This window comes from Snodgrassella sp. B3837, from assembly GCF_026535955.1.
Classification (GTDB): domain Bacteria; phylum Pseudomonadota; class Gammaproteobacteria; order Burkholderiales; family Neisseriaceae; genus Snodgrassella; species Snodgrassella alvi_E.
The window spans coordinates 173,470-288,812 of sequence record NZ_JAFNPI010000015.1 but is presented as its reverse complement, the minus strand read 5'-3'; the positions used below and the strand labels follow the sequence as shown (position 1 = coordinate 288,812).

Here is a 115,343-nt window from a genome sequence, read left to right as displayed (position 1 = left end):
GTATTTTTTTAGGAGGATGCTGTATATTGATCTGCTTTTGTAACACCCCACCATGCGGCCAATCATAAAATTCAGGTTTAAGCGTTCCACGCCAGAAAAACTGTGTATTAAATTTAAGATTTTGAATCGTTTCGTAATAACTTCCCCACCAACCTACAGTCTGATAACGATCTGATAAATTAGCACCGCGATAATCGTAAAAACATATGGCAAAAAGCAAATACAATACAGATAAAGGTACAATCATTTGCGTAGAAGCCAAACGAACCAAATATTTCAGGATTAAAAATAAGCTCAAAATGAGATTGCCTAAAATAATTCCTAAAAATAACCAATATAATTTTGGTGCCTGTGGAATGAAGTAAAGTAAATCAACGAATTCAGACAAATTATCATAGTGATAGAATTGTTTAATCCAGTACAGAATATCAAAAATATAAATACAAATATATGTAATAGTAAATAAGACCAACGACCACTTTTTATGCAAGCATAACAACGGTATTATCCATACGTATTCGAGTACAATATCATAACGTTGTGAATAAGTAATTAAATGTGCAAGCCAGAAAAAAACATTATTTATGATCAAGTAAAATATAAGAAAACACCACAACCGTAGCGAAAAATAACGCTTAACCAAGAAAAAAATTTTGGAAAAAACGGGAAAATGTACAGCCAATTTCATATCTAGATCACATTGTATTAATTTATATAATATTTATAAGGAATTACTAATACATATTAATAATCTTTATAAAAAAATTTGCCCATAAATGAAGGCAAATTTAATATTTAGCAAAAAGAATAATCATTTATTATCTATAAATATAGAAAAGCCACCATCGGTGGCTTTATGTTGTATCTTAACAAAAATTATAAATAAGCTTTAGGTATATATTTTTCATCCATATCTGTACCGGCTGCTGATTTCTTTAATGAACCATTTTTCAACACAGACAATTCTAATTTTTTACCTTTAATAGCAGCAGAAACACCGGTACTATTTACAGTATACAGAATTGTACAACCTGTATCACCCATGGCTGAAGTAGCTGAGGTCATTGTTACGGATCCTGCAATTTTTGCAGTACCATATTTACCTTTTTGCTCATCTATAGCTTTATTATTTGAATCACAGGTATTATTTTGCATGTTATCTACTATCTGTGTTTTCAAACCGGCAGCCAGACTAGACGCTTCAGATGCTTGAGAGCGCGCGATATAGTCAGAATAAGCAGGTACAGCGATGGCTGCCAAAATACCAATAATCGCAATAACAATCATCAATTCGATTAATGTAAAACCTTTTTGGAATGCTTTCATTTGAGTCTCCAGTTAAAACAGTGAATAACCTAATTACACATTAAAAGCATGTAGCAAATATCATGCCATAAACTAGTATTTAACATTTTTTATCTTATATTAAGTAAAGATAATTAGTTGTAGATTAACTCAATATCCAAAATTTTTCACATTATTTGTCTCAAAATACAAACTACTAAATATAAAAATTTTTAGATATCGAAACATTTTAATTCAATAAAAAAAATATTTTCAATATACTACGAAATTGTTAAAGCAATTCCAAACAAATATTGTAAAATTGTAACTGCATTGACAATATAAATAAACAGAGTTTATTTTTACTCTTTCGATAAGTTTTTTATTGGCTAAAATGTATTAATGTCTTACGAGCCATCAATAACTTGATGCTACCCTAACAAATTTTTGGATTAATTATCAAATAAAAGCCTTGGGCAGATATTTTTTATCAATTGTACCGTTATTAAATTTCAGAGTGCCGTTGGCAAGTACATCCACTACCATATAACGGTTAATTAATACTGAGGAAGCTTTTTGTGAATATACACTATATTTAATTTGGCATCCTGTCTGAGCGCTTGCTGAATTTTGAACATTACTCAATGGAAATTCAGTGCTAATTTCTGCAATACCATATCTACCTGTATAACGATATTCAGATTGATTCTGAGCCCTACAGCGTTGATGCTGCATATTATCTAAAACCTGAGCTTTCAAATTTCCAGCTAAATTAACACCTTCGGCTAATTGAGCACGAGCGCTATAGTCTGCATATAAAGGCACCGCAATAGCTGCCAAAATCCCAATTACAGCGATCGCAATCATTATTTCAATTAGTGTAAAGCCTTCAGCTTGTAATTTATTCATAATATATTTGATTAGATGAATGAATTTTTCTAAATATTCATAATATTGAAAATATTTATTAAATGATATTATATTTTATAGTAACTTTCATAAACTATTTACATTTAAACATGTCTGTTATTTAGCTATTGATATTTTTAGTCATTGATTACCTTATAATTGATTTAATTTTATATCTTTGTAAATCATAAACTTATATAGCAGAAAATATAAGTTATGTCTTATTTTAAGCTAATCACACTGAAATTTTTACAGATAAAATTTTTTCATATACGCACATACGGCTGCCAGCATGGCCAGCTGATCTGTTGTGTGCCCCATTTCTGCTTCAGCATTGATGTAATCAATCTGTCTCTGCGCGGCCCAGACTGATAATGAACCATCATCGCGTACTGTCTGATTATTCTGTAAAACCACATTGAAATTATGGCCGGCAAAAAAATTAAAGGCTTGTGCACTTGTTACATAAAAAAAATCGTGCGGGTTTTTGTCTGGGCTAATGGCTATCTGACTCACGTCTTGAGCCATGGAGTTACCCGGCATATAGTTTCTTACGGACAGTCCGGCAGTGTGTGTGTTATGCACTGCAATAATCAGTTTTTTCTGGCTTAAATACTGTTGCAGGAAATTTTCAGCCGCCTCACTCAGCTGCTGCAAGATTAGTGCGCAGTTGCCTTTATTACATTTTAATGCTGCTTTTCGTCCGTTTGCAGTAAAAATTCTATTTGGGTCAAAGTGAAAGCTGAACTGCTGATTACGGATGATGATTTCGCGGCTGCCGCCATGGCGCAAATCCAATAAACATCCTTGCTGAATCTGATTTAAGGTAATCAATGCAGTGCGTCGAGCAGTTTCTTCATTATCATGAATGTGTATCCATGTGATATCCGGCCAAGGCGTACCTGTACAAGTTTCGTAGGCAGGTATAGTAATAACTGTATTAGCAGGAGGAGAATTGTCTATAGCTGCAGTTTCCGCGTATACGGGTAGCGCTATGGATAATGCGGTCCATAACGCAGCGTAATGATAAAAATGGATAATTTTTTTCTTCATTTTGTTTACCATATGATTTTATTACATTTTATTTTTTCGTATTAGCTGTTTATAGACTTCTATTTTTATTCTTTAAAAAGATGTGTACTAGCCCTACTGAAATTAAGTAGTGCATAGTTTGCTTTTAGAAATTTACTAAGTAATTTGATGTTAACTTCTAATCAGCTTACATTTTGAGTTTAGGGTGTCAATTTTTGTCACTTTCAACTGATTTGTGTAACTAAAAGCAAGTATTATTATGTATAGGTATGAATTTGTAGCTTTTAGTTAGTTAAAGATGGTTTTAATTGAAAATAATAACAAGATTAATTATCATTCACACCTTTAACAAATTATAAACTCTTTCTGTATTGTATGTCTCAGTCTCCTTTCCCTTCTTTCAAACTGGCTTTATTACCTTTACTCTTTTCCGGCGGTATGGCGCATGCACAGGATGGTGCCAAACTTGATGATATTTATGTCACAGCCGAACAGCAAGTTAAACAATCACTTGGTGTATCAAAAATTGATAGTCTAGATATTGAACGCAGACCACCGGTGAATGACATTTCTGAGCTGGTACGGACAATGCCGGGGGTTAATCTTACTGGAAATACTGCATCTGGCCAGCATGGTAATAAACGCCAGATTGATATTCGTGGAATGGGGCCGGAAAACACCCTGATTATGATTGATGGCCGCCCAGTAACCTCACGTAACAGTGCACGTATGAGCTGGCGCGGTGAGCGCGACACCATCGGCGACAGTGACTGGGTGCCGACAGCTGAAATACAGTCTATAGAGGTAATCCGTGGTCCGGCTGCGGCTCGTTATGGTTCGGGTGCTGCTGGTGGGGTGGTGAATATTGTGACAAAAAAAGTCAGTAATGAATACCACGGTGCTATTAATGCATTTATGAATCTGCCTGCCGATAAAGAAGAAGGCGATACCCATCGGATAGGTTTTGATTTAACTGGACCTATTATTAAGGATGTGCTGGGGTTTCGCCTTTATGGCAATCTAAACAGTACTGATGCTGATTCTCCTTATATCAATCAACGTTCGGGAGACAGGGGCAGCAAATCTTTGGTAGCCGGACAAGAAGGTCTACTGAATAAGGATGTAGGCGGCAGGCTGGCATGGCGCCTTTCTCCGGCACAAACTCTAACGCTCGATGCCACGTATAGTAGGCAGGGTAACCGCTACAATGGCGATGGGCCGAATAATGTACAAACCGATTATACGCAAAGTTTATATGGCAAGGAAACGCGCCGTGTATACCGTCAGAGTTTTGCTCTCACCCATGAAGGCGCATGGGATTGGGGTGATAGCAAGCTGGTGGCGCAATATGATAAAACTACTAATAGTCATTGTTCTGAGGCGCTTGCGGGTGGACCGGAAGGTTTGTGTCAAGATTTAGGAACGAAAGATATCACCTATGCTGACAGTGTCCTGACTACCAAGCGGCTGGCCGGTGAAGTTCACATTCCTTTTTCTGTTTGGGTACCGCATGTTTTAACTATGGGAGCAGAATATCAGCACGATAAGCTGAATGATCCTGACGGTCTGCGCCGCATTCCTATGCCGAATGCTGTGTACCCAGCTGCGGCTAATCACACGCCATCGCTTAGTAGCTGGGCCGGCTACGTGGAAGACAATATCAGTCTTACCGAACAGTTGAAAGTTGTACCGATGCTGCGCTATGACCATAATAATAAAACTGGCGGTAATGTTAGCCCCGGAATCAATATGTCATGGCAGTTGCATCCAAACTGGCTGCTCAAAGGTGGTATCGCACGAGCATACAAAGTACCTAACCTGTATCAAAGTACAGACAGCTATATGCTGTACAGTAAAGGTAACGGCTGTGCTGTTTCTTCAGGCAGTGGCCGCGGTTGCTACTTGATTGGTAATAGTAAGCTAAAACCGGAAACCAGTGTGAATAAGGAAATTGGCTTTGAATTTAGCAAAAATGGCTATCTGGCTTCGCTGGCTTATTTCCGTAATGATTATAAAAATAAGATTGAAGCCGGACGGCAAATCATTTTCACCGGAAGTTCCGGAATCAGTGCCCGCTCCGGTGGCTATGATTACTTTGAATGGACCAATACACGTAAAGCGCTGGTAGAGGGACTTGAAGGCAACTTTACTTTGCCGTTTTCCAAACAGTGGAAATGGGTGAATAATTTTACTTATATGTTTAATTCCAAAAACAAGGAAACCGGTAATCCGTTATCTATTATTCCCAAATATACAATTAACTCCTCTCTGGCTTGGGCACCTACGGAAAAATGGGATACGTTGCTGACTTATACCTATTACGGCCGACAGAAACCACGTACCGTGCCGGTCAATCCGGTAGAAGCAGGGATTGGCAATGGCGGACAAGGTACAGTCGGCCTGAGTGGCGAAGAAATGGGCAGCTATGGTATCTGGGGAATTTCAGCCGGATATGCGGTGAATAAAAACATCAATGTTCGCGCAGGGATGTCAAATATATTCAATAAGCGCATCTATGCTTCCACTTTACGCGGTACGGCCTACACTTATAACGAACGGGGACGTGCAGTGTGGGGCAATATGAAAGTTTCTTTCTGATTATGCCGAAGCATCAGGTTGTCACTGTGGCAGCCTGATAAAAAATATTTGGTTTTCACGTGACTTCGATGTCCAAATAAGTTATATTTATTAATAGTAATGATTATTATTTATAAATAATCAAGGATAGTCCCATCAGCAAAGGTAAACATAATTTATTGATTATCTGAAAGATTTAACCAAAATCCTGATCTGGTGTATTAATTAAGTACTCTTTCATCTTTTTTTGCAATGCAGCAACCTAATCTTACTTCGCTACCGTCTTGTTGTCTCCATATGCTTACTAAAGCCAATCAACTGACGGAAAGATTAAATATGCGCCAGATTATCATTTTTTTATTAATGTTTTTTACGGCCTTAATCTTGCACAATACAGCTAAAGCCCAGCCTAATCTGAATGAAAGTGCTGATTTTGCTGTGCTGCAACAGCAAAATGGCGGTTATCATTTTACAACCCTGCCGCTTACATCTACAGACGGACAGCGCCAGTACCGCATTTACATCGGGATTCCTGCACAACAGCCTCCTGCCGGGGGTTACCCTGTTTTCTACGCGCTGGACGGAAATGCCGTACTGACTTTTCTAACTCCTGAAAACATGCAGATACTGGCACGGCAGCCTCAGCCTCCAGTATTGGTATTGCTAGGTTATGCAACTGATAAACGTTTTGATGTGCGGGCACGCGCCTACGACTACACCATTGCGCCGGAAGACAACAATACCGACCCACTAGATGCCAGCAGAATCAACGGCGGTGCCGATATATTTCTGGATATGATACAGAATGAGGTTATGCCGGCTGTGCAGATGAAAGTAGCAGTCAACCTAGATAACCAGACACTGTGGGGTCATTCTTATGGCGGGCTGCTGGTACTGCATACTCTATTTACTCAGCCTAATCTGTTTCAACACTATATTGCAGCAGACCCGTCTGTGTGGCTGCATGGCGATTTACTTCAGCAGGAAGCAGCGGAAATGCTGAAGCGTAAGGTTGATTTTTCTGGCAGCAGCCTTTTAATATTCAATAGTAAGCTCAGACCCAAAAAAATTCCTAAAAATCCGCATGTTGCCGCCCGAATTCGGATGCGTAACGAACAAACGGCCAGACAAGGTAATTTGGGCAGAAAACTGGCTGATGAATTGCAGCATCATACTGATTTAAGCGTTAAATACGAAGTTTATCCGCAAGAAAACCATGGCAGCCTGTTTGGCAAAAGCCTGCAACTAACTCTTTTTCACCCCTCAATCAGGCCACAATAATGAATAAACGGTCACCTCATCAAGCTTATCTGGTTCGGGTACAAGATATTATCGATCTAAGCCCTAATCTGCGCCGGCTGGTTTTGCACAGTGATGAATTGGTTGATTATCCGCATCAGTTTAATGGTGCTCATATCAAGATTTTTCTGGCGTCGGCAGGTCAGACTTCGCCGCAACTACCGCAATTTTCCGGTCATGGTTTTAAATGGGGTGATCCAGACAATAAGCCGATTGTGCGCACTTATACCATCCGAGATTATGATGCTCAGGCATGCACGGTAAGTATTGATTTTGTGAAACATGGAGACAATGGACCGGCTTCGGCATTTGCAGAACACGCTCGTGCGGGAGACATCATCGGGATTTCATCACCGGGAGGCCCGAATCCGATGCTGAAAGCAGCTACACGTTATTTATTTGTTGGAGATATTACGGCTGTACCAGCGATTGCATCGTTGCTGTCTGATATTGAGCAGGAGGCCAGTGGAGATGTGGTTTTACTGTTGCCAGATGCCAGCGATTTACCAACCACTCTAAACCTGCCTACCAATATGCAGTTGCATATGTTTTATGGCACTTTAAGTCAGATTCCGGCACTAATAGAAAAAGTGTCCGGTTTTCCACCCCTGTGTGCAGATGATTTTGCCTGGGTTGCTGGTGAAGCTGAAATGGTCAGACCGCTGCGTGATTTATTGCGTAACCAATGGCAATTACCACCACAACGCCATTATGCAGTCCCATACTGGCGCCATGGCGAAACAGAAGAAAGTTATCATGAAGCACGGCACCGATTTATTGAAAAATAGGCGTTTACACCGAAATATGACCTGCCTCTGATTCAGGCAGTATAATTAATGCAAACAATAATGATAGGAAATTCAGACAATGTTTAAATCCTGCTGGAAACCACTCGCTTTATCTATACTGGCATTATCGCTTCTCTCCGCATGCGGCGAAAAAAACACTCAGAACAGTTCTGCCAGTAATACAACTGCTTCAGGAGCTGCTGTTAGTGGCCCCACTGTCTCTGTAAACACTGCACGCGGTGAAATGAACGTACCAGAAAATCCTTCCAAAGTTGTGGTATTTGACATGGCCACCCTGGATGATTTGCAGGCTTTGAAAGTACCGGTAACCGGTGCGCCGAAAAAAGTATTGGTACCTTACTTGCAGCAAACATTGGAAACCGTAAACAACACCGGTACCTTGTTTGAGCCCGATATGGAAGCACTCAATGCGCTGAAACCTCAGCTGATTATCATTGCCGGACGTACGGCACCTAAATATGATGAATTAGCGGCTTTAGCGCCAACCATGGATATGACAGACAGCGGACAGGATCTGATTGGTGATGGCATGAAAATGCTTGATACCTACGGTAAACTGTTTAAAAAAGAAGCTGAAGCCAAGAAACTGCATGATGACATTCAGAATCTGCTAGCTGAAACGCAGCAGGCGGCCAAAGGAAAGGGTACTGGCCTGATTCTGATGGTGAATGCCGGTAAACTTTCTGCTTTCGGTCCTTCTTCACGCTTTGGCTGGATACACACACAAGTCGGAGTACCGGCTGCCGATACCAATATTCCGGCCTCCCCGCACGGCCAGTCTGTTTCGTTTGAATATGTACAGAAAACCAATCCGGACTGGATATTTGTGATTGACCGCACCGCAGCCATAGGTGAGGAAGGCAAAACCGCACAGGCTGTACTCAACAATGATCTGGTACGACAGTCCAAAGCGTGGAAAGAAAATCATATTGTCTACTTAAGCAGTGCCTCTTATCTTGCCGCCGGTGGTGTGCAGCAGATGAAAACCGACTTAACCAATATCAAGGCTGCTTTCACACACTAAAACTAAGTATTATTCGTTCACAGCCTTCAGGTTTTGCTTTGCCGCATTTAATAGCGGCAATAGCGAAAACCTGTTGTCTGTATCTTTGTTTGCCCTATGTTTCGTTCTTCCCAGATAAACGCTATCAATATACTGTTGCTGCCACTATTACTGATTATCAGCATCAGTATTGGTGCAGCCGCTTTTCACTGGAGTGATGTATTTAGTAGCAGCGATACCCGCTCTCTGCTGCTATACAGCCGCCTGCCTCGCTCGCTGGCGATTATCCTTACCGGTGCTACACTGGCTGTAGCCGGCATGGTGCTACAAATCGTTTTACGCAACCGTTTTCTTGAACCAAATATGGTTGGTGCCACCCAGAGTGCAGCACTGGGAATCTTATTGGTATCCATTTGGTTTCCTCAGGCCACTCAGCTGGCGAAAATGAGCTGTGCGAGCATCGTTGCCCTGTTGGGCATGACTTTGTTTTTATTTTTGTTTCGCAGATTACCGCCACATCGGCAGATGATGATACCGTTAATCGGCATCATCTACGGCAGTATTATCGAAGCGCTGGTTAACTTTATCGGTGTGGAAACCAATACTTTGCAATTATTGGCTGTGTGGTTTGCCGGTGATTTTTCGGCGGTATTGGCTGGACGCTATGAGCTGCTGTGGCTTACTGGTCTGATGGCATTGGTTATCTATTTTCTAGCTGACCGGCTCACCATCGCCGGATTGGGGCAGAATATCAGCACCAGTCTGGGCATAAACTATGCACAGATGATGTGGATTTCTCTAATCACAGTGGCCATGATTACAGCCATCGTTGTTGTTACAGTTGGCCAGATTCCGTTTATCGGACTAGTAGTACCAAATATTGTTTCCCGTCTGGCGGGAGACCGCTTACGGCAGAATCTGCCGTCAGTAGCATTAATGGGCGCCAATGCACTGCTGGTATGCGACATTATTGGCCGCATCATTGATCCGCCATTTGAAATACCCGTATCACTGATTTTTGGTATCGTAGGTACCGTGATTTTTCTGTATCTGCTGTTTAGAAAGCCTACCGTACATGCAACCTGACCATACCATGCCGTCGCCCCGTTCTGGTGCACGTTTTCTCGGCGTGCTCGGAATATTATTGATAGTTGCCAGCGTTTTGTTTATGACATACGGTGTAAAAGGGAGCTGGGATTTTGTTTTACAACTGCGCGGCAAGAAATTGCTGATGCTGCTGACTGTCGCTTATGCAGTCGGCGTTTCTACATTACTTTTCCAGACACTTACCCATAACCCCATTCTGACGCCGGGTCTGCTGGGGTACGATTCACTTTACCTGCTCCTACAGACACTGACACTCTTTATCTTTGGTGCAGTGGGATACGCCAGCATTGGTGCTTTCACTAAATTTACCATTGAAGCACCATTGATGATGGCTGCCTCCTTACTACTGTTTCGTACGCTAACTCGAAACAGCAATGGTGATCTGGCTCGGCTGATACTTACCGGCACAATATTCGGCGTGATGTTTCGCAGTTTCAACAGTCTGCTGCAACGATTGATAGACCCTACCCTATTTACCGTCGCTCAGACCAGCTATTTTGCCCAGTTTACTTCAGTAAATGTCAGTATGCTGATGATTGGCATCACAGTGATGCTAATCAGTACCATCTGGATCTGGCGCATGCGCTATCAGCTGGATGTCATGATGCTAGGACGCAACGCCTCTATTGCCCTTGGGATCAATTATCCGCGCCTAAGCCGCAACATTCTGTTGTGGATTGCGCTGCTGGTTTCCGTTTCCACAGCACTCGTAGGACCTGTGAGCTTTTTTGGGCTACTGATTTGTGCACTGGTCAATGCCTGTACTCCCAGCATGACACACCGGCTGCGGATTCCGGCTGCGTTTCTGATGGCTGCACTGATACTGGTCTGTGGGCAGCTGATATTCGAACACGTTCTAGGCATGCAGGGCGTACTGAGTGTGGTTATAGAATTCTGTGGTGGTCTGGTGTTTCTATGGTTGGCATTAAAACGCCAATCCTGAGCTCGCCACCTCAACAGCGTATTGCTTTACTGACTTAACCGGACAGCAAGATGATTTCCATAAAAAATGTTAACTATTGTATCAACGGCGCTACCATCCTGCGTGATATTAATCTTGATATTCCGGATAAAAGCATCACCGCATTAATTGGACCCAACGGTGCCGGTAAGTCTACTTTGTTTTCCCTGATAGCACGCTTGCAACCTTTACAGCAAGGCAGCATCCACATCGATGAGCTAGATGTGAGCAGTGGCAAATCCAATGCTATTGCGCAAAAGCTGGCAATATTGTCGCAAGAGAACAACATTCAAAGCCGAATTACCGTACGCGATTTACTGCTATTTGGCCGCTATCCGCACAATCAAGGGCGTATAACCAACACAGACCAGCAGATTGTCGATCAAGCATTACAACGTTTTGAGCTGCAAGAATTGCAACAGCGTTATCTCAGTGCATTGTCCGGCGGCCAGCGTCAGCGGGCATTGGTGGCAATGACCTTCTGCCAGCAAACTAAACATGTTATTCTAGATGAACCGCTCAACAATTTGGATATGTATCATGCTCGCGAACTGATGCGGCTGCTACGTGAGCTCACCAGCGAACAGGGATTATCTACTGTCATGGTGGTGCATGATATTAATATGGCCGCCGCCTATGCTGACCATATTGTCGCCTTGAAAGAAGGACAGATTGTTATGCAGGGTCCACCGGATAAAATAATTACCGCCGATAATATTCAAACCATATTTAATCTGGATACCGAAGTTTTAAGCCACAAAGGCAAACCTCTGGTCATCCATCATCTGTAGCAGGTCTAATTATGCAAAACACCAAAACACCTCAGTCTCGCAAACAAACTTCTCTAATTATTAGCATGGTAGTCTTGTTTGTCATACTGGCTTCATGGTTTATCTGGCTGTTTATGGGAGACGATGCAGCGGTACGCATGTCCATGGCGCGTATTATGCTGATTTTTTTAGGTTTAGTGTGCACATTCCTATTTGGCGTATCTATCATGGTTGGCGTAAAAATCCTACGACAACAACACAGCCGGCACTGAAAATTGCCTGAAATACCTGAAAAACTGCCCTCTTCTACAAAAGATGTGCAGCCTCAGCCCTGCTTTTATCTTTGCTTCTGGCCGTTCACACTGTATATAGCCGTCTAATTCAGCCTGTTTAATTTTTATAAAATCAAATTTTACAACTGTTAAACAGTTGCTTTTTGTCTTTGTCTTCGGCTCAAACCGCAATACAGCCATAAAATCCCTGCAAACAAGCTTAATAGACAGATTTGCTATAATACGCATATCTAATTATATTCCGGCAGTATCTGTGCCATGTCTGTATACGAACTCAACCAAATCCTGAGCAAAGACCGCCACTTTCTACAACGTGCAAGTAAACACCCTGCCCGATTCGGCGGAGAAGAAAAAGTTAACCAGCGTTATCAGCGTTCACACCAGATGTACCTACAACGACAGGCACATCTGCCTGTTCCGGAATACGATAACACCCTGCCGGTACATGAAAGACGAGTAGAAATCAAACAAGCCATCAGCCAACATCAGGTGGTCATCGTCTGCGGCGAAACCGGCTCTGGTAAAACCACCCAGCTGCCGAAAATCTGCCTCGAGCTTGGCCGTGGCGTAGCCGGTCTCATCGGCCATACACAGCCACGGCGGCTTGCTGCACGCTCCGTTGCCGAAAGAATCGCTGAGGAACTGCATAGCCAGATTGGCCACAGTGTCGGCTATAAAGTGCGCTTTAACGACAAAACCGCTCCCGAAAGCTACATCAAACTGATGACAGATGGTATTCTGCTCGCTGAAAGCCAGACCGACCGTTTCCTCAGTGCTTACGATACAATTATCATCGACGAAGCACATGAACGTAGTCTCAATATAGATTTTCTGCTGGGCTACTTGAAACAGCTATTGCCTCGTCGTCCCGACCTAAAAGTAATCATCACATCCGCCACCATCGATGCCGAGCGCTTCAGCCAGCACTTTACCATTCACGGCCAGCCATCACCGGTGATCGAAGTATCCGGCCGCACCTATCCGGTTGAAATCCGTTATCGCCCATTGCACAGCACTGATGCCGATGATGCCGAAATGGAAATCAACGACGCCATCGTCGATGCAGCAGACGAGCTGGCACGCGAAGGTCAGGGTGATATCTTGATATTTCTGCCCGGCGAACGCGAAATCCGCGAAGCTGCGCATGCATTACAACAATCATCACTGCGGCGCAATGATGAAATACTTCCCTTGTTTGCCCGCCTGTCTGCGGCCGAGCAACACAAAATTTTCCATCCCAGCGGCCGTCAGCGCCGCATCGTATTAGCCACCAACGTAGCCGAAACTTCTCTTACTGTGCCCGGCATCCGCTATGTGATTGATACCGGTCTGGCGCGAATAAAACGCTACTCTGCCCGTGCCAAAGTAGAACAGCTGCATATCGAACCCATCAGCCAAGCTGCTGCACGCCAGCGTGCCGGCCGCTGCGGCCGCGTTGCGGCCGGTATCTGTATCAGACTGTACAGCGAAGAGGACTACAACCAGCGCCCCGCCTTTACCGATCCGGAAATTATCCGCAGCAATCTCGCCGCAGTTATTCTCCGTATGATTAGCCTTAAACTGGGTAATGTAAATGATTTTCCCTTTTTACAGGCACCGGACCAACGTTATATCAATGATGGCTATCAGGTACTGCTCGAACTTGGCGCGGTAGATGAACACAATCGCTTAAGCAAATTAGGCGAACAGATGGCGCGTCTACCTATAGATCCGCGCATCAGCCGCATGCTGCTGGCCGCAAAACGTCTGCAATGTGTTGCCGAAATGCTGATTATAGTGGCCGCACTATCTATTCAGGATCCGCGCGAACGGCCGCTGGAAGCGCGTGATGCCGCCGCTAAAGCGCATGAACGCTTCACAGACAAACAATCCGACTTCCTTGCCTATCTAAATATCTGGGATTCCTATCAGCGCGAGCGTGACAAAGGTTTGTCCAACCGGCAGATGGTACAATGGTGTCACCAATATTTCCTTTCGCATCTACGTATGCGCGAATGGCGCGAGCTGCACCATCAGCTGGCTCAGATTGCCATTGATATGGGGCTGACAGATAAAGCCACAGCCTACCGTCAGATACCTGAGCAAAATTCTACTCAGCCTGCCCACAACCAAAACGGTGACCAGGATTTAGCTGCCAAACTCAGGCAGCAGCAAATTGTCCGTCGCCAGCAGCGCCAGATTCGGCAAAAAGCAAAAGAGGCCAGTTATGAACAGATTCACCGAGCCTTGCTCACCGGCTTAATAGCTAATATCGGCTTAAAAAGTCCCGAAGGACACGATTATACCGGTGCGCGCGGCATTCATTTCCATCTGTTTCCGGCTTCAGCTTTATTTAAAAGCAAGCCCAAATGGGTTATTGCTGCCGAATTAACCGAAACCACTCGTCTTTATGCACGCGATGTCGCCAAAATTGAACCGGAATGGATTGAAACCGAAGTCCCGCATCTGCTGCGCCATCATTATTTCGAACCACACTGGGAACAGAAACGAGGCGAAGTCGTCGCCAGCGAACGCATTACTCTTTACGGTCTAACCGTCCTGCCGCGCCGACCGATATCCTATGGACGCATTAGCCCAGCAGAAGCACGCGAAATCTTTATCCGCGGCGCGCTGGTGGCACAAGAATGCGACCTCAAAGCCGACTTCTTCCGCCACAACCGGCAACTGATAGAAGAAGTCACCGAGTTGGAACACAAATCACGACGGCAGGATGTACTGGTAGACGCAGAAGCGCTGTTTAGTTTTTACGACCAGCGCCTGCCTGCTACTGTCGAACAACAAGGGCGGCAATTGCCTTTGGCTGACATCCGTACATTTGAACACTGGCGCAGACAAGCAGAAGTCGAAAACTCACACCTGCTGTATCTAGGCCGTGACGACCTCATGCAGCATGCTGCCAGTAATATTACCGAAAGCCAGTTTCCAGAATATCTCAATACCAAAGACGGCCGCTGTGCTCTAAGCTACCGCTTCGAACCACATCATCCATTCGACGGCGTTACCGTATCAGTACCGCTGCCCCTTCTCAACCGCATCAGTGCGGCACGGTTGGAATGGTTAGTACCAGGCATGATTCGGGAAAAATTGCAATTACTCATTAAAGCCCTGCCCAAACAAATTCGCCGCATTTGCGTACCGGTGCCGGACTTCATTACCGCTTTTCTCTACAGCGAACCTGATACCAATGCCCCACTGTTGCCACAGCTTGCACATGCCATCGCTCGTCACGCCGGCGATATGCGCCTGCTCAACCAAATCGATATCGAACACTGGCATAGCCAACAGCTACCCGCCCATTGCTATTTCAACATTCAGGTAATAGACGACAGCGGCACAGAACTGGCCAGTGGCCGTGACCTGAATGCATTACAGCAACAGCTCGGGCAGGCTGCTGCGGTCACTTTCCGCGATAACAGCAACGAATTCGAACGCGACAACATTACCAGCTGGGACATCGGCAAACTACCGGAAAGCATCAGATTTGCACGCGCTCAGCAGCAACTCACCGGCTATCTCGGTTTACAGCAGCAAAAAGACGGCAGCATCTCCCTGCGTCTGTTTGATACCGCTGCTGCCGCCCAACAGGCTCATCACAACGGCATACTTGCACTGATGAGCCTGCAATTAAAAGAACAAGTAAAGGACCTCAACAAAGGCTTGCCCGACTTTACTCAGATGGCCATGCTACTCAAACACCTTGGTGCTGATACCCTGCGTGCAGACCTGACCCATGCCGTACTGGATCGCGCTTTGATTGGCGAAGATGAGCTGCCACGAGATGAAAAAGCCTTTAAAGAACAGTTGAAACGAGCGCGCAGCCGCCTACCGGTTGTAAAAGAGGCACTTAATCAGTATGCGCTGCAAACAGCATTAGCCTATGGCGAAGTCAGTAGCCATCTGGGTAGACATCCTCTATCCTCACTGCTGCGTCAGCATCTGGACAGCCTGATTTATCCTGGTTTTGCCAGCGCCACACCATGGAAACAATGGCCACGATTGCCCATCTATCTGCAAGCCATGCTTAGACGTATGGATAAATATGGTAGTAACCCTGCCCGCGACAGCGCACGTGAGGCTGATATTCAGGCACTCACAGATATATGGCAGGAAAAGATTCGCCAGTATCAGCAACAAAATCAGCCAATCCCTCTAGCCATTGCTGATTTTCGTTGGATGCTGGAAGAACTGCGTGTTTCTCTCTTTGCACAGGAACTCAAAACCCCTTATCCAGTTTCAGCCAAACGGCTAAGCAAGGAATGGGAAAAACTTACAGCACTATAGCAGTACTCAGACACGGCAGCCCTGCTCTAGGCAAAGGCTGCCGTAAAACCAGAATCATGTAGCTATGGTCTCATTTCTCTGTTAGCTCCTGAAAATCCTTATCCACATGGTCAGACAATCGGAAGCGTACCTCTGCTGGCGGCAACGTTATACCGAGCTTTTGTGCCAGTACCAAACCATCAACATATTTATTCTCCTTCGCCGGAATGTCCAGCACCTTCAGGAAAGCCATTAACTGCTCCCGCGACTGAAAACAAACTGCACACCAATATTCACTATCCGTCACTCGCTGACGCAACTGCTGCGGCATCTTGCCAACACGTTCAAATTCCTGCCGTAAATTTTCAAGCTGCCTCAGTGCCTCTTTGTCAGCACGCTGGCCGGCTTGAAAGTTACGTGGTGGAAAAGTCGCCGTTTTATTTATATTTTCCCTGCCATCATCACCAGACAGCACAGATTGTTCTGCCTTGCCTGCATTCTTAATTTTTTCCAAAAATACACTCCCATCGAAAAATCTCCAGCTCACATAATGGAAAAAATTCTAGAATTTTCTGATAATCTCGCGGATAGAATTTTTTTATTGGTAGCAGAAAGCGCAAATCTAAACTATCAAAAGAACAGCCGAAAATCTGATAATCGCTGCCTAGTCTTACATGATTGCGCTTGAAGCAGTGCAGCAAATCCTGCTTTTTCCAATCCCAAACTGGATAATATTGATATTGGCTTTTTACTATCGACCCATGCCGCTGCATACTCAGCCGCTGCTTAGCTCTTTTCTCAACCCTGGTACCATTGGCAACTGGTGTATCCGGCGGTAAATCAAACATACCACACATCATCAGCCGAATATCGGCATAACCAAAATCTGCCAAGCCGGCTGCATCTATTACAGCAGTATGCTTTGGCGGCTGAAATACATGTGCCCGCAACATCTGATACAGCGCAGGATGTGGCAAACGGGTAATCTTAAATCCAAATTGCTGTTCATATAATTCCAGCTGTTCTTCTACAAATTCCAGCTCCGGCACCAGATAAAGATAATACGGATAAACAGCTGCGAAACGCTTCCTGATGGCCAGATACGCCGCTATCGAATCTTTCCCTGCACTGAAAGCCAGAATACTTTGCCTGTGTTCACTGGCAACTTTTTCAAGCGTCATTTTTCCGGACAAAATAGGCATATATTGACACTTTCAGCCTAGAAATCATTAATAATTTCAATCAGTATACCCACAATGAAAATAAATTGCCTAATTTGTCATATCCGCAGCCACTGCTTGACAAATTAACAAAATAGTCATCGATACTAAAAATTAACAACAAAATATCAATATAAATGCATATCCAAATAGTTTATTCTTAATAAATATAATTTTCAGGCAGAAAAAAGCAATTCACAGCCTAGGCTGAAAACTCTCATATACTTGGCTAGCCAACTGCATAAAAGCAACACTCTTACCTTAAATCAGAACAGATTAAGAATCTTCCAATAGCATCCCATTTGCACCAAACATTTATCTTACGGGCTCACAGCGGAATTAAGCTTATTCCATGCATCAGCCAACAAAACAAATTTATACTTTATTCCTAAAACATCAACTCTCACGTACCACTTATCATCACTACCCTAAGCTAAATTCATGTCTGTATAAATTTATATAAATATCGGATATATAATTTATTTTGTTAAGATTAGAAAATTTTTGTAGACGAAAGATAGATATTTTGATAATATAAAATCCAATATCTAAGCTATTTATTTCCCTGTCCCAGCGATTTTATTTATAAGCTTTTCTCCTACATTCAGGCTTATAAATTTAAATGCTGGGTTCTTTTTTTTATTTATAATTACAATAAACAGATAAAATTATTTGTCATCTCAAGATTTAGTATTGACAGGAAATAGACCCCTTATTACGCCAAGGAAAGCGGCAAAAATATTTAAAGTTGTTGCAGAAGTAATAGCAATCAGAACATTATCTGAAAACAAATCTTTATTAAAGAAAAACCGACACAATGCATAAAGAGTCAATAAAATAGCCCAACCCCATAATGACTTTTTTACAACCTTATATGCCTTAAAACCGTACCGTTCTCTAAGATCTCTATCAGCTTTACTATTAGCTATTTCTTCATCATGTTTTTCTTGAACCAAACTTTTGACATCGTTAGTGGGGTTTTTTTTAATTTCACTCTTAACACTATCCAATTTTTTTTCAGTTACTTCTTCTAAATTTTCTTTTATTTTAGTAATTTCACTATCAAAGTTATTAAAAGAATTTAATGAACTATTATTATCATTCATGCAAAACCCACTATACTAAAATTTATATTTTTTTATTTATATAATGTTTCATCTTCCATTTCTTTTTTAGTAATAATACTTTCATTATCACCACCCCCTTCAGTCCACGCTGTACCTTTCTGATGAGTTAAATTAGATAACTGACTTGCAGTTTTGTTACCATAAACATTTAAGATTTCATTTAATAATGCATGTATTTTTTTGTCTTTGGGCTGATCAGAAATATAATCTTCTATAATATTTCCTTGTAAATCCATTCTTATCAATTTATTAGTCACAGGGTACGAACCATAACCTTTTAAATTATGATATAGTGAGGGCAATACTGGTCCATAAGTCCATCTATAAAAAGACTCATCAATTAACTCTTCTTTTGTTATTTTTATATACCAAACTTGTGCTAAATAGATTAGCTTTTGTATCTTCATAGGTGTCATGTCTGATATATGTTTTTCTTTTGCCATATCTAATAAAGTATTTACTATAGCATTCACTGGATAAGCCATGGTTTGTTCCTTTTATTCAGTTAATTTTATCTAAAACTTGATGCCTTTTAGATAAAAAATACCGTAATAAACCCAAAATTATTACTGATATGGATAACAAGCTTCCACCAACATATATCCCATACAACCAAGCTTCAGAACAACTTATATGGGAAAAAGTTTTAAGGGATCCCATAATATATATCAAACCGATAGAGAGTATTAATACAACAACTGCTGAAAACAATAACAGAAATCCTCGTAAACAACAATTTTCACATAAAAAATTTTTTTTATTTTCTGTTTCTGACATGATTAAAGTTATCTTCATTCAAAGCCGAATGTAAATTATTAATATTTATAAAAAATATCGATTATGTTTTTCTAGTGGAAAAACATTTACCTTATAAAGATTCAATAATTTCTTATCCTTCTCATTATAGTATAGTTTTCACAAAATTTTAAATATTTTAAATTCATTTTAAATTAATATATGATTTATATAAATGTATTAAATAATTTATTTTTTTAATCATAAAATTATAAGATTTCTAATTTTAACTTAAGTTTTGTTTTTTAATTAAAAATATGTTATAAATAAAATAGGATTTCATAACGAATAAAACCCTATTCTCATTTGATAATCACTGTTTGACTTGTATCTAGAACCGTATTCTTAGATTTGCCCGCCCTGAATTACTGTGCCAGTGACTGCCATTCTCGTACTGATACTGAATACCAGCACTCACATTACGGCTCACTTGTACATTGCTACCAATTGCTGCATTCCAGCGTGTTCTGGCTGACGACCATTTACCCGCTCTTGCATCACTATGAATTCCACTAAATCCTCCTCGTGTGGCATATTCTCGGTCTCTGAAATCATGCTCCACACCCACTGCTCCAAAGATATTCGCCACTATATCCCTTATATCAAACAGATATTCAGCTACTAAGCCGGCACTGCCAGTTACTATGCCTTTGTTTAGCTTTCTGCCATATAAGCCATATCCTTCTGCTCCGGCTTCACTGAAACTGTTCTGTTGCAGATAGTCGTAGCGTAAACCTAACTGCGGTGTCAGTGTCAGACCTTTCATAGCGAATGCTTTACCGCCGTTCAATGCCAGCTGCCACACATTACCTTTCGTTTTCGCTCCGCTATCCTCTCTGGTTGTGCCCAGCCATATGCCACGGGTAACATCATTGGAATAGCGGTTATACCCTAAACTACCGGATAGGTACGCACCCCGCCAGTTGGCCGGCGCATAGAAGGTGCCCAGTGTTAAGCCGTTGCTCTTGATATCGGCACTACCATCTCTTTCACTCCAGTCTGTATTCTGGAAACTGTATGCCGCTGCTCCTGACCAACCATTACCAAAATTTCTGCTTACACCAATCAGACCGCTGTTGCTATTCTGCTTGCCGCGCACTTCGCTTGGATTCCACCGATTCTGTGAATGGTTAAATTCCATAATCAGTGCCGGTTCGGCGCTATCATTGCGGATAGACGACATAAAGTCTGTATTCAGCTTGCCCAGTGTCAGGGTATTCACTACATTGGCATTGCTGTATACCGCACCTGATAATGAATACAGTGAACGCCGTAACGTTTCTGCTGTCTGGACATTCTGAATCCGGTTGGCACCAGCAAACAATTCTGCTGTTGGACCATCTGTGCCTGTTACTGACGACAGTTTGTCTAGCTGGCTGAAGCTGGTATCAATCGCTGCAGCTGCAGCCTCAATTGCCGGATCAGCTATGCTGCGCGTTAACAGACCGTTATTTTGTACCGCCTGCCGTGCTGATATCCGCGTTACATCAAAATTCACATTGTCGCCATCATAACTGGCTTTCCCGTCCAGTAATATTCCTGACGCTAATGCAGTTTGGCTGAATTCTCCTACGCGCTTCTGCGCATTGATAACTGCTACTTGAAGACCAGTCTGTGGCACAAAGCTAGATTTCAGGCCGTCGAAATACAACCGGCCAGCCAGACTGGCTGTACCATTTATAGCTGTTTTGCTGCCCAGACTGGTTTGAAATGTTGCCTCTTCACTCTGGCTGTAGTCTCCATTAATCGTGGCATCGCGGCTGACAAACGTACCCTGATTATTCACCGCTCCAGTACTACCGTGCACCTGATAGGTACCGTCTTTGGAAATTTTCGCCGCAGACTGACTGCTGCCATCCAGCGATAGCATTCCAGAATTAATGATGGTATTACCTTGATAGCTGTGACTGCCCGTCAAAATCAATGTACCGTTGCCATTCTTGATTAATCCGCCAGTTCCACTGATATCATTGCTGAAAATATACTGGCCACTGCTGACATTGGCATTAAAATCACCAAAGGCAAACTGAGCCGGCCCATTTACGGCTTTACCGATATTCAGCAATCCCCAGCCATAAACTGAATCCACACCTTTAGCACCTAAATCTGTAGCTGTGGTCAGTAAAGTGGTGCGCAGATTATCATTGCTCATCCATGGATATTTCTGTTTCACCAGTACGGCTGCTGCTGTAACCTGTGGTGCGGAGAAAGAAGTACCAGAAGTAGTAGTAAGCGGTAATCCATTGATATCTTCACCAGGTTTGGCATTTAAATTGGCCGTTTGTGGCTGATAGTAAGCCACCATACACCAATTTTTAGCGTCGCCGCATCGATTGGAGTAATCTTCAATTTTGTTATCAGCAGATACTCCGGCCACTGCAATCCAGCCCTTTTGTAGCTCTGGTTCTACTAATGGCAATAATGATTGAATACTAGGCTGATTTAAGCCGCCATTACCCGCTGCCCAGATAAACAGCATGTCATCTTCTACCAACGTAAGCAATTGGCCGATATAACTATTTTGTTTAATTTTTGGGTTATCAGCGTTCAGATAATTTTTGGCATCATAGATATACCACGCTTTATTGGTCACATAATTGGTGCCATAACTATTATTGACGATTTTTACACCAGCTTTATCCAGTGCATAAAATCCCTTGATGGTAGCTTGTATATTGATTTGGCCTGCTCCGCGACTGTCTGAAGCACTGGCTGAATATATCTGCGCAGCGGGGGCAATGCCCAGTTTTTTTCCACGTACATCCTTGCCAGCTATATTCAGGGCAACTGCATCGCCATGAGGATAGGCCTCACCATTGTATACCGTACCAAATTGGCCTAAATCAACAATATTGTCTGGCAAAGCAGGATGATTCAGACTGACTGGCAAATCCACAATTCCTACTTTAACGCCTCTTCCGTCTAACTCCTGATCACGAGCATCCTTAAGATTCAGACGATTGGCCTGTGTATTGTCTTCACCATTGTTGCTTCTGGTATATTGATTCTTACTTAAAGGAATGGCAATAGCCTGTTCACTGCTGTCTAGCTGGGACGGATTCACAGAAGGCATGGGAATATTATCAGGAACATCCGGCTGATCTGTTGGCGGAATTACCGGTGGTTTCTCTGGTGGTTTTACCGGTGATGTTGGCTTTTCAGATGGCGGATCATTCACTGGTGGTTTATCTGATGGTGGTTTCGGCGTGATTTCATCGCCGCCGGAATGGCCGTTACCAGTATCCTCACCGCCAGAGCCACCACCTGTTTCTGTAGAATTAGAATGAACCCCACCACTGCCACCACCGCAAGCCGTTAAGGCAAGAGAAACAGCTATGACTAGGGATTTAAGCATTAGTTTAGAATGTTTCATAACCGTCTCACTTCCTGTATTAAATGCATTAATAATCAAAACGCTCATGCAATTTTTTATTCTTATTTTTTAAAAATTTAATAAAATAAATGCAGTTAACCGTTATGAGATTTTTTCATTTCTGCATCATACAATGCCTAAAATATCGATTTACCTTATTAAGTATTAATTAACCAAATAAGATATAATTTTATTTATTTAATATTCTGCATATTTATGTTGTTATTTTATTTCATAAAAATGAGCAACTTATCTATCATAAAAGTACAATAATTTATATTCTGTACTGATCAAGCTATTCTGCTGTAATTAAATTACGGCAAGCTTTTGCTATTTTTTTCTACATAGAAAAATGCATAACAATATGTTAATACAATAAATTCAATTTTTATTGGATATTGATTAAGAATATTATTATGCAGAATAATTTATACAATTTTCACTTTATTTATTATTTATTTAAAATAAATCCAATTAAATATACGTTATGCAATCAGATTCCCCTAACTATTACGTATATTAAAAATAGTTGCATAGACAAGCACTTATGTAATCGGCTACCTTACAAAAGAAGCACTAAGTACCAGAAACAAATTAATTAATATCAGCAAGGAGATAAAAATGAATAAACGCAAACCACTCAAACGCGATGTGAAATTCAGTACCACTGAAGAATTACGAACCAATGCTCGTAAAAATTATCAGGATGGAGCCGTAACCTCCACCTATGAACTTGACGTAGATAGAGTAATTGAACTGCTAAATATAGCGCTGGCTTCCGAATGGGTGTGTGTACTGCGCTATTTACGCCATTACTATATGGCCAGCGGCCTGTTTATGGATGCAGTTAAAGAAGAATTCATGGAACACGCTGAACAAGAACAAAAACACGCTGCCATGCTGGCTGAACGCATTACCCAGCTGGGTGGAGAGCCAGATTTGAATCCTGATGTTTTCATCCAGCGCTCACCCACCGAATATGTTGAAGGCGAAACTTTGCGCGAAATGGTGGAATCAGACTTGATTGCAGAACGTATTGTAATCGACCTATACCGCCAAACCATCATGTATGTTGGCGACTATGACACCACCACCAAACGTCTGCTCGAACACATTCTGGCTGAAGAAGAAGACCATGCCGATGAATTGTCCGACATGATGGAAGGTCTGGATGGTAAACCACTTTCAGCCAAAATTATTTAAATGTTTGCATAAAAAATCCGTGCTCAGGCACGGATTTTTTATGCATATATGGCAACTACTTCACTTGTATGCTGCCCTACAAATATTCAAAGCAGAAACTATATATCTTTTCATAAAATATAGATCACCCAAGCCTCTATAGCCGTTATTTGAGGCAGATTAATAATATGCCATACATAAACTTTTAGATGGCTAATAAATTGTGGTATAGAAATCATAGGAATACAATTTGTTATTACATGATTCATCCATACTAAAGGATGATTTTTTCAATGGTTTTATGGAGGATGCAGCATGAAAGCAATGGTCTACTACGGTGCCGGCGATATCCGCTTTGAAGAACGAGATAAACCGAAAATTATCGACCCCACCGATGCCGTTATCCGCTTAACCAAAACCACTATTTGCGGTACGGATTTGGGTATCTGGAAAGGCAAAAATCCTGAAATCGAACAAAAAGCAACTCAAAAAGAAGGAGCATTTAACGGCCGGATTTTGGGACATGAGGGTATTGGCATTGTTGAAGAAACCGGTAGCGCAGTGAAGCATTTCAAAAAGGGAGACAAAGTAATCATTTCCTGTGTTAGCCGCTGTGGAATTTGTGAAAACTGTCAGAAACAATTGTATGCACATTGTCAGAGCGGTGGCGGCTGGATTATGGGTTATATGATTGACGGTACACAGGCTGAATATGTACGCACTCCTTTTGCTGATAATTCACTATATCGATTACCACCGGATTTGAACGAAGATGTCGCCGTACTACTGTCAGACGCTCTCCCCACTGCCCATGAAATCGGGGTACAGTACGGCGATGTCAAACCCGGCGATACAGTGGCCATTGTTGGTGCCGGTCCAGTCGGTATGAGCTGTCTGTTAACGGCACAGCTATATACGCCAAGCCAAATTATCATGATTGATATGGACGATAACCGTTTACACATGGCTAAAGAACTGGGTGCTACACAGACTATCAATTCTGCCCGTGAAGATGCCGTTGCACGTGTACTCGAATATACTGGTGGACGAGGTGTAGATTGTGCCATGGAAGCAGTAGGACTTGGAGCCACATGGGATATCTGCCAGCGCATCGTAAAAGAAGGCGGTCATCTAGCCAATGTTGGGGTTCACGGACAGTCCGTTAATTTTGAGCTGGAAAAACTATGGATTAAAAACCTCACCATCACCACTGGTCTGGTTAACGCCAATACCACCGGCATGCTGCTGAAAACCTGCTGTTCAGGCAAACTACCGATGCAAAAACTGGCTACCCATCATTTCCAATTCAATGAACTGGAAAAAGCTTATGAAGTATTCAAGCATGCCGCAGATGAGAAAGCCATGAAAGTCATCATTAACTACTGATCGGCCAGCTAAACAACCACTCTAGTAAAATTTTATCGAAAAAGCAGCCATATGGCTGCTTTTCACTATCACATACATCACAGACAAATAACATAAATATTATTTTACGTATCGTGTCACTTAATGCAGCTATCACCACATTTTGCTAAGTACTACCGGCAAATACTTAAACGAGTCTAAATAGCAACACAAATACATACTGAGGAAAAGTACGCTAATGCTGAGCTATTCTTCGTCATCCTCATCTTCCTGTACACTAACACTGTGTTCAATCACACCAGGCACCACAAAAGAAGTGGCCAGAGTATTTTTACGCGTAGATAGCTGCTGCAGATAAGATTCATCCACATCTCCAGTAATATATCGACCATCAAAACACGAGCTGTCAAAACCCTCAATGTGCGGATTCAATTTCAAAACCACCGCTTGCAAATCAGCCAGATCCTGAAATACCACGCCATCGGCGCCAATCTCAGCTGCCACCTGCTCAGCATTGCGCCGGTAAGAAATTAGCTCTTCTCTCGTCGGCATATCGATACCATAGACATTGGGATACAGCACCGCTGGTGCAGCAGAAGCAAAGTACACACGAGTAGCGCCAGCTTCCCGCACCATATCTACAATTTCGCGGCTTGTGGTACCGCGTACAATCGAATCATCAACCAGCAAAACTCGTTTACCACTGAATTCATAATTCATCGGATTGAGTTTCTGCCGTACCGATTTTTTACGTACCGACTGTCCGGGCATAATAAATGTCCGCCCAATATAACGGTTTTTAAATAAGCCTTCGCGATAAGGTTTATTTAGATGTTGAGCCAGCTCCATCGCACTAGGGCGACTAGTGTCCGGTACCGGCATCACCACATCGATATCTTGCAAGTTCAGCGTACGTTTTACTTTTTCCGCTAGTGTGACACCCATATTTAATCGGGCCTGATATACCGATACTCCGTCAATCACCGAATCAGGACGGGCAAAATACACATATTCAAACAGGCACGGCATCAGATGAGGTGTCTGCGCACACTGCTGCGAAAACAGTTGCCCTTCATTGCTGATAAAAATCGCCTCCCCGGGAGCCACATCCCGCAGCAGCTCAAAATCCAAACTAGGAAACACCACTGATTCCGAAGCCACCACATAATCAGTTTTTCCATCCTGCTCCCTCTGCCCTAAACACAACGGACGGATGCCGAACGGATCACGGAAAGCCAGCAAACCATAGCCTGCAATCAAAGCTACCACCCCATAGGCACCATGCACACGTTTGTGCAGTGCAGCCACTGCAGCAAATATGTCTGAAAGAGCCAAAGTAGTGCGATTACCCACCTGATTTTCCAGCTCCCGCGCCAACACATTCAACAATACTTCCGAATCCGAGCGCGTATTCACATGGCGCAGATCAGTAAAGCAGACATTCTTAAACAGCTCTTCTGTGTTGGTCAGATTACCATTGTGTGCCAGCACAATACCAAACGGTGAATTGACATAAAAAGGCTGCGCTTCGGCACTACAATTGGCATTACCGGCCGTCGGATAGCGTACATGAGCAATGCCAACATTACCTACCAATTCACGCATGTTGCGGGTACGGAATACATCACGCACCATACCGCGGCCTTTATGCATATGAAACATCGTACCTTCCGCTGTCACAATCCCAGCCGCATCCTGACCGCGATGCTGCAACATCTGTAAACCATCGTATAAAAGCTGATTCACCGGCTCATGCGCAACAATACCCAAAACACCACACATTATTCTCTCCATTTAAGACAAATAAATACGCGCGTTTTGTAATTAAAAACGCGCGTTGTATTTAGTCAGATAATTCATACGTTTATACCGATGGCGAATTCAGCTTCTCAGCCACAAAAGACGGCAGGTACGGCACCGCAAGCATAGCCAATTGCTCAAACATACCTGCTGTAGCCGAATCACGCCATGCTGGCGTTTTGGGTAAATCAGTAAAAGCACACAGCAATACCACCAGTGTAACAATAATCACGCCTTTCACCGCCCCAAAACAGGCACCGAAAATCCGGTTGACACCACCTAGACCAATTGATTGCAAAGCGGAAGTAATCAGCGCACGAAATAGTCGCTGCACTATCCACATCACCCCAAACACCAGTACAAAAGACAAAGCAACAGCCAGCGCACGGGGCTGCATCGTAGGAAAAGCCATATCCGCTACCGGCGCAGCCAACATCTTGGCACCGAGAAAGGCTACCAGCCAGCATAATAAAGCGGCTATCTCGCCCACCAGACCGCGCATCATCGCTACCAGTGTGGTCAGCAAAATCACGCCCAGAGCCAGAAAATCAAACAGTGTCATGCCCGTATCAATATCCTATAAACCGATTACCAAACCATCCAGCCCAACAGCATGTACTTTATCCAGATTCTGCATTGCCTGACTGCGGCTATTGTAAACACGGCTGCGTACCCGATACAGCGTACCCTTACTGGTCTGGCTAGTCGTAATACTCACTGGCACACCGGCCACTGCCAAACGCTGCTGAACCAGATTGGCCTGCGCTTCAGTGGTATAGGCACCAATCTGAATCACTGTACGCTCCACCGCATCCTTGCTGTTGTTCGTGGCGGCGACAGGCGCTTTATTATTACGGCTCTGCTCTGTCGTACTCTTTCTGCTCACAGCTGCAGCAGCTTTATTTTCCAATATCTGTTGCGGCGTCAGTCTGCCCGTAGTATTGCTGTTCTTGCCACTTGCTGCATTACTATTTTGTTTAGGCATAGCAGCCGGTTTGACCGGAGCAGGATTTTTCACTGGTGTTTTGGCTACTGTCGAGGTTTTCTTTTCGCTTTCAACAACTGTTTTTGTTGAAGACACAGTGGTATTACCTACAGTTTGTTGTTTTCTGTTTTCCGCAGCGGCTGGCGCTTTACTGGCTGGTTTCTCAACAGTTTCCGTTGGAGTGCGAGGTTTGGTTACAGTTGTCACCCTCACTGGCGGATTTTTCTCGGCAGCTTCTACTGGTCTAGTAGCTGCCGGTTTTATTCTAGGCGAAGCAACAGCTTCTTCATGATGCAACCGTTTTTGTTCCACAGGCTGTGATTTATGTTCAGTAAGGGTTTTGGCTGGTTGCACAACCGGCTTAACTGTAGTTTTCTCTGCCTCTACTTTCTGAGGCGCCGGACGTACGGGTTTCACTTGCGGCACAACTGGCACTACCGTTGCAGCCGTTTTAGAAACATGGTTTTCAGCTGGCGGTACAGATGCTGCCGATGAAACTGGTATGCTAGCAACCTCAGAGGCAGGCACCGTTACCGGCAAAGCAGGTGCACTGGCTGCTGGTTCCAGCACCACCGCAGAAGCAGATTGTGTATCCATAGCCGCACTAGCCGGTCTGGCAGCGGAAGCTGCTTTGATATCCAGCTGTGGAGCTGGTACTGGCTGAGGAGTACGACGGCTCAGCATAACAAGCAGCAGAATAGCAGCAATCACCACCATAATCAGTGCACCGACCAAACGGCGCCGATTTCGCCGTTTCAGCTGTTCGTAATTTTCCTGAGCATTCATGCGTTATCCACTCCTCTGTCGTGCTCGTTTCGATTTTAAAATTTACAACGATGACAAATCCATTATTTCTGCTACGGTATGAAACGAACCAAATACCACAATTCTATCATTCTCACCCGCTTGTGATAAAGCTGCACGATAAGCCTCTGCTACTGAAGCATAAGTTGTTATCGCCGAAATATGCTGGCGAGCAAATTTCTCTTCCAGCGCTGCTGTTGTCAGACCTCGCGGTAAATGCAGCGGCGCAATATACCAGCTATCAAACTGGTCTTTCACAATTTCCAGTACCCCTTCAATATCCTTATCAGCGAGCATACTAAAAACAGCCAGACGTTTCTCTGCATACGGTAAAGTAATCAGGCTGTTGCGCAACGCCCGTGCCGCATGAGGATTATGCCCCACATCCAATATCGTCAGTGGCCGACCGGGTAATACCTGAAACCTGCCCGGATGATGTACTCGCAGCAAACCACGTTTAATCGCACCGATATCCAGCGGAAGACGATCTGACAAGCATTCCAATACTGTCAACGCACAGGCCGCATTACTCAGTTGAAAGTTCCCTCGCAAAGCCGGTATTGGCAGAGCATGGCGGGCATGTTCTCCAACAGACAATTGACTGTTTTGGGGATGAAAACGGTATGACCATTGCTGCATTTCCAGCTTATGATAATCAAAATCCCGTCCAAGCAGCAGTAAATCTGCACCCACTGCCTCAGCATGTGCCGCTAAACTTTCCGGTACCGGCAGCTGAGCACAAATCACTGGCCGGCCACCACGCATAATACCGGCTTTTTCAAACGCCACTTTTTCTATCGTATTGCCAAGATAGGCTTCATGATCCAGATCGATACTGGTAATCGCCGCCACATCCGCATCAAATACATTTACTGCATCCAGCCGGCCACCCAGTCCCACTTCCAGCACCATAATATCTACCTTCTGCTGGTCAAAGACTTCCACTGCAGCCAGTGTATTGAATTCAAAGTAAGTTAGTACAGTATTACCACGTTCAGCCTCTATACGTTCAAACGCCTGAACTATCAGCTCATCCGCAACCGGCTGCCCATTGATAGCGATTCGCTCATTAAAACGCAGCAAGTGTGGGCTGGTAAGTGTACCCACACGATAGCCAGCTTCGCGATAAATCTGCGTTAGATAGGCACAGACAGAACCTTTGCCATTTGTCCCACCCACAATAACCACTGGACAATGCGGTTGTAGTCCCATGCGTTCCCGCACCGTACCTACACGAGTCAGTCCCATATCAATCTGCCCGCCCGTCACACCCTGTTCCAGATGCTGTAGCCAGCGTTTTAATTCAGTTGCATGAAATTTTTCTGTCATTATTCTAATTATTCATCCTGAGCCGCAGCCAATGGATGACCTTATACAAAATTGATTGCGGCTCAGCAACCTGAGCCGTATGCGGCTGACACCAACGAGCCCATACCTGCAACCGCCGCCATGACGGCGCATCTGTCATATCTGGCAACAATAATTGATACACGCTCCCTTTGGCGGTCTGCCATCGCAAAGCCATCAGTCTGGCTCTAATCACACTGTCAGTAGACAAGACAGCAGGAACTGCCCCTTTTCTGGATGTCAGTATCAGACTGGCCTGCTCCTGACCATTGATTTCAATTCGTTTTATTCTGGTATGAAGCAAACCATAACCCGCCCACAAAACGGATAGTACCCAGACCAGCAAAAACAACGCCCGCTGCCAGCCTGTGCTATACAGCACAACAGCAGTGAGTGCCAGCCCATGCATAATCAGAGCCAAAAACTGAGCTCTCAAAGACGGGCGCACACGCACAACACAGGCTTGCATCAGTCAACGCCCCTATTCGTCACCATATACGGGCGATATCTCCAACTGTGCATCTACCAGATCCAGAACCATATCATGTACTTCAACAGTGAAAAAATTCCAGAACTGGTCAATATCCAGCGCCGGCCACAATTTTCGGTCTACTTCCCAAGCAGAAAGCTCAGCCTCAAAAATCAATTTAAATCGTTCACCTAAATAACCGATTATTTGCTCAGGCGTTTCAAATTCCGGTACCAGCAGCGTCGTACAATTACTTTGCAATTGCGCCAACGTCAATTCCGGCAAATCTTCACTGGTCTGGTGCAGCCAATCCAGAAACGCCTGAGCTGGTTTCAGCACCACCGCACTGCGATCAACAAAATACATACCTTTTCCTTACTTAAATTACCAATTCACGATATTGTAACATTGTCTAACAGCGTAGATTTCACCAAACAACCTCAGTATTTGCCGTACAATCTTCTTATTCTTCTCTTAAGGTGAACTGCCATGACAACCACCAGCCATCTAGCGCATCTGTCTCAGCTACTCAGTGCCAGAGAAATCATTACCGATTCCAGCCTTATTGAGCCTTACTGTACAGACCAGCGCGGCCGTTATCATGGACAGGTATTTGCCGTATTACAACCGCATTCAGTATCCGCTGTACAGAGCATTCTGCGTTACTGCCAGCAGCAACAAATACCGATTACGCCTCAGGGAGGCAATACCGGATTGTGCGGAGCAGCCACCCCTCATAGCTGCACTGCCGGTAAAGGTATCATCCTTTCACTCAGCAAACTCAACCGCGTCCGCAAGCTGAGTCTGGCCGATAACACCATTACCGTAGAAGCCGGCATGATACTGGCAGATGTACAGGCCGCAGCCAAACAGGCCAACCGTTATTTTCCCCTCAGCCTCGCCAGCGAAGGCTCCTGCCAGATAGGTGGTAATATCGCCTGCAATGCTGGTGGACTAAATGTTGTGCGTTACGGCACCATGCGCGATCTGGTACTTGGATTAGAATACGTACTGCCCGACGGTCAACTGGTGAGTCACCTCAATCCACTGCATAAAAATACCAGCGGCTACGAAATGAGCCAGCAAATCATCGGCAGCGAAGGCACACTGGCCATCATTACCGCCGCCACTCTTAAACTCTTTGCACCACCGCAAAGCATACTCACCGCATGGGTCGGATTAGATAACATACAGGCAGCCACCAGCCTACTCTCTGCCCTTGAAAACCATTTCGCCGAACGCTTGTCCAGCTTTGAATTAATCAGTCAGGCTGCCCTGAATCTGTCAGCCAGATACAGCCAGCTGCAAGAACCAGTCAATGCTAAATGGCATATTCTGTTTGAGCTTACCGATAGCTTGCCCACTCAAGATCTGACCGAGCCATTAATCAACGTACTCGAACAAGGCAACTGGCTCAATGCCATCATTGCCGATTCAGAAACCAAACGTCAGCACCTGTGGACATTGCGCGAAAACATATCTGCAGCTCAGCGCAGTCTGGGCGCCAGTATCAAACACGATATCGTAGTACCAATAGAAAGAGTAGCCGATTTTATCGAAAGCTGCCAGCAGAGCCTCTTCACAGCCTTTCCACAAACCAAAACCATTCTCTTCGGACATCTGGGCGACGGCAGCCTGCATTACAACGTTTTCATTGCCGACATCCGCAGCAACGACGTATACCACTATGAAAAAGAAATTAACCAAGTGGTCTACGAACAAGTTTTACAACATCAAGGTAGCATCGCTGCCGAGCACGGCATCGGCCAACTGAAAAACCAATGGCTATCACAAGTACGAACATCAGCAGAAATCAACTGGATGTGGGCGCAGAAACACTATTTTGACCCAAAAAACATTCTCAATCCCGGCAAGGTTCTGCCACCCCAGCCATGATATAGTAAGCCTTTTGCCAGACAGCCTAGAAACATGAGCGAAGTAATCCTATATACCGATGGCGCCTGCAAAGGTAATCCCGGCTTAGGTGGCTGGGGTGCATACCTGCAATCCGGTAGCCATAGCAAAGAACTTTTTGGCGGCGAAGCCAACACCACCAACAACCGCATGGAACTAACCGCTGTCATACAAGGACTGGCAGCCCTAAAGCGTCCCTGCATTGTTCATATCTATACTGATTCCCAGTACGTTAAAAAAGGCATGCAGGAATGGATACACAACTGGAAAGCACGCGGCTGGAAAACCGCCTCAAAACAACCAGTAAAAAACGCCGAGTTATGGCAGCTACTGGATGTCGAAGTACACAAACATCAGGTGCACTGGCACTGGGTCAAAGGCCATGCTGGCCATCCAGGAAATGAAAAAGCCGATGAATTGGCTAATCGCGGCGTGGATCTGGTGAAATAATGACAATACAACTTCTTATACGCATATATAATTAATAGAATTATTCATATGAACAATAAATTATCAATTAATTTAAACAATATTTATTCATCATGATAAAATTTCTAAAATTTAGATGATTCATCTCCAAATGATAAATTTCAAACAATATTGAGACAAAATCAAACCGCAAATTTTACGATATCCGTTTATATATCTTTAAATTTAAAGTATAGAAATCATCAACTAAAAGTAATTTTTATGAGGAAAAAGTAAGCAAGCGTTCGATATTATTTTTATTATCATAATTTCAAAAACAGTTTATTAATAAAACGAACTCATTTTCTATATATATATATCCACATTTACCACACAATCAGCTCGATTAATACAAAGTTGTAAATATATACCCTACAACGCAACTACCTAAAGTAATGCGACGATGCTAAATTTTTTGTAGTATCTTTTTAAAATTGCCAGATATCGCCCATAGAAACCAATTGTTAAATAACTAAATTTCTGAACAAACAATTTATTAAAATTTGTCTTATTATACAAAAGAAAAGCCGGATATTTTAATATCCGGCTTTTTCATTTACTAAACTGAGTGCCTAAGGCTGCATTACATCATGCCGCCCATGCCACCCATACCGCCCATGCCACCCATATCTGGAGCTGCAGGTTTGTCTTCCGGTAATTCAGTGATCATGCAATCAGTAGTCAGCATCAGGCCAGCAATAGAAGCAGCATGCTGCAAGGCAGTGCGGGTTACTTTAGCAGGATCCAACACACCCATTTCCAGCATATCGCCGTATTCACCGGTACCAGCGTTGTAACCATAGTTACCAGAACCATTCAATACATTGTTCACCACAACGCTTGGTTCATCACCAGCATTGGCCACAATCTGACGCAACGGCGCTTCAACTGCTTTCAGCACGATTTTCACACCAGCTTCCTGATCAGCATTGGCACCTTTCAGGTCTTTAATGGCTGCACGGGCGCGTAGTAGAGCTACACCACCACCGGCTACCACACCTTCTTCCACAGCAGCACGAGTAGCATGCAGAGCATCATCTACACGGTCTTTTTTCTCTTTCATTTCTACTTCTGTGGCAGCGCCTACTTTAATTACAGCCACACCGCCGGCCAGTTTAGCCACACGTTCCTGTAATTTTTCTTTATCGTAGTCGCTGGTTGCAGTTTCAATCTGTTTGCGGATTTCAGCAACACGGGCTTCAACAGCAGCCTTGTCACCCAAACCATCAATCACAGTGGTGTTTTCTTTACCCACTTCTACACGTTTAGCCTGACCCAAATCTTCCAGAGTGGCTTTTTCCAAAGACAGACCCACTTCTTCGGCAATCACGGTACCACCGGTCAGGATAGCAATATCCTGCAACATGGCTTTGCGGCGGTCACCGAAGCCCGGCGCTTTAACAGCAACGGTTTTCAGAATACCACGGATGTTGTTCACCACCAGCGTAGCCAGAGCTTCACCTTCAACATCTTCAGCAATAATCAGCAATGGACGGCTGGTTTTAGCAACCTGCTCCAGTACTGGCAGCAAATCACGGATGTTAGAGATTTTTTTATCAAACAACAGAATGTATGGGCTATCCAGACCGGCAATCTGTTTTTCTACATCAGTTACGAAGTAAGGAGACAAGTAGCCACGGTCAAACTGCATACCTTTAACCACTTCAACTTCATTTTCCAGAGATTTACCGTCTTCAACAGTAATCACACCTTCTTTGCCTACTTCATTCATAGCTTTAGCAATGATTTCACCAATGGATTCATCAGCATTAGCAGAAATAGAAGCTACCTGAGAAATCTCTTTAGATTTTTCCGGTACAGGTTTGGAAATGGTTTTCAGCTCAGCAATTACTGCTTCAACCGCTTTATCAATGCCGCGTTTCAGATCCATCGGATTCATGCCGGCAGTCACGTATTTCATACCTTCAGTGACAATCGCCTGTGCTAACACAGTAGCAGTAGTGGTACCGTCACCGGCCACATCATTGGTTTTAGAAGCCACTTCCTTAACCAGCTGCGCACCCATGTTTTCGAATTTGTCTTTCAGTTCCACTTCTTTTGCAACAGACACACCATCTTTGGTGATATGCGGGCCGCCAAAAGCACGGTCCAGCAATACATTGCGGCCTTTAGGGCCAAGAGTTACTTTTACTGCTTCAGCCAGAACATTGACACCAGCAACCATTTTCTGACGAGCTTCGTCAGAGAATTTCACATCTTTTGCTGCCATTTGAAACTCCTAATCTTTAATAATCAATTACGCAAATACAAATAAAATAGAATTTCTGGATAAACAATTATTCAACAATACCGAAAATATCTTCTTCGCGCATTACCAGCAATTCTTCACCGTCAACTTTAACAGTTTGACCGCTGTATTTACCGAAAATCACTTTATCGCCAACTTTCACATCCACTTTCAGACGGTCGCCGTTTTTCAGCAGTTTGCCGTTACCAACTGCAATCACTTCACCCATATCAGGTTTTTCAGCAGCAGAACCTGGCAATACAATACCAGAAGCTGTTTTTTCTTCAGCTTCCAAACGTTTTACCACAACACGGTCATTCAAAGGACGAATAGTCATATTATCTTCTCCACATCTTTGGTGCGTAAAGCACCTCAAAGTTGGTTAATACAAACCCGCATATATAGCGGGACGTAAAATTCATTTCGATAAATAAAGTAAGGCTAGGCGGCCACAATTCAAGAGTGAATAGAGTAATTATTTTCCTAATTCTTACAAATACTTAGTAAAATTGACAGAATATTCCTGCACTTACCAGAGTCAGGCACCCCACTGCAGACAAAATATTACCGGCCGGAATATCATAAGATATTCAGAAAATATTTCTGGCGCCACAAGCTTAAAGTTAATATTGCAGACTTGACCCATACGCGCATGCAAGAATTAAAAAAGCTTCCTCTATCAAATAGCAACCAGATTTTCTGGTAAATAATCTGCATGCTGTTTCTATACATTATTAACTCAAGCATACCCAGCAGAATTTTCCAGCCTATTGAGATGGGAACTGTAAACAAATTACTTCACACTTTGCCACAAATGTTCTGAGTCCTTATCAATCATGTTCAAATCTGCTTTCAACTTCAGCAGATAATAGTTCCCGCGCCCTTGCAATTCGTGAGCGTACAGTACCAATCGGACAGCCCATTATCTGAGCAATTTCTTCATATGACAAATCATTGATTTCGAAAAGAATAATTGGTTGACGCAAATTAGGTGGCAACTGATCAATTGCTTCGCCCAGCACATCAATCAACTCGCGGTTTAATAATTGTTTTTCAGGTGTCTGATAGTCGGACAAATGTTCGAGAACATCAACTTCTTCCCCATTCTCATCCACTATTTCAGTAATCATTTGCGGTTCGCGTCCATATACAGCAATCATAGACTTAGCCGTATTCATCCCAATACAGCATAACCAAGTATAAAACTGACTACTAGCCCGAAACTGAGGTAACGCTTTGTAGGCTTTGAGAAAGGTTTCCTGTACCACATCCAACGTAATCTGATCGTCATGAGTAAAACGACGCAGAAAATGCTTTAATCGACGCTGATATTTGCTCACCAGCAAACTGAAAATCTGCGCATCACCCTGCTGAGCCTTACGCACCAACACCTGTTCTTCCACCTGTGGGGTACGGTTTTCATGCATATAGTTATCCTCTAATTTTATTGTTATTGCATCAATCGACAGCTGAGTCTGCGTAGCTGAATTATTATTTTTCCAACTTAAAGCCTAATAGGCAAATCCTGCATCAAAGGCATCCAGCCATCAGCAACACCTACGTTAGCGGCAACAGCCACATTAATCACAGCAATACAATGATTATCGGCATCACACAATACTGGCCAGACAGCACGCATAAAAGGAGGAATTTTCCGTTCCTGTAATAATTTTTTAACCTTTTTTCTACCTCCTTTTAAAACAATTGTATCCTGAACATCGACCTGACGAACTGTCCATTCGTCAGCAATTTCCACCAAACCAAAATTATGACATCTCCATTCTAAATAACCAGCCTTCATCAGTTGCATGCTGCTTACCGGCAGCAAATCAAACCAAGGCCATTGAGCTGATGCATGCTTTTTATTTATCCACAGCCTGAAATCATAATAGATTACACAAGCGTATGGTAAAGACCATTGTGCACCATTTTTGCTTTCCATCAACTGTCTTGCAAATTCTGTCAGTGAAGCTGAAGTAGACATGCCAAGACCATTTTTCTGAGCAAAAAGACGCAATTGCTGCCGGCGCCGTGCTGCGCTGAGTGTTTGCCACAACGAAATATCAAAACCCTGTTGCTGTGCATGCAACAGTGCCCAATCAGCTTCAGCCACCTCATCCAGCAACGCCAGCTCATCCTGCAAACGACTAACAGCAGCTTCAACTTGATTATCCATATATGGCAAATGGGCACGCCAGTATGGCAAACCATCCAGACGTAGCCAGTTGCGCAGATAGATGCAGTTGCGGTTACTGTCGTCTTCTATATGCTCAAGCTGCATCGCTTCAGCATAATTCTTCAGCTGCTCGCGCGAAAAAGGCAACAGTGGCCGCCATAGAATAGTGTGCTCTGTTAATGCCCGCACGTCCGGCATCGCAGCCAGAGAACGCAGACCGCCGCCACGTAGTGCGCCTAGAAAAAAAGTTTCAATCTGGTCATCACGATGATGTGCCAGCACCACCACTTCCGCTCCACTTTCTGCATAGGCCTGATAACGCGCCTTACGAGCCGCAGCTTCCACACCCTCACCGCTGGCACTGACCGTTACCTTAACCAGCTTTAGTGGAACAGACCAAGTTGCGCAGACCTTCTGACAAAAAGCAGCCCACTCATCAGCATGGCTACTTAAGCCATGATGCACATGAATAGCAGACAATTGCAACGGCAGTACATTACGCAACTGAGTCAGCGCATGCAGCAATACCACAGAATCCAGACCACCACTAAGGCCAACAGTCAAAATACAACGGTCAGCCACAGAGGCTGACCATTGTTGTGCAATATTGTCACATAAACGGACACATAAATTATTTAGCGTTGAACTGACCATAATGCATCAGGCGGTCAAAGCGACGGGTAAGTAAACTCGACAACTGCTTGCCTTTGGCCTCTTCTAACTGGCTAGTCAGTACCGCTTTCACCCGTTGCATAATTTCCGGATAATTGCGATGCGCTCCACCCAAAGGCTCTTCAATCACCTTATCAATCAATTTCAGCTCTAGCAGGCGTTTGGCAGTAATGCCAAGTGCCTGTGCTGCTTCCGGTGCTTTTTCCGCAGTTTTCCACAGAATTGAAGCACAGCCCTCCGGTGAGATCACAGAATAGGTAGAAAATTGAAGCATATTTACATAATCGCCTACAGCTATAGCCAGCGCACCACCAGAGCCACCCTCGCCAATAATCGTACAAATTACCGGCACCTTTAGTCGTGCCAGCTCATATAGATTGCGTCCGATTGCTTCAGATTGGCCACGTTCTTCTGCACCAATACCCGGATAAGCACCAGGGGTATCGATAAATGTCAGCAAGGGGATCTTGAATTTTTCCGCCAGCTTCATTAACCGCAATGCCTTACGATAACCTTCCGGTTTAGGCATGCCGAAATTACGGCGAATTTTTTCCTTAGTATCACGGCCTTTCTGATGGCCGATTACCATAACACTTTCTCCATTGAAGCGCGCCAGACCGCCCACTATTGCAGCATCATCAGCAAAAGCACGGTCACCATGCAGCTCTTCAAAGTCAGTACACAGTGCCTCAATATAATCTAAAGTATAAGGACGCTGCGCATGGCGTGATACCTGCGAAATCTGTACCGGCGACAGCTTGGCAAAAAGATTCTTGGTTAAATCATCGCTTTTCTTTTTTAGGCGCGCGATTTCTTCGGAAATATCCACAGCCGATTCATCCTGCACAAAGCGAAGCTCATCAATTTTCTGTACCAATTCGGCTATAGGTTGTTCAAAATCCAAAAAAATCTGTTTCATTGTTAAGATATCCGCAAAAACACGTGGCAGCTATGATACGCGAAGAAATGAAGCAATGCAGCCCTAAAAATTAAAAAGCTGTAAACACAGCCACAAAAATCAAACATAAATATATGATTTTATAAATTATTATCAAAAATACAAAACCATATATCAAGCTTTACCATCGACCACAAACATCGCATTTAGAAAAAATTTAACCATAAACAGCAATAGTTTAATCAAATAATACCAATCAGAATGCCAAAAAAATAAATCTCTTGCAATACACAAATCCACAACGGTATATCTACAACAAATATACATTAACAGCTTGCCAAGACTGGGTTTTACCTACTAAAATTAGCGATTTTCTGTTGTCTTGGCAGAATAAAATTACTTCGATTTTTCACTAAGGAATAAACTATGGTAGTTATCCGTTTGGCCCGCGGTGGTTCTAAACACCGTCCTTTCTATAACATCGTCGTAGCTGACTCTCACAACCGTCGTGATGGCCGCTTCATCGAGCGCGTTGGTTTTTACAACCCTGTTGCCAATGAAAAACAGGAACGTGTACGTCTAAGCACAGACCGTCTGAACCACTGGATTGGTCAAGGCGCGCAGCTGAGCGAAGCTGTAGCCAAACTGGTTAAAGAACAGAAGGCTGCGGCCTAATTAAGCAGTAAAGCAAATGAACAGTACACAGCCACAATGGGTGGCAATGGGCTATATTAAAGGTGTATTTGGCGTAAAGGGCTGGGTAAAAGTCCATTCCGATACCGAATATACCGACAGCCTGCTTGACTATCCGCAATGGCAGCTGAGCAAAGATGGCCAAACCAAAACTGTAAGCATTGCCGAAAGCAAAATCAGCGGTGATGAATTACAAGTACGGTTTGACGGTATCAACGATCGTGACAGCGCAGCCTTACTGTGCGGTTTCACCATTGAAATAGACCGTGCCAGCTTTGCAGAAACCGAAGAAGATGAGTATTACTGGACAGACCTAATAGGCCTAACCGTATTTAACCGTACACAGGAAAACCTTGGTACTGTCAGTTCATTAATGCAAACCGGTGCACATGACGTACTGGTAGTAGACGGCGATTTTGGCCGTAAACTGATTCCTTTTGTCGCACAATACATTGATGAAGTAAATCTGCCACAACAGCAGATGAGTGTAGATTGGGGCAGCGACTACTGATGCACATTCAGGCCATTACCCTGTTTCCGGAAATGTTTACTGCTCTTACAGGCAGCGGCGTTACCGGACGTGCATTGCAGCAGGGAATCTGGCAGTTTGCTGCAATCAATCCGCGGCAGTTTGCTGACAATCCGCTGGGCTATATTGATGACCGCCCTTACGGTGGTGGCCCGGGCATGATTATGATGGCACCGCCTTTACAGGCCGCCATTGATATGGCTCGAAAGACCAGCCCTGAAGGACGGCTGATTTATATGAGTCCACAGGGTAAACCTCTGACTCACACACAAGCAGCCAGTCTGGCCGATGAATCGGCACTGATTGTACTGTGTGGCCGATACGAAGGCATTGATGAACGTATTCTCACCAGCAACAAAGTGACCGAAATCAGCATTGGCGACTTTGTGGTATCCGGCGGAGAATTACCAGCCATGATGTTAATGGACGCTGTTATCCGGCTGCTGCCAGGTACATTAGGTGATGCACGCTCAGCAGCAGAAGATTCATTTGCCACTGGTTTACTTGATTGCCCACACTACACGCGTCCGGTTGAATTTCGTCAACAGACCGTGCCCGATGTATTACGCAGTGGCAATCATGCATTAATCGCCCAATGGCGATTAACACAGGCGCTTAGGCGCACTTGGACACGTCGACCAGATTTACTGGCCGGCCGTGTATTAACCCCAGAGGAATCCAGACTCTTGCAAAATATCAGACAAGAGGAACGGGACATCCCATTATAATTAGGAAGCTTAATATGAACTTGATTCAACAATTAGAGCAGGAAGAAATCGCTCGTTTGAATAAAGAAATCCCGGCCTTCGCGCCAGGTGATACCGTGGTTGTTTCTGTACGCGTTACCGAAGGTAGCCGTACCCGTCTGCAAGCCTATGAAGGCATTGTGATTGCTCGTCGCAACCGTGGCCTGAACAGCAACTTCATCGTACGTAAAATCTCCAGCGGTGAAGGTGTGGAACGTACATTCCAGTTATACTCTCCAGCCGTTGAAAAAATCGAAGTTAAACGCCGTGGTGATGTACGCCGTGCCAAACTGTATTACCTGCGTGGCTTAACCGGTAAAGCTGCCCGCATTCGTGAAAAACTGCCGGCTCGCAAAGCCTAAGCAGTATACACAACACATTAACTGCTTAAAGCAGTTTAATACTAAGGCCGAATCTGTTGATTCGGCCTTTTTCTTAGCTCATTCAGTACTTCTTCACATTTATCATGCCGACCATGGCAAATACATACAAATCATATACATTTGCCATCAAAAAAACATACTCAGATTTAGCCTATTGCCATCCACCCTACGTCGAATTAACACTCAGTAAAAATAAAAAATACCAAACCTTATTGCAGATTCAGTCCATTATTCAGTCGGCTAATTTAAACAGCGGCAAAAGTTGAAAAATGTTAAAATTACACGATTTTTGTCTGTTTCATCTTAATCAGCTTTGTACTTTGCCCTAAGGAAGCGCACTAATGAGCCAGTCCCTGAGTTATCGCGATGCCGGTGTTGATATTGATGCTGGCGATTCGCTGGTCGAAAAAATTAAACCTTTTGCCAAACGCACCATGCGTCCTGAAGTATTGGGTGATTTGGGCGGCTTTGGAGCTTTGGTGGAAATCAGCAAGAAGTACCGTCAGCCAGTACTGGTTTCTGGAACTGATGGCGTCGGTACCAAGCTAAAACTGGCTTTCGAATGGGATCAGCACGACACTGTTGGCATCGATCTGGTTGCAATGAGCGTGAACGATATTTTGGTACAGGGTGCAGAACCTCTGTTTTTTCTGGATTATTTCGCCTGCGGCAAACTGGATGTAGAACGAGCAGCCGCAGTAATTAAAGGTATTGCTTCTGGTTGTGAACAATCTGGCTGTGCCTTGATTGGTGGAGAAACTGCCGAAATGCCGGGTATGTATCCCGATGGTGAGTATGATCTAGCAGGATTTGCTGTAGGAGTAGTGGAAAAAGAACAGGTTATCAATGGACGCAGTATTGCTGCTGGTGATATTGTGCTGGGGCTGGCCTCCAATGGCATCCATTCTAATGGTTACTCGCTGGTACGCAAAATCATTGAACGCGCTCGTCCAGAATTAGACGCCCCGTTTGCAGACGGCCAAACCCTGAGGCAAGCGATCATTGCACCAACCCGCTTATACGTCAAACCTATTCTTGCAGCGTTGAAACAATTTACCATCAAAGGTATGGCACACATCACCGGCGGTGGCATCAGTGAAAATGTACCGCGCATACTGCCAGATAATACCGTTGCCGCCATCGATACCCAGTCGTGGCCACTGCCCAAACTATTTCAATGGTTGCAACAGGCCGGACAAGTGGACAGCCAGGAAATGTACCGTACATTCAACTGCGGCATCGGCATGGTATTGGTAGTGAATGCTGCTGATGCTGCTGCGGTGCAACAATTTCTACAGCAGCAAGGCGAAACGGTTTACGAGATAGGTGTGATACGTAGTCGTCAGAATGATGAACATCAGACACAGATAAGCTAAAAGTTTATATCAGACACATCCTTAAAAAATTAAATTATTTTTAATTGAGCTAAAGCTATTTACTGCATAAATGTAGTTGATGGCTTTTATTTTAAGTCTATTAAACAGATTCACTATTATGTTTAGAGTAATAGCATTAATCATATTATTATTACTATCATCTCTGAGCAATGCCAATAATCTAGGATTTAAAACTTTAACTTTATCAGATATCGATAAAAGAAGAGAAATAAACATCTTTGTAATCTATCCTACTAATTCTGATTCAAAGCCAATTTTATTTGCTGATAGTTCGGTATTTTCAGGTTTTTATGCAATAGAAAATGCCAAACCTATAAACAATACATATCCTTTATTAGTGATATCCCATGGATATGGTGGTAATTGGCGCAACTTAAGCTGGATAGCTTCAAATCTTGCCAAACTAGGATATATTGTTGCTTTAATTGAACATCCAGACATGTCTAAATATAGTAAAACCCCGAAACAAGCTGCACAATTATGGCAAAGACCAATCGATTTACAACGTACTATTACTTTTTTGCAAGAAAATCCTGATTTTGCCGGAAAAGTAGACAACAATAATATCTCATTACTGGGGCACTCTTTAGGTGGTTGGACAGTGATGGTCGCTGGCGGTGCTAATTTTAACGTTGCACAGTTTCTTGAGGACTGTCGTATAACTAAGGCTCAGCACGAATGTGAACTAAGTGAAGCGTTAGGGATAAGATCAGATAAGCAATCAGCGTTCAACTATCTGTATGACCCAAGAGTGAAAAAGATTATTGCACTAGATACGGGATTTGCTCGGGGGCTGACTAAATCAAGTCTGAAGAATTTAACCATCCCTACATTAATTATCGGTGCTAAAATCAATATTGGTGACCTACCCGTTGAAATGGAATCAGGTTATCTGGCTGAAAATTTGCCTGTAACCAAATATATTCTGCTTAAAGATGCCATGCATTTCAGTTTCATACAAGAATGTAAAAAAGATGCTTTCAGTATTTTGCCTGAAAAGGATAAAATTATTTGCAAAGATGGATATGGCGTTAGCAGAAAAAATATTCACACCATTATTCTAAAATATATAAAAGAATTTTTAGATGTAAACTAAAAAAGATTTTTTATTAAATAACCCATTTCTATGAAATTAGCTTAAATATTACTGTTAACAAAACATATTTAGCTATTCAAATCCTAATGCTGGTGAAATAATGGTTTAATCCTTTTTACGTAACCCTTTTTTAAGGATGGTTGCTTTATTACTAGGTACATTTAATAGTACTAAAGTGACACAAGAGGCTATAGCCCTGCTCTGGTAAAAATAGCGGTATGTCACAATGCTAGCTTGGCAAATTTGTCTGCAAAGATGATAGCTTCGGTGAATTTAAACGAATTTGAAGATATGATATAAAAAAGACGTTTTTAATAACGCCTTTTATGTCATTGGAATTAAAACTAATTAGCTTATTTTTTATAACCGTTAATATTTAAAACAATTAGTGGTCATAAACTAATTTTTAAAAATAAAACTAAAGCTCGATTTGCTTGAACACTTAATAAATTACAATCTAATAATATAATTACATACTGTATAGCAATCAGAGATAATCATTCCGCTACAACCGCTGGAAGCAACCGTTCAATCCATTGGCGCAGTACAATCAGCTTACCGTGAAAAAAGTGGCCGGAACCGGGTATGACCACTACCGGTAAATTCTGGGCTTCAGCCCAGTTCATACTATTCTGCAACGGCACCACTTCGTCTTTCTCACCATGAATCAGCAAGGTTGTGGCCGAATTATAAGCATCTGGTACATCAACTGTATACATCCCGATTGCAGGACCCAACAGCAGTAAGGCATCTGGGCGGGCAGTCAGAGCACTGAATAAGGCCACATAGCCACCAAAAGAGAAACCTGATAATACCAGTTTAGTCACCTCGGGATGCTGTGTACGTGCAAAATCCACTACAGCTAAACAGTCTGCTACTTCGCCACGGCCATAGTCGTGCTCGCCATCGCTATTGCCTACACCGCGCAGATTGGGCAGATAACAATGAAAACCCAGTGTGGTTAGTGCTTTGGCAGCAGTTTGCACAACTTTGTTGGTATTTAATCCGCCCTGCAACGGATTGGGATGATTAATCACCGCTACACCCCGTGCTGTACCTTGTGCCGGCAAATAAATGGTTTCCAGTCTGCCAACCGGCCCATTAATCCAGATATTGGGTTGTTGCTTTAGCATCTGTTTTACTCACTACTTTCGGGTTTATCTAATAATAAACGGGTAACAACACGGTCGTTGGCCAGTTCTTCATCCAGAATTTCCTGTAAATCAGTTTCATCCACATAGGTATACCACCGCCCTTGTGGATACAATACCATGACTGGCCCTTCATCACAGCGGCCAAGACATCCAGCACTACTGATGCGCAGTTTGCCCACACCCATCAGTCCCATGGCTTTGGCGTGGCCTTTCAGGTAATCTACTGCATCAGCACCAACGTTATCATCGCCACAGCTTTGGCGACAAGGATTGTCGCGCCGGTTGGTGCAGACAAACAAATGTTTGGCATAAAAACTCACATCTTTTCCTTTAATCTGCCTGTTCACGCTGGCTATTTGTATAAGTGAGCCAGTGTGGGTTATTCATCATTAAATGTTAGTGGACGGCTGGGGTTTTCCTGTTGTGCTTTAATCGCGGCCAGCATGGCGGGTAACGCAAGATTAAAACGGTCTGCCCGCTGTTGAGCACGTTTTTTTAATTTGCTCCACTCACGCATAGAAGGTGGCTGCTGAAAAGCAAGTACAGCAATATTGCCGTGGGTTTCTGCCGGTACCATTAGCACTCGGTTTTCGAACACTTCACATAAGCGACGCACGAAAGTATGAAAACGCTTGTCCCCCTGCCACCAGTTGGTGACAAATATACCGTTTTCACTAAGTGCCTGCCGACAATCTGCGAAAAATGGTTCGGCAACCAAACTATCGATAATCTGCTCACCATCGAAGCCATCTACTAGGATAATATCAGTATTGCCGCGCAATACTTTGACGTATTCCGCACCATCATCCTCAATAATCTCAAAATTATCGCCTTCATACGGCAGCTCAAACATACTGCGAGCAATGCTGATTACCTGTGGATTAATGTCTACTGCTGTCTGTCGGGTTTCAGGCAGATAGGCATCTATCCAACGTGCAAACGACCCTCCACCAAGACCAATCTGAGTAATATGCTGTGGCAATTCATCTACAAACAATAGCCACGCCATCATGGCACGGCTATAAGACAATACGAGCTCAGCAGGATAATCCACATTCATTGAACTTTGTATGGTGGGTGTACCTAAATGCAGAGAGCGTATATTACCTGATTCGGATATACCCACTTCCGGTAATTCATGGCGTGCGGGACGTAAACGGCGATAAGGATGTTGTGGCATAGCGTTTTCCATCATCAGATAACAAATAGGAGGCTTGTTGATACAAGATCAGTAATGGTTTGCTGAAACATAAGCAGATTAAATAGAATTGAACATTATGCTACCCGCTTCATTCTGTGGACGCTGAACTAGCATTAAGCTGACAGCAAAGCTGAATAAATCCATAATCACAGCCTCATTAATCAGACTGGATGCGCAGTGTTATGGTGAGTCCGTTCTAGCAGGTATTATATAGGTATGGCGGACTTTGTGTTTTATAATATGGTATTTATTTCATGTCGTTGCTTGAGCATTGAATAAGATTTGTTAAAACCCTAATTTATCAATCCTATGCTAACATATTTAGCGTATCACCTTAGGTTTAAGGTTAAAGTATTTTCCGTTGCTACCGTTATGAATCTAGCAAGTAACGCATGCATTAGCTTATCAGGGTTTTATCACTCTATTATTTTTAACAGAAATGCTAATGAATTTTCTGTTGATTTCACCTGCATTTGCTGAATATCAAAGATAATAAACTTCTTCAAACGCTTTCAGCTATTCTCAATCCAAATTAAACCATAGAAAAAACCTGCTACATCTAATTTGCAACAGGTTTTTTTAATGTAGTTATCGGTTTTAGTACTGGCAGAATCCCTGTTCATGTATCACAGCCAGAATATCATCACGTTTAAAGCGTTTACGTGATAGTTTATCGGCTACCTGCTTAGTAAATGAATCAATGCGCTGGTTACTATCGCGTTGTCCATAATAGGTTTCGACAATGTCATCATATGCTGCAAAATTCTGAAGATTGAATTCATCCTGATATTGATTTTCAAAAGAACGAAGTGGCAGTGGCATCCGCGGTTTGACCTGTGTCCGTTTCTCTGGCACACCAACTTGCAACCCGACTAGAGGAAAAGTCAGCTTCGGCAGCTTCAGCATCTGAATAATGGGACGGATATCGTTCTGAATGCTACCCAAATAGACGCTGCCCAGCCCCATACTTTCAGCAGCAATAACCACGTTCTGAGCCGCAATCAGCGTATCTTCCATGCCCTGAATAAATAGATCAGTACTACTTAAGCCATCGTCAGCTAGGCCAAGCTGAGCTCGAATGCGATGATTACGATACATATCCACTACGAAAACCAGTAAGTCCCCGTTTGCGCCCGCATAATCCAGATGGCAAATAGTGCGAATCTGTTCACGCAAATGGCTATCGGTAACCCGGATAATGGAGCATTGCTGTAAAAATTCGGATGTAGGTGCAAAGCGTGCTGCCTCCATCAGACGGGTATATTGTTCATCAGTCAGTGTTTGATCTTTGAAACTGCGTACAGTACGCCGTTGTAACAATAATTCTTCTGTGGCAGAAATATTCATTAGTTCCCCTTAGCATGATTGGTAGTTAAGTACAGAATGAAGGACAATCTGTCTGGACTCTGAAAAGAGAAAACCGATAGTAAAGTATTACTGGCACACTATTAATATCAATCCTGTTAAAATATTATTTCCTATTAAGAAATTCAGAACGGTTTTTTACACTCAAAAAGAGAATTTAGTTAACAAAGATAAGCACTTTCTGCTTTCTACCAACTTTGTAGTCATATAAGCTGCAATAAAAAATAGGTTTCAGCCAATGTGTCAAAAACTAACCTAGACATCTAAACTGGATATTATTGCAAAAGGGCAGCTTTTGGCTGCCCTTTAATTTGTTTATTGTCCGGCAAGTAAATGCAGTGCTTCCTGATATTTAGCCAATGTTTTAGCGATAATCTCTGGCGGTATGTGCGGAGCAGGAGGCTGCTTGTTCCACCCAGATGCGACCAGCCAATCACGAATAAACTGTTTATCAAAAGAGGGCGGATTGGTGCCTACCTGATAATTTTCCACTGACCAGAAACGACTAGAATCTGGTGTGAGCACTTCATCCATCAACGTTAAAGCACCATTTTCATCCACACCAAACTCAAATTTGGTATCTGCAATGATAATGCCTTTACTTCTGGCATAGGCTGCAGCTTCAGTATACAGCTCAATCGCTTTAGTGCTGACCTGCTTAGTGAGCTCTTCGCCCAGTAGTGAAATACATTCTGCCAGAGTGATGTTCTCATCATGGTCTCCAACAGCCGCCTTGCTGGACGGAGTAAAAATCACTTGCGGCAACGCTTCAGCCTCAAGCAGACCAGCAGGTAGTTTAATACCACATACGGCGCCTGTTCGCTGGTAATCACGCCAACCGCTACCAGAGAGATAGCCTCTGACAATCGCTTCAATTTTCAATGGTGTTAGTTTTTTTACTACCACTGCCCTTTTGGCCAATTTTTCTGCTTCTTGGTGTGGCAATACATCATAAACCGTCTCACCGGTAAAGTGATTGGGCATGATATGCTTCAGTTTATTAAACCAGAAATTTGAAATCTGAGTAAGAATTTCACCTTTTCCTGTTATAGGTTCAGGTAAAATTACATCAAAAGCAGATAAGCGATCTGTCGCCACCATCAGCATACGCTGCGCGTCAATCTCATATAAATCGCGTACTTTACCCGAATATATTTTTTTCAGTCCCAGCTCAGTCATCTTTCATTCCCATGCAGCAGTTTATTGCTAATATATTAATATCTGTGCAAATGCATATCCTTGTGCTAAGGTAGACATTGTGAAACAGATGTTAGCAGCCAAATTTATTTTAACCGATATTGCCCCCAAGCAGGCACTCTGTATGCAGTAATCGGTTTTTAAAAATTGGCTGCAAATTTTAAACTTTCTGATATTTTTTCATGCCCACTGGAAGGAGAATGACCATGGCTGATTTTGATGCACAGAAAAAAGATCTTATGAGAGAAGTACGTTCAGTACTGGATGAAGTAGAAGATTTATATGAAAAAGCTGGCGACAACGGTTCAGATCAGGCCAAAGCACTGAAAGACCAGTTGCGCAAGAAACTGGGTAATACCAAATCCAAATTAAGTGAGCTGGAAAGCACCATTGCCGACAAAGCCCGCGCCACAGCTGAACGCACAGATGAGCTGGTTCGTGAACAGCCTTATTATGCAATGGGGATCGCTGCCGCTGCAGGCTTTATTGCCGGCATTTTGCTCGGACGCTGTCGCGGCTAATCATTACCAGCATAGTCTCCATTCAGGCAATCCGGTAATTTCACCGCTTGCCTGAATATTATTCAATTTTTAACGGATACCATTGCATGAGTATTGGCAATATTGGCCGCGATTTGCGTCAGCTAAAAATCTGGCTTGCTTATGGCAGTGAACTGCTGTGGATTCGTCTGCGCATGCTGCGTCTGGATGCCATTGCCCAACTACAAAGCATCATTGTACTGCTGATACTGGCAGTATTGGTTGGGGCAATGTTTTTTCTCGGCTTTATCAGCCTGTTATTTGGTCTGAATGCAGTATTGGAGCCGGAAACTAAGGTTTGGGTGTTTTTTGGTCTGGCCATATTGTTTTTATTGTTAATCTTATTGCTGACTATCGTTATAGTAAAACTTATACGCAAACAAAGTCAGTTTATGACGCAGACCCTGTCAGCTATTACAGAAGATATCAGCTACCTGAAAGGTGGCAGCCATAGCAGAATTGACGGAGAGCAATAAATGAGTAAATCCGACAAACTGAATCTTGCCCAGCAGCGTGAACTGCTGAATCTTCAGGCACAGAGTGCACGGTTGAAATTAATGGCAGAACAATTGAAAAATGGCCACTCCACTAGCAAATCAAACTTGTGGCAGCGCTCACTGAATATAGTAGACAAAATTCCAGCTGGCAGTCTGGCATTGAAATTGGCCAATAAACCCAGACGCTGGCGAAACAAAATTCTGGTCGGTGCCTTATTAACAACTGCTACCCTTATCGCTAGTAAAATCAGTCAGTCTCTTCGTCAGCAATAAATACACAGATTCTTTACGACTGAATTTTGATGGTATGCTCGCTGCCACCATCCAAAACAAATCCTCTTACGGTGCGTAAGAGGATTTGTTATTGCAAAAGAAAAAATTAAATTCCGCGTAAAAGTTCATTCACACTGGTTTTAGCACGAGTTTTTGCATCTACTTTCTTTACAATCACAGCACAATACAGGCTATGGCTGCCATCTTTTGCCGGCAGACTGCCGGACACCACCACCGAACCAGCAGGTACACGGCCATAGGTAATTTCACCGCTTTCACGGTCGTAGATTTTAGTAGATTGTCCAATGAATACACCCATGGAAATTACACTGCCTTCTTCGACAATCACGCCTTCAACAATCTCACTACGTGCACCGATAAAGCAATTATCTTCAATAATAGTAGGTGCCGCTTGCAATGGCTCAAGCACCCCACCGATACCAACACCACCACTCAAATGAACATGCTTACCAATCTGAGCACAAGAGCCTACCGTAGCCCAAGTGTCTACCATCGTACCGTCATCAACAAACGCACCGATGTTCACAAATGAAGGCATCAGTACCACATTTTTACCGATATGGCTGCCGGCACGCACTACCGCACCCGGTACCGCACGAAAACCTGCCTGCTGAAAGTCAGCCTCACCCCACTGAGCAAATTTGGTTGGCACTTTATCAAAATAGCGACCCACCCCATCATCGGTAACCACATTGTCACTGATACGGAAAGACAGCAACACAGCCTTTTTAGCCCATTCATTTACCTGCCACTGATTCTCCTGCTTCTCAGCCACACGCAGGTGGCCACTATCCAATTGCTGCAAGGTTTCATTTACTGCTTCTTTCACTTCGGCTGATACCGATGCCGGCGTGATTTCAGCACGATTATCAAACGCAGTTTCTATCACTTGTTGTAAAGACATAAAACAATTCCTATCATCAATGATTCAGTTCAGGTAATGGGCAACGGAACAACACCATTGCCGGCCAGCAAACGCGGTTCAGGCGGCTGTGGCAAAGATTGGGGATTATATTGACGCAGACAAGCCAAAAAATCGGCAAACGGAATTTCGCGTCCGCCAAAGCTGGCCAGATAGCTGGTATACACCTGACAATCAATCAAGGGTACACCTTGCTGCTGTAGATAGTGCACTGCATGCACAAAGGCAATTTTGGAAGCATCCGACGCATGGGCAAACATGGATTCGCCATAAAAAACACGCCCAATCAAAACACCATACAATCCACCGGCTAGATAAGGCTGCCCGTCGGCATGCTGATACCAGCATTCAAATGAACATGCATGTTGCATCTGATACAACGCACGATAAGCATATTGCATTTCGGGTACCAGCCATGTACCGTTCTGTCCGGGACGCGGTGTCTGAGCACAGTTGCTCAGCACCTGCCGGAAAGCATAATTCATGGTTACAGCATAAGACTTATTGCGCAGATTTTTAGCCAGTGAGCGGCTAATTTTCAGCTCATCCGGAAACAGTACCATTCGCTGCGCGAAGGACCACCACATGATAGGCTCATCCGAGCCATACCACGGAAAAATACCTTGTCGGTATGCAGCCAGTATTCTTGCCGGCTGTAAACCGCCGCCAATCGCTACCAGACCATCACGCTCGCGCTGAGCGGTTTCTAAATCGGGAAAATCCAGATTGGTGCTACTCAGTTGCGGAATAATCGGCCGATAAGCAGTCTGACTCATACTAGACAGTCCTGTCAGAATTATTTACAGATATTTAGTGTCAAATTGCTGACACTCACTGCATACCCCATACATATATAAGGCATGGTCAACAATACGATAGCCATTATCGTCGGCAATTTTCTTTTGTAGCTTTTCAATTTCTTCACTACAAAATTCAGTAACTTTGCCACATTTAATACACACCAGATGATCATGGTGGCCGCCACGGTTTAGTTCATAAACTGCCTTGCCGGTTTCAAAATGATGGCGCAGCAGAATATTGGCCTGTTCAAACTGTGTCAGAACACGATAGATAGTAGCCACACCAATTTCCACACCTTCATCCAGCAGACGACGATATACATCTTCCGCACTTAGGTGTTGTTCGGGCTGCGATTCAAATAGCTCCAGAATCTTCAGTCTGGGGCCTGTCACCTTTAAACCGTTATCTTTCAGTTGAGCTACATTGTTATTCATGATGCTTATTTCACCACTAGCTGATAATACTCGCTATAATACGCACTTTTAAGGCAATTGCCCACTCGGTGTCATACAATGTCGCCACCGCCATTGCTAACTGTTTCGTCCCAGCTCCGAGGTATCAGCATGAAAAAAATCTACTGCCTGCTGGCCGTGGCCATACTGGGCCTAAGTGCCTGCACCACAGCCAAACTTGCACAAATTCCTTCCTACAAACTGAAAATTGTACAAGGTAATGAGCTTGACCAAAACGTAGTGAATTCATTACAACCCGGCATGAGCCGCGAACAGGTACAGATGCTGCTGGGTACACCGTTGCTGCGTGACCCCTTTCATGCCAATCGCTGGGATTATGTGTTTGTAGTTACCCGTGCCAGCCAAGTGGAAGAAGAAAAGAAACTCACCCTTTATTTTGATGCCAATGGCAACTTAATTCATGCTGAAGGAGACGCGCTGACCGCACAACCACAGCCAGTGCCCACAACACTCTTCACCCCATCGGAGTAAATGTATGTCTACATCCCGCCTGAGAATTGCCGTAGCCGGCGCCAACGGCCGTATGGGTCGAGCCCTTATTCAGAGTATCAGCCAGCGTCACGATTGCGTATTAAGTGGAGCACTGGAACACAATGGCTCACCAGCCATCGGGCTGGATGCCGGATTTGCCATTGGGCTGGAACTGGGTGTCAGCATTTGTCACGACCCTGAAAAAGTGCTGGACAATACCGATGTACTGATAGATTTCAGCAAACCCGAATCCACGCTTAGTAATCTCGCCATCTGCGAACGGCTTGGCGTAAAGGATGTTATCGGCACTACCGGATTCGACGAAGCCGGCAAACAGCGCATCAGTGACGCAGCGCAAACAATTGGCATTGTCTTTGCACCCAATTTCAGCGTTGGCGTCAACCTTACCTTTGCTTTATTAAATACAGCCGCTCGAGTTTTAAACGAGGGCTATGATATCGAAATCATTGAAGCGCATCATCGTCATAAAGTAGATGCACCGTCCGGGACAGCATTGCGTATGGGCGAGGTCATAGCCGATGCACTGGGTCGAGACCTAAACACTTGTGCTATCTATAGCCGCGAAGGCCATACCGGCCCACGTGACCCGCAGACTATTGGTTTTTCCACCATCCGTGCCGGCGACATTGTTGGCGACCACACTGCCTTATTTGCTACAGATGGTGAACGTGTAGAAATTAGCCACAAAGCTTCCAGCCGTGCTACTTTTGCCAACGGAGCCGTACGCGCTGCCGTCTGGCTGCGCCAGCATGAGCAGGGACTTTTTGATATGCAAGATGTGCTGGGACTGAAATAATCTAGCTGATGAATATGTAATCTCGGGGTTAGCTTTAATCAGGCTAACTCCGTTTGTTTATCTTCTGTCATTCTATTAAGTCAAATAAAACGCTTTATTTCACCCTAGCCTCACAAACAGATTTTTTATTAATAATCAAAAAAAAACCATTGTCGGCGACAATGGTAAAATGGATTTTTTATATATTTAGGCAGCCATAGCCATACATTTGTCAGCACAATTTGTGCAGGCTTCAGCGCAGCGCTGGCAATGATCCATTTTAAAACGGCCACATTCCTGCGCACAGGCGCGGCAAACCTCAGCACATAACTGACACACCTGCACGACGAATGGACTGTTCATGCACATAAAATTTACCGCCAGAGAACACATAGCCGCACACTGCATATCTAAATGAATACATTTCGCCATCATTTTGACATCATCTTCTTGCAAGCAAGCGGTGGAACAATACTGACACAGAGCAATACAACGGTTACATGCTTCTACGCATTCTTTAAACTGACGGGCATCCATAATTATTATCCTTTTTTAACAATAGATTGATTTAACAGGGAAAATCAAAATCAGTCTATAAAATCATCGCGCATATTGCAATGCGGTTCGATGTAAATATAATCATGAATTAGCTAGAATAAATTAAGTTTTAACAGCAATTAATCAATCTCTGCCAAATTTTCTCCCCCACTTCCGTCTCGCTTAAATAAATATTAAATAAAATTATTGTCTATCTATAAGCCAAGCAAACAATGCTGATGAGCAATTTTTACTAGTTACCATTTCCCTAGCTTTTCATGGCAGACCCAAACGCCATGAGCATCGAATCCAGAGCGTACTTACCAGAAAAGACATTATCATACTGAAAATTTAACGCATTAGAATTTATATTTTTTACACTGCTCATCTGGTTTCGCAATTACGTTGCATTTTTAGGTTTGGTGCAGATCATGTATCTAGTTTAAATAAATATGTAATTTAAATACGTTTTCTTATAACAAAACCATTTGCAATTAATATTTACTATTGCTTAAAAAATCTGATGGAAACAAGCATTCACATAATTGAGAATGGCTGCCAATCTTCAACTATGCAACCTGAAAATGATATCTATCATTATCTTTAAAAAATATCTATATTAATCAGCATTATATTGAAAAACAGATGCATAACCCTATATTTATATCCTGTAATTTATAGGAGTTTATTATGGCAAGTGGCTGGGCTTCAGATGATGCAGTCAATCAGCAAATTGAAAGTACCATCGCAGACGCTATCAATCATGTTCGGCAGCAAATGGATCAGGCGGCAGAAAGTGCAGAATTTTGTGAAGAATGCGGTGAAGCTATTCCGCTAGCTCGCCGTCAGGTTTTAAAAGGTGTGCGTTTTTGTGTGGAATGTCAGGCAGAACGAGATAAGGAAATGCAAAAAACGTTCAGTTTGTATAACCGACGTGGCAGTAAAGACAGTCAGTTGCGCTGAGTGGCAATGAAGTAGCGTACTGCAAAATAGAACGTCTTTCGATTTAGATAATTATTCTGAAATTTAGCAGCATTTGTTTTAGTAAGCTGAAGCGGTAATAAAAATTCGGAGTAGCAGTTAATTTTGTCTCATTTTGCAAATACATTTGAGCGTATTTTCAGTTGTTCAGTAGGTATTAAAATGGAATTGTGCTTAGTATTTTGCCTCACACAATCAGCAATGTGAACGTGCTCAAGGCACTTGTGCTGACTGTGTGGCTAATTGTCTATGCTTCGAATTATTTGTTTAAACGAACAGGCCGAATCAGGATTTATTTTCATTTTATCTGTCTGAAAAAATCCATAAACAAAGATGACCGATATTATTTGCCGTTCTACTACGCTATATTTTTTATCAGTAGCTTTCTGTTTCTCTGGCAGTACAGTATACAGTAACGACAGCTAGCTAATTTCTTGGTGAAAAGAAATACAAAACAAACTTAGCACATTTGCAACGGTTTTTATCGTATCACCATATTTACTATTGGTACCTGATTGCAGGCAGATATCAGATTTAGATTACGGTATGGTTTAGATTTTGCGGCCAAACCATTCTACTTTACCGATAATTTCAAAATCCTGTTCACTATCTGTTAAATCAATATTGAATGGCTCATAGGCACTGTTTGCTGATGTAACTAATAACTGGTTGTTTGGCTTGAGCTGGGTGCGTTTCACCAAAATATTTTTGCCTATGCGCAAAACATACAAGCCATCACCACCGGCTTTTTTACTATGATTAATTAATACATGATCGCCATCATTAAGCACACCAGCCATGCTGTCATCTTTAACAACCATCGTGCTGAGTTTCTGTGGATCGATATTCAGGGTGTTTTCCAACCAGTTACGGTTAAAAGCAATAGTACATGCTATTTTGCTCTCTTTGCTTTCAACATCATCTGCATTCTGAATGGAGCAAACCGGTATAAAAGCAAAATCACGAGCATGTACTTCATTAACTGGTAGAATATACTCACAGCCAGCTTCACTGATGGTGGCATTCATAGCCAGCGGATTGGACAGTTTTGCGCAAAAATCAGCTTGTTCGCTATAACCATCCAGTTCGATTTTGCTGCCTTTGCCGGTTGCCAGCCATTCAAGCTTTACTTGCGCAACGCGCGCTATTTTAATCAGATTGGTTGTACTAGGCTCGGCACCTTCTTTCACCCATTTTGAGGCAGTTGGATAGGCCACCTCTACTCGTCTGGATAACTCTGAAACGCTCCCAAGAATATCCACTACTTCTTGCATTCTTGAGGCAAAGCCGACGTTAAAATTTTCCATATTGGAATTACCTTCAAATAAAAATCGTGCAAAGTTAAATTTAAAATATATTGCTAAACAATCGTTTACAATTCAAAGCTTAATCAAATACAACAATTATCTATACCAATTTAAATTAAACCTTGCTAAAAATAACTTTTGCTATATAATTTAGCATGCCAATATATTAGGAGTTGCATCTCAACACATTAAATATATTTCAAGCTAACATTAAAAATAAGCTAAAGTTGCTATTTAAGCTTACAGATATAGCATTTAATACTATAAATAGCACGAGTGCAGCACAATATTAGTGTCTTTATCGGGTATGGGCTGATGATACCATGTTGTCATGTGTAAGGAAATGCTCTGACATAAGTAAATTTGCGCCTAACCACAGGTTAAAATGGTAAGGTATTTATTGCCTCAGTTGTATTTTCACTATCGCAGGGCAATATTCCTGAATTCAATTGCCTCTTGACAAGTCTCTGCATGTGAATCTATGTTAAATTTAATACTAATTTTCTAATCCAGTAATATAACTGCTTTTAATACTATTTTGGTAATAAACATTGATTTTTTCCATTTTAATTAAAATTTATAAATCTAAAACTGCTCTTTTGTATATTTTTCTGCCAATCATTTCTGACAAAGTTTACGGCCATTTAAATATAACTTCAATTCTATAATAAAAAACTTGAAACTATTTCTTAATTTTAATTTGTAAATAAAACGCTTTTTATCATTAATAATATTATCAATTTTTTATGCTAAATTAATTTATATAGCATATTTCAATTTTCATCATTAATTTTAATATTATAAATTTAAACTTCATTATTTCATGTAAAAATATAAAATATTAAATTTTATTTAAATCGTCAAAAGAATTATGATAGACATATTTTTGCGCTTGAATTCTGAATTGAATCTGCTATCAGGCGATTAAACTCATAATTGCACTTAAAATACGGACTTAATCCACCTTAGTGTGAAATGATAAAGGTAATTAATTTAAAGTTAAAAACGACTAAAGCTTTAGAAAATGAAAATTGTTAACTTTTCTTACTGGCGAATTCTGTACCTATTTTTTAGATTACGAGCTCTATACAGAGTTGTTTTTGCGTTAGCCAACTAGTGAACGCATGGTTTTCTCTGTGACAAAATGAAACAGATTAAGTCGTTTTTTTGAGACTACCACACTGGCGCTGGCATTTTTAGCCTAAAAAATCCCGAGAATAAATAGAAACACATTTTAAGAGTGGCGCTGCCAGAGTCCAGACTGCCCGCCTTCTTTGTGTTGTAGGCAAATATGACTAATTTCCATACTGCGGTCGACAGCCTTAAGCATGTCGTAAATGGTTAACAAACCAACGCTGGCAGCGGTTAAAGCTTCCATTTCCACGCCCGTTTGACCAGTATTTTCGGTTTGCACACAGATGGTGATGCTGCGCTCGATGTTGTTAAGGGAGAAATCCACGTTAACTTTAGTCAACGCTATGGGATGGCATAGCGGAATAAGGCTACTGGTCTGCTTGGCACCCTGTATAGCGGCAATTCGAGCAATACCCAATACATCGCCTTTTTTGCTGTCGCCAGCCAATATTTTATTATATGCAGTTTCATTCACCGTGATTTTACCGCTGGCAATGGCCATGCGTTTGCTATGAGGTTTGCCACCAACATCGACCATATGCGCTTCACCACGATTATTGAAATGAGTTAATTCGTCTGAAATCATCTTGCTTCACTGACATGCTAAAATGTCTATATTACAATATTTGCCTTTTGGATGCTGTGGATCTAACTATGGATGCGTTGCCTTTATTGAAAATTGGATTGGTCTCGATAAGTGACCGTGCTTCCCGAGGTGTGTATGTGGATCAAGGTTTGCCAGAGCTAAAAAAATGGTTGCAACGAGCTGTACTGAATCCATTGGAGCTAGTAGAGCATCTGATACCAGATGAGCAGCCTTTGATTGAAGCAAAATTAATTCAGCTAGCCGATAAGGAAATCTGCCCACTAATACTCACTACCGGCGGTACCGGTCCGTATTTACGCGATGTTACGCCGGAAGCTACGCTGGCCATAGCTGATCGTGTGATCCCGGGTTTTGGAGAACTGATGCGGCAAATTAGCCTACACTTCACACCCACTGCTATTTTATCGCGTCAGGTAGGGGTATTACGTGGTAGCAGTCTTATACTGAATCTTCCGGGTAAACCTTCTGCCATTGCGGAAACACTGGGCGGTGTTAAGGATGAAAGTGGTAAAACGCTGATTCCGGGTATTTTTGCTTCAGTACCGATTGCAGTGGACGCTGTGGGCGGCCCATTGATTCACACCGATGCCGATTTTTGTCCGGTAGTGATGCCTAAACGCTGATCAGCATACATGATTATGTCTGCTTGCTTTATGTGAGCAGATTGTATTTTTTTCATGAATAAGCCACTATTTTGGAAAGTAAAGATTCACCCCTCTAACCTGTTAGAAAAGGCGGTGCTTGAATAAGAAAAAACAGTCCGGAAAAATCCGGACTGTTTTTTTTGATTAGATGTTTTTATCCACTTCATCCAGTGTCGCCTTGGCATCACCAAAGCACATGCGAACATTTTCTTCATAAAACAGTGGATTATCTACGCCCGCATAGCCTGACTGCATCGAACGCTTAAACACAATTACGTTTTTCGCTTCCCATACGTGCAACACCGGCATACCGGCAATCGGGCTGTTTGGGTCGGTGACCGCGGCCGGATTAACAGTATCATTGGCACCAATAACCAGTACTACATCGGTATCGCTGAAATCATCATTGATTTCATCCATTTCCAGTACGATATCATACGGTACTTTGGCTTCAGCCAGCAGCACATTCATGTGTCCTGGCAGACGACCAGCTACAGGATGGATGCCAAAACGAACATTTACCCCCTGCTGGCGCAGTTTAGCAGTAATACTTGCCACAGCATTTTGAGCATGAGCCACCGCCATGCCATAGCCCGGTGTGATGATAACACTATGAGCGTTTTTAAGAGTTTCAGCTACTTGTTCCGGTCTGATTTCCTGTACTTCACCGGCAGGGGTTTGGTCGGTACCAGCAGCCACTGGAGCCGAACCAAATCCTCCGCCTATTACTGCCAGAAACTTACGGTTCATCGCCTGACACATAATATACGACAGGATGGCACCGGAAGAACCTACCAGAGCACCGGTTACAATCAGTAAATCATTGTTAAGCATAAAACCAGCAGCAGCTGCAGCCCAACCGGAGTACGAATTGAGCATAGAAATCACTACCGGCATATCAGCACCGCCGATTGAAGCCACCAGATGATAACCAAAAGCAAGCGCGATCAGTGTCATGACAATCAATGCAAACCCAGAACCTCCGGCACCGACAAACCACAGCAACAACAGAAACGACAACACCAGTGCCCCCAGATTGAGCAGATGGCGGTGCGGCAGTTGCAAAGGTTTGCTTGCCATTTTTCCATTCAGCTTGGCCCACGCCACTAATGAGCCGCTGAAAGTGACAGCACCGATAAATACACCAAGAAACACTTCTATCAAGTGAATGGTGAACATATCTGTATCAACATCGTGCGGGTCGATATAGCTGTTAAAACCAACCAGTACAGCAGCCAGGCCCACAAAGCTGTGCAGCATGGCTATCAGCTCCGGCATTTGGGTCATTTCTACTTTTCTGGCCTGTTGCAGGCCAACTGCTGCGCCAATTACCATGGCAATGATAACCCAACCCAGCCCGTGCGCATCCTGACTGAATGCAGTAGCCAGCAGGGCAATGGCCATGCCCGCAATACCCATATAGCAGCCACGTTTAGCACTTTCCTGCTGCGATAATCCAGCCAGACTTAAAATAAACAATACGGCGGCAACGATGTAGGCAGCAGTTACAATACCTTGAGACATCCTGTTTCTCCCTTACTTACGAAACATATTAAGCATACGACGGGTAACAGCAAAGCCGCCGAAAATATTTACGCTGACTATCGCCACTGCAATAAAGGCAAGCAGGGATACAAAACCGTGCCCCTGACCGATTTGCAGCAATGCCCCGACCACAATAATGCCAGAGATCGCATTGGTTACCGACATCAACGGCGTGTGCAAGGCATGATTCACATTCCACACCACAAAGTAGCCCACTACACAGGAAAGGACAAACACCATAAAGTGGTTAAGAAACGCTACCGGTGCAACAGCACCAATCCATAACATCAATATCACGGCAATAGCCGCCCAGATAATTTTTTTATTGCTCTTATCAGGGGCAACACTTGGTGCAGCCGCAGAAACCGGTGCAGCGGCTGTAGCCGCTGCTTTGGGCGCAGCAGATACCTGTATCGGTGGAGGCGGATACATGCTGTTGCCAGCGTGGGTAACCGTCATGTTGCGAATAATGACATCTTCAAAGTTAAGTGCCAGCTCACCGTCCTTATTAGGGGTGAGCAAACGCGCCAGATTTACTAGATTGGTACCATACAGCTGAGATGACTGGCCGGCCAAGCGGTTGGCCATATCGGTATATCCGATTATTTTTACGCCATTGGCAGTGGTAACAATTTTACCGAGCTCAGTATATTCACAGTTGCCACCTGTAGCGGCTGCCAAATCCACGATTACCGAGCCTTCACGCATACTGTCCACCATTTCACGGGTAATCAGCTTAGGTGCTGGCTTACCCGGAATGGCTGCTGTAGTAATAATAATATCAACTTGTTTTGCCTGAGCTGCAAATAATTCCATTTCAGCTGCAATGTAGGCAGCACTCATGGTTTTAGCGTAACCGTCTCCACTGCTGCTTTCTTCTTCCTGATAATCTAGGCGCAAGAAATTTCCGCCCATAGATTCGATTTGGTCGGCCACTTCGGGGCGTGTATCAAATGCATTTACTACAGCTCCAAGCTGGCGAGCAGTACCAATCGCCGCTAGACCAGCCACTCCAGCACCAATCACCAGCACTTCGGCAGGGGGTACTTTACCGGCTGCAGTAATCTGACCAGTAAAAAAGCGGCCGAAGTTTTCTGCAGCTTCAATAACAGCACGGTAGCCGCTAATATTGGCCATTGAAGACAAAGCATCCATAGCCTGTGCACGTGAAATACGCGGCACCATATCCATCGCCAGCACGGTAATTTTTTTCGCCTGTAGCTTTTCTAGCAGGTCAGGCTGCTGAGCCGGCATAATAAAGCTAACCAAAATCGTGCCTTCATTCATGGCTGTAATTTCGTCAGCATTAGGCGCATTTACTTTAAATATAAGCGGACACTGCCATACCGTAGCCGTATCAGCAATGGTGGCACCGGCTTCGCTATACAATCCGTCTGACAGACTGGCGGCTTTGCCGGCATCATGCTCAACTACAACTTCATGCCCCAGTTTAATCAGTTGGGTAACGGTTTTCGGCGTGGCCGCCACTCTGGTTTCACCGGCAAGTGATTCGCGTGGAATACCTATCTTCATTATTATTCCTTTCCGAGGAAGGTGCCGTTAAATAAACTATTTGTTAACACAGCGTAACAGGCTCATGAATGTTTCAAAGTGGTCTCCAGCTGCTATCTAAAATCCCCACTGGCTATCGACCAGCTTTGCCTGATTCGCTACAACAATACAGTCGCTATATTATCGAAAAATACACTGCCACAACTGTAACCTTGTCGTTATTTCCGCTGATTTAAAAAACTTAACAAAACATTCCATTAGCATATATATTTAACATAAATCTTCCAGCAGACATGAATACATAAAAAAACCAGCCGCGTATGTAAAGGCTGATTTTTATGTACCACAGACTGAATTCTAGTTAATATCATTCAAAGGTTTGACAACTTCGTCAATCTGTTCATTTAAACTTTCCAGCCCATTACCTGACAGATACCATAAATCTGCACTCAGATAGACCACTCTGGTACCGGCACGTTGCAACACGCTGCTGTCAAAATAATCATTACGCATAGGTGTATTTCCAATGGCTTTGCTGCGGTCAACAACGTACACAATATCTGGATGATATTGGGTAATAAAGCTGTTATCGACCATTAAACGTGTTGGTTTGCCATCCTTACTGCTTTGCTGTACCGGCAATTCATCTACTTCCAGTGCACGTTTAATCTTCAGCTCATCAAAAATTAATGCTGGATAACTACCCTGATTCATCAGCATTACCTTGCCATCATTATGCAGCACTATAATGGCTTTCTGCGTGCTGTGCTCAGCCAACTCACGTGCTGCATTCATTTTTAGGGCTAACGCTTGTAATTGCTGCTGCGCCAAAGCTTCCTTACCTGCCAGCTTACCTAGCAGAAGAATTTGTTTTTGCACATTAGCAAAATAATTGCTATCAGTCTTTACCGAGTAATTCAACGTTGGTGCAATGGATTCTAACTCTTTTGCAAAAGCATTTTGCCGCCCACTCATAATAATCAAGTCTGGTTTGGATGCCCGAATAGCAGCAATGTCTGGTTCTTTCATTTTGCCAGAATCATGTAACTGTCGATTCTGATACTGGTGCAAATAGGTAGGCATATTACTAATTGGTGCAGCAATTATTCGCCTACCAGCACCCAGTGCATCCAGCGTATCCATTGCACCAAAATCCATCACCGCAATTTTTTGTGGCGAAGCCGGCAGTTTTGCCTCATCTGTAGCCTGAGTAACAGATACTGAAGCATTAGTCTGACAGGCACTCAGCCCCATAGCCAACGCCGACAATACCACCACTGCTAAGAATCTTTTTATCATCACATCCCCTTACATGTAAAATAATGATAATTATTATCATTTATATACAAACAAAAGTCCAGTCTGCAATGGTTACAAACACGAAATCTTAACTATAGGAGTCCGACAAAGATGGCAGAGCTTGTTCAAGTATCCGAATGTACGCAGTTTAAAGCCAATGAAGCGGGCAATAATCAGACCAAGGCAAAACACTCACAATCTGCCAGCCTGTTCTTTCATTCAAAGATGCAAACAATATTGGCACTACACTCTCCGCAACCGACACAAACAACGTAATCTAATCAGCAGAATACACATCAACTCATACCAGCAGCAGAAAACTACCTGCCAAAACCAGCAATATCAAAATACACGAAACTTGTTTATTAAAACTTAGCAAATATTTCAGACCAATGGCTCACACTCCTTCTAGTGGTGCCAGCCAATATCAGAGACAGCCACACCTTCACTATTCCTATAAAAACTTTGCAGGCTGCCGTGTTTAAGAATGTATTTCAGTGTAGACACCTGAACAGATGAATTAAAAAAGTAAGGTAAACCGGCAAAGATAGCATTCAACACCCGTTTAATCTATAAGAATGTACGCTAACCATTTGCCGGAGAAAAAGTATTGGTATAAAAAGCTCAAAATCAGCTTTTACCAAAAGAGAAATTAGTTCTTTTTCTGAATAAATTCTATTTTATATCCATCCGGATCCTCTACAAACGCAATCACTGTCGTGCCGTGCTGCATCGGACCGGCCTCGCGAGTCACCTTACAGCCTTTGGCACGTACGGCATCACAGGCAGCATAGGCATCTTCTACTTCAATAGCAATATGGCCGTAACCACTTCCTAAATCATACGCGTGCGTATCCCAGTTATAGGTCAGTTCCAACACCGTGGTGTCAGATTCCTCACCATAACCAACAAATGCCAGCGTAAAACGGCCACCAGGAAAATCTTCACGGCGCAACAGCTTCATACCCAGCACATCCTGATAAAACGCTAATGATTTATCCAAATCACCCACACGCAGCATAGTATGTAACATTCTCATAATTGTTCCTTTTCTATTTTAATTATTCTGTCCGATTCGGCTTAGATTACCGAGCAGCATAGCATCGCCATAACTGAAAAAACGATATTGTTCAGCAATCGCATGCTGGTATACAGCACGGATTTCATCATAACCACTAAACGCACTAACTAACATTAACAGCGTGGATTTAGGCAGGTGAAAATTAGTAATCATACGGTCAATCACCTTAAACTGGTATCCGGGTGTAATAAAAATATTGGTATCACCCTGACCAGCCTGCAACTTGCCACTGCGTGCGGCAGATTCCAATGCCCGCACCGCTGTGGTGCCCACTGCCCAAACTTTATTGCCCCGTGCATGGGCTGCCTCAATTTCAGCTACCACAGTTTCACTCACGTCATACCATTCACTGTGCATGTGATGCTCAGCAATATTTTCCACCCGTACTGGCTGAAAAGTACCGGCACCAACATGCAAGGTGACTTCCGTCAGATGCACCCCTTTATCTCGCAGCTGTTGCAAAATAGTATCGGTGAAATGTAGACCAGCAGTGGGCGCAGCCACTGCCCCCTCATATTTGGCATACACCGTCTGGTAGCGCTCATCATCGTCATCATCCGCTGAGCGGGTAATATAAGGTGGCAATGGCAAATGGCCGTGAGCAGCCAGCAATTCCCATACTGTCTGCGTACCGGCAAAATGCAGTACAAACAGTTCACCTTGCCGTGCTTGCATCTGTGCATGCAAACCTCCTTCGAAAATCAGCTCCGTACCGGGCTTTGGCGATTTAGAGGAGCGCACATGCGCCAGCGCCGTATGTGCGTCCAGCACTCGTTCAATCAGCGCCTCAATCTGGCCGCCGCTGGCCTTATGGCCAAACAGACGCGCCTTCATTACCCGCGTATTATTAAACACCAGCACATCACCGGCAGCCACATAATCGGCCAAACAGGTAAACTTACTGTCAACAGGTGACTGCCCCGGCAAAGCCACCAATAAACGGCTACTGCCACGTACAGCCGGCGGATGCTGTGCAATCAGGTGAGGCGGTAAATCAAAATCAAAATCATTTATATGCATGTATACGTGCTTGAACAAGGCAAAAGTCGTATTATATGCCTACCGGCTCATACTGAAAAACAGCCAACCACATCACAAGCCCGCTACAGAATCCGCACCAGATGGTGCCGGCAGGAGCAAGCAAAATAAGGCCGCAAGCACACCACGGCAGACAAAACCATGGTTTAAATAATCAAAAAAATACAAAAATACTGGACATTTGCGCTCATTTTCGGCAAAAATGGCGCAATTTTGCAAAAACCAAACATTTTATGAGTGCCTCAATTCTGGTTTTAAACGGCCCCAATCTCAATCTATTGGGGGTGCGCGAACCGCATATATATGGTCAGACCACACTGGCAGACATTAATCAGAAGCTGCAACAACAGGCACAGGCAGCCGGTATGACATTGGAAACATTACAAAGCAATGCCGAACACATCTTGATTGAGCGGATTCAGGCGGCTTTATCCGACGATACCCGCTTCATAATCATCAATCCGGGCGCGTTCACACATACCAGTGTAGCCATCCGCGACGCTTTTGCCGCTGCAGGCAAACCATTTATCGAAGTACATATATCCAATGTACATGCACGCGAAGCATTCCGGCGCCATTCCTATCTCTCTGATATTGCTTTAGGGGTAATCTGCGGTCTGGGCGTGTACGGCTATGAAGCAGCATTACATCGGGCAATTGAATACATTCAAGAGACCGGCCGCCAACACTAATACCTATTGCGGCCAGCTCCAATCACACAAGGGTTTATCATTATGGATTTACGTAAACTTAAAAAGCTCATTGATTTGGTAGAAGAGTCAGGCATTGCCGAAATCGAAGTAACCGAAGGTGAGGAAAAAGTACGCATTACCCGTACCACTGCCGCCAACCAGCAGCAGATGTATGCTGCACCAATGCAGCAGCCTGCCATCATGGCCGCACCAGCAGCTGCACCCACAGAGAATGCAGCCGCTGCTGCGCCTGAAACAACCGGCCCCGACTTAAGCAAGGCCGTTAAATCCCCTATGGTCGGCACTTTTTACCGTGCCGCCAGTCCGACTTCTGCCCCGTTTGTAGAGGTAGGTCAGACCGTTAATGCTGGCGATACCCTATGTATCATCGAAGCAATGAAACTAATGAATGAAATCGAAGCTGACCACAGCGGCGTAGTAAAAGAAATTCTTGTATCCAATGCGCAGCCTGTAGAGTTCGGTGAACCACTGTTTATTATTGAGTAATCCTCAATTCAGTAATCTTTCCCGTTTCTTACAAGGTGCTGCCTTATGTTAAAAAAAGTTCTTATTGCCAATCGCGGCGAAATTGCGCTGCGCATTCTGCGCGCCTGCCATGAAATGGGCATTGCAACTGTGGCTGTACATTCAGAAGCCGACCGTGATGCCCTGCATGTAAAATTGGCCGATGAATCCGTATGTATCGGCCCTGCCAGCTCTGCCCAAAGTTATCTGAACATTCCTGCCCTGATTTCTGCAGCTGAGGTAACCGATGCCGATGCCATCCATCCGGGCTATGGATTTCTGGCGGAAAACGACGGTTTTGCCGAGCAGGTAGAACAATCCGGGTTTGTATTTATCGGCCCGCGGCCGGAAACCATTCGCCAGATGGGTGACAAAGTTTCCGCAAAAAAAGCCATGCAGGCTGCTGGCGTGCCATGCGTACCCGGCTCCGACGGCGCCCTACCGGAAGACCCGCACGAAATTGAAAAAATTGGTGCCGAAGTCGGCTATCCGGTAATAATCAAAGCTTCTGGCGGCGGCGGTGGCCGTGGCATGCGCGTAGTAGAAAAAGCCGAAGACCTTCTTTCTTCGGTAGAAATGACACGTACCGAAGCCGGTGCTGCCTTCGGCAATCCGGCCGTGTATATGGAGCGCTATTTACAAAAACCGCGCCATATTGAAATTCAGGTATTATGCGACGAACATGGCCACGCCATTTATCTAGGCGAGCGAGACTGCTCCATGCAACGGCGACACCAAAAAGTTATTGAAGAAGCGCCGGCACCATTTATTACCCCTGAAGAACGAGAGCGTATCGGTAATGCCTGTGTAGCTGCCTGCCAGCGCATCGGCTATCGTGGTGCCGGTACATTTGAATTTCTGTATGAAGATGGCGAATTTTTCTTCATTGAAATGAATACACGTGTACAAGTTGAGCATGCTATTACTGAGCTGATTACTGGCGTGGATATAGTACAGGAGCAAATCCGCGTAGCTTCCGGCCTGCCGTTATCCTATACACAGGATGATATTTGCTTACGGGGACATGCGTTCGAATGCCGCATCAATGCCGAAGATCCCTACACCTTTGTACCCAGTCCCGGCCTAATTACCAGTTGTCACCAACCTGGTGGCAATGGTGTACGCATCGATAGCCACATTTATCAGGGCTACACCGTCCCACCCTACTACGACAGTATGATCGGGAAGGTATGTACCCATGGTCGTGACCGCGACGAAGCTATTGCCAAAATGAGCGTTGCATTACAGGAACTAGCAATTACCGGTATTAAAACCAATACCAACCTGCACCGCGACATTTTTGCCGATCCCGGCTTCATTCAAGGTGGTGAAAGTATTCACTATCTTGAACAATGGTTACAAAAACACAAAGAAGCACAAAAATAATTTACAATACGCATACATTGCGCTTTTGTTTGCAGGCAGCCGCAGTGGCTGCCTGAAGTTTTATAAAACATCCAATTACGGTAATAAAAAGCCATGCACTACCAACAAGTTGTCATCACAGTTTCTCAGGAGCAGGTAGACAGACTCTCCGACGCGCTGATAGAAAACGGTGCCCTAAGTACAGCCATTGAAGACGCCAATGCCGGCAACGAGAATGAGCAGCCAATTTTTGGCGAGCCGAATATGCCTGCCGAACAAGTGTGGCAACAAAGCAATATCGTGGCACTGTTTGATGAAAATGCCGATATCGAAGCGATTGTTTCTGCTGCTGCACGCGATTGTGCCTTTCCAATGCCCCAGTATTATCTAGAGACTATTCCGGAGCAGGACTGGGTAAGACTGACACAGTCGCAGTTTGACCCGATTCAGATTTCATCTCGCCTGTGGATTACGCCATCTTGGCACCAGCAGCCAGCCGATACAGACATAATCAATCTGCAACTCGACCCCGGTTTGGCCTTTGGTACCGGTAGTCATCCAACAACTCATTTGTGTCTGCAATGGCTGGATAAAAATATACGTGGTGGCGAAACCCTGCTTGATTATGGCTGCGGCTCCGGCATTCTCACCATAGCAGCTCTGAAACTGGGCTGTGGCCGTGCTTGTGGCGTTGACATTGACTCGCAGGCGCTTCGTGCCAGCGAAGACAATGCACTTCAGAACCATGTCCATGCCGAGTTTTATCTGCCGGACGACCTTCCGCCCGAACAGCAGTTTGATATTGTCGTTGCCAATATTCTGGCCAATCCGTTGCGGTTATTGGCGCAGATGCTGGCTGAACGCACCCGTACGGGCGGCCAGATCGTGCTTTCGGGTATTCTGGCTGAACAGACAGAAGAGCTCAGTGAAATCTATCAGCAATGGTTTGATCTGAATTCGCCCAGAACACTGGAAGGCTGGGTATGCATTACTGGCCGCAAAAGAGCATAATAAAACTGCTTAGTCATTTGCCTTATGGCACTGGTATGGCATACTGACACAGAATAATGGCTCCTTACGTTTGACAGAACAGAATTACTCCTTTTAATTATATTGGTTTGCTGAAATAATCATGTCTAAAACAATTACTGTTATTTGTCCCAAATGCCATACAGAAAATACCGTTGCAACACCACCGCGCGACGGGGGACGTGTTGTGTGTCAGCAGTGTCAGCATCAATTTACGGTGGTCTCAAAAATCCGCACCAATAAAAACGTCACCCCGCCAGCGTCAGCCGGTAAAAAACAGAACTCTGCTGCCGAGAAACAAGTACCAAATGCTGATGAGGTCATGGATATGCTTTCCAGCGCACTGAATCTCAATCAGCCCAGTAGCAGACGGGCACAGATATTTACCAGTGCACCTACCCCTAAAAACACGGCTGTCATCGATAAACGGCCGAATTTGAATACCCTACTGAATCAGGTATCCAACAAAATAGAAATCCGTTTGCCTACTGTGACCGAACCGGAACCAGAGCAGCTGCATAAGCCTCAGCCACAGCTAGCCAGCAGCGAACTGCTGCTCAATCCGGCACCGATACCACAACCGGAAAAAGAAACACCGGCCACAAGCAACACTCCGATACCGGTTGCCGAAGAAAACACTACTAACATTTCCATGAACAGCAATGTGAATAACCTGAATAATCTTGTTTTTACCTTATTGCCTAATGACAATCCAAATCAGGCGGATGTACCATTATTGCTCAATGATGCTATCGAAAAAACCGATGCCATCCATGCCAAAACCGAATTCTTGCATCACCAGCAGGACAAATTATCCAAAGAATTTAACTGGACACTGGCCACCATTGTTGCACTTACTGTGCTAATGATGCAGTTATTTTATTTAATGGCAGTAAAATGAGCACCTCAACAGGTAATCAGGACAATTTTCACAATCACCGTTTTGTTCACGACTTTCGCCAAGCCTCACCGTATATTCATCATCTAAACGGTAAAACAGTGGTACTGGCCATCAGCAGCCACGTACTGGTCAGCAACAAACTACCTGCACTAGCCGCCGATATTCTGCTACTGACCAGTTTGGGTATGCGCTTGGTTATCATTCACGGTTGTAGCCAGTTTATACAGGCTATAGCCGGTCAGAACACAGCCAACAGCATCGACGAAAATCCCATTACTGATGAACGCGCTCTGGAATTAGTCAAACAAGCCAGCGGCATTGCCCGGTTTAATCTGGAAGCTGCCTTGTCGATGATACCGACACAAGTTATGGAGCACAGTGCACCCAATGTACGTCTTGCTGGCGGAAATTTTCTGCGCGCCAAACCATTAGGCGTGATTAACGGTGTCGATATGAGTTACAGCGGCTGTGTGCGTAAAGTTGATGCAGCTGCCATTGAAGAACGGCTGGCTCATAATCAGCTAGTATTAATCAGCCCGATAGGCCACTCGCTTAGTGGACAGTGCTACCGTTTGCAGGTCAATGAAGTTGCTCAGGCAGTGGCAGAAGCCATTCATGCAGAAAAACTGATTTTTTTGGGTACACAACCGGGTCTGCTCGATGAACAGCAGCAAACCATCAGTGAACTCAATTGCATTGAAATCAACCAATTGCTGGCCAAGAGCGTAATGAATAAACGCCAGACCGAACTTTTGCAAACAGCAGCACACGTACTGGAGCATGGCGTACAACGCGTCCATGTAGTATCCGGTCTACAGGACGGCAGCTTGCTACAGGAGCTTTTCACGCGTGAAGGTAGCGGTACAGCAATGGCTAAAGCGCCGTTTATGCGTGTGCGGCCGGCTGAAAACAAAGACATCGGTGATATCCTGCAACTTATTGCCCCGCTGGAGGCCAGCGGTATACTGTTGCCGCGCGACAGTGAATATATGGAAAACCACATTCAAGAGTTTTTTGTGCTCGAGCAAGATTGCTACGTATACGGCTGTGTGGCACTGCATGTTTACCCTGATGCACAAGCCGGCGAGCTGGCATGCCTGATTGTTTCTCCGTTTGCTCGCGCACGCGGATACGGTGAACTATTACTGGCACATGTTATTAAACAGGCACGGCAATTGCAGCTTCAGACATTGTTTGCGTTAAGTACCCACACCGGTGACTGGTTCGTCGAGCGCGGCTTTACCTCAGCCACACTGACGCAATTACCTCTGGAGCGGCAGCAGCAATACACCAGCAATAAACGCCAGTCTAAAATATTTAGCCGTCAGCTTTAAACGCAACCAGCCCAAAATCTTTTACAATCTACCCTTTTCCCCGATTGCCATAAAGGAAGACACATGAGTCATATGGTGCATTGCGTCAAACTAGGCAAAGAAGCACCCGGATTGAAATTTCCGCCCTTCCCCAATGAACTAGGTAAACGCATTTACGATAATGTATCGCAGGAAGCCTGGGACGGCTGGTTACGTTATCAAACCATGATTATCAACGAAAACCGGCTTAGTCTGGCGGATCCACGTGCGCGTCAATATATCACCCAGCAAATGGAAAATTACTTCTTCGGAGACGGCGCCGACCACATCAGCGGTTACACTCCACCAGAAGAATAATCAGTAAAGGCTGTCAGCCTGCTTAGCAGGTACACAGCCTTTTCTTTTGCCAGATTAAGGTAATATAGTTTTTATGGTGATACAGCTTATTAAAAGTGATTTATATCGTTACAGTGGCCGAACAGATTGGCGTGCTTTCCTACGTCATTATCTATGTAATCGTGGCTTTCGATTTACCTGCTGGCTGCGGCTGGCTTCAGCCACAAGCACATGGCGCAAATTGGCTTACCCGATGTATGTCTGGCAGAAGCACCGCAGCGGTATCATCATTAGCCCGCGTACGCCCATCGGCTATGGACTCTATATCGGTCATGGTGGTCCATTAATCATTAATAGCAGCGCACGGCTGGGTGAGAATGTCAACCTGTCCCCCTATACTGTTATCGGTGCCAACAACGGACCGGCAGCCAGAATAGGCAACAATGTCTACATTGGTCCTAACTGTAACCTAATTGAAAATGTTCACATCGGCGACAACGCCACCATTGGTGCGGGCAGTGTCGTTACCAAAAACATACCAGCCAACGCCACCGCTGCCGGAAATTATGCCAAAGTTCTGAATTATCATCAGCCCGCACAGTTTATCCACAACCGCTGGCCACCAATGGCAGCAGACAAAACTTGACCTACAGCCAAAACAGTGCGAATGTTAACTAATTAACACCAAACTGACACTCTCTTACTCTAAATGACAGTAACAGGTATGCTCCATGTCCGAAACTAAGCCGCATCTACTCTGTCGTGAACTCAGCCTGCTCGCATTCAACCGTCGCGTTCTGGCACAGGCACAGGATACACAGGTTCCACTGCTCGAACGTTTACGCTTTTTGTGCATCGTTTCCTCCAATCTGGATGAATTTTTCGAAGTACGCATGGCTTGGCTGCGCCGTACCCGTGCTTTGTCACCACATACACCTCTGGCCAACGGCGAACTGCCAGACACCGTTATTGCCCATGTCACCAAAGAAGCACATGCCATCATTGCTGAGCAATATCGCCTATTCAACGACGAATTGATTCCAGCTTTACGTAATGAAGGCATATCTTTTTATCCACGCAGTGCATGGAGCGAAGCTCAGCGGCAATGGGTAGCCGATTATTTCCGCCATGAGCTGTTGCCCATTCTGACACCTATTGGACTGGATCCGTCGCATCCATTTCCGCGCTTACTCAATAAATCACTGAATTTCGCCGTCGAGCTGGAAGGAAAAGATGCTTTCGGACGCACAGGGGGAATGGCCATCGTACAGGCACCGCGCATTCTGCCGCGGGTACTGAAAATGCCTAGAGAATTATGCAACGGCCACGATGGTTTCGTATTCCTGTCTTCCATTTTGCATGCTCATGTACATACCCTCTTTACCGGCATGACCGTAAAAGGCTGCTACCAATTTCGCATCACCCGCGATAGCGACTTAAGCGTGGACGAAGAAGATCTGGAAAATTTGCGTACTGCAATAGCCGGTGAACTACAGGGACGCCAGTACGGTGAGGGTGTGCGGCTTGAAGTAGCCGACAACTGTCCGGCACATGTATACGATTTTTTACTCAGCCACTTTCATCTCGGACGAGATGAACTGTATCGAGTGAATGGGCCGGTGAATCTGGTACGTCTGATGGCGGTACCCGATATGGTAGAACGTAACGATTTAAAATTTACTCCCTTTATCCCTGGCACACCAGCCTTACTGAGTAAAAACCGCGATCTATTCAGCATCATTAGCCAGCGGGATGTTCTGCTGTATCACCCTTATCAGTCTTTTGAGCCAACAGTGCGTCTGATTCAAGAAGCAGCGGATGACCCACAGGTTGTCGCCATTAAAATGACCATCTACCGTACCGGCAGTAACTCCGATTTAGTCAAAGCACTGATGAAAGCAGCAGTAAGTGGCAAACAAGTTACTGTCGTTGTCGAACTGATGGCACGATTTGATGAAGAAACCAACCTAAACTGGGCTGGCCAGCTAGAAGCAGCCGGCGCCCACGTTGTCTATGGCGTCTTCGGCTACAAAGTGCATGCCAAAATGGCACTGATTGTACGCCGTGAAGAAGGTATCCTGAAACGTTATGCTCATGTCAGCACTGGCAATTACCATCAAGGTACCAGCCGCATCTATACAGATCTCGGCCTGATGACCTGCAACCGCGATATCAGTGTCGATGTCAACACCGTATTCATGGAAATCACCGGACTGGGACAACCGAATCATCTGAATAAAATCGCCCAGAGTCCGTTTACGCTGCACAAAATGCTGCTTGACAGCATCAACGGCGAAATCGAACAAGCAAAAGCCGGCAAAACCGCACGCATCATAGCCAAAATGAATGCACTGGTCGAACCCACCATAGTCGAAGCATTATATGCAGCCAGTCAGGCTGGGGTGCAGATCGAATTGATTGTGCGTGGGATGTGTGTGCTGCGCCCTGGCGTAAAAGGGCTGTCGGAAAATATTCGCGTGCGTTCCATTGTCGGCCGTCTGCTCGAACATGCACGGGTATTCTATTTTGAAAATGGTGGTGATACCAAAGTCTGGATATCCAGCGCCGACTGGATGGGAAGAAATCTCTTTCGCCGCGTGGAAATCTGCACACCAATCGAAACACCAGAGCTGAAACAACGTATAATTAAGGAAACACTGATGCTCGCTCTGGCCGATAATCAGTGTGCGTGGCAAATGCAGCCGGATGGTCAGTATCAGCGTATTAAACCAGCCACCAACGAACAGCTAACCAATATGCAGAATTTGCTGATTGAACGCTATCGGCAGCAATAAAGCGGTGAAACACTCTAAGAGCCATAGAGCTGAAATAATATTGCAGCAAGCAGTTTAGCCAGTGCCATGGCAAAAAAAGCAAGGTTATCCGTTTGGATACCTTGCTTTTCTTTTACTTAATTTTAATTATTGATGACCGGTACTGCCAAAACCGCCTTCGCCTCGATTGCTGCGAGCAAATTCATCAACCACAGTGAACGCGGCCTGCATCACCGGCACAATCATCATTTGTGCAATTCGTGCCAAAGGCTCAATCACGTAAGCCTCCTGACTGCGATTCCACAATGATACTTTCAGTTCTCCCTGATAATCTGAATCAATCAGCCCCACCAAATTACCAAGCACAATACCATGCTTATGTCCCAAACCAGAGCGCGGCAGTATTAGGGCTGCGTAGCTAGGGTCAGCCAGATAAATCGCCAGACCAGTAGGCAACAGACAACTTTCTCCCGGTTGTAAAGTAAGCGGAGCATCAATACAGGCACGTAAATCCAGACCTGCTGAACCAATAGTAGCATATTGGGGTAACTGCTCCGCCATCAGCGGATTCAATATCTTAACTTGTACAGATAACTCAGAAGCACTCATAACTCGTCTTTAAATAAATTTCACACAAAAATACCACTTGCAATCTACTGGCAGAATCAATTAGCGCTGAACAAAAAGCTGAGCCAGCCGCTCAATAATAGCAGTTGCCGTATCGTCTTTACTCATTTGCGGCAAAACGGTTTCTTGTTCATCATCCAATAGTATCACCTGATTTGTGGCTTTACCCATGGCCTGACTAACCTCATTCGCAACCAACAGAGGCACACCTTTCTTCACTCGCTTAGCACGTGCATGTTCCAGCACATGCTCACTTTCAGCAGCAAATCCAACACAGAAAGGTGCATCCGGCCGGCCGGCCACCGTAGCGAGAATGTCAGGATTCTCCGTAAGCTCAATTACCGGCGCCTTTTGTCCAGCCTGTTTTTTTAGTTTATGTTCACTACGGTTGCTAACCTTGTAATCGGCTACCGCTGCCACCGCAATAAAAACATCTTGCTGTGGCAGTAATCGCTGTACTGCCGCCAGCATCTCGTCAGCACTGCTTACCTGTTCAGCAAAAGCCATCCCAGCTGCCAGCGGCGTCTGAATCTGTCCGTACACCAGAGAAACACTCGCACCAGCAGCGCGGCAAGCCCGCGCTAGAGCCATACCCATCTGTCCGCTAGATATATTGGTAATCCCGCGCACTGGATCAATAGCTTCAAATGTTGCTCCGGCTGTAATCAAGACACGCTTTCCAGCCAGCAGCGGCACTGTCCATACATCAGCAAGCAATTCAGCCAATTCGGCTGCTTCAAGCATACGCCCGCTTCCCACCTCACCACAGGCCTGTTCTCCATCAGCCGGTCCTAGTATCTGTACCCTATCCTGTCGCAACAAAGCTAAATTGCGTTGATTGGCCGGATTATTCCACATTTGTACATTCATAGCTGGCGCCACTGCCAGCGGGCAACTGCGTGCCGAAGCCAACGTGGTAAGCAAATTATCCGCCATCCCATGGGCAATTTTAGCCAGAGTATTTGCAGAAGCCGGCGCAATCAGCATCACATCAGCCTGACGGCTCAGATTAATATGTGCCATACCATTACCGGATAAACCATCATGCGTATCCAGCAACACCGGTTCTCCGCTCAGAGCCTGAAAAGTAGTCGGGCTGACAAAATCAGTGGCTGCCTTTGTCATCACCACATTCACCTGATGTCCTGCCTTTTTCAGCAGCCGAACCAACTCACAGCATTTGTATGCAGCAATCCCACCACAAATACCCAACAATACCTTCTTCTTCATTACCATACCCTGAACTAGCCTGCAGCAAATGCAACAGACAACTTAGCTGACCAGACAGAAAAATAAAACAAACTAATTGATTAATAGAAAAAATTTTTGCATAATCAATCAATACCGCCCACAGGCTCGACAGCTGAAAACGACACACGTTGAGTATAGCCGTACAACAAACTGGCTACCCCAGCCTAAACGAAAATATAACAGACAATTATTACATGGTACACTAAGCAGCACAGCGGCTGCCAGCCACATCACAGCCAATCATCACAGCCATACCAAATCCTAACAAAAATTAATTCAGGTTAGTAAATTACCACTAAATACCTGATTTCATGCTAAGTTATACCCTGAGTGGAGAATTTAATTGTATTAACACTTAAATTTCATTGCCCCACACAAAATGCTTGCATACAATGCCTCCCCTAAAGCAGGAGCAGAATCGTTTTTGCACCGTTCTTTACACATTACTGTAAACATCCCTATGCCGAGCATTGGCTGGAACGATTTTTCTGGAGTAACACATATCATGAGCGAAAACGCAACCACCAATCCAGGTGCCGATCCCGCACATTACTTACAGATTAAAGACATTGTCAAAACCTATGGCGACAACTACGCTGTAGACCATGTCAACCTTACCATCAAAAAAAATGAAATCTTCGCCTTGCTTGGCAGCTCCGGCAGTGGGAAATCAACGTTGTTACGCATGCTGGCTGGCATGGAAACGCCCACACAGGGACAGATTATCCTAGATGGTGAAGACATCACCAAATTGCAGCCCTACGACCGCCCCATCAACATGATGTTTCAAAGCTATGCACTGTTTCCACACATGAGTGTTGAACAAAACATCGCATTCGGTTTGAAACAGGATAAGCTACCGAAAGATGAAATCAGTGCACGGGTAGAAGAAATGCTGCGCCTAGTGCAAATGACAAAATACGCCAAACGCAAACCGCATCAGCTTTCCGGCGGTCAGCAGCAGCGTGTTGCACTGGCACGCAGTCTGGCCAAACGCCCTAAACTATTGCTTCTGGACGAACCGCTGGGTGCTCTCGATAAAAAACTGCGTCAGCAAACCCAGCTCGAACTAGTAAACACTTTGGAAAAAGTGGGCGCCACCTGCATTATGGTTACCCATGATCAGGAAGAAGCCATGACTATGGCCTCACGCATTGCCATCATGTCCGACGGACAATTGCAGCAAGTCGGCACGCCTTCCGATATTTACGACTACCCCAACAGCCGTTTTACTGCTGAATTCATGGGTGAAACCAACATCCTTGCCGGCAAAGTGACTGAAGACGGTGCCGACCACACCATTATTCATTGCCCCGACCTGCAACAGCTGGTTTACCTCGGACACGGCATTAGTGGTCCAGAAGATCAGAACATCTGGTTATCCATTCGCCCTGAAGACATTAACATTTATCGCGAACAACCGCAGCAGGAATACAACTGGACAGCCGGCATTGTGAAAGAAATTGCCTATCTCGGTAGCTTCGGTATTTTCCATATCCAACTACCATCCGGCAAAATCATCAAAAGCCAGGTTTTATCCTCCTACTGGGAACAATACAGCATCCCCATGCCAACATGGGAAGAAAAAGTTTACATTAGCTGGCCAGACAATCAGGCAAGCCCGCTGACCCACTAACAGCTGCAGGAGCTTAAACATGAACTGGTTTAACCGTCTCAAAGGCCTGCGTCCTTCACAGGGTCTTGTTATAGGCATTCCTTACATCTGGCTGCTGGTACTATTTCTGGTACCCTTTTTCATCGTACTCAAAATCAGCTTTGCCGAACAGGATATTGCCATTCCGCCGTATACCCCGCTGTATCACATCGACGGCGAACTGGGTCGGATAAACATATTGGTCAGCTATCAGAATTACGCCGATATCTTCAACGATTTTTGGCATTCACTCGGACAAATGCTGCTCGGTAATCGCGGCGACAACATTTACCTGCTGACATACTGGTTATCCATTAAAACCGCCCTTACTACCACTGTAATCTGCCTGCTTGCCGGCTATCCGATTGCTTACGCCATCGCGCGCGCACCTGAAAAAATCCGCAACGGTCTGTTACTGACTATCATGCTGCCATTCTGGACCTCATTTCTGCTGCGAGTTTATGCGTGGATGAGTCTGCTCGGCCATAACGGCATCATCAATACCTATTTAATAAAATGGGGACTGATCAGCCATCCGATAGACATGTTTTACAACTCATTTTCCCTGAATCTCGTCATGGTATACGCTTACCTGCCATTTATGATTCTGCCTTTGTACACCCAGTTGGTAAAACTGGATAATCGCCTGCTCGAAGCAGCCGCAGACTTAGGTGCCGGCCCGATTAAAGCCTTCGTATCCATCACCCTGCCCTTATCCAAAGCCGGCATCATTTCCGGCTCCATGCTGGTATTTATACCCGCCGTAGGCGAATTTGTGATTCCTGAGTTGGTAGGCGGTCCTGAAAATCTGATGATTGGTAAAGTTTTATGGCAGGCATTCTTCGACCAAAACAACTGGCCGCTAGCTTCTGCCGTAGCCGTCATCATGGTAATGCTGCTGGTTATCCCAATTGCTTTATTCCACCGTTACGAAAATCGTGAAATTGAAGAAGGAGCCAACCATGCATAAGCACACATCGTCTTGGTTTCTAAGAGGCATGCTGTTTTTGGGATTGGCTTTTTTGTACATGCCACTGGTTATTCTGATTATCTATTCCTTCAACAACTCAAGGCTAGTCACCGTATGGGGCGGCTTTTCTACGCAGTGGTACGGCAAGTTATTACAAAATGAGCAGATACTGGATGCCGCATGGTTGTCAGTACGTATAGCCCTGTGTTCGGCCGCAGCAGCCGTTATTCTGGGCACACTCGCTGGCTACGCCCTCTCACGCATCAAGCGTTTCCGAGGCAATACCCTGTTTGCGGGTATGGTATCCGCACCAATGGTGATGCCTGACATCATCACTGGCCTGTCTATGCTGTTGCTGATTATTCAGGTACAGATGCTGTTACAAAACAGCGCTTTCAGCTTTTTGTATTTCGAACGCGGCTTTTTTACTATTTGGCTAGGTCACACCACCCTGTGCATGGCTTATGTAACGGTGATTATCCGCTCGCGTTTATCGGAGCTGAATCAGTCACTGGAAGAAGCAGCCAAAGATCTTGGCGCAAGGCCATTAAAAGTATTTTTCTTGATTACCTTGCCATCCATCGCACCAGCCATCGCTTCAGGTTTTCTGTTATCCATCACCCTGTCACTGGACGATTTGGTTATAACTTCCTTCCTATCCGGCCCCGGCTCCTCCACCTTGCCCATGATAATTTTCTCCAAAATCAAACTGGGTCTGGATCCACAAATGAACGTACTGGCCACCATCATCATTGCATTGGTCGGCACACTGGTTATCGGCATCAACTACTTCATGATGAGGCAAAATACCCGTCGCGAACGCGAAATGGCCGAGGCCTATCGCCAGAGTCAACTACTGGAAGCCAGTAAATCATAATATCCCAGCACAGCAGTTATCCAGACAAACGATAACTGCTTTTTTATTTCTGCACTCAGATTCCCACCATACTCATGTCTGACACATTCCTTTCAGCCGAACCAGTACACAGCTACTATCAGGCCAGCCAGCACCAACACACACAATATCCGAGCTTACAAGGTCTTTTAGAAGTAGAAACATGCATCATCGGTGGAGGCCTCAGCGGTATCGGCACTGCCTTACCACTGGCTCAGCAGAATCGCAGCGTTGCCCTTATAGAAGCAGCACAGATTGGCTACGGAGCTTCCGGTCGCAATGGGGGTCAGGTAATTTATGGCTATGCAGCTGAAATGAGCAAGATAGCCAGTATGATTGGCCAGCAAAATGCACAGACCTTATGGAAGTGGAGCTGCGAAGCCGTCAATCTAGTAGAACAGCAAATACGGGAATACAACATAGATTGCGACTGGCAGCGCGGCTATGCTCATGTTGCCATTCGCCCGCACCATATGCATGCTTTAACAGCATGGGTAAAGGAAGCAGCCACAAACTACCAGTTTCACGATTATCAAATTTGGAATCAGACTCAGTTGCAACAGCAATTGGCCAGTGAGCGCTACTGTGGGGCTATTTTTGACCAGCTGGCTGGGCATCTGCATCCGCTTAATTACACCCATGGGCTGGCAAAAGCTGCCGCCAGCGCAGGGGCATTATTATTCGAACATTCACCCATGCTCAATCTTGAACCATGGCAACACGGCTATCGTATTACCACACCGAATGGCTCTATAGTTTCCAAAAACGTGGTACTAGCCGTTAACGCCTTTACCCGTAGCCTGCACCACCCTCTTACTCAAACACTGGAAAGCAAAATTCTGCCGGTAGGCACCTACATAATTGCCACTGAACCACTAGGTGAACAAGCGACGCAGCTTATCCGCAACAACATGGCCGTATGTGATACCCGCTTTGTACTGGATTATTTCCGCCTTAGTGCTGACAACCGACTACTTTTCGGTGGCAAAGTCAATTATTCCGGCCAAGAACCTGCTCAGCAACAACTTATACGCAGCATGCGCAGCGATATGCTAAAAGTGTTTCCACAGCTGAATGACGTACGAATAGAATATACTTGGGGCGGACGGGTAGACATTAGCATGAATCGAGCTCCTCATTTCGGCCGTCTCAATCCACAACTTTATTTTTTACAAGGATTTTCCGGTCACGGCATGGCTGCTACCGGGCTGGGTGGTCAGATAATTGCCGAAGCCATCAGCGGAGATGACAGCCGCCTGCGTTTATTTGAAACCATCCCGCATCGAAACTTTCCGGGTGGTAAGCTGCTGCGCCTACCTTCACAATGGCTGGGCGTTGCTTATTACCGTCTAAAAGATTTATTACCTTAAATTAAAGAGTAACCAACCCAACTATAGTACAATCAATTCCCAGTTTTAAGATTCAGCAATAAATTACATGTCCGTTTCCGATACTCATGCTTTTTATCAACACGCTCTAGAACAATGCCTGCGCATACAAACCGGCCTGATGCAAAGCCATACACTGGCAAACGGAGAAAAAGTTTGGGTTCGGCAGGCAGGGGCACGCAACAGTATATGGCGCTATCGCTTATTAAAAATTGTTCAGAAAATCAGTGGAATAGACATTCTACTACCCGTACCCAATCTGGGTGGTATATCCTCATTGCAAACCGAAGCAACCCGCCTGCAAACACTTAGCACAGCTGGTGTACAGGTACCGGCTATTCTGGCTCAGCAGCCTGATGCTTTGATGATTAGCCACATGGGCGAACACAATCTGGAAAAAGAGTGGAAAAAGCAAAAATCCGAGCCTGAAATCCTGCTGCAACGCTGGCAACTTGGCCTTAACGCGATAGAAGATGTTCACAGGCGCAACCAATATCTAAGTGAAACCTTTGCCCGCAACATGATTTATATCAACCATAACAGCATTGGCTTTATAGATTTTGAAGACGATCCATTGTCTGTAATGACTTTGCCACACTGCCATGCACGGGATTGGTTATGCTATCTACATTCCGGAGCTCGTTTAATGCAGGATTTTGGCGTTGCTGAACAGGCTAAAGCATTGTGGGACAGTATTCTACAACAACAGCCACAAGAGGTGTTTCAGACAGTAGCCAAAAGCCTGCGTAAGATTCGTTGGATGCGCCATTTCAACGCCAACATTTATGGTAAGGACACAATCAAACTGGCCGCCATGGCTACTTTTGCCTAAGCCCAGATTTTCACGTTCTTCCTGCACAGATTAAGCATCCAAAGCAAAAGGCTGTAGCCATCTTCAGAGCTACAGCCTTGTTTTTTACTCAGCTTGAAAATTTATCCAACTGCCTTCTGACAATGCATAACCATCTCCTGCAACATCCACGGCTGCAACAGCTGAATATGTTTATGCTCCACTTTAATCCAGCCTTCTTGCTGGAATTTCGACAAAGTACGACTTACCGTTTCCAGCTTTAGTCCCAGATAGCTGCCAATTTCTTCACGTGACATCCGCAAAATAAAATCATTGGCGGCAAATCCACGGAAACTCAAGCGATGCGACAAATTAACCAAAAAGCCGGCCAAACGTTCTTCTGCACGCATATTGCCCAGCATTAGCATCAGTTCCTGTGTGCGGAGAATTTCCTGACTCATCAACCGATAAAAATGTATCTGCAATGAAGGCAACAAACTACCGGCATCCTCCATATTATTAAACGGCAGCTCACACACCTCACTATCTTCCAGCGCCACCGCATCACAGCCATGATTGTTGTTACAAATACCATCCAGACCCAGCAGTTCACCAGACATAAAAAAACCAGTTACCTGATCCCGCCCATCCTGACTATTGACTATCGTTTTAAAAAAGCCAGTACGCACAGCAAAAATTGCTGTGAAAGGTTCACCGGCACGAAACAGATATTCACCTTTTTTCAGGCGACGGCTCTGGCGAATAATTGCCCCAAGATCAGTGAGTTCACGTTCTTTCAGCATCACCGGCATACAAAGAATATGCAAAGAACATTTCTCACACAGTTTTTGAACTATTTCGCCCTGTTTATGCAATCTGATCATAATTAATTTATTAAATACCGGTTATTTTCTGAGAAAGAACATCTATAACAACACATTGACACAAATCAAAATTATTTAAAACAATCATTCACTATACTGACATAATCAATTGAAATTTGCATCAGACCCTGTTCTAATGCAGAATAGACCTGATATGTAGCCAATGCTTTACTTTACTCGCGCATGTGCTTATTCTACCACAAATAATTATCACTCTTATCTATTTCCACCGAGCTTGCAAACCAGAATAATCACTACCAACATATGAACACACGACGCTTCAACATCGAATTTGACCGCAACCTCATCGCATCCCTACCCTCATCCGGCCCACGCTACACATCCTACCCCACAGCAGACCGCTTCAACACCAGCTTTACCGCAGCACAATTGAAGTCTACCTTACAACAAAACATCGGCATACAGCCTGTATCACTGTACGTACACGTTCCGTTCTGCAATACCATATGCTATTACTGCGGCTGCAATAAAATCATCACCAAAGACACCAGCCGTGCTGATCTCTATATTCAGTATCTAGACAAAGAGCTGGCTTTACTGGCTCAGAATTGGCCGGGTAAGCCTTTACTGGCACAGCTGCATTTCGGCGGAGGTACGCCCACCTTCCTCAATAACGAGCAGCTAAGCCACATCTTTGCCAGCATCAGCCGCTACTTCACGCTCACAACAGACGGCGAATATTCAATCGAAATAGACCCACGTAAAGTTACCGCTGATACCGTTGCTCATCTGGGCAAACTTGGTTTTAACCGCATGAGCGTCGGTATTCAGGATTTCAATCCTGCCGTACAGCAAGCGGTTAACCGCATTCAGAGCGAAGCCGAAACTCGGGACGTCATCGAAGCCGCGCGCTGTAATGGCTTTCATTCAGTCAGTGTGGACTTAATCTACGGCCTACCGCATCAGACAGAAGCATCTATGCACTGCACACTTAGACACGTGCTGGAACTAATGCCGGATCGTATCGCCATGTATCACTATGCCCACCTGCCACATCTGTTTAAACCACAACGGCGCATAGATACCAACGCTGTACCAGACAGCAGAGTTAAACTGGATATTCTGCAAAACACCGTTCAGTACCTGCTGGAACAAGGCTACATTTTTATCGGTATGGATCATTTTGCCAGACCAACCGACGAACTGGCCATCGCTCTGTCAGAGGGACGTCTACAACGCAATTTTCAAGGGTATTCTACGCACGCTGATTGCGATTTAATTGCTATAGGGGTGTCCAGCATTAGCAAAATTGCCAACATTTATAGCCAGAATGAAAAAGAACTCACAGCCTACTATCAAGCACTAGATGAAAACCGCCTACCGGTAATGCGTGGATACCAGCTCAACGCTGATGATATTCTGCGCCGGCAAGTCATACAGGATTTAATGTGTCGCTTCCAGCTCAGTTTTCAAGATTACCGCGAAGCCATGCAGAAGCCTTTTCAAACCTATTTCGCAGCTGAACAGACTGATTTACAGCAACTTTCGCAATTAGGACTGCTCAACCTTTCGGATGATCAACTTCAAGTTACCCCCAAAGGACGTCTGCTGATACGCAACATCGCCATGATATTTGACTACTACCTGCGACAAAAACGCACCGAAGCCCAATATTCGCGTACATTATAGCGAGTTAAAGCCATCAGCAAGCACTCGTTTACCCGTAGCAAAGCTAATGTTGCCAGAATTAATAAAAGCAACTACAGCTAAGGTTTGCTTTTACTGAATAATAAATAATTTTAACTGTTAAATTCATTCAGTTCCCAGGGCAAATCACGACGCTTGTAAACAGGTTTTAACTTTTTTTCATTGCGTAGTTCCTGAGCTGCCCAACGTACATCATACTGCCACGTGTAAAGCAAACTTCCTGATGCTTTTAATTCATGCTCATATTTATCCCATATATATTTACTAACATCTTTAGGCCATCCGGTTCCGCCAAAACTATTCAGAGCTTCGATCACCCATAATTTCATTTTTTCTCTTTTAACCATCTTGAACATTCATCGCTTCTGGCTATTTACACACAAAACATATATATATATTATATAAATGCATATACTAGCCAATATCATGTTTCCCACAACAGACAGCCTCAACCAATTCTTGCATTACGCCAGTAATCATACATCTGCGCATACTCTATTAAACCAACCCCAGCAATCCTTGCGTCAGTTATCTGTTACCTATCGACAAGCTGCAGTGCTCATGCCCTTCGACTGGAACCAAGGCACGCCACAAATCTGGCTCAGTCAGCGCAGTCAGCAGTTGCGGCAGCACAGCGGACAAATTGCTTTTCCTGGTGGACAACTGGAAGCTAATGAAACCCCAATCTGCGCCGCACTGCGCGAAAGTAAAGAAGAAATCGGATTGAATTCCAGCCAGTGGCATCTGGCGGGCACACTACCACCTTGTTATCTACCCAGCGGATTCAAAGTCGTGCCAGTACTGGCCTGGAGTAAAGCACAATTACATTGGCAAGCCAATCAGGCTGAAGTTAGTGACATATTTGCTGTGCCCCTGTCCATTGTTCTGGACAGTAGTCTGTATCAGCAAAGCACTTTTCAATACCAGCAACTTTGGTTTCCAGTTTATCATTTACACCATCAGCAACGGCATATATGGGGAGCCACCGCAGCTATGTTACTGCACATGGCGCAATGTTATCAGGCATGGTGCAGCAGCAGGCCAGTGGCATCAGTCAGATAAGTCAATGCACTGTATCTCACCACATAAAGGCACTGCCTGTGCCAAGCAGTGAGCCGGTTTTAATGCCTGAAAAGCATAAGTCAGCTGTGCCTGAAAACTGCCAGCAGCTACTTTATCCCCATCTCCGGCCACACCACTGGGTATATCCAGTGTCACCCTGAATACACTGGCTTGCGCCACAGTAGCAAAACACTGCCTTACCACCTCAGGCAGCTCACCTCTGAATCCAGTTCCATACACCGCGTCCACTATCAGCTGCATTTCTGGCAACACTTTGTTTAACTGCATAAGCTCGGCATAAACCACCGCTGCAGGCAATCGAGCCCTATTTACCTCTGCCAGAGGTGACAATTGCTGCCCTTGCAACCACATAATTGTCACCGGCCAGTGGTGTTCGGACAATATACGAGCCAGCACCAGACCATCACCTGCATTATTACCTCTACCACAAAGTACCAGCGTATGCTGAGGATAAGAAAAACGGTTCATCAAATCAGCAGCAGCGCGACTGCCAGCATGTTCCATCATTCGGGCATAGCTCAGACCAGTTCGGTTTTGTTCATCTTCCCATGCCTTCATCTTTGCTACAGTCCATATCAGAGCAGACATATCTTTTCCTCTACAACATCTACCACTGTGTTCTGCCCGTTCAGACCGCCAGACGCGAGCGCTCAATCAACACACCAACCTCTTTAACACCAGCCAAAATACCCGGTTTTATCACTTTAACTCGTACCCACAAGGCACCAAAACGCGTCAGTATAAATTGCGCTACATATTCAGCCAGCGCTTCCAGCAATAGAAACTCCTCTTCAGCCAGTGCATCGCGCAAATTTTCTACCACTTTGGCGTAATGAATTGTATCGTCAATATTATCGCTATGTGCAGCCTGACGGAAATCAGTACCGATATCCAGATCCAGCAGCAATGTCTGTCGCTGCTGGCGCTCCCACTGATAAACCCCAATCAGCGTCTGCGCAGTCATGCCATGTAAAAAGATAGTATCCATGTACAACCCTCTGAGCTAAAATGCAAACCCTCAGATTGTAGACTAAAGAAACCATTTTATGGCCAATTACTTTGCGATTATCGGAGCTTATTTGCTCGGTTCCCTGTCTTTTGCCGTGATTGTGTCGCGCTGCATGGGCATGCCTGACCCGCACAGCTACGGTTCCGGCAACCCTGGAGCCACCAATGTCTTGCGCAGTGGCAGAAAAAGTGCCGCTGCCCTGACCTTGCTTGGAGATGCACTGAAAGGTTGGCTGGCTGTGTGGCTGGCCATCCATTTCCAGACAGCATGGCAAATAAGTAACGATACCATCGCTATCACAGCTATTGCAGTTCTACTCGGCCATATGTGGCCAGTATTTTTCAAATTCAAAGGTGGCAAGGGCGTGGCCACAGCATTGGGTATACTTCTTGCTCTATCATGGCCTACTGCCTTACTCTGTGCCGGTGTATGGCTAATTATGGCCTTTGGTTTCAAAGTTTCTTCACTGGCTGCGCTAATCGCTACCCTGATTAGCCCTTTTATCGCTTGGTGGCTGATACCGCACACCAGCTGGGTATATGCTGTAGTGGTGATTGATTTACTTGTACTCTGCCGTCACAAAAGCAACATAAAAAATCTGTTTAGCGGTCGTGAGAGTAAAATTGGTCAAAACAAATAAATCATTCAGCTGCAACCAATAAAAAAGACAGTCAGCAGACTGTCTTTTTTATACTATCAAACTTATTTCAAGTCTTGACGCTGCTGTTTACGCGTACGCCTACGTTCACGAATTTCAGCAATCTTACGTTTAAAAAATTGTATACGCTGTCTTTTTTTCCACCAGTAATACATCAAAGCCAGCACACCTACAGCAATAAGCAAATATACCACAGCCTGAAACTGATGCACTTTATGCATTAGCCAATCAATATTCTCCGCACCATATTCACCCAGATAAACCCATACCGGTACTGAAATCATTGCTGCCAGACCATCCATCAGCAAGAATTTCAGAATCGACACCTTACCACTGACACCTGCTGTGATATAAATCGGCGTACGCAATCCGGGCAGAAAACGGGCAATAAACAGCACTCGACTACCGTATTTATCAAACTTATCCTGTACCTGAGCATAACGTTTAGGCGTCATCACCCGCTGTACGAAACGGAATTTCAGAATACGATGGCCAAACACCCGTCCGGCTGTAAACATCAAGCCGTCGCCCACCAGAACTCCAGCCATACCCACCAAAAACATTGTGTGGACATGTGCATGACCCAGTCCGGCGATTACCCCTCCGGCAACCAGCGTTAGATCTTCCGGTACCGGCACGCCGAAGCCACAAGCTACCAGCACCAGAAAGACTGCCGCATAGCCATATTCAGTAAAAAAAGCTTCCAGCAAAGCAAACATAAAATGTCCGTTCTTCCTTCTATCCGGCCGGACAGATTCTGTCAGCCGCACCTGCTTCAATCGCAGCAGCAATTTTTTCTGCAGCCTGCCGCGCAACTTCATTCTGGCGTGCTTCAACCATTACCCGCACCACTGGTTCTGTACCTGAAGGACGCAGAACTACCCGGCCATCTTCACCCAATTCTACTGATACCTCATCTGCCACGGGATTAGCCACACTCTGCCAGTCCTGCCCAGGCTCAATATGCACATTAATCATCGTTTGCGGAAAAGGTTGCCAATCCGTCAGTATACTGGCCAAATCCAGCTGCAATTCCTGCATGGCTGCAAAGACCTGTAAAGCTGCAATAATGCCATCACCAGTATTATGCTTATCCAGACAAACGATATGGCCTGAGGCTTCTCCACCTAGCCACCATCGATGCTGATGCAGCTGCTCCAGAACATATCGGTCACCCACTTTAGCACGGACAAAATCTATTCCTTGCTTATTAAATGCCTGCTCCATCGCCAGATTCGTCATTGCGGTTCCCACCACTCCGCCATACAAACAACCAGAAGCCGCACGTGCCTTGGCAATAACATAGATTAGCGCATCACCATCGTAGACTTTGCCGGTTCTATCCACCATCATCAGACGGTCACCATCTCCATCCAGCGCAACACCATAATCTGCTTCGTTTTGCAATACAGCTGCCTGAAGTGATTTTGTATAAGTTGCGCCGATTTTCTGATTAATATTATAACCATCCGGTTTATCACCGATGCACACCACATCGGCACCCAATTCATGGAAAACCTTCGGCGCCACATCATAAGCAGCACCATTGGCAGTATCAATCACCAACTTCAGGCCGCGCAGATTAAGATGGCTTGGAAAAGTGGACTTACAAAATTCAATATAACGATCAACAGCGCCATTAATACGCCGCGCACGGCCAAGCTGGCTGGACGGCACTGTCTGCATTGGTTTTTCCAACTCAGATTCAATCTCCAGCTCCAGATGATCGCTCAGCTTTATTCCGCCCTCTGCAAAAAATTTAATTCCATTATCATGGTAAGGATTGTGCGAAGCCGAAATCATCACTCCACAATCTAGACGTAAAGCACGAGTCAGATATGCCACACCTGGGGTAGGCAAAGGTCCGGTAAGCAATACATTAACACCAGCTGCAGTAAAACCAGCCTCCATCGCAGCCTCGAGCATATAGCCAGAGATACGGGTATCCTTACCAATCAGTACAGTGGGTTGATGATCCGTTCCATGCTGCACCAGCACATGACCTGCCGCATAAGCCAATTTCAGTACAAATTCAGGCGTAATCGGAAACTTACCAACCTCACCTCGCACCCCGTCCGTACCGAAATATTTCTTTGCCATTACCTGCTCCGACCAAATAAAACAAAATTGTTATTGTAGAACAGGCACGCCTGTTCAGTCAGTAAATAAAATGGTATTTGAGACCTCAAAAACAAGCCATTTTATCTACAGCATACTATTTACCCAATCAATATTCGCCTAACAAATGTGCAGAATACTTATTCTGTAGATTGTTTCAGGAAATCTTGCGTACTAAATGCCAGCATAAAAAACCATTTTCTGCCAAACCTACGCTTATTTATTACCCAAATGTTTTAACAAAACATAAAAGCGGAACCATATTGATTAAAGTGGCTAAACTAAACACCAAAGCCCAAGGCAGACCATATCTGTAAACCCTGCCTTGTTTCGCGCACATCATGGACTCTCACAATAGCTGCTCCACGTGCCACTGCGGCTACCGCAGCCACTACACTGCCTGCTACTCGCTGTTGCGGCTCGCTTTCAGCCGTCAGCAGACCAATCATCGTTTTACGCGATACACCAATCAAAGCCGGACAGCCGCTCATTTCCTGCCATGTAGCAAAATGCTGCATCAAAGCAATATTATGCTCCAGCGTTTTACCAAAACCAAAGCCAGGATCTATCGTCATCCGCTCACGGCTAATTCCTGCCTGTTCACATACTTGCACTCGTCGGTGTAGATAACTTCCCACTTCGGCCACCACATCTTCATATACCGGATTATGCTGCATATTTTCCGGTTTTCCCTGCATATGCATCAAACACACACCCACATCCGGCTGCTGAGACAGCACCGTCACCGCATCAGCATCTTCAAGTGCCTGAATATCATTGATACCATCAGCCAGTTGTGCTTCGAGCAATCGGCGCATCACCCATGCCCGCCGTGTATCCACCGTTACCGGCACATTCCATCTTCTTAATTCACGCAATAGTGGTTCAATCCGAGCCCATTCTTCCTCCGGGGAAACATAATCAGAACCCGGACGCGAGCTTTCGCCGCCAACATCTAAAATATCTGCCCCGTCTTTCAGTAATTGTTCCGCATGATTCAGAGCCACGGTCAGTGAAGTATTGTAACGACCACCATCAGAAAAAGAGTCCGGCGTTAAATTAACAATCCCCATGATTTTTGGCTGCTTCAAATCTATTTGAAATCGGCCACACTGCCAGTAAGCATGCTTCAAATTATTCATAACTAATTACTATCTTTCTGCACTAATTAATAACACTACACCTTAATTACTTTCTTACTAATACAGCTAAGCATCATTGCCGGTACATCAAACTTTTGTACTTAGTGTCCTTCTCATACTGAAAAAAGGCAATTCATTCTTACCCAAAGACCAGAAGCCTATCAATAGCCTGTGAATATAAATTAAATTACATATACTTATCACCTAGACGAATTTTCGTATTTCGCTCAATTAGCTTTTATTACCAGCTCATAACATCATCATTCACAAGGCTAAATATTGGAAAAATAACCAAATCTCATACTATGAAAAATGGTAAACAATACTACTTACAGATGTAAAAAACGGCAGCTTTGGCTGCCGTTGAAAAACAAATATATTATTGCTCTGACTTCTGCTCTGGTTCAGGCGCTTTCGAGCCAGCATCAGCTGTGTCCGCCGGTACATGCGCATTTTCACTAGCTGAAGCTTCTGCTACAGGCTGCTCGGTTTCAGCTTCTTTTACAACATTATCGCTGTAGTCCTTTGGTGGACTGGGCTGCTTACCAGCCATAATTTCCAGTACCTGATCACGATCAATGGTTTCCCACTCAATCAGAGCTTTAGCCATGGTATGCATCTTGTCACGGTTTTCATCCAAAATCTTATAAGCAACTTCATATTGCTCATCAAGAATACGCCGCACTTCAGCATCCACTTCCTGCATGGTTTTTTCAGAAATATTTTTCGACTGCGTTACGGAACGGCCAAGGAATACTTCATTCTCATTTTCACCATAAACCACCGGCCCCATCTTCTTCGACATCCCATAACGCGTCACCATTTCTCGCGCAATCTGAGTCGCCCGTTCGAAGTCGTTAGAAGCACCGGTAGACACGCGACCAATAAACAGCTGCTCCGCGATACGACCACCAAACAGAATGGAAATCTGATTCAACATCTGGTCTTCATACATACTGATACGGTCACGTTCCGGCAACTGCCAAGTCAGACCTAATGCACGACCGCGCGGCATAATCGTTACTTTATGCACAGGGTCAGTATAGTCCAGCGTTTCTGCAACCACTGCATGACCGGATTCATGGTAAGCAGTAGCTTTTTTCTCGTCCTCATGCATCACCATAGAGCGACGTTCCGGTCCCATATAAATTTTATCTTTAGCATCCTCAAAGTCGCTCATGTCTACTTTAGTTTTGTTGCGACGACCAGCAAACAGCGCAGCCTCATTCACCAAATTGGCCAGATCAGCACCGGAAAATCCAGGCGTACCACGTGCCAGAACCGGTAGATCCACTGATTGATCCAGCGGTACTTTATTAGCATGCACTTTTAGAATCTGTTCACGGCCACGAATATCAGGCAAAGGAACCACAACCTGACGGTCAAAGCGACCAGGACGCATCAGTGCCGGATCCAGCACATCCGGACGGTTAGTAGCAGCAATCACAATAACGGTTGTATTGCTTTCAAAACCATCCATTTCTACTAGCAGCTGATTTAATGTCTGCTCACGTTCATCATTACCACCACCTAGACCAGCACCGCGCTGGCGGCCGACTGCATCAATTTCATCGATGAAAATAATACACGGAGCATTTTTCTTTGCCTGTTCGAACATATCGCGCACACGTGAAGCACCCACACCAACAAACATTTCTACAAAATCAGAACCGGAAATACTGAAAAAAGGTACCTGAGCCTCTCCGGCAATTGCCTTAGCCAGCAAAGTTTTACCAGTACCAGGACTACCACACATCAGAATACCACGGGGCACACGGCCACCCAGCGTCTGATAGCGTTGCGGTGCACGCAGATAATCCACAATTTCCTGAACTTCTTCTTTGGCCTCATCACACCCGGCCACATCGGCAAAGGTAATTTTATTGGCTTCTTTATCCAGTAAACGGGCACGGCTTTTACCGAAAGAAAAGGCACCGCCTTTTCCGCCGCCGCCACCCTGCATAGAGCGCATAAAATAGAACCATACCCCGATCAGCAGCAATACTGGCAAAAGACTGAAAAATAGATTAGTCAGAAATCCCGGTTTTTCTTCCGGAATCACATTGACACGAATATTTTTCGCCATCAGATTACTAACAAAATTAGTTTCCAGCGGAGTCGGCGCATTAGTCGTAAAGGCTGATTTATCATTGCGCAAGCCTTTAACTTGGAAGCCATTAATCACCGAACCTTCAATATTTACGCTAGCAATCTCACCCTTGTTAACCTGCTGAATAAATTGAGAGTATTCAATCTGATGTTTACTCTCTTTTTTCTCAGTGATGGCATTGAATGCGGCCATAAGCACAAGCGCCAGCACCAGCCAGACCAAAAGATTCTTTACGGTATTCCGCACTGTCACAAACTCCTAAGGAGGTTAAATAATTGTTGTTTAGAATAGTGAATCTGACCCAAACCTACACAGGCACAGGCCGTCACAACTGTTTTTTACCGCGGCCAAGCAGATAAATCTCACTAGAGCGGTCTCGTGAAGCTTTAGGCTTACGAATCATAACCTGTGCAAAGCTGTTTTTCATTAGCCGCTGAAACTCTTGCAAACCACTGCCCTGAAACACCTTCACTAGGAAATCTCCATTTTGTTTCAGATGTGCCTGCGCAAACTCCAGACCCAGCTCAGCAAGATACAAACTGCGTGCCTGATCAGTAATGTTATTGCCTGACATATTGGGTGCCATATCACAAATTACAAGATCTAACGCACAGCCGGCTAGCAAACTTTCAAACTGCTGCAGAACATCATTATTCCGGAAATCACCTTGAATAAATTCCACCCCAGCCACCGGTTCCATGGGCAGAATATCCAACGCAAAAACCTTGCCCTGCTTCCCAGCCAGCTTCACGGCAACCTGCGACCAGCTACCTGGCGCACTGCCAAGGTCAGCCACTACCGCACCAGACTTTATCAGATGATCTTTTTCATTGATTTCCAGCAACTTATAGGCTGCACGAGCTCGATAGCCCTCTTTTTGTGCCAGATGAACATAATGATCATTTACATGCTCATTGAGCCATGCACTGGAAGATTTAGAACGAACACCCATGATACAAATTCTTGAAAAAACTCCATCATTGTATCGTGAAATCGCAACAGAATACAGAGCTTAGCCCGTGTAAAACCGCGAAATTAAGCACAATTAAAAACATGTAGGCTACATCAGCCAGCCTCAAATTATATAAATAACAAATTCTTTAATCTTACAAAAAACCCATGTTTTACCAATTACCCATTGCAAATCAGGACAGACCTACATTATCCTTTTTTCATAGAAAGAGATAGATATTAACTATAAAAATTTGTCCGCCTCAATTAGAATAGCTCAATCTGAACTTAACCTGTGTATCTGCTCAACCAATTAGCCGATACAGCGATATGGAAACTTAAATGGCAACTGACAAATTAAACAGCAAAGATAAAATGGCATTGAAAGCGCGTGCACATCAGCTACATGCAGTGGTACTGATTGGCCAGAACGGATTAACAGAAGAAATCATCACAGAAACCAGCCGCAATCTGGATGCACACGAACTGATTAAAGTACAAGTGGCAGGTGACGACCGCACAGCACGCATCGCTATTGCCGAAGCTTTGTGCTCTGCAACAGGCGCTGAACTGATACAACATATAGGCAAACAGCTGGTGTTATATCGACGCAAAACCGAAAAAAATGAATAAACAAAAAGCGATTCATTCTATGAATCGCTTAGTTATTTGAGCGGCGGCATTTAACCGGAAGAAAAAATCAGCGCTTAGCAGGCTGATTAAATATAGAAAACTTCCAGAATTTCGTATTCACGCACCCCACCCGGTGCCTGAACTTCAGCCACATCGCCTTCTTCCTTACCAATGAGTGCACGTGCTATCGGCGAACCAACAAAAATCTTAGCCTGTTTGATATCGGCTTCATCTTCTCCAACAATCTGATAACTCACCACTTCCTCAGTTTCCAGATCCTGCATTTTCACAGTAGCACCGAATACCACCTTACCATCGGCATTGGTTTCTTTCGGGTCGATAATATGTGCTAGAGACAACTTGTGCTCAATTTCTGCAATACGACCTTCAATAAAACCCTGTTTTTCCTTGGCCGCTTCATATTCTGCATTTTCGGACAAATCCCCATGCGAACGAGCTTCAGCAATCGCTTCAATTACCGCCGGACGAGCCACGCTCTTCAGTTCTTGTAGTTCCTGTTTCAGCAAATCAGCGCCCAATATGGTCAACGGAATTTTTTGCATCATATTTCTCCAAGATACCACAGCTAAATACACTTGCGGTATTTCGTATTAATAACAAAAAGCAAGCCGCCCGATTCTGGCGGCTTGCGCTGTTCCATGTATGCTATTTTAGCAGACCAGTATAAAAAATAGCAATGGTTACAACCAAGGCAGCCTGCACATCATAGTCATCGAGCTCACATTAGTATTTAAACTTAATTTAGTTATTTCTGACACATATTTAAGCAAAAATTAAACCCACATAGGCAAACTTCAACTTAATTATCTTAGACTAATACTCCCAAATACTTACTGTTTCTCTTGCTCTTTGAATTTCTTGGCTGAAGTGAATCAGTACAATACACTGCTGGTTAAAACAAATTGATACATAGGATTAAATTTACATTAACAGGCATGAATAAAATGATTAAGAAAATAAAAATTTTTATATAGAAATTTGCACTACTCAGTACAAAATCCCAAAAATTCGCTACCAATAATACTCGCTATATTTATTGAATAATTTATCGTCAATTTGGTTTGAGAGTAAAAAAATATTCATTTATTATAATGTTTTATAATTGTTAGGATAATTTCTCTACTATTAGCTAATATCGAATAGTGCAAAATTTGTATTTACAATACAAATATCAATAATTTATAGCTTAAATATACAATTTATCAACCGTATTTAATTTATAAATATCATTTTCAGCTGTGGTTAAACGAAATGCCTTTTGGACAATTCATCCAAAAGGCAAAATCTTCATAGATTTGAAATTTCAAATTGCTGATTCAGATAAGAGGCAACAAAAAAATCAAGATTAAAATGGGATATCATCATCAATATCATCTATTGGTGCCGGTGCAGGTGCTGGACGTGGAGCCTGACGACGTGGAGCAGCCGGTGGTGGGCTAGAGGCGGCAGGTGCAGCATCATAGCCAGCCTGACTAAAATTACCACCCTGAGCGTATTCAGCTCCGCCGCCCATCTGATCATAGCTGCCACTTGCAGCGCCTGTATCATTGCGGCTACCCAGCATTTTCATTTCACTTCCGATGATGTCATAAGCCGTTCGTTCGATTCCATCCTTACCACTATATTTACGGCTCTGGATTCGGCCTTCGATAAATACCTGACTTCCCTTGCGCAGATACTGGCTGGCAATTTCGCCCAGTTTGCCAAACAGCGTGATATTGTGCCATTCGGTTCGGGTCTGGCGCTCGCCATTACGGTCACGCCACTGTTCATCAGTAGCAATGGAAAAGTTGGTTACGGCATCGCCACTAGGCATATAACGCGTTTCAGGGTCTCGACCCAAACGGCCAACCAGGATGACTTTATTAACAGACATGGTGGTTTCCTAATAATAAGTGCAGGCTGTCTTGCAGGACAACCCATGTTAAAAGTAAATCTGTGCTATTGCAGAATGGGTTCACGCCCATTGCCAGTGCCGCTGCCAAGCGCTGATAACCGCATTTGAATAAGTAGTCCGGCCTAAACTACCATTATACCGCGCAAGTGCGCGAGCCATATTACCATTCTCACGATTGCGATAATATCGCAGAATGGTACAACCATAGCGTAAGTTAGTGCGAATATCGAATAAGTTATGTTCCGGCCGCCCAATCTGTCTGACCCAGAATGGCATAACCTGCATTAAACCGCGTGCGCCAACGCCGGAAATTGCATATTGTCGGAAACGGCTTTCTACTTCTATCAGACCGAGTATTACCTGCGTATCCAGACCGGCGCGCATGGATTCGTATTGAATATTAGTCAGTAAACGTTTGCGCGCATAATCATCTGGAACATATGGCGTCAGTCTTGTTGACATCGCGTTTAACCAACGATTTGCCTCTGCTGCAGAAGCAAATATAAGCCGTGGGGGATTAGCATTGCTGACCGCATTCCGCATTACAGAAGCCACATCATCAGAAAGAGTTTCCTCGCGTTGTGCACCAGCCATAGCAAAGCGAGGTAGAGTTGCTCCAAATACCGCTGCACTGCCTGCTAGAAGCAAATGTCGACGCGATATCGACTTACTACTGTACTGCATATGGATAAATTCCGAATCTATACGGTGGACAAACCGTTTTGAAATTTTGGGTATACATTAGGTGTGATATTTTAAATCATGTTATTAGGATTAAAGTATTGGTAAGAGAATATAGTTTAACAGATAAGCAAAAGGATTTTTCAATACAACAGAATAAGGGCTGAGAACAGTCAGGCAATGCAAAAAAGCCGATGCATAACATTGGCTTTTTTAATAAATGATTTCTCTAGTTTAATTCAAGGTAATTGGTACAAAAGCTTCTCGCGCCAGTTCTTCCTGTGCTAAATCAGTGACTACTGTGGAAATTTTTATTCCAAACCAGCTTTTAAATATCTCCAGATTTATGGCTGGCCAGAGATTTTCATCCTCACACCAGTCCGCCAGCTCTGCAGCAAAGATATCCTGATAACGTTCTTCTATTTCCACCCACAAGTCATCTATATCTTCACAGGCAGAAGTCAGATAAGCATTTGCGTCCTGCTGTAATATTTCAAGTGACAATTCATCCAGATCTATATTCGGCAGATTTTGCAGCCATATCCAAAAAGGATCAAGCGGTACAAGCAAAAATACACTGCGGTTAACTTCATACATATTTGTATTCCTGTTGTGCTATAAGCTGAATTTCAATTAATAACTGGCGTTTTAAAAAGACATTAACACAGATTTAGTGCATATCCCAGTAAGATGAAACAGATGTCGCTGCACTATCTGGTTGAGTTTTATCGGCTGATTCATCTGAAATAGTTTCAGCCTTATCAGCAGCAGTGTTGTCAGTAGAAACAGCTGCTTTATCGGCTTTCACAACCGGAGCTTGGTCAACCTGTTTTGCAGATTGCGGCTGAGTATTAGCTGCATCACTGTCAGGAGCCACCAGAGTATCGATATCATCATCGTCGTCATCGTCATCATCTGGAAACAGTGTTCCTCCTACCTGCTTATTGCGTAATTTCATATACACATCACGCATATAAGTGTAACGATCCAACGCAGCATCATTCAAACTGTCAGTTACATCCAGTAAGCTTTCACGAGTGGCAACACCATTCAATCCGGCCAGACTCCAACGTACAGCATCATCCTTAAAAATGGCATTTTCAACAGGAAAGGCGTCTGTAATAGTGCTGCCAATACTATCGCGCACAGTAGACGGTCCAAATATCGGATAAACAAAATAATTACTGTTTTTCCAGCCCCAAGAAGCAAATGTGTCACCAAGAGTATTTTTATTATTTGGAATTTGGCCTGCGTCAGCAATATCCAATAATCCACCCAAACCAAAAGTAGTATTGATCCCTACCCGAACAAAATCTGTACTGGCTTTCTCAATATCCAGTCGCAGCAGATTACTGCCGAAACTAACTACATCTCGCAGATTATTGAAAAAGTTGTTCACTCCGGTTCGTACCGGAGAAGGTGTAACTTTACGATATCCACGTGCAACAGGTGTCATGATATATTGATCCAAGTGATCGTTGATATTAAACATCACCCGGTTATAACCTTCATACGGATCTTTATAGGGCTGATCTTCAGCCCAGCCCGCCTGACACAGAAACAACAACAGTGTGGTAGCCAGTAATTTTTTTTTACTCATTGTAACGATTCCTCTACACCGTACAGTGCCATTAGGGTAATCAGCCCTGCCGGTACACCTGCGATGTGCAACATAAATTTCTGTCTGTGTGCCAATCTTTTAGCAGCCACGAGTAAAGCTACACAGGCTGAATCGGCTTCGGTCACCCCACTGACATCCACTTTTTCAACTTTACCACTGCGGATACAGTCACTGAACTGCTTATAATCGTTCTCTCCTACTGTACTCATGGTGACTTTGTCATGAATCATCAGGGTTTTTCCCTGCACAGTGGTTTGCATAATTATCTACCGTTTTTAGCGCGTAACTCAGCTACCAGACCGTCAATACCTTTCTGGCTGATGGTCTGATTAAATTGGTTACGGTATACAGTAACCAGGCTGGCTCCTTCTACAGCAACATTATAAATCCGGTACATATTGCCAGACTGATACATTGTGTAATCCATACGTACTGGCTTACTGTTAGGAGTAGTGACATCCACACGTACAATAATTTCACGCCCTTTTTTATTAACAACAGGATTGTTGTAAACATTCGCTTTTGCGTTTCTGAATTTGAGCATGGTACCGGAATAGGTACGAATCAGTAGTGTTTTAAATTCTTTTGTCAGATCCTGTTGCTGGGCAGGTGTAGCAGTACGCCAAGGTGCTCCGACAGCCAGAGCAGTCATGCGTTCAAAATCAAAATAAGGAATGGCATAATTTTCCGCCTGACGCCGTACCTGCTCGTCATTTTTACCATTAGCGGCCCCCAGTATATTCAGTACTTGAGTAGCATTCTCCTTTAGCTGGCCTACAGCCTGTTGTGGCGAAGCAATAGCCATGCTGATACTCATGATACAAATGCTTAATGCACCCAAAAATTTAGATTTGTTTAGTTTCATTATAAATAAGCCTTAAAATTAAATTTTATTAGTTTTACAACTTCAATTGCTTTTATTCACTGGCAGCAGTGCTGTCAGCCGTTTTTTTGTGATCATCTTTAGCGTTGCCTTCAGCAAAGTTGGTCATAAATTTCCCAATAAGCTGTTCCAGTACCAAAGCAGAGCTAGTAATGGTAATGGTATCTCCGTCGGCAAGATTATCTGGATCTCCACCCTGCTCCAACCCCACATACTGATCACCGAGTAATCCGGATGTCAGAATTTGCGCAGAAGTATCTGTGCTAAATTGGTACTGTTTATCAATTTTTAAAGTTACTTTTGCCCAATAGGTTTTTGGATCAAGTACTATTTTGTCTACCCGTCCTACCACTACACCAGCAGCTTTAACTGGGGCCTGTGCTTTGAGCCCTCCAATATCACTGAATGATGCAGATAAAGTATAAGTAGGCTGTGAAGAACCGATACCATTTCCGCCTGCTACACGAAAAGATAAAAACAATATTGCCACGATGCCTATTAAGACAAATAGACCAACCAGCATTTCTAGACTGTTTTTTTTCATATCATTATCCTGTTAATCCATATCTTATTTGGTAAACATCAGTGCGGTCAGCATAAAATCCACTGCCAGAATGGTCAGGGAGCTGGATACCACGGTTCGTGTATTGGCACGCAGAATACCTTCTGAAGTAGGTTGTGCATAAAAACCCTGATAAACTGCAATCAGTGTGACGATCACACCAAATACCAGCGATTTAATCAGGCCGTTTACCACATCATAATAGAAATCCAGATTATTCTGCATCTGCCCCCAAAATACACCGTCATCCATACCAAAATATTTTACGCCGATCAGATAAGCACCATAGACACCGGCCACATTAAAGATGGAAGCCAACAAAGGCATGGAGAGCACACCTGCCCAAAACCGTGGTGCCACAACTCTAGCCACTGGATCAATGGCCATAACATTCATGGCTTCAAGCTGCTCTGTTGTTTTCATTAGCCCGATTTCACTGGTCATGGCACCTCCTGCGCTGCTAGCAAATAGAATGGCTGCCAGTACAGGTCCCAGTTCGCGCAGCATAGCAGCAGCCACCATATATCCCAATATATCAGCCGATTTAAATTTCGCCAGCTGTGTATAAGCTTGTAATCCCAGCACCATACCGACAAACAGGCCAGATACGGCAATGATGATAATGGAAAGTACCCCAGAAAAATACATTTGCCTTATCATCAGTCCCGGCCGGCGTAACACTGTTCCGCTGCGCAATAACGCAGCAAACAGAAATAAAGTGGCGCGCCCAAGGTGCTGGACAAAACTGAGGGTTTTTGCACCCAGTTCTTCTATAGCTTTCATCACGCGATGTCTAAATCCTGTTGTAAGGTAGTGGTTGCCGGATAGCGAAATGCCACCGGCCCGTCAGCCTGACCATGTATAAACTGATTTACCCATGGTGAATCCAGTTCACGCATTTGGTGTGGTGAACCGGAAAAAATAATTTCCCCATGTGCCAGAAAAACCACATGGCTGGCTATATCCAGTGATTGCTGTATATCGTGTGTCACCATTACACTCGTGGTTTGCAAAGCTTTGTTTACTTTACTTACCAAGCCTGCTATCACACCCAGCGAAATTGGATCCAGACCGGTAAATGGCTCATCATATAGCAATAAGGCCGGATCAAGTGCAATAGTGCGTGCTAGTGCCACTCGGCGGGACATACCGCCGGAAAGTTCGGACGGCATTAATTTTTCTACGCCACGCAAACCTACCGCATTCAGTTTCATGATTACCAGATCATGAATCATGCTTTCTGGTAAATCAGTGTGTTCGCGCATCGGAAAAGCCACATTATCGAAAACCGACAAATCTGTAAACAGCGCACCAAACTGAAACAGAACACCCATATTGCGGCGATGATGATACAACTCTTCGCGGCTGAATTTAGCAATATCGCGGCCATTAATCAGCACCTGTCCCTGCTGCGCGGTAATCTGACCAGTAATCAAGCGTAGCAAGGTGGTCTTACCGCTACCAGAACTGCCCATGATTGCGGTAAAACTGCCTTGCTCCAGCTTAAAATTTATGTTTTTAAGAATGGGTCGATCGCCATAGGCAAAAACCACATCCTTCATTTCAATAAACGGCGTAGCCATATCAGTATTTTCCATGCCGTACGTTAATCTGATTTTATGATGTCTGCCCGTATTTATCAATTACGGGTAAGTGCATTATTCGAACTTACTTCTGTGACACATTTCAATCGCACTGCTGACCGCCGCAAATAAACTGCTGCTGCTGGCTTTCCCCGTCCCGGCAAGGTCCAGAGCAGTACCATGATCTACTGAAGTACGTATAAATGGTAATCCCAGAGTGATATTCACTCCTTCGCCAAAACTGGCATATTTTAATACAGGCAGTCCCTGATCATGATACATAGCCAAAACCGCGTCTGCTTCTTTAAGCATAAATGGCTGAAATAGTGTATCTGCTGGAAAAGGGCCGCTGACTTGCATATTTTGCTGTTGCAACTTCTTAATCACAGGAGTGATAATAGTATTTTCTTCATGTCCCAAATGTCCGTTTTCTCCGGCATGCGGATTGAGTCCGGCAACAAGAATGCGTGGCTGTGACAGACCAAATTTATGCTGTAAGTCACGATGCAGGATAATAAGAACTTCTGTCAATAATTCAGCCGTCAGCGCATCAGCTACTTTTCGCAATGGTAAATGAGTTGTAGCCAGAGCTACTTTCAAACCGCCTCCAGCCAGCATCATAACCACTAAGGGCGTATCACTTTTTGCTGCCAAATATTCGGTATGTCCACTGAAAGGTATACCGCTATCATTGATGATACCTTTGTGTACAGGTGCAGTGACCATGGCCGCAAATTCACCCTGTTCAATACCTGCATATGCTCTATTTAGCAACTGCAAAACATAATCTGCATTGTGAACATCCAATAAACCGGCCTGCACTGGTACTTGTACGGGAATATGACAAACTTCCAGCATTCCTTTTATCGGCTGAGTATCTCGCTGATAAGACTGAATAAAAATATGTTTACCCAATAATGCAGCCCGCTGCTCCAACAGCCGTTTATCACCCAGAACCACAATGCGTACCGGCAAATCAGCGCCAGCCAGATCCAAACAGATATCCGGACCAATTCCTGAAGGCTCGCCACTGGTAATGGCAATCACAGGCTGCTGATGAGAAAAATTCACCCCTCTCACCATTTTCAGTCCTGAGGTCGAACATTGATATATGCCTGATCCTCCAATTGCTTCAGGAAATTCTGTAATAATAGTTCTCGTTTTTCCTGCACCAGCACTGCACGCATGCCATTACGCTGACGTTCTGCTGGAGTGTCATTGCTTCTGACATCAATCAATCGAATTACATGCCATCCGAATTGAGTACGAACTGGCATCGATATCTGTCCCGGCTGTAAAGATTTAACAGCCGCCTCAAACGGCGGGACAGTTTCACCATCTATAATCCATCCCAAATCACCACCATTTTGAGCACTGCCATCTTGAGAATACTGGCGAGCTAACTGTTCAAACGATGCACCAGAACGTGCCTGCTGGGCAATCTGCTCAATCAGTTTGCGAGTAATATCATTATCATTTTTCAAAAGAATATGTTGCACATGATAAGAATATGCTGTGATAGGAGGTGGTAAAGGACGACCATCCTGCTGAGCACGGGCAATGGCATCATCAATTTCAGCATCACTTACCTGACTTTTACCCATCACTTCACTCTGCTCTATTTTTTGAGCTAAAAGATTTTCAGTCATGGTGCGTCGCAGTTGATTTTCACTGATACCTTCTTTGGCAATACGCTGAATTAGCTCTTTAGCCGTCATATGGCGCTGAGCGGCAAATTGTTCAATTGCTTCATTTACATCGGCATTACTCAAACGAATATTGGCACGTTTGGCCGCTTGTACCAATAAATCTTTGCGTATCAATTGTGCCAGTGCCTGCTGCTCTAAATCAGCTGCACTAACTGATTTGCCTTTAGGCAGTTGTGAACGCATCTGATTAGTCACCAAATCCAGCTCTTGCTTAGTTATTACATCATCATTGACGACAGCAACAATGTTATCAACCGGTTTGATATCTAGTGCCAGTGCAGAAGGAATGGCCACGGCCATTATGCTTGTTGCCAACCATTTATGTATGCGCTTCATTAATGTTTTACCTCGTAAGTATTGCTGTAACCGGGAATTTGTGAACCAAGCTGGCTAAGAGGACCATTACCCACTCCGGTCAGGTCTCGCAACTGTAATTGAAATAATACGGCGGTTTTACGTTTTTTATAGTCATCTGTATAGCGTGCACCGACTAGGCCCGCACTCCAGCAGTGGCAAGGACTCTGATATTCCAGACCAATGGTCTGATTAAGGGTGACACTGTGAGCAAAATCATAATTTTGACGCGCAACAAGATAATAATTGCGGCTTACCGGCCACTGGACTCCTACATCAATAGAACGCATTTTGCCATAAACATCATCATAGAGATTTTCATCACGACCATATTTGTAACGAACACTAATGGTTTTACCAGGTTTTGGCGTGTAGCGGATGCCAAAATTATAACTTTCAGATGTTTTCAGATCCTGATTGTAATGCCATTTGGATTCAGCAGTAATGTGATTACTCAGAGCCGCACGACCAAAAGCCACCATGTCTGAGCGTTTGCGTTCTTTGTTTTTCGGAGTGTTTTCATTCAGTTTAACATTATCATCCTGAAAATAAAAACGCTGGCCAATACCGGCCGCAAATCGTTCAATGCCAGTAGTACTATCATATACACGTGATTGCAATGCAGTAGTCAGAAAATTAGCCGCATTGATTCTATCCTGACCGGAATACCGGTTTTCACGGAACAACTGATCATAAGTAAAACTGTTTTCAGCTGTATCAAATAAGGGCATATCTTCTTGATTGCGTCGTGGTATATATGTATAGAACAAGCGTGGTTCCAGTGTCTGAATAAACCCTTTATGCATGTTTTTAGTTTTCCACAACCGCTCAAACGTCATACCTGAATCTACGCTGAGCAAAGGAACTGCACGATCCATGCTGCGTTTATCCTGATTATTCTGTTTGCTCATATCGTAATGTGTGGCATGGAAACTCAGCTTAGGCCGTACATATCCCCATGTGGTAGAGTAATCAGCGGTCAAAGATGGAAATAATACCAGCCGCGTACCATTCGGATATTTATTCAGCCAATCTTTATGACCCGTTTCTTTGCCTTCAAATCGGGTAGCTTCTGCATATACATTTACGGCGTAATGGTTGCCAAAGTAACGGTTCCATGTGGCAGACAGGCGTGGCAGGCGTGAATAAGGTTGATCTTTATAGCCACTGGTAGAAGCCAATGTCTGATATTTTTGCACCATCAGGTTACCGTCAAATGTACCACCCCATATATCTTGATGATAATTTAGCCAAGCCTGTCGGTTCAGATTTACACTACCACTATCACCGCTCCAGAAATCTCGGCGGTAATCATCATCAGAAACCTGATGATAATCAATGCCACCGCTTAAGCCTTTTGCTAGCTGTTGTGTGTGGGTGAAATCTACTTCAGCACGATTTTTGTGGCTACTCTTCTGGTCACTGGGTACCCAGTCAGCACTAAGCTGTCCCTGATATTTCGGTTGTAGATAGCGAAAATCACCTCCGAGTTGGATGCCGCGGCTACTGATTAAATGGGGTCGGATAGTAGCATCATAATTCGGAGCCAGATTCAGATAATAGGGGGTCATCAGCTCAAAACCATCAGAACCGCCCTTAATGGTTGGAGCAAGAAAACCGCTCTTACGGCTGCCATTTAGTGGAAAATCAATCCATGGTGTATAGAATAGAGGCACTCCGCCAAAAACCAGTGTTGCATTACGAGCCACACCAACGTTTTTATCGTAATCCAAATCAATACTACCGGAACGAATATACCAGCTGTCATCACCTGGATTACAGGTATTGAACTTGGCACTTTGCAAACGATAGCGATTTTTACCGCCCATCTGTATTTCGTCACCAACGCCTTGTAGACGACGGTTGTCCTTTTCCATTTCAAAGCGGCCGGCATCACCCACTCCGGTACTTTTAGCCATGTCATAAGTTACATGCTCGCCGCTGACGCGGCTTTCACCATTATCCAGTGTAAAATGGTCTCCAGCTTTGATAATCTGGCTTTGCTGATCATAATCAGCCCAGTCTGAGTTCAGGGTGACATCATTACGTTCAATAATCACATTGCCTTTGGCATGCACTTGCACTTGTGATTGTCCATTGACGTCATCAGCCACAACCCGCGTTACGTCTGTACCCGGATTGGATTCACCACTGCTTTGCACAGGTTTGACAAAGTGTTTCGGACGCTGAGGTGCGGTACAGACATTACCCTCACCCATAGAAAGAGGAGAAGCAGCCAAAGCTAGTGCTGGAAAAGCACAAAACACAGTTGTTAAGGCCAATGCCAATGGTTTGGGGGAAAATATGTAGGACAAAGTATCACCTAAACGGCTTTGCCAGTTAAAATAGTGTTTATTTTAACCTGAAAAATGCCATGCAACGAGAATCCGAACTAAAAAAATGGTTACATACATGTTATCCGCAACAGGATTTTGTTCTTAGCTTTGCTGCTGCTGATGCTGATTTCCGCCGTTATTTCCGAGCTGTTTTCAAGGATAACCACAGTGTAATCTGTATGGATGCGCCACCTGATAAAATGAGCATTCAGCCTTATATCAAGGTCCAGCACCTTTTTCAGGCCATAAATGTACCCAAAATCTATCATGCAGACGCGCAAAAAGGATTTATGGCATTGGAGGATTTCGGACATACGCCCTATCTGGCAGCACTATTGCAAGATAAACGTCCAGAAGTGCATAAAATACTATTACTGGAAGCAGTTGATGAGTTAATTACCCTGCAAAAGGCTAGTCTACCAGATCAACTACCAATATATGATGAAACGGTCATGACACGAGAAATGCAACTGTTTCCAGAATGGTATGTACAAAAAGAACTTGGCTTATCTCTGACTGAAAAACAGAAACATCTGTGGCAACAGGCTGTATCTGCCGTTTTACCGGTCATTCTGGCTCAACCACAGGTTTATGTACACCGTGACTACATTGTACGTAATATTATGCTTACTCGTGGCCGCCCCGGTATTCTGGATTTTCAGGATGCATTATACGGTCCAATTACTTATGATTTAGTCTCGTTGCTTCGCGATGCTTTTATTGAATGGGATGAAGAATTTGTACTGGACATCGTTATTCGATACTGGGAGAAGGCTCGGGCTGCCGGACTACCGGTTCATAATGATTTTGACCATTTCTACCGTGATTTTGAATTGATGGGCGTGCAGCGTCATCTGAAAGTAGCCGGTATTTTTGCCCGATTGTATTATCGTGATGGTAAAGACAAATACCGTAGTGAAATTCATCGCTTCCTAAAATATTTACGTAAGACTAGCCGACGTTATCATGAATTGCGCCCATTATTACAATTAATCACTGAATTGATCGGAGCTGAAGAAATTCAGACCGGCTATACTTTCTGAAAATATTTTGCAATAATCAAGCAAGCTGCTAAATGATTAGCAGCTTTTATTAATTATTCAATGGGTATTTGTAACAAAAACTTTAGTCTCTGCCAAAACCCCATATTCAAATAATGATTTAAACGGGTATTCAAACTCCATTCTCTTTGTTGCATATTACTCATCATTTGATACAAATTAGACACATTGGCTTGCAATTTTTCATATTCCTGATTCAGCTGTACATATTGATCAAATAGCTGAATATTATTCAGATGTTTTAACTGTTCTAGTTCAAGTAAAGTCTGTTCATATAAAATTTCAAGATTGTTTATTTCATTTTGATGATATTTTTTTGATACAGGATCCGAACGGATTTTGCCATACACTTTTTTTGCAAATATTTGTTTCAGCGCATAGTAATATTTTTTAACTTCATCAACTGTAAAATTTATTTCTCCACAAAATTCTGTATCAAGTTTTAGTTTTTTTGAGATGCTGACTTCGATAATGGGAATATGATTTTTCTCAAATGATTTTATTTTTTTCTGATAACAGGGATTAGTAAAAACTACTTCAATCGCCAGACATCCATTCCATTTATCGTATAATTCACAGTCTTCACTAAAATAACCGACTAAATCCGGATAATATTTTTCTTCATTTTTATCAAAATGTTGAAATTTCAGGCATGGTTCAACTAGGAATTTTGAAAAACTAAAATGATAATTATCATTATCAATTGTGAAGTTTATTTCAGACATTTCCTGCAAAACCAACATTGCTGTTGAATGATATATTGATTCTTGCTTGTTCTTATCAACTTCATCCGATTGATATCTGAAAAATCCATATTCTGTTGGTATTAATTCCTGCCGGTTGATTTCATCAAATTCGGTTGAATAAAACTTGAGTCCTGAATAGGCTTCAGGGTGTTGCTGTTTTAATTTCAGCACATCCCAGATATAAAAGATTTCAAGCTTTTCCAATTGCTTGTTGTAAACAAATTTCTCATGTTCATCTTTGGCGTAGGCCCATATTTTTCTGGCCATTTAATATTCTCCCCTATGCTACAAATTGCTATATTAGTGACTCTTTTCTAAAAAATGCTGCCTAAATAAATTATAATGGAATATACCCATCAAAACGCGTGGTTTTGCCTAAATACTGAAAAGCTGGCTGTTTTTCTGCCAAAAATCTACCATTAGCTGGCCGTTTCACAATCACTCGTTTACAAGCAAGTTGTTGTGCTGCCAGTAATAAATCCATGTCGTTATTCTCATCAGCGGTTCCCAGCAGCTCATGGAAATAAGCCATTTCCTTTTTTACCGCCGCTGATTTCTGCTTCTGGGGATACATTGGATCCAGATATATCACATCTGGCAAGGAATCCGTTTTTTGCATTGCCGCTTTACAAGTAATACTGCCATATTTCAAATCAATCCGCTGTGCTATCTGAGCTGTATGATGATCTGCTAGTGCTCTTTGCAAACCGTCTGCCAACAAAGCATAGACATAAGGATTGCGTTCAAATACCACCACCTTTAATCCCATAGAAGCTATTACAAACGCATCCCGACCCAGCCCACCAGTAGCATCCCAGACCAGCGGCTGAGTTTTAGCCTGTACGGCACGAGCCAGCAGCTCACCACCACCAAACAGGCGCCGGTGCCTAGCTGTTCCCTGCACGAAATCCACACGTACAACACCCTTATTTCCGGCTTTAGCCAGAGCAAGGCCGTAATCATCATAATATAAGTACAAACCATGCTCAGGTGGCTGCGGCTGATAGTGCAGTTTTTCTGTCTCTAATAGATTTTGCAGAGGCATGCATAACTTACTCAGGTTTACAATCTGCCCAGTTAAAACCATTGCTTGTATCATTAGGCAATACCCAATCGTTCCATCCGATAACGCATTGATCTAAAGCTGATTCCCAATAGTTTTGCCGCTTGTGTACGGTTATAACGGGTTTGTGCCAGCGCCTGCTGCAGAATATGACGTTCTACATCGTCGAGATAGTCCTGAATCTGGGTGTGACCAAACTGAAAATCTGTCCTTGCGGGATTTTCCCCGGCAGAATTACGGACACTATCTACTGATAAATTACGCTGATTATCAAATGAGAGACTTTGAATCTGTAAATCATCAACTTCGATAATATGATTTTTTGATAAAGCAATTGCTCGTTCTAATATATTTTCCAGCTCGCGGAAATTGCCGGGATAGCTATATTGCAATAAAGCTTGCTCAGCTGCCGGGCTCAGGGTCATGGTTTCATCACGTAGAATACGTTGCAACAAAACCTGAATCAGTTCTGGTAAATCATCACGTAATTCACGTAAGGGGGGCATGGTTATAGAAACCACATTTAGACGGTAAAACAAATCCTGCCGAAATTGTCCCGATTCTACCAAAGCATTCAGGTCTTTATGAGTAGCACAGATAAGACGGACATCAACCTGCTTTTCTTCCATTTCACCAATCCGGCGAACAGCTCGTTCCTGAATGGCACGCAAAAGCTTTACCTGCATGGATAATGGCAAATCAGCCACTTCATCCAAAAATAATGTTCCACCGTCTGCATGCTGAAAAAATCCTGCTCTGTCACTGTCTGCGCCGGTAAAACTCCCTTTTTTATAACCAAAAAACTCACTTTCCATCAATGCTTCAGGAATCGCCCCGCAATTGACTGCAACAAATGCTTTATCTTTACGAGCTGATTGTTCATGAATACTGCGTGCTGCTTGCTCTTTTCCACTACCGGATTCCCCAGCAATATAGACGGGTACATTGGATTTAGCCAGTTTGCTTATTAATTGTCGCACTTCAGCAATTAAAGGGGAGTGACCAAGCAGTCGCTCTTGAGCAGCACTTTGGTTCCCTCTACCGGGCTCAGAAACATTCTGGGATTTCACTTCAGTTTGTTTAGTGGTTGTAGCTGCTTTAGTGATGGTGTCGGTATCAGAGCTATGGTTGATTGTCAGCACAGATTTAACTAATGTGCGTAGTTGTGCCAGAGTAATGGGTTTTTGCAGATAATCAAAAGCACCATTTTTTAGTGCCTGCACTGCTTGCACTGCATTACCGTAAGCAGTAATCACAGCAATCGGAATATCCAGATTGTGTTCGGTTATATAATCTACAATTTCCAGACCAGATCCGTCTGGCATGCGCATATCAGTAAGTACCAAAGAGAAAGCATGATTACGTAATGCTTTTTTGGCTTCAGCCACTCCGGCAGCGGTCTGGACAGATAAACCCATTTTTATCAGGGTTAATTCCATTAAATCACGAATATCAGCTTCATCATCTATTACCAGCACTGGCTTTTTTAATTCTACCTGACTATTCATCAACCATCCTTGGCAAAGTCAATTCAAATCCATTTAATTGCGGTCTGTAATTTAACTGTCCGTGATTGGCTAAAGCCAGTTCACGCGCCACATACAGCCCCAGCCCCGTACCACTGGGCTCAGTAGTAAAAAATGGCTCAAATAGATGTAACTGATTCTCTGCACTCACACCCGCACCATTATCTATCACTATAATTGAAATTTTCTGCTGCAATTCTTTGCGCATGACAACCCGAATAGCCTCTTTATTCTGCCGGCTGTGTCGCCAAGCATTATTCATTAGATTCCACATTATCTGTTGCAAATGTATTGAGTCACAACTGACTACCAAAGGTTCACTGTCGGCTTCAAGCTGAATACAATGCAAAGCCTGAGGTTTAATCAGTATGAATTCCTGTACAAACGCAGACCAGAAAACGCGCAAATCAATAACCTGCCTGTTTTTTTTATCACGTTTATTTAAGACGCCGATGTCTTCAAGCATTTTATCAATTCGACTGATATTATTGTCCACAATATGAAACAGTTTCAGCCGTGCCGGATCGTTTTCTTCCTCCTGCAATAGTTCATTGGCCTGACGTACAGCGGACATCGGATTGCGTATTTCATGCGCCAGATTAGCGGTTAATTGCCCTAGAGATGCCAGTTTAAGAGCCATAGCCTCCTGATCTATTTCAGTACGGGCACGCATAGACAACATCAATAAAGGCGTATTGGCCTCCTGTAGCAGTCGCGCATGTACCCGCATCGGCAAACCATTGAGAGTACAGTTGATTTCAAATATATTTTTCTGCTCTGTGTGCCAGTAATGCATAATCTGACGAAAAATAACTGTGCGAGTATCCACTACCAGCGTAGGAAAATATTTCTGTGCTTTACGGTTAATTAACCATATCATGCCACTTTCATCTAATACCACTACCCCTTCCTGCACATAATTAAAAGCACGATCCAGCAGGTGGCGATAACTGTCGAGCATCTTTGATTGCTGATATTGTAGATTTTGCGAGCGGGCTAGTGAAGTGGCCACATAAGCGGTCAGCCCAGCCACAAGGTAAACAGCTGCAATCAGCATGAACGCGATGGTACAAATCCGCATACTGATATTTTCAAAACCATTACGGCTAATTTGCAACCAAGTAATGATCACAATCAGTAAGGTGACATATCCTGCATATATTAGCGGATAACGACCACGGCTAAACAAGCAAGCGGCAGCCACAAATGGCAACAACAAAATACCAAAGCCGCTGTCCACACCACCAGCCATACTCATCAGCCATGCAATCATGGTGATGTCTACAGCCGCATTAACATTGGGTAGAGCGTCCGGCTGATTTTGCCAACGCGGTACCAGCATCGAAAACAAAATCAGAAAACCGTAAAGTGCCGCCCAGCTGTAGAGCTCAGGTTTATTGAATATTGGTACGCTTAGTCCCGGTTCATCCATGTTTCGGGTCAGAACGTAAAAAGTCATGATGGAAAACAACAGGCTCATGCGGGCAATATTAAGTAAGGCAGAAAGCCTGTCCAGATATTGCGGCCAGCCATGAATACGGGTTTTCATACCGGCTTAATTTCCATTATTCAAAGTACCGTATATAGCCAGAATTGTGCCCGAAACGTTTAATTCTTTACCTTTGTGTCCTCTCCTGTTACTTATATCCTGTACACGCAGTGTTTCCTGATGACGGCCACCTCGTTTACCTTGAGTTTCCAACGTAAATTCTGGTGAGTCTGACAGCACAATGAAATTTAATGTCTCATCAGACGGCAAACTCATGATTTGCAGACCGCGCCCTTTAGCCATCACCTTAAGTTCAAGTAAAGGAAAAGCAAGCAGACGGTTAGCACTGGAAACAGCAATCAGCTCGGTTTGGCTACCGGCAGACAAGGATTTGGCCGGCACTGGCAGAGGTGGCAATAATGTTTCATTATCATTAACCGTCATCACCACTTTGCCGTTTTTAGTACGGCTAACCAAATCTTTGAAGGCAATCACAAAACCATAGCCACCACTGTTGGCCAAAAGGTAATGCTGCTGAGGTAAGGCAGTGAGCATTGCGACGATTGTGGCTCCTTGATCAAGCTCAACTAGCGAACCGGCCGGCACGCCATCACCGCGACCACCAGGAATGCTGGCTGCATCAACGCTGTAGGCACGTCCGTGCGAGTCCAGCAGGATAACCGGCCATACCGTACGACCTTCCACGGCCTGCATTAGTCCATCGCCCTCTTTAAAGGTGGTCTGGCTCAAATCCAAATTATGCCCAACCCGCGTTTTCAGCCAGCCTTTCTTCGATAATACCAGCGTAACCGGCTCATCAGCTGTCATCTGAGTAAGTGTAGCGCGCTCTGCCGGCTGAATCAGAGTGCGGCGGTTATCGCCATAAAGTTTGGTATCAACCTCAATTTCCTTAATTACTAAATTTTTCTTGGCAATTTCATTTTCAAGTAACGAAACTAATTGCTCACGCTCCTGCTGCAGTTTATTCAATTCTGTTTCTAGTTTAATCCATTCCAATCTGGCCAACTGACGCAAACGAATTTCCAGAATATCATCCGCCTGTATCTCACTTAAGCCGAATGCCGATATCAATTCTTGTTTTGGTTCATCTGATTCACGGATAACGCGAATAACTTCATCTATATGCAGAAATACATTCTGCCTGCCTTGCAAAATATGAATACGTTTCTCTACCTGCTCTAACCGATACTGTAAACGTCGTGTAACAGTCAGAATACGAAAATCAAGCCACTCACGCAGAATCTGAACAAGGTTCTTTTGCGCAGGTTTATTATCCTGCCCCATCATTACCAGATTAATCGCTACATTTCCCTCAAGACTGGTTTGAGCCAGTAATGTATTCATGAATTCATCCGGCTGAATGCGACTGGATTTCGGTTCGAATACCAGCCGCACCGGAGCCTGTCCATCTGATTCATCTCGCACCCTTTCCAGCAGCGAAAGCATCAGTGTGCGCGTATTCATTTGCTCCTGAGTCAGATTTTTTTTACCGGTTTTAGGTTTAGGATTAGTCTGTTCTTCTATCTCTGCCAAAATTTTTTGCGCAGACGTACCCGGAGGTAGCTCGGTTACTATTGCCCGCCAGTGTCCACGCGCCAGCTTTTCTATTTCGTACCGTGCCCGTACTCGAATACTGCCTTTACCCTGAGCATAAATAACCTGAATATCCTCCGGTGAAGTAATAATCTGCCCGCCGCCAGCGAAATCAGGGCCAGGTAGATGCTGCATTAAAGCTGCAGTATCTAAAGTAGGTTGTTTTAATAATGCTATAGCTGCCGCGCTAACTTCACGTAGATTATGTGAAGGAATTTCTGTGGCCAGACCAACTGCAATACCAGAAGCGCCATTCAACAAAATCATCGGCAGTCGAGCTGGCAAAACTGTAGGTTCAACAAAGGCACCATCATAATTGGGAATGAAATCCACCGTACCCATGTCGATTTCGGACAGCAGCAATTCAGCAATCGGAGTTAAACGTGCTTCTGTATAACGCATGGCTGCAGCACTATCGCCATCGCGTGATCCGAAATTACCGATACCGTCAATCAATGGATAGCGTAAAGTAAAATCCTGAGCCATGCGTACCATCGCATCATAGGCAGATGCATCACCATGCGGATGATATTTACCCAGAATTTCACCCACTACGCGCGCCGATTTCACTGGCTTGGAGCCATGTACCAAGCCCATATCTTTCATGGCATACAGAATGCGCCGCTGTACCGGTTTTTGACCGTCTGCCACATCCGGCAATGCCCGACCTTTCACCACACTCATAGCATAGGCTAGATAAGCACGTTCAGCATACTGCCCTAAAAGGAGATAATCTTCACCGTGGTCTGATTGTTGGATTACGTCACTCATATTATTCTGACTTTACTAATTTTTATCTGAAACAGATTAATTTAGCTATCTATTGTAAGGGATTTCAGGTTTCCAGCCCAACCTACACATTTCTGACTATATAATTTAAAACTCTTGAATTTCCTTACAAATAAATTATTGCTTTGTTTCGTAGTTTTAGATCACACCCTACAAATTATGTCTGCGATCAAAAACATTTTCGCAATAAATTTTTTCGGTTTATTTAGCTAGAATCAAAAATAGCGTTTCTTTGAATTCAAGAAAACAAAAAGCCGTCCAGAATTTCATTCTGGACAGCTTTAATATTTTTATAAATATTAATCTGCCTGTCGACGAATCACAGCCGGAATTTCAAAATCATCCAGAACGGACTGATTAGAAAAATCAGCAGCAGCCAGATTCATACTACGTGCACTGCGGCCAGAGCGTACAACGCTACCAATATCCGGATAGGCATCTTCGGTACCAGTAGCCTGTACCGTTTGCAAAACACGCAGATTGCTTTGCTGCTGATGATGCAAAACTTTCTGTTCTTGTAATCCAGTAGCAATAATGGTAACGCGTATTTCGCCTTCTTCCATGCTGGCATCTTCAGAAGTGCCATATTTCAACGCAGCTTCGTCATGAGCATATTCATCAATCATGCTCATGATTTCTTTATATTCTGACATTTTCAGACAACCTGGAGCAGTAGTAATGTTTACCAGCACTCCCTGCGCACCATCCAGTGTCACGTCATCAAGCAGCGGGCTGGCAATAGCCTGCTCAGTAGCAATACGGGCACGATCAACACCATGAGCACTGCCTGAACCCATCATTGCCATACCCATGATGCTCATAACGTTTTTCACATCAGCAAAGTCAAGATTGATGATACCCGGATTGGTAATAACCTCAGCAATACCAGCCACCGCATTGCGTAATACATTATCTGCGGCACGGAACGCTTCACGCATGCTGACATCTTCGCCCAATGCTGACATCAGTTTATCATTCGGAATCACAATCAGGGAATCAACGGTATTTTTCAGAATTTCTATGCCGTTGTTCGCCACCTGAATACGCTTACCTTCATATTCAAACGGGCGGGTCACCACTGCAACGGTCAGAATACCCATTTCCTTGGCCAGCTCAGCCACAACAGGTGCTGCGCCTGTACCAGTACCGCCACCCATACCAGTAGTGATAAACAACATGTTGGCACCGCGGATAGCATCTGACAATGCTTCACGGTCTTCCATGGCTGCATTACGACCAATTTCTGGATCAGCGCC

Annotated in this window: 111 protein-coding genes (2 of these 111 only partly in view); 45 read left to right on the top strand and 66 right to left on the bottom strand. The window is 44.1% G+C overall.

The annotated features are described in order from the left end of the window. From J3U67_RS06490 to J3U67_RS06465, 4 genes are all read right to left on the bottom strand, one after another. Positions 1-688 carry the 5' portion of a sulfatase-like hydrolase/transferase gene (locus J3U67_RS06490; protein WP_267404341.1) on the bottom strand. It extends 743 nt beyond the left edge of the window, so the window shows 688 of its 1,431 coding nt (coding positions 1-688); its start codon is at positions 686-688; its stop codon lies beyond the left edge, outside the window. Positions 689-876: 188 nt separating this feature from the next. Next, complete coding sequence (locus J3U67_RS06485; RefSeq protein ID WP_323811348.1) at positions 877-1,326, bottom strand: pilin; 450 nt, start codon at positions 1,324-1,326, stop codon at positions 877-879. Between the two features lie 417 nt (positions 1,327-1,743). Next, positions 1,744-2,193, bottom strand: coding sequence for a pilin (locus tag J3U67_RS06475; RefSeq protein WP_323811380.1), 450 nt, complete (start codon positions 2,191-2,193; stop codon positions 1,744-1,746). Positions 2,194-2,442: 249 nt separating this feature from the next. Continuing rightward, positions 2,443-3,246, bottom strand: a complete 804-nt coding sequence (locus J3U67_RS06465) for a hypothetical protein (RefSeq protein ID WP_267390519.1) — start codon at positions 3,244-3,246, stop codon at positions 2,443-2,445. 354 nt (positions 3,247-3,600) lie between these two features. Between J3U67_RS06465 and J3U67_RS06460 the strand changes: the two genes are divergently transcribed. The 9 genes from J3U67_RS06460 to hrpA all read left to right on the top strand — a co-directional run bounded on the left by J3U67_RS06460 (position 3,601) and on the right by hrpA (position 16,325). Next, the gene (locus J3U67_RS06460) at positions 3,601-5,823 is read left to right on the top strand and encodes a FepA family TonB-dependent siderophore receptor (RefSeq protein ID WP_267390520.1); all 2,223 of its coding nucleotides are present in this window, start codon (positions 3,601-3,603) and stop codon (positions 5,821-5,823) included. Between the two features lie 315 nt (positions 5,824-6,138). Continuing rightward, positions 6,139-7,083, top strand: coding sequence for an alpha/beta hydrolase (locus J3U67_RS06455; RefSeq protein ID WP_267390521.1), 945 nt, complete (start codon positions 6,139-6,141; stop codon positions 7,081-7,083). Beyond that, complete coding sequence (locus J3U67_RS06450) at positions 7,083-7,889, top strand: siderophore-interacting protein (protein WP_267390522.1); 807 nt, start codon at positions 7,083-7,085, stop codon at positions 7,887-7,889. Before J3U67_RS06455 ends, J3U67_RS06450 begins: the two co-directional genes overlap by 1 nt. 79 nt (positions 7,890-7,968) lie before the next feature. Then, entirely contained in the window at positions 7,969-8,934 is a 966-nt protein-coding gene (locus J3U67_RS06445; protein WP_267390523.1) for a siderophore ABC transporter substrate-binding protein, read from the top strand. 96 nt (positions 8,935-9,030) lie between these two features. Next, positions 9,031-9,999, top strand: a complete 969-nt coding sequence (locus J3U67_RS06440) for an ABC transporter permease (RefSeq protein ID WP_267390524.1) — start codon at positions 9,031-9,033, stop codon at positions 9,997-9,999. Between the two features lie 7 nt (positions 10,000-10,006). Next, positions 10,007-10,963 (top strand): iron chelate uptake ABC transporter family permease subunit, encoded by a 957-nt coding sequence (locus J3U67_RS06435; protein WP_367418803.1) that lies wholly within the window; start codon positions 10,007-10,009, stop codon positions 10,961-10,963. Between the two features lie 50 nt (positions 10,964-11,013). Continuing rightward, a complete protein-coding gene (locus J3U67_RS06430; protein ID WP_267390526.1) occupies positions 11,014-11,772 on the top strand; it encodes an ABC transporter ATP-binding protein in 759 nt (252 codons plus the stop codon). An 11-nt stretch (positions 11,773-11,783) separates the two neighbouring features. Further along, the gene (locus J3U67_RS06425; RefSeq protein ID WP_267404339.1) at positions 11,784-12,023 is read left to right on the top strand and encodes a hypothetical protein; all 240 of its coding nucleotides are present in this window, start codon (positions 11,784-11,786) and stop codon (positions 12,021-12,023) included. Positions 12,024-12,302: 279 nt separating this feature from the next. After that, the gene (hrpA, locus tag J3U67_RS06420) at positions 12,303-16,325 is read left to right on the top strand and encodes an ATP-dependent RNA helicase HrpA (RefSeq protein ID WP_267390528.1); all 4,023 of its coding nucleotides are present in this window, start codon (positions 12,303-12,305) and stop codon (positions 16,323-16,325) included. A 70-nt stretch (positions 16,326-16,395) separates the two neighbouring features. Here hrpA and J3U67_RS06415 read toward each other — a convergent pair whose 3' ends face one another. The 5 genes from J3U67_RS06415 to J3U67_RS06395 form a co-directional block, all read right to left on the bottom strand. Continuing rightward, entirely contained in the window at positions 16,396-16,818 is a 423-nt protein-coding gene (locus tag J3U67_RS06415) for a hypothetical protein (protein ID WP_100151676.1), read from the bottom strand. After that, positions 16,805-17,506: a phosphoadenosine phosphosulfate reductase gene (locus tag J3U67_RS06410; protein WP_267390530.1), complete on the bottom strand. Its 702-nt coding sequence runs from the start codon at positions 17,504-17,506 to the stop codon at positions 16,805-16,807. Before J3U67_RS06410 ends, J3U67_RS06415 begins: the two co-directional genes overlap by 14 nt. 698 nt (positions 17,507-18,204) lie before the next feature. Continuing rightward, positions 18,205-18,630, bottom strand: a complete 426-nt coding sequence (locus J3U67_RS06405; RefSeq protein ID WP_267404337.1) for a hypothetical protein — start codon at positions 18,628-18,630, stop codon at positions 18,205-18,207. Positions 18,631-18,662: 32 nt separating this feature from the next. After that, entirely contained in the window at positions 18,663-19,136 is a 474-nt protein-coding gene (locus J3U67_RS06400) for a Panacea domain-containing protein (RefSeq protein ID WP_267390532.1), read from the bottom strand. Between the two features lie 641 nt (positions 19,137-19,777). Beyond that, entirely contained in the window at positions 19,778-22,819 is a 3,042-nt protein-coding gene (locus tag J3U67_RS06395; protein WP_267390534.1) for a S8 family serine peptidase, read from the bottom strand. Positions 22,820-23,440: 621 nt separating this feature from the next. Here J3U67_RS06395 and J3U67_RS06390 point away from each other — a divergent pair. Both J3U67_RS06390 and J3U67_RS06385 read left to right on the top strand, forming a co-directional pair. Next, entirely contained in the window at positions 23,441-24,022 is a 582-nt protein-coding gene (locus tag J3U67_RS06390) for a ferritin-like domain-containing protein (protein WP_100140297.1), read from the top strand. Positions 24,023-24,316: 294 nt separating this feature from the next. Then, positions 24,317-25,387 (top strand): zinc-dependent alcohol dehydrogenase family protein, encoded by a 1,071-nt coding sequence (locus J3U67_RS06385; RefSeq protein WP_267390535.1) that lies wholly within the window; start codon positions 24,317-24,319, stop codon positions 25,385-25,387. A gap of 225 nt (positions 25,388-25,612) precedes the next feature. Here J3U67_RS06385 and purF read toward each other — a convergent pair whose 3' ends face one another. The 6 genes from purF to J3U67_RS06355 all read right to left on the bottom strand — a co-directional run bounded on the left by purF (position 25,613) and on the right by J3U67_RS06355 (position 31,137). Then, entirely contained in the window at positions 25,613-27,148 is a 1,536-nt protein-coding gene (gene purF / locus J3U67_RS06380; RefSeq protein ID WP_100140299.1) for an amidophosphoribosyltransferase, read from the bottom strand. Positions 27,149-27,230: 82 nt separating this feature from the next. Then, entirely contained in the window at positions 27,231-27,728 is a 498-nt protein-coding gene (locus J3U67_RS06375; protein ID WP_267390537.1) for a CvpA family protein, read from the bottom strand. 15 nt (positions 27,729-27,743) lie between these two features. Beyond that, positions 27,744-28,937: an SPOR domain-containing protein gene (locus J3U67_RS06370; RefSeq protein ID WP_267404335.1), complete on the bottom strand. Its 1,194-nt coding sequence runs from the start codon at positions 28,935-28,937 to the stop codon at positions 27,744-27,746. Between the two features lie 42 nt (positions 28,938-28,979). After that, on the bottom strand, positions 28,980-30,284 hold the full coding sequence (gene folC / locus J3U67_RS06365; protein WP_267404333.1) for a bifunctional tetrahydrofolate synthase/dihydrofolate synthase: 1,305 nt from the start codon (positions 30,282-30,284) through the stop codon (positions 28,980-28,982). Between the two features lie 4 nt (positions 30,285-30,288). Further along, positions 30,289-30,771, bottom strand: coding sequence for a protein YgfX (locus tag J3U67_RS06360; RefSeq protein ID WP_267404331.1), 483 nt, complete (start codon positions 30,769-30,771; stop codon positions 30,289-30,291). Between the two features lie 12 nt (positions 30,772-30,783). After that, positions 30,784-31,137, bottom strand: coding sequence for a hypothetical protein (locus J3U67_RS06355; RefSeq protein ID WP_100140304.1), 354 nt, complete (start codon positions 31,135-31,137; stop codon positions 30,784-30,786). A gap of 123 nt (positions 31,138-31,260) precedes the next feature. On the opposite strand from J3U67_RS06355, the gene J3U67_RS06350 reads away from it, so the two are divergent. Together J3U67_RS06350 and rnhA are read left to right on the top strand one after the other, a co-directional pair. After that, positions 31,261-32,667, top strand: coding sequence for an FAD-binding oxidoreductase (locus J3U67_RS06350; RefSeq protein WP_267404329.1), 1,407 nt, complete (start codon positions 31,261-31,263; stop codon positions 32,665-32,667). A 33-nt stretch (positions 32,668-32,700) separates the two neighbouring features. Further along, positions 32,701-33,135, top strand: coding sequence for a ribonuclease HI (gene rnhA / locus J3U67_RS06345; protein WP_267390542.1), 435 nt, complete (start codon positions 32,701-32,703; stop codon positions 33,133-33,135). A 601-nt stretch (positions 33,136-33,736) separates the two neighbouring features. Here rnhA and groL read toward each other — a convergent pair. The 5 genes from groL to J3U67_RS06320 all read right to left on the bottom strand — a co-directional run bounded on the left by groL (position 33,737) and on the right by J3U67_RS06320 (position 39,168). Next, a complete protein-coding gene (groL, locus tag J3U67_RS06340; RefSeq protein ID WP_100140308.1) occupies positions 33,737-35,383 on the bottom strand; it encodes a chaperonin GroEL in 1,647 nt (548 codons plus the stop codon). A gap of 67 nt (positions 35,384-35,450) precedes the next feature. Beyond that, a complete protein-coding gene (gene groES / locus J3U67_RS06335) occupies positions 35,451-35,738 on the bottom strand; it encodes a co-chaperone GroES (RefSeq protein WP_100140309.1) in 288 nt (95 codons plus the stop codon). Between the two features lie 493 nt (positions 35,739-36,231). Further along, entirely contained in the window at positions 36,232-36,828 is a 597-nt protein-coding gene (locus J3U67_RS06330) for a sigma-70 family RNA polymerase sigma factor (RefSeq protein ID WP_100140310.1), read from the bottom strand. Between the two features lie 77 nt (positions 36,829-36,905). Continuing rightward, positions 36,906-38,231 carry a tRNA lysidine(34) synthetase TilS gene (gene tilS / locus J3U67_RS06325; protein ID WP_267404327.1) on the bottom strand — a complete coding sequence of 442 codons (1,326 nt, stop codon included), beginning with the start codon at positions 38,229-38,231 and terminating at the stop codon, positions 36,906-36,908. After that, positions 38,209-39,168 carry an acetyl-CoA carboxylase carboxyltransferase subunit alpha gene (locus J3U67_RS06320; protein WP_100140312.1) on the bottom strand — a complete coding sequence of 320 codons (960 nt, stop codon included), beginning with the start codon at positions 39,166-39,168 and terminating at the stop codon, positions 38,209-38,211. The genes tilS and J3U67_RS06320 overlap by 23 nt, the downstream gene beginning before the upstream one ends. Before the next feature lie 405 nt (positions 39,169-39,573). Here J3U67_RS06320 and rpsP point away from each other — a divergent pair, with 405 nt between their 5' ends. The 6 genes from rpsP to J3U67_RS06290 all read left to right on the top strand — a co-directional run bounded on the left by rpsP (position 39,574) and on the right by J3U67_RS06290 (position 43,991). Beyond that, positions 39,574-39,822, top strand: a complete 249-nt coding sequence (gene rpsP, locus J3U67_RS06315; protein WP_100140313.1) for a 30S ribosomal protein S16 — start codon at positions 39,574-39,576, stop codon at positions 39,820-39,822. Between the two features lie 16 nt (positions 39,823-39,838). Further along, entirely contained in the window at positions 39,839-40,351 is a 513-nt protein-coding gene (gene rimM / locus J3U67_RS06310) for a ribosome maturation factor RimM (protein ID WP_267404325.1), read from the top strand. After that, a complete protein-coding gene (trmD, locus tag J3U67_RS06305) occupies positions 40,351-41,097 on the top strand; it encodes a tRNA (guanosine(37)-N1)-methyltransferase TrmD (protein ID WP_267404323.1) in 747 nt (248 codons plus the stop codon). Before rimM ends, trmD begins: the two co-directional genes overlap by 1 nt. A gap of 14 nt (positions 41,098-41,111) precedes the next feature. Next, the gene (rplS, locus tag J3U67_RS06300; RefSeq protein ID WP_025331156.1) at positions 41,112-41,477 is read left to right on the top strand and encodes a 50S ribosomal protein L19; all 366 of its coding nucleotides are present in this window, start codon (positions 41,112-41,114) and stop codon (positions 41,475-41,477) included. Positions 41,478-41,839: 362 nt separating this feature from the next. After that, positions 41,840-42,874 (top strand): phosphoribosylformylglycinamidine cyclo-ligase, encoded by a 1,035-nt coding sequence (gene purM, locus J3U67_RS06295; protein ID WP_267404321.1) that lies wholly within the window; start codon positions 41,840-41,842, stop codon positions 42,872-42,874. Positions 42,875-42,992: 118 nt separating this feature from the next. Next, on the top strand, positions 42,993-43,991 hold the full coding sequence (locus J3U67_RS06290; RefSeq protein ID WP_267404319.1) for an alpha/beta hydrolase family protein: 999 nt from the start codon (positions 42,993-42,995) through the stop codon (positions 43,989-43,991). A 497-nt stretch (positions 43,992-44,488) separates the two neighbouring features. Here the strand turns inward: J3U67_RS06290 and J3U67_RS06285 are convergent, their stop codons facing one another. From J3U67_RS06285 to J3U67_RS06265, 5 genes are all read right to left on the bottom strand, one after another. Further along, a complete protein-coding gene (locus tag J3U67_RS06285) occupies positions 44,489-45,124 on the bottom strand; it encodes an alpha/beta hydrolase (protein WP_267404317.1) in 636 nt (211 codons plus the stop codon). Between the two features lie 5 nt (positions 45,125-45,129). Next, complete coding sequence (locus J3U67_RS06280) at positions 45,130-45,465, bottom strand: (2Fe-2S) ferredoxin domain-containing protein (RefSeq protein WP_100157224.1); 336 nt, start codon at positions 45,463-45,465, stop codon at positions 45,130-45,132. Positions 45,466-45,524: 59 nt separating this feature from the next. Next, complete coding sequence (locus J3U67_RS06275; protein WP_267404314.1) at positions 45,525-46,325, bottom strand: polyamine aminopropyltransferase; 801 nt, start codon at positions 46,323-46,325, stop codon at positions 45,525-45,527. Between the two features lie 618 nt (positions 46,326-46,943). Continuing rightward, entirely contained in the window at positions 46,944-47,693 is a 750-nt protein-coding gene (locus tag J3U67_RS06270; protein WP_267404312.1) for an NADPH-dependent oxidoreductase, read from the bottom strand. Between the two features lie 333 nt (positions 47,694-48,026). Next, entirely contained in the window at positions 48,027-48,890 is an 864-nt protein-coding gene (locus tag J3U67_RS06265; protein ID WP_267404310.1) for a phosphoribosylaminoimidazolesuccinocarboxamide synthase, read from the bottom strand. A 224-nt stretch (positions 48,891-49,114) separates the two neighbouring features. On the opposite strand from J3U67_RS06265, the gene J3U67_RS06260 reads away from it, so the two are divergent. The 3 genes from J3U67_RS06260 to J3U67_RS06250 all read left to right on the top strand — a co-directional run bounded on the left by J3U67_RS06260 (position 49,115) and on the right by J3U67_RS06250 (position 50,217). After that, complete coding sequence (locus J3U67_RS06260) at positions 49,115-49,429, top strand: DUF883 family protein (RefSeq protein ID WP_100140529.1); 315 nt, start codon at positions 49,115-49,117, stop codon at positions 49,427-49,429. 86 nt (positions 49,430-49,515) lie between these two features. Next, positions 49,516-49,923 carry a phage holin family protein gene (locus J3U67_RS06255; protein WP_100151695.1) on the top strand — a complete coding sequence of 136 codons (408 nt, stop codon included), beginning with the start codon at positions 49,516-49,518 and terminating at the stop codon, positions 49,921-49,923. Next, positions 49,924-50,217: a hypothetical protein gene (locus tag J3U67_RS06250; RefSeq protein WP_100140324.1), complete on the top strand. Its 294-nt coding sequence runs from the start codon at positions 49,924-49,926 to the stop codon at positions 50,215-50,217. It begins immediately after the preceding gene. 106 nt (positions 50,218-50,323) lie between these two features. Here the strand turns inward: J3U67_RS06250 and dapD are convergent, their stop codons facing one another. Genes dapD through fur form a run of 3 tightly spaced genes read right to left on the bottom strand, consistent with a single transcriptional unit; the run spans position 50,324 to position 52,395 of the window. Next, positions 50,324-51,142 (bottom strand): 2,3,4,5-tetrahydropyridine-2,6-dicarboxylate N-succinyltransferase, encoded by an 819-nt coding sequence (gene dapD / locus J3U67_RS06245; protein WP_267404308.1) that lies wholly within the window; start codon positions 51,140-51,142, stop codon positions 50,324-50,326. A gap of 29 nt (positions 51,143-51,171) precedes the next feature. Beyond that, positions 51,172-51,936 carry a leucyl/phenylalanyl-tRNA--protein transferase gene (aat, locus tag J3U67_RS06240; RefSeq protein WP_267404306.1) on the bottom strand — a complete coding sequence of 255 codons (765 nt, stop codon included), beginning with the start codon at positions 51,934-51,936 and terminating at the stop codon, positions 51,172-51,174. Between the two features lie 24 nt (positions 51,937-51,960). Beyond that, complete coding sequence (gene fur, locus J3U67_RS06235) at positions 51,961-52,395, bottom strand: ferric iron uptake transcriptional regulator (protein WP_100140327.1); 435 nt, start codon at positions 52,393-52,395, stop codon at positions 51,961-51,963. A 129-nt stretch (positions 52,396-52,524) separates the two neighbouring features. On the opposite strand from fur, the gene J3U67_RS06230 reads away from it, so the two are divergent. Both J3U67_RS06230 and dapB read left to right on the top strand, forming a co-directional pair. Then, a complete protein-coding gene (locus tag J3U67_RS06230; protein ID WP_267404304.1) occupies positions 52,525-52,905 on the top strand; it encodes an outer membrane protein assembly factor BamE in 381 nt (126 codons plus the stop codon). Between the two features lie 4 nt (positions 52,906-52,909). Further along, entirely contained in the window at positions 52,910-53,722 is an 813-nt protein-coding gene (gene dapB / locus J3U67_RS06225; protein ID WP_267404302.1) for a 4-hydroxy-tetrahydrodipicolinate reductase, read from the top strand. Between the two features lie 186 nt (positions 53,723-53,908). Here dapB and J3U67_RS06220 read toward each other — a convergent pair whose 3' ends face one another. Then, entirely contained in the window at positions 53,909-54,238 is a 330-nt protein-coding gene (locus J3U67_RS06220; protein ID WP_267390559.1) for a four-helix bundle copper-binding protein, read from the bottom strand. Between the two features lie 690 nt (positions 54,239-54,928). Between J3U67_RS06220 and J3U67_RS06215 the strand changes: the two genes are divergently transcribed. After that, positions 54,929-55,201, top strand: coding sequence for a DksA/TraR family C4-type zinc finger protein (locus tag J3U67_RS06215; protein WP_267390560.1), 273 nt, complete (start codon positions 54,929-54,931; stop codon positions 55,199-55,201). 569 nt (positions 55,202-55,770) lie between these two features. Here J3U67_RS06215 and J3U67_RS06210 read toward each other — a convergent pair. After that, positions 55,771-56,526 (bottom strand): XRE family transcriptional regulator, encoded by a 756-nt coding sequence (locus J3U67_RS06210; protein WP_267390561.1) that lies wholly within the window; start codon positions 56,524-56,526, stop codon positions 55,771-55,773. 1,234 nt (positions 56,527-57,760) lie between these two features. Continuing rightward, positions 57,761-58,246 (bottom strand): cyclic pyranopterin monophosphate synthase MoaC, encoded by a 486-nt coding sequence (gene moaC, locus J3U67_RS06205; RefSeq protein ID WP_267390562.1) that lies wholly within the window; start codon positions 58,244-58,246, stop codon positions 57,761-57,763. Positions 58,247-58,314: 68 nt separating this feature from the next. On the opposite strand from moaC, the gene mog reads away from it, so the two are divergent. Continuing rightward, positions 58,315-58,890 (top strand): molybdopterin adenylyltransferase, encoded by a 576-nt coding sequence (gene mog / locus J3U67_RS06200; RefSeq protein ID WP_267404300.1) that lies wholly within the window; start codon positions 58,315-58,317, stop codon positions 58,888-58,890. A 165-nt stretch (positions 58,891-59,055) separates the two neighbouring features. Here mog and pntB read toward each other — a convergent pair whose 3' ends face one another. The 5 genes from pntB to queA all read right to left on the bottom strand — a co-directional run bounded on the left by pntB (position 59,056) and on the right by queA (position 65,368). Beyond that, on the bottom strand, positions 59,056-60,435 hold the full coding sequence (gene pntB / locus J3U67_RS06195; protein WP_267404298.1) for a Re/Si-specific NAD(P)(+) transhydrogenase subunit beta: 1,380 nt from the start codon (positions 60,433-60,435) through the stop codon (positions 59,056-59,058). Between the two features lie 12 nt (positions 60,436-60,447). Continuing rightward, the gene (locus J3U67_RS06190) at positions 60,448-61,989 is read right to left on the bottom strand and encodes a Re/Si-specific NAD(P)(+) transhydrogenase subunit alpha (RefSeq protein ID WP_267404296.1); all 1,542 of its coding nucleotides are present in this window, start codon (positions 61,987-61,989) and stop codon (positions 60,448-60,450) included. A gap of 336 nt (positions 61,990-62,325) precedes the next feature. Next, the gene (locus tag J3U67_RS06185; protein WP_267404294.1) at positions 62,326-63,267 is read right to left on the bottom strand and encodes an ABC transporter substrate-binding protein; all 942 of its coding nucleotides are present in this window, start codon (positions 63,265-63,267) and stop codon (positions 62,326-62,328) included. Between the two features lie 652 nt (positions 63,268-63,919). After that, positions 63,920-64,306, bottom strand: coding sequence for a lactoylglutathione lyase (gene gloA, locus J3U67_RS06180; protein WP_267404292.1), 387 nt, complete (start codon positions 64,304-64,306; stop codon positions 63,920-63,922). An 18-nt stretch (positions 64,307-64,324) separates the two neighbouring features. Beyond that, positions 64,325-65,368, bottom strand: coding sequence for a tRNA preQ1(34) S-adenosylmethionine ribosyltransferase-isomerase QueA (gene queA, locus J3U67_RS06175; protein WP_100151705.1), 1,044 nt, complete (start codon positions 65,366-65,368; stop codon positions 64,325-64,327). A 251-nt stretch (positions 65,369-65,619) separates the two neighbouring features. Here queA and aroQ point away from each other — a divergent pair, with 251 nt between their 5' ends. The 9 genes from aroQ to ppk1 all read left to right on the top strand — a co-directional run bounded on the left by aroQ (position 65,620) and on the right by ppk1 (position 74,342). After that, positions 65,620-66,078 (top strand): type II 3-dehydroquinate dehydratase, encoded by a 459-nt coding sequence (gene aroQ / locus J3U67_RS06170; protein WP_100157237.1) that lies wholly within the window; start codon positions 65,620-65,622, stop codon positions 66,076-66,078. A gap of 42 nt (positions 66,079-66,120) precedes the next feature. Then, on the top strand, positions 66,121-66,585 hold the full coding sequence (accB, locus tag J3U67_RS06165) for an acetyl-CoA carboxylase biotin carboxyl carrier protein (RefSeq protein WP_267390576.1): 465 nt from the start codon (positions 66,121-66,123) through the stop codon (positions 66,583-66,585). 45 nt (positions 66,586-66,630) lie between these two features. Continuing rightward, positions 66,631-67,989: an acetyl-CoA carboxylase biotin carboxylase subunit gene (accC, locus tag J3U67_RS06160; RefSeq protein ID WP_100140340.1), complete on the top strand. Its 1,359-nt coding sequence runs from the start codon at positions 66,631-66,633 to the stop codon at positions 67,987-67,989. A 93-nt stretch (positions 67,990-68,082) separates the two neighbouring features. Then, on the top strand, positions 68,083-68,979 hold the full coding sequence (gene prmA, locus J3U67_RS06155) for a 50S ribosomal protein L11 methyltransferase (RefSeq protein ID WP_100151707.1): 897 nt from the start codon (positions 68,083-68,085) through the stop codon (positions 68,977-68,979). Between the two features lie 121 nt (positions 68,980-69,100). Beyond that, positions 69,101-69,898 carry a hypothetical protein gene (locus J3U67_RS06150; protein WP_267404285.1) on the top strand — a complete coding sequence of 266 codons (798 nt, stop codon included), beginning with the start codon at positions 69,101-69,103 and terminating at the stop codon, positions 69,896-69,898. Next, entirely contained in the window at positions 69,895-71,232 is a 1,338-nt protein-coding gene (gene argA, locus J3U67_RS06145) for an amino-acid N-acetyltransferase (RefSeq protein WP_267404283.1), read from the top strand. The genes J3U67_RS06150 and argA overlap by 4 nt, the downstream gene beginning before the upstream one ends. A gap of 63 nt (positions 71,233-71,295) precedes the next feature. Then, entirely contained in the window at positions 71,296-71,568 is a 273-nt protein-coding gene (locus J3U67_RS06140; protein WP_100140344.1) for an oxidative damage protection protein, read from the top strand. 73 nt (positions 71,569-71,641) lie between these two features. Further along, the gene (locus J3U67_RS06135) at positions 71,642-72,193 is read left to right on the top strand and encodes a serine O-acetyltransferase (protein ID WP_267404281.1); all 552 of its coding nucleotides are present in this window, start codon (positions 71,642-71,644) and stop codon (positions 72,191-72,193) included. A gap of 85 nt (positions 72,194-72,278) precedes the next feature. Continuing rightward, entirely contained in the window at positions 72,279-74,342 is a 2,064-nt protein-coding gene (gene ppk1, locus J3U67_RS06130) for a polyphosphate kinase 1 (protein WP_267404279.1), read from the top strand. 126 nt (positions 74,343-74,468) lie between these two features. Here ppk1 and dut read toward each other — a convergent pair whose 3' ends face one another. Both dut and coaBC read right to left on the bottom strand, forming a co-directional pair. Beyond that, positions 74,469-74,930, bottom strand: coding sequence for a dUTP diphosphatase (dut, locus tag J3U67_RS06125; RefSeq protein ID WP_267404277.1), 462 nt, complete (start codon positions 74,928-74,930; stop codon positions 74,469-74,471). A gap of 60 nt (positions 74,931-74,990) precedes the next feature. Beyond that, positions 74,991-76,178, bottom strand: a complete 1,188-nt coding sequence (gene coaBC / locus J3U67_RS06120; RefSeq protein ID WP_267404275.1) for a bifunctional phosphopantothenoylcysteine decarboxylase/phosphopantothenate--cysteine ligase CoaBC — start codon at positions 76,176-76,178, stop codon at positions 74,991-74,993. A 526-nt stretch (positions 76,179-76,704) separates the two neighbouring features. Between coaBC and J3U67_RS06115 the strand changes: the two genes are divergently transcribed. From J3U67_RS06115 to J3U67_RS06095, 5 genes are all read left to right on the top strand, one after another. Further along, the gene (locus J3U67_RS06115) at positions 76,705-77,835 is read left to right on the top strand and encodes an ABC transporter ATP-binding protein (RefSeq protein WP_267404273.1); all 1,131 of its coding nucleotides are present in this window, start codon (positions 76,705-76,707) and stop codon (positions 77,833-77,835) included. 19 nt (positions 77,836-77,854) lie between these two features. Next, positions 77,855-78,823, top strand: coding sequence for an ABC transporter permease subunit (locus J3U67_RS06110; RefSeq protein ID WP_267404271.1), 969 nt, complete (start codon positions 77,855-77,857; stop codon positions 78,821-78,823). Further along, on the top strand, positions 78,816-79,700 hold the full coding sequence (locus J3U67_RS06105; protein ID WP_267404269.1) for an ABC transporter permease subunit: 885 nt from the start codon (positions 78,816-78,818) through the stop codon (positions 79,698-79,700). Before J3U67_RS06110 ends, J3U67_RS06105 begins: the two co-directional genes overlap by 8 nt. A gap of 74 nt (positions 79,701-79,774) precedes the next feature. After that, positions 79,775-81,088, top strand: a complete 1,314-nt coding sequence (locus J3U67_RS06100; protein ID WP_267404267.1) for an NAD(P)/FAD-dependent oxidoreductase — start codon at positions 79,775-79,777, stop codon at positions 81,086-81,088. Between the two features lie 67 nt (positions 81,089-81,155). Beyond that, positions 81,156-81,938, top strand: a complete 783-nt coding sequence (locus tag J3U67_RS06095; RefSeq protein ID WP_267390588.1) for a hypothetical protein — start codon at positions 81,156-81,158, stop codon at positions 81,936-81,938. A gap of 101 nt (positions 81,939-82,039) precedes the next feature. On the opposite strand, the gene fnr is transcribed toward J3U67_RS06095, so the two are convergent. Further along, entirely contained in the window at positions 82,040-82,780 is a 741-nt protein-coding gene (fnr, locus tag J3U67_RS06090; protein ID WP_100140354.1) for a fumarate/nitrate reduction transcriptional regulator Fnr, read from the bottom strand. A gap of 264 nt (positions 82,781-83,044) precedes the next feature. Here fnr and hemN point away from each other — a divergent pair, with 264 nt between their 5' ends. Further along, positions 83,045-84,430: an oxygen-independent coproporphyrinogen III oxidase gene (gene hemN, locus J3U67_RS06085; RefSeq protein ID WP_267404264.1), complete on the top strand. Its 1,386-nt coding sequence runs from the start codon at positions 83,045-83,047 to the stop codon at positions 84,428-84,430. Between the two features lie 110 nt (positions 84,431-84,540). Here hemN and J3U67_RS06080 read toward each other — a convergent pair whose 3' ends face one another. Further along, on the bottom strand, positions 84,541-84,795 hold the full coding sequence (locus J3U67_RS06080) for a hypothetical protein (RefSeq protein ID WP_100140356.1): 255 nt from the start codon (positions 84,793-84,795) through the stop codon (positions 84,541-84,543). Between the two features lie 79 nt (positions 84,796-84,874). Between J3U67_RS06080 and J3U67_RS06075 the strand changes: the two genes are divergently transcribed. Continuing rightward, the gene (locus J3U67_RS06075; protein WP_267404261.1) at positions 84,875-85,510 is read left to right on the top strand and encodes a CoA pyrophosphatase; all 636 of its coding nucleotides are present in this window, start codon (positions 84,875-84,877) and stop codon (positions 85,508-85,510) included. Here the strand turns inward: J3U67_RS06075 and J3U67_RS06070 are convergent. Both J3U67_RS06070 and folB read right to left on the bottom strand, forming a co-directional pair. Next, positions 85,499-86,119: an NAD(P)H-hydrate epimerase gene (locus J3U67_RS06070; RefSeq protein WP_267390593.1), complete on the bottom strand. Its 621-nt coding sequence runs from the start codon at positions 86,117-86,119 to the stop codon at positions 85,499-85,501. The two genes, J3U67_RS06075 and J3U67_RS06070, sit on opposite strands and share 12 nt — an antisense overlap. A 40-nt stretch (positions 86,120-86,159) precedes the next feature. Further along, positions 86,160-86,519, bottom strand: coding sequence for a dihydroneopterin aldolase (gene folB / locus J3U67_RS06065; RefSeq protein ID WP_267404259.1), 360 nt, complete (start codon positions 86,517-86,519; stop codon positions 86,160-86,162). 58 nt (positions 86,520-86,577) lie between these two features. Here folB and plsY point away from each other — a divergent pair, with 58 nt between their 5' ends. After that, a complete protein-coding gene (plsY, locus tag J3U67_RS06060) occupies positions 86,578-87,180 on the top strand; it encodes a glycerol-3-phosphate 1-O-acyltransferase PlsY (RefSeq protein WP_267404257.1) in 603 nt (200 codons plus the stop codon). Between the two features lie 62 nt (positions 87,181-87,242). Here the strand turns inward: plsY and J3U67_RS06055 are convergent, their stop codons facing one another. The 5 genes from J3U67_RS06055 to J3U67_RS06035 all read right to left on the bottom strand — a co-directional run bounded on the left by J3U67_RS06055 (position 87,243) and on the right by J3U67_RS06035 (position 93,520). Continuing rightward, positions 87,243-87,917 (bottom strand): DedA family protein, encoded by a 675-nt coding sequence (locus J3U67_RS06055; protein WP_267404255.1) that lies wholly within the window; start codon positions 87,915-87,917, stop codon positions 87,243-87,245. 19 nt (positions 87,918-87,936) lie between these two features. Next, entirely contained in the window at positions 87,937-89,298 is a 1,362-nt protein-coding gene (gene glmM, locus J3U67_RS06050) for a phosphoglucosamine mutase (RefSeq protein WP_267404253.1), read from the bottom strand. Between the two features lie 299 nt (positions 89,299-89,597). Further along, positions 89,598-90,458 carry a dihydropteroate synthase gene (gene folP / locus J3U67_RS06045; RefSeq protein WP_267390599.1) on the bottom strand — a complete coding sequence of 287 codons (861 nt, stop codon included), beginning with the start codon at positions 90,456-90,458 and terminating at the stop codon, positions 89,598-89,600. Between the two features lie 379 nt (positions 90,459-90,837). Then, a complete protein-coding gene (ftsH, locus tag J3U67_RS06040) occupies positions 90,838-92,814 on the bottom strand; it encodes an ATP-dependent zinc metalloprotease FtsH (protein WP_267390600.1) in 1,977 nt (658 codons plus the stop codon). A 79-nt stretch (positions 92,815-92,893) separates the two neighbouring features. Next, positions 92,894-93,520 carry an RlmE family RNA methyltransferase gene (locus tag J3U67_RS06035; protein WP_267390601.1) on the bottom strand — a complete coding sequence of 209 codons (627 nt, stop codon included), beginning with the start codon at positions 93,518-93,520 and terminating at the stop codon, positions 92,894-92,896. 341 nt (positions 93,521-93,861) lie between these two features. Here J3U67_RS06035 and yhbY point away from each other — a divergent pair, with 341 nt between their 5' ends. Continuing rightward, positions 93,862-94,152 (top strand): ribosome assembly RNA-binding protein YhbY, encoded by a 291-nt coding sequence (gene yhbY / locus J3U67_RS06030; RefSeq protein ID WP_267390602.1) that lies wholly within the window; start codon positions 93,862-93,864, stop codon positions 94,150-94,152. An 86-nt stretch (positions 94,153-94,238) separates the two neighbouring features. Here yhbY and greA read toward each other — a convergent pair whose 3' ends face one another. The 13 genes from greA to J3U67_RS05965 all read right to left on the bottom strand — a co-directional run bounded on the left by greA (position 94,239) and on the right by J3U67_RS05965 (position 105,778). Then, on the bottom strand, positions 94,239-94,715 hold the full coding sequence (greA, locus tag J3U67_RS06025) for a transcription elongation factor GreA (RefSeq protein ID WP_267390775.1): 477 nt from the start codon (positions 94,713-94,715) through the stop codon (positions 94,239-94,241). A gap of 803 nt (positions 94,716-95,518) precedes the next feature. Further along, positions 95,519-96,049: a single-stranded DNA-binding protein gene (locus J3U67_RS06020; protein ID WP_267404251.1), complete on the bottom strand. Its 531-nt coding sequence runs from the start codon at positions 96,047-96,049 to the stop codon at positions 95,519-95,521. 81 nt (positions 96,050-96,130) lie between these two features. Then, the gene (locus J3U67_RS06015; RefSeq protein ID WP_267390605.1) at positions 96,131-96,754 is read right to left on the bottom strand and encodes a lytic transglycosylase domain-containing protein; all 624 of its coding nucleotides are present in this window, start codon (positions 96,752-96,754) and stop codon (positions 96,131-96,133) included. A 231-nt stretch (positions 96,755-96,985) separates the two neighbouring features. Next, positions 96,986-97,348: a VacJ gene (locus J3U67_RS06010; RefSeq protein WP_267390606.1), complete on the bottom strand. Its 363-nt coding sequence runs from the start codon at positions 97,346-97,348 to the stop codon at positions 96,986-96,988. A gap of 73 nt (positions 97,349-97,421) precedes the next feature. After that, positions 97,422-98,351, bottom strand: coding sequence for a VacJ family lipoprotein (locus J3U67_RS06005; RefSeq protein WP_267390607.1), 930 nt, complete (start codon positions 98,349-98,351; stop codon positions 97,422-97,424). Next, complete coding sequence (locus J3U67_RS06000) at positions 98,348-98,632, bottom strand: STAS domain-containing protein (protein ID WP_267390608.1); 285 nt, start codon at positions 98,630-98,632, stop codon at positions 98,348-98,350. Before J3U67_RS06000 ends, J3U67_RS06005 begins: the two co-directional genes overlap by 4 nt. Before the next feature lie 2 nt (positions 98,633-98,634). After that, entirely contained in the window at positions 98,635-99,237 is a 603-nt protein-coding gene (locus tag J3U67_RS05995) for an MlaC/ttg2D family ABC transporter substrate-binding protein (protein ID WP_267390609.1), read from the bottom strand. 52 nt (positions 99,238-99,289) lie between these two features. Continuing rightward, a complete protein-coding gene (mlaD, locus tag J3U67_RS05990; protein WP_267390610.1) occupies positions 99,290-99,799 on the bottom strand; it encodes an outer membrane lipid asymmetry maintenance protein MlaD in 510 nt (169 codons plus the stop codon). 24 nt (positions 99,800-99,823) lie between these two features. Further along, positions 99,824-100,600, bottom strand: coding sequence for a lipid asymmetry maintenance ABC transporter permease subunit MlaE (gene mlaE / locus J3U67_RS05985; RefSeq protein ID WP_100157254.1), 777 nt, complete (start codon positions 100,598-100,600; stop codon positions 99,824-99,826). After that, entirely contained in the window at positions 100,600-101,400 is an 801-nt protein-coding gene (locus J3U67_RS05980; protein WP_100157255.1) for an ABC transporter ATP-binding protein, read from the bottom strand. Before J3U67_RS05980 ends, mlaE begins: the two co-directional genes overlap by 1 nt. 75 nt (positions 101,401-101,475) lie before the next feature. After that, the gene (pdxA, locus tag J3U67_RS05975; RefSeq protein ID WP_267390611.1) at positions 101,476-102,483 is read right to left on the bottom strand and encodes a 4-hydroxythreonine-4-phosphate dehydrogenase PdxA; all 1,008 of its coding nucleotides are present in this window, start codon (positions 102,481-102,483) and stop codon (positions 101,476-101,478) included. A 2-nt stretch (positions 102,484-102,485) separates the two neighbouring features. Continuing rightward, complete coding sequence (locus tag J3U67_RS05970) at positions 102,486-103,445, bottom strand: peptidylprolyl isomerase (protein ID WP_267390612.1); 960 nt, start codon at positions 103,443-103,445, stop codon at positions 102,486-102,488. Then, positions 103,445-105,778 (bottom strand): LPS-assembly protein LptD, encoded by a 2,334-nt coding sequence (locus tag J3U67_RS05965; RefSeq protein WP_267390613.1) that lies wholly within the window; start codon positions 105,776-105,778, stop codon positions 103,445-103,447. The genes J3U67_RS05970 and J3U67_RS05965 overlap by 1 nt, the downstream gene beginning before the upstream one ends. A gap of 59 nt (positions 105,779-105,837) precedes the next feature. Here J3U67_RS05965 and amgK point away from each other — a divergent pair, with 59 nt between their 5' ends. Next, positions 105,838-106,842 carry an N-acetylmuramate/N-acetylglucosamine kinase AmgK gene (gene amgK / locus J3U67_RS05960; RefSeq protein ID WP_267390614.1) on the top strand — a complete coding sequence of 335 codons (1,005 nt, stop codon included), beginning with the start codon at positions 105,838-105,840 and terminating at the stop codon, positions 106,840-106,842. Positions 106,843-106,895: 53 nt separating this feature from the next. Here amgK and J3U67_RS05955 read toward each other — a convergent pair whose 3' ends face one another. The 6 genes from J3U67_RS05955 to ftsZ form a co-directional block, all read right to left on the bottom strand. Then, positions 106,896-107,873 (bottom strand): hypothetical protein, encoded by a 978-nt coding sequence (locus J3U67_RS05955; protein ID WP_267390615.1) that lies wholly within the window; start codon positions 107,871-107,873, stop codon positions 106,896-106,898. A 70-nt stretch (positions 107,874-107,943) separates the two neighbouring features. Next, positions 107,944-108,705: a class I SAM-dependent methyltransferase gene (locus tag J3U67_RS05950; protein WP_267390616.1), complete on the bottom strand. Its 762-nt coding sequence runs from the start codon at positions 108,703-108,705 to the stop codon at positions 107,944-107,946. Next, the gene (locus J3U67_RS05945) at positions 108,705-110,177 is read right to left on the bottom strand and encodes a sigma-54-dependent transcriptional regulator (protein WP_267390617.1); all 1,473 of its coding nucleotides are present in this window, start codon (positions 110,175-110,177) and stop codon (positions 108,705-108,707) included. The genes J3U67_RS05950 and J3U67_RS05945 overlap by 1 nt, the downstream gene beginning before the upstream one ends. Further along, positions 110,170-111,744 carry an ATP-binding protein gene (locus tag J3U67_RS05940; RefSeq protein WP_267404249.1) on the bottom strand — a complete coding sequence of 525 codons (1,575 nt, stop codon included), beginning with the start codon at positions 111,742-111,744 and terminating at the stop codon, positions 110,170-110,172. The genes J3U67_RS05945 and J3U67_RS05940 overlap by 8 nt, the downstream gene beginning before the upstream one ends. A 6-nt stretch (positions 111,745-111,750) precedes the next feature. Further along, a complete protein-coding gene (parC, locus tag J3U67_RS05935; RefSeq protein ID WP_267390620.1) occupies positions 111,751-114,069 on the bottom strand; it encodes a DNA topoisomerase IV subunit A in 2,319 nt (772 codons plus the stop codon). Positions 114,070-114,386: 317 nt separating this feature from the next. Beyond that, positions 114,387-115,343, bottom strand: the 3' portion of a protein-coding gene (gene ftsZ, locus J3U67_RS05930; RefSeq protein WP_267390621.1) for a cell division protein FtsZ. Its footprint extends 222 nt past the window's final position; the window shows 957 of its 1,179 coding nt (coding positions 223-1,179); the start codon falls outside the window, past its right edge; it ends in the stop codon at positions 114,387-114,389.

Coding starts and splice junctions, on each gene's coding strand:
- J3U67_RS06055 (WP_267404255.1), bottom strand. CDS start 87,917: ATGTTTGCTTTGCTGGAAGCTTTTTTTACTGAATATGGCTATGCGGCA.
- J3U67_RS06395 (WP_267390534.1), bottom strand. CDS start 22,819: ATGAAACATTCTAAACTAATGCTTAAATCCCTAGTCATAGCTGTTTCT.
- J3U67_RS06485 (WP_323811348.1), bottom strand. CDS start 1,326: ATGAAAGCATTCCAAAAAGGTTTTACATTAATCGAATTGATGATTGTT.
- J3U67_RS06230 (WP_267404304.1), top strand. CDS start 52,525: ATGAAAAAAATCTACTGCCTGCTGGCCGTGGCCATACTGGGCCTAAGT.
- folC (WP_267404333.1), bottom strand. CDS start 30,284: ATGACAGAAAAATTTCATGCAACTGAATTAAAACGCTGGCTACAGCAT.
- J3U67_RS06320 (WP_100140312.1), bottom strand. CDS start 39,168: ATGAAACAGATTTTTTTGGATTTTGAACAACCTATAGCCGAATTGGTA.
- J3U67_RS05980 (WP_100157255.1), bottom strand. CDS start 101,400: ATGGCTACGCCGTTTATTGAAATGAAGGATGTGGTTTTTGCCTATGGC.
- J3U67_RS06020 (WP_267404251.1), bottom strand. CDS start 96,049: ATGTCTGTTAATAAAGTCATCCTGGTTGGCCGTTTGGGTCGAGACCCT.
- J3U67_RS06115 (WP_267404273.1), top strand. CDS start 76,705: ATGAGCGAAAACGCAACCACCAATCCAGGTGCCGATCCCGCACATTAC.
- J3U67_RS06000 (WP_267390608.1), bottom strand. CDS start 98,632: ATGCAAACCACTGTGCAGGGAAAAACCCTGATGATTCATGACAAAGTC.
- J3U67_RS06275 (WP_267404314.1), bottom strand. CDS start 46,325: ATGCCACAACATCCTTATCGCCGTTTACGTCCCGCACGCCATGAATTA.
- J3U67_RS06095 (WP_267390588.1), top strand. CDS start 81,156: ATGTCCGTTTCCGATACTCATGCTTTTTATCAACACGCTCTAGAACAA.
- J3U67_RS05940 (WP_267404249.1), bottom strand. CDS start 111,744: ATGAAAACCCGTATTCATGGCTGGCCGCAATATCTGGACAGGCTTTCT.
- J3U67_RS06210 (WP_267390561.1), bottom strand. CDS start 56,526: ATGGAAAATTTTAACGTCGGCTTTGCCTCAAGAATGCAAGAAGTAGTG.
- J3U67_RS06460 (WP_267390520.1), top strand. CDS start 3,601: ATGTCTCAGTCTCCTTTCCCTTCTTTCAAACTGGCTTTATTACCTTTA.
- rpsP (WP_100140313.1), top strand. CDS start 39,574: ATGGTAGTTATCCGTTTGGCCCGCGGTGGTTCTAAACACCGTCCTTTC.
- J3U67_RS06265 (WP_267404310.1), bottom strand. CDS start 48,890: ATGACTGAGCTGGGACTGAAAAAAATATATTCGGGTAAAGTACGCGAT.
- dapD (WP_267404308.1), bottom strand. CDS start 51,142: ATGTCTTTACAACAAGTGATAGAAACTGCGTTTGATAATCGTGCTGAA.
- folB (WP_267404259.1), bottom strand. CDS start 86,519: ATGGATACTATCTTTTTACATGGCATGACTGCGCAGACGCTGATTGGG.
- trmD (WP_267404323.1), top strand. CDS start 40,351: ATGCACATTCAGGCCATTACCCTGTTTCCGGAAATGTTTACTGCTCTT.
- amgK (WP_267390614.1), top strand. CDS start 105,838: ATGCAACGAGAATCCGAACTAAAAAAATGGTTACATACATGTTATCCG.
- J3U67_RS06370 (WP_267404335.1), bottom strand. CDS start 28,937: ATGAATGCTCAGGAAAATTACGAACAGCTGAAACGGCGAAATCGGCGC.
- J3U67_RS06405 (WP_267404337.1), bottom strand. CDS start 18,630: ATGAATGATAATAATAGTTCATTAAATTCTTTTAATAACTTTGATAGT.
- J3U67_RS05950 (WP_267390616.1), bottom strand. CDS start 108,705: ATGATACAAGCAATGGTTTTAACTGGGCAGATTGTAAACCTGAGTAAG.
- J3U67_RS05945 (WP_267390617.1), bottom strand. CDS start 110,177: ATGAATAGTCAGGTAGAATTAAAAAAGCCAGTGCTGGTAATAGATGAT.
- J3U67_RS06190 (WP_267404296.1), bottom strand. CDS start 61,989: ATGAAGATAGGTATTCCACGCGAATCACTTGCCGGTGAAACCAGAGTG.
- J3U67_RS06465 (WP_267390519.1), bottom strand. CDS start 3,246: ATGAAGAAAAAAATTATCCATTTTTATCATTACGCTGCGTTATGGACC.
- rimM (WP_267404325.1), top strand. CDS start 39,839: ATGAACAGTACACAGCCACAATGGGTGGCAATGGGCTATATTAAAGGT.
- dut (WP_267404277.1), bottom strand. CDS start 74,930: ATGAGTGCTTCTGAGTTATCTGTACAAGTTAAGATATTGAATCCGCTG.
- J3U67_RS06425 (WP_267404339.1), top strand. CDS start 11,784: ATGCAAAACACCAAAACACCTCAGTCTCGCAAACAAACTTCTCTAATT.
- mlaE (WP_100157254.1), bottom strand. CDS start 100,600: ATGAAAGCTATAGAAGAACTGGGTGCAAAAACCCTCAGTTTTGTCCAG.
- J3U67_RS06350 (WP_267404329.1), top strand. CDS start 31,261: ATGACAACCACCAGCCATCTAGCGCATCTGTCTCAGCTACTCAGTGCC.
- greA (WP_267390775.1), bottom strand. CDS start 94,715: ATGCAAAAAATTCCGTTGACCATATTGGGCGCTGATTTGCTGAAACAG.
- J3U67_RS06445 (WP_267390523.1), top strand. CDS start 7,969: ATGTTTAAATCCTGCTGGAAACCACTCGCTTTATCTATACTGGCATTA.
- prmA (WP_100151707.1), top strand. CDS start 68,083: ATGCACTACCAACAAGTTGTCATCACAGTTTCTCAGGAGCAGGTAGAC.
- groL (WP_100140308.1), bottom strand. CDS start 35,383: ATGGCAGCAAAAGATGTGAAATTCTCTGACGAAGCTCGTCAGAAAATG.
- J3U67_RS06070 (WP_267390593.1), bottom strand. CDS start 86,119: ATGTCTGCTCTGATATGGACTGTAGCAAAGATGAAGGCATGGGAAGAT.
- glmM (WP_267404253.1), bottom strand. CDS start 89,298: ATGGCAAAGAAATATTTCGGTACGGACGGGGTGCGAGGTGAGGTTGGT.
- plsY (WP_267404257.1), top strand. CDS start 86,578: ATGGCCAATTACTTTGCGATTATCGGAGCTTATTTGCTCGGTTCCCTG.
- J3U67_RS06440 (WP_267390524.1), top strand. CDS start 9,031: ATGTTTCGTTCTTCCCAGATAAACGCTATCAATATACTGTTGCTGCCA.
- rnhA (WP_267390542.1), top strand. CDS start 32,701: ATGAGCGAAGTAATCCTATATACCGATGGCGCCTGCAAAGGTAATCCC.
- J3U67_RS06255 (WP_100151695.1), top strand. CDS start 49,516: ATGAGTATTGGCAATATTGGCCGCGATTTGCGTCAGCTAAAAATCTGG.
- argA (WP_267404283.1), top strand. CDS start 69,895: ATGAGCACCTCAACAGGTAATCAGGACAATTTTCACAATCACCGTTTT.
- J3U67_RS06400 (WP_267390532.1), bottom strand. CDS start 19,136: ATGGCTTATCCAGTGAATGCTATAGTAAATACTTTATTAGATATGGCA.
- fnr (WP_100140354.1), bottom strand. CDS start 82,780: ATGATCAGATTGCATAAACAGGGCGAAATAGTTCAAAAACTGTGTGAG.
- J3U67_RS06270 (WP_267404312.1), bottom strand. CDS start 47,693: ATGAATATTTCTGCCACAGAAGAATTATTGTTACAACGGCGTACTGTA.
- purM (WP_267404321.1), top strand. CDS start 41,840: ATGAGCCAGTCCCTGAGTTATCGCGATGCCGGTGTTGATATTGATGCT.
- J3U67_RS06375 (WP_267390537.1), bottom strand. CDS start 27,728: ATGACACTGTTTGATTTTCTGGCTCTGGGCGTGATTTTGCTGACCACA.
- J3U67_RS06450 (WP_267390522.1), top strand. CDS start 7,083: ATGAATAAACGGTCACCTCATCAAGCTTATCTGGTTCGGGTACAAGAT.
- J3U67_RS06435 (WP_367418803.1), top strand. CDS start 10,007: ATGCCGTCGCCCCGTTCTGGTGCACGTTTTCTCGGCGTGCTCGGAATA.
- J3U67_RS06015 (WP_267390605.1), bottom strand. CDS start 96,754: ATGCAGTACAGTAGTAAGTCGATATCGCGTCGACATTTGCTTCTAGCA.
- gloA (WP_267404292.1), bottom strand. CDS start 64,306: ATGAGAATGTTACATACTATGCTGCGTGTGGGTGATTTGGATAAATCA.
- tilS (WP_267404327.1), bottom strand. CDS start 38,231: ATGGTCAGTTCAACGCTAAATAATTTATGTGTCCGTTTATGTGACAAT.
- J3U67_RS06290 (WP_267404319.1), top strand. CDS start 42,993: ATGTTTAGAGTAATAGCATTAATCATATTATTATTACTATCATCTCTG.
- J3U67_RS06385 (WP_267390535.1), top strand. CDS start 24,317: ATGAAAGCAATGGTCTACTACGGTGCCGGCGATATCCGCTTTGAAGAA.
- J3U67_RS06250 (WP_100140324.1), top strand. CDS start 49,924: ATGAGTAAATCCGACAAACTGAATCTTGCCCAGCAGCGTGAACTGCTG.
- J3U67_RS06110 (WP_267404271.1), top strand. CDS start 77,855: ATGAACTGGTTTAACCGTCTCAAAGGCCTGCGTCCTTCACAGGGTCTT.
- yhbY (WP_267390602.1), top strand. CDS start 93,862: ATGGCAACTGACAAATTAAACAGCAAAGATAAAATGGCATTGAAAGCG.
- J3U67_RS06260 (WP_100140529.1), top strand. CDS start 49,115: ATGGCTGATTTTGATGCACAGAAAAAAGATCTTATGAGAGAAGTACGT.
- J3U67_RS06150 (WP_267404285.1), top strand. CDS start 69,101: ATGTCTAAAACAATTACTGTTATTTGTCCCAAATGCCATACAGAAAAT.
- hemN (WP_267404264.1), top strand. CDS start 83,045: ATGAACACACGACGCTTCAACATCGAATTTGACCGCAACCTCATCGCA.
- accB (WP_267390576.1), top strand. CDS start 66,121: ATGGATTTACGTAAACTTAAAAAGCTCATTGATTTGGTAGAAGAGTCA.
- aat (WP_267404306.1), bottom strand. CDS start 51,936: ATGAGTCAGACTGCTTATCGGCCGATTATTCCGCAACTGAGTAGCACC.
- J3U67_RS06075 (WP_267404261.1), top strand. CDS start 84,875: ATGTTTCCCACAACAGACAGCCTCAACCAATTCTTGCATTACGCCAGT.
- J3U67_RS06285 (WP_267404317.1), bottom strand. CDS start 45,124: ATGCTAAAGCAACAACCCAATATCTGGATTAATGGGCCGGTTGGCAGA.
- J3U67_RS06105 (WP_267404269.1), top strand. CDS start 78,816: ATGCATAAGCACACATCGTCTTGGTTTCTAAGAGGCATGCTGTTTTTG.
- moaC (WP_267390562.1), bottom strand. CDS start 58,246: ATGATTTCAGACGAATTAACTCATTTCAATAATCGTGGTGAAGCGCAT.
- J3U67_RS06330 (WP_100140310.1), bottom strand. CDS start 36,828: ATGCATGAAAACCGTACCCCACAGGTGGAAGAACAGGTGTTGGTGCGT.
- J3U67_RS06010 (WP_267390606.1), bottom strand. CDS start 97,348: ATGTATGAAGTTAACCGCAGTGTATTTTTGCTTGTACCGCTTGATCCT.
- J3U67_RS06410 (WP_267390530.1), bottom strand. CDS start 17,506: ATGCCTATTTTGTCCGGAAAAATGACGCTTGAAAAAGTTGCCAGTGAA.
- mog (WP_267404300.1), top strand. CDS start 58,315: ATGGATGCGTTGCCTTTATTGAAAATTGGATTGGTCTCGATAAGTGAC.
- dapB (WP_267404302.1), top strand. CDS start 52,910: ATGTCTACATCCCGCCTGAGAATTGCCGTAGCCGGCGCCAACGGCCGT.
- queA (WP_100151705.1), bottom strand. CDS start 65,368: ATGCATATAAATGATTTTGATTTTGATTTACCGCCTCACCTGATTGCA.
- J3U67_RS06430 (WP_267390526.1), top strand. CDS start 11,014: ATGATTTCCATAAAAAATGTTAACTATTGTATCAACGGCGCTACCATC.
- coaBC (WP_267404275.1), bottom strand. CDS start 76,178: ATGAAGAAGAAGGTATTGTTGGGTATTTGTGGTGGGATTGCTGCATAC.
- J3U67_RS06035 (WP_267390601.1), bottom strand. CDS start 93,520: ATGGGTGTTCGTTCTAAATCTTCCAGTGCATGGCTCAATGAGCATGTA.
- J3U67_RS06135 (WP_267404281.1), top strand. CDS start 71,642: ATGGTGATACAGCTTATTAAAAGTGATTTATATCGTTACAGTGGCCGA.
- J3U67_RS05970 (WP_267390612.1), bottom strand. CDS start 103,445: ATGAAGCGCATACATAAATGGTTGGCAACAAGCATAATGGCCGTGGCC.
- J3U67_RS06005 (WP_267390607.1), bottom strand. CDS start 98,351: ATGAGTAAAAAAAAATTACTGGCTACCACACTGTTGTTGTTTCTGTGT.
- groES (WP_100140309.1), bottom strand. CDS start 35,738: ATGACTATTCGTCCTTTGAATGACCGTGTTGTGGTAAAACGTTTGGAA.
- J3U67_RS06215 (WP_267390560.1), top strand. CDS start 54,929: ATGGCAAGTGGCTGGGCTTCAGATGATGCAGTCAATCAGCAAATTGAA.
- J3U67_RS05955 (WP_267390615.1), bottom strand. CDS start 107,873: ATGGCCAGAAAAATATGGGCCTACGCCAAAGATGAACATGAGAAATTT.
- J3U67_RS06390 (WP_100140297.1), top strand. CDS start 23,441: ATGAATAAACGCAAACCACTCAAACGCGATGTGAAATTCAGTACCACT.
- mlaD (WP_267390610.1), bottom strand. CDS start 99,799: ATGAAAAAAAACAGTCTAGAAATGCTGGTTGGTCTATTTGTCTTAATA.
- J3U67_RS06140 (WP_100140344.1), top strand. CDS start 71,296: ATGAGTCATATGGTGCATTGCGTCAAACTAGGCAAAGAAGCACCCGGA.
- J3U67_RS06360 (WP_267404331.1), bottom strand. CDS start 30,771: ATGCAAGCCTGTGTTGTGCGTGTGCGCCCGTCTTTGAGAGCTCAGTTT.
- accC (WP_100140340.1), top strand. CDS start 66,631: ATGTTAAAAAAAGTTCTTATTGCCAATCGCGGCGAAATTGCGCTGCGC.
- J3U67_RS06080 (WP_100140356.1), bottom strand. CDS start 84,795: ATGGTTAAAAGAGAAAAAATGAAATTATGGGTGATCGAAGCTCTGAAT.
- aroQ (WP_100157237.1), top strand. CDS start 65,620: ATGAGTGCCTCAATTCTGGTTTTAAACGGCCCCAATCTCAATCTATTG.
- J3U67_RS06100 (WP_267404267.1), top strand. CDS start 79,775: ATGTCTGACACATTCCTTTCAGCCGAACCAGTACACAGCTACTATCAG.
- rplS (WP_025331156.1), top strand. CDS start 41,112: ATGAACTTGATTCAACAATTAGAGCAGGAAGAAATCGCTCGTTTGAAT.
- J3U67_RS06475 (WP_323811380.1), bottom strand. CDS start 2,193: ATGAATAAATTACAAGCTGAAGGCTTTACACTAATTGAAATAATGATT.
- purF (WP_100140299.1), bottom strand. CDS start 27,148: ATGTGTGGTGTTTTGGGTATTGTTGCGCATGAGCCGGTGAATCAGCTT.
- parC (WP_267390620.1), bottom strand. CDS start 114,069: ATGAGTGACGTAATCCAACAATCAGACCACGGTGAAGATTATCTCCTT.
- hrpA (WP_267390528.1), top strand. CDS start 12,303: ATGTCTGTATACGAACTCAACCAAATCCTGAGCAAAGACCGCCACTTT.
- J3U67_RS06455 (WP_267390521.1), top strand. CDS start 6,139: ATGCGCCAGATTATCATTTTTTTATTAATGTTTTTTACGGCCTTAATC.
- folP (WP_267390599.1), bottom strand. CDS start 90,458: ATGAATAATTTGAAGCATGCTTACTGGCAGTGTGGCCGATTTCAAATA.
- J3U67_RS06355 (WP_100140304.1), bottom strand. CDS start 31,137: ATGTATTTTGTTGATCGCAGTGCGGTGGTGCTGAAACCAGCTCAGGCG.
- J3U67_RS06185 (WP_267404294.1), bottom strand. CDS start 63,267: ATGATAAAAAGATTCTTAGCAGTGGTGGTATTGTCGGCGTTGGCTATG.
- fur (WP_100140327.1), bottom strand. CDS start 52,395: ATGAATAACAATGTAGCTCAACTGAAAGATAACGGTTTAAAGGTGACA.
- pntB (WP_267404298.1), bottom strand. CDS start 60,435: ATGTCTCAAGGTATTGTAACTGCTGCCTACATCGTTGCCGCCGTATTG.
- J3U67_RS06220 (WP_267390559.1), bottom strand. CDS start 54,238: ATGGATGCCCGTCAGTTTAAAGAATGCGTAGAAGCATGTAACCGTTGT.
- pdxA (WP_267390611.1), bottom strand. CDS start 102,483: ATGGTGAGAGGGGTGAATTTTTCTCATCAGCAGCCTGTGATTGCCATT.
- ppk1 (WP_267404279.1), top strand. CDS start 72,279: ATGTCCGAAACTAAGCCGCATCTACTCTGTCGTGAACTCAGCCTGCTC.
- J3U67_RS05995 (WP_267390609.1), bottom strand. CDS start 99,237: ATGAAACTAAACAAATCTAAATTTTTGGGTGCATTAAGCATTTGTATC.